Source organism: Streptomyces sp. NPDC013457 (assembly GCF_043089925.1).
In the GTDB taxonomy this organism is placed as follows: domain Bacteria; phylum Actinomycetota; class Actinomycetes; order Streptomycetales; family Streptomycetaceae; genus Streptomyces.
Map to the genome: position 1 here is coordinate 16,638 of NZ_JBICBL010000016.1, position 110,570 is coordinate 127,207.

Sequence of the window (110,570 nt, forward strand, 5' to 3'; positions counted from 1 at the left end):
CCTGCCGTTGCCGGTGGTGTCGGCGAGGAAGCGGGGATGCTTGTCGGCGAGCCACCCGCCCGCCTCCTCCTGGTGGCCGAACGCCTTCAGGGCCGGTTCGCCGGGGAGCGGTGCGAAGGATCCTTCCTCGTCCTGGAGGGAGATCCAGACGCCGTCGTCGTGGCAGCCGACGATGTCGAGCCTGCCGTTGCCGGTGGTGTCGGCGAGGAAGCGGGGATGCTTGTCGGCGAGCCACCCGCCCGCCTCCTCCTGGTGGCCGAACGCCTTCAGGGCCGGCTCGCCGGGGAGCGGTGCGAAGACTCCTTCTTCGTCCTGGAGGGCCACGTGGACGCCGTTGGCGCCGAGTACGACGACGTCGGGCCGGCCGTCGCCCGTGGTGTCCACGAGAGTCCACAGGTCCTTGGGGCTCGGAGAGGGTGCGGGCGGATGCAGGACGCGCTCCTCGTCCTCGAACGTGCCGTCTGTCCTGCTGGACGAGGTCACGACCCCCTTCGCGGGTTTGAGCGCCACGATGTCCGCTCGGCCTGTTCCCGTGGTGTCGGCGAGGAATCGTTCGCCGAGGCCGGCCCACCACACGGGTTGCCCGCTGGGGGAGCGTGCGGCTCCGGCGCTCTTCCACCCTCCGGCTTTCTGGTCGCTGCCGAACTGTTCGAGGACCAGCAGCATGTCGCTGAAGGAGGGCGTGGCACCGGGAGCGGGGCGCAGGGCGGCCGAGTCGGCCAGCCGCCAGGAGCGGCGGCCGTTCCAGTGGTCCAGCGGTGCCCAGCGCAGGACGGGATCGCTGATGCGTTCGGGCTCGGCCGGGACGAACTGCCAGCGCTGGCTCGGCGCGGTGTCGTCGTACTCGCGCAGGACGATGCCGCTCTCGTCCTGGCCGGCGTCGGCGAGGTCGAGGACGGCGCTGTCGGTGGCGCCTTCGATGAAGTAGCAGCCTGCTTCGCCGTCCACGGGGACGATGTGCCACTGCTGGCTCTTCCGGCCGGCGGCGGCCGTTCCCTGGCGGACGCTGCGGTCTGCGGCGGCGGGGTCGTCGAGGACTTTGCCGCCGTTCGCGTTGCGGATCACGTAGGCGTGGTCGTCCTGCGCGGGGAGGAGCTGCCACTGGTGCGGGAGCGGTCCGCCGTCGTGGAAGTCGCGCACGACGAGCGCTCCGTCCGCGTCCCGCGCGGCGGGGGCGCCCAGGGGTTTGCCGGTGGCGGCGTTGACGATGAGCAGCTTCAGTTCTTCCGTGGGCAGGGGCATCGTTGGGCCTCTTCCAGGCGGTTCGGGCGTTGGCTCAGGAGGGATGCGGCGCGGCGGGGGCCGCGGATCACGTGAAGACGTGGTGGTAGGGGACGTTCCACTCGCTGGGCAGCCGTGGGTAGAAGGTGTTGATGACCGTTCCGGTGAAGTCCCCGCCCCAGTTGTAGGTGAGCCGTACCTCGCTGTTGGGTGTCACGGCGTAGTCCTTGAACCCGAGGATGGCTTCGGGGTGGGTGATGGGCACGAAGGTGATCCCGCCCCACGGTGTCACCGTGACGACCCAGAGCTGGGTGTCCTCGGGGGCGCCGTTCTTGCCGCGCCACTTGTCGCCGACCTTGTCGGGCAGGCCTACCTGGACGGTGTCGGCGGTGCTCTTGGGGGCGTCCTGGTGGACGGTGATGCGCCTGCGCTGCGGCTTGGGGGTGCCGTCGTCGCCGCGCCCGGCGTCGGCCGCGCCCGGAAGGGGAGGCTGGGGCGATACCTGGCCCGCGGCGCTCTCGATGAAGTACAGCGGTCGCTGCCCGAAGAAGCCGGCGGGGGTGATGTACCAGAGGTGGCCTCGCGCCTCCTTGGTGTCCGGGTCGAGCGCGGTGGCCAGCTGTACCCCCTTGTCGTGGCTCTCCTCCCTCAGTTCGGCGGGGCGCAGGTAGCCGCCGTTGAAGGCGTGCACGAGCATGACCGGCCGGTTCTCGACGAGAGCGGCCACGATCGCGTTGTCGTAGCTGTTCACCGCTACCGGGCCGCCGACCACCAGATTCGACATCGTCGTGCGTTCTTGGGTGTACATCGCGAAATCCTCACGTGTTCTGAGTTGGGGCAGAAGAATGCCTTTGGGGCTCAATACAGCGCTCTGTCACGCGACATTGCCAGGGTCCCGATCGCTTTCGGCAGGAAGGCGTCCGAAACACAGTGGACGACTGAGGCCAGGGCCTCGTTCATGGCAACATCCGAGGTCACGGTACCTACGGGTGGAAGTATCGGAAAGTCATCGATCGAGTGATGGGGGTGAAGAAAGGTCACACCTTCGGCGTTTCGGAAGTCATCGCCGAAAATCGACCACTCGATGGGGTGTGACGTTTTGATTCCACTTTCCCGGGTCCCGGCGGGGGCGCTACTTTTGGCTGCCGGAACCTGCGCAGATTTCTGTTCACATTTCACCGGGCGCGGTTCGGACGGAATAGTCGAGGACGGGTAGATGCCTTCCAACGCGTACAGCCTGGTACAGGCCAAGCGTCAGCCGCTGACGAAGAAGAACCTGCGGGAACTCAACATCGAGCAGACCTGGCAGTCCATCCTGAACCACCCCAATCTGGTCTACGTCGACGACTACGGTGTCCAGCACAAGCCCGTCGGGTTCTCCGTGAACAAGACGAGGTTCGGGGCCTTCGGCGGGACCGCGTTCGATCTGGGCTGGCTCGCCTACATGAATCTCGGGGAGCCGCTGATCGAGGTGCGGGGCGACATCGGCCAGCCTCCGCCCGACACCTTCTCCTCACGCACCTACGTCAACCGCAGTCAGTCCGAGATGACCTTCACCGACGCGGTCGACTTCACCGTCTCGAACGGGGTGACGTGGTCGCTGCACGGGGATGCCAAACTCACCTTCGGCGGCAGCATCGGCGCGTCCCTCCAGCTGCAGCTGCAGAACCAGCTCCGCCTGGACCTCCAGTCGCAGCTCGCGGCGTCGTGCCAGAACGGGGCAGCGAACAAGAACGCGAACACGGTGACCAACAAGAACAGCAAGGACAGCGTCGGGGTCGACAACGCCAACACCACCGAGACGTCCGCGAGCACCTCCGCGACGAACTCCGCGTCGAACACGATGACCAACTCGGTGGGGTTCACGACGAGCGGCAGCGCCACGGGCAACGCGTCGCTCAACGCACAGCTGGCCCTGGGCATCGCGGCGACCGTCGGGGGCTCTTTGAACACCAGCTGGGCCTCGAAGTCGCAGATCTCCGGCAAGGTCCCGCCGAACTCCCGCGTGCAGACCATGGTCACGCAGCGGCGCAACCGCAAGCAGTATTCCTACGAGATCCCGGTGACCTTCTCCGGGCTGGTCGCGGTGCGGTACGACGTGCCGGTGACGGTGCTGTCTCCCCCGCAACCCGGGGACTATCCCGGCCTGGAGCAGGTGGTCGCCCGCGGCATCGCTGACATCGGCCTGGCACCCGGCGGCTTCCGCATGAAAGGGCTGGCCGAGGTCGTCTCCGCCCTGGAGGTCCACCACACGATGCTCGACGGCGAGGCCCTGGCCGTCAGCGAGCAGACGCTGCACAAGCAGCCCTGACCGCGCGGCGCCGCCGCGACGACGACGACGACCAGAGGTGACGACCATGGTGTTCGACAACATCTTCAACTCCGCCGGCAAGGGCGCGGGGCTCTTCTCCGTGACCACCGACACCGCCAAGCCCCGCCCGGGCGAGGGCGTCGACTTCGAGGACTGCGACGACGACACCTACGACGACACGAGCGCCAGCCTGTTCAACAACGCCATCCACGGCGCCTCCTCCCGCGCGAAGATCGTGCAGGAAACCTGTCCCGAAGCTCGGGCCGTTCTTGGCTTCCTCGGCTCCTTCATCCAGACCACCCAGGCATCCGCCGGCGCACAGGCCCAGTACGCCCAGGATCCCGGCTCGGTGACCCAGGCGGCCTCCGCCGGCATGCAGGAAGGGAGCACCACAGTCACGGAACACGGCGGTCTCCAGAAGGACGAGGACCTGGAGAACAGGCCGAAGAAGAGCGACTACGCCAAGCCGCCCAAGACGCCGGAAGCCCCGAAGCCGCCCGAGGCCCCGAAGGCGCCCAAGGCGACCGCGGAGAAGCCGTCCGCTTCCCAGTAGTTCCAGGTTCGTGAGGGTGCAGGGGCGAAGCCGCCCCTGCACCCTCAGGCTTCACACGGGCAGCAGCTGCCACTGTCGGCTTTGGTGGTCGCCCTCGGCCCCGTCCTGCTTGACCGCCGCACGGGCGTTGGTGTCGACGCGCAGGAGCAGACCGCTGTTGCGGTTCGCGATCTCGTACACCCGCGGCGTGCCGTCCGGTGAGCCCACCGGGATCAGCCGCCACTGCTGATGGTATGCCTCGCTCCCCTCGTAGGCGCGCTGCGCGACCATCGCCCCGGCCGTCTCCTGCGCTCCGAGAGCCTCCAGCACCTTGCCGCTGCGCACGTTCTCGATCCGGTACAGCACATCGCCGTCCTCCTGGCCCGCCACGACCAGCCGCCACCGCTGGTGATCCCGGGCGGCTGCGAGCACCTGGTGGATCTCGGCCCCGTCCTTGAGCGACTCCCGGTGCACTCCCATGCGCAGCCTGCTGCGGACATTGGCCCAGGAGACCACCGAGCCCGACTCGGGCAGCCCGGCCATCCTCGCCGACGCGATCTTCCGAATCCGGTGATTGACGAAGTCGGCGATGTAGAGCGTGTCGACGCAGTCCACAGCGAGCCCAATCGGGTTGTTCAGCAGGGCCGAGGCGGCCAGGCCGCCGTCACCGCCGAAGCCCGCGGTGCCCGTACCGGCGACCGTGCTGATCTGCCCGTCGGCCGCAACCCTACGGACCCGGTGATTGCGGTAGTCGGCGATGTAGAGCGTGCCGGTGCTGTCCACCACCGCCCCCACCGGGCCCGCCACCTTTGCGGAGGCCGCAGGTCCGCCGTCACCGCCGAAGCCCGCGGTGCCCGTACCGGCGACCGTGCTGATCTGCCCGTCGGCCGCGACCCTACGGACCCGGTGATTGCCGAAGTCGACGATGTAGAGGTCGCCCGCACTGTCGACCGCCACTGCGTGCGGGCCGTTCAACTGGGCTGAAGTCGCGGGTCCACCGTCTCCCTTGAATCCCGCGACCCCGTTCCCCGCGATCGTGCTGATCTTCCCGTCAGCTGTGATCCTCCGGACCCGGTTATTGTGATAGTCGGAGAAGTAGAGGGTCCCGGCGCTGTCGACGGCCACCCCGAACGGGCCGTTCAACCGGGCGGCAGCAGCGGGACCACCGTCACCGCTGAAGCCCGCAGTGTTCGTGCCGGCGACTGTGCTGATCCTCCCATCGGTCGTGATCTTCCGGATCCGGTGGTTGCCTGCATCGGCGATGTAGAGAGTGCCGGCGCTGTCGAGCACAACCTCACGCGGCGAACTCAGCTGGGCCGACACGGCAGGACCGTTGTCCCCGCTGAACCCCGCGGCCCCGGTTCCCGCGACCGTGCTGATCTTCCCGTCTGTTGTGATCTTACGGATCCGGTGGCTGCCGAAGTCGGCGAAGTAGAGAGTCCCGTCGCGGTCCACCGCGATCCCGTAGGGGCGGTTCAATTGAGCCGAAACGGCAGGCCCGTTGTCTCCTGCGAATCCGGCGACCCCGGTACCCGCGACCGTGGTGATCGCAGGGGCGGCCCGCTCGCCTTCCGCGGCTTCCATGGGGGCAGTGCTCATCGTCGTTCCTTCACCGTTCACCGACCGCCTGCCACAGACAGTCGTCAGTTGATACCGTCCGGCCGCCGCGGTCACCGCCGCCGCAAGGAGCATCGACGAGACCCTCCGGGGCAGTCGCAGACCTCCTCGTGGAGCGACCGCTTCCCCGGCGACGGGCGCGCAGAACTCGCCCAACCCCCACGGCGGACCCCACCCCGCCAGACCCGTCGGACGCTTCACGCCAGACCCGTCGGACACGTCACGCCGCGCCCTCCCCACGAGCCCCGTTGAGGCCATGAACCACCGCCTGAGTTCTGCCGGCTGCCCTCTGGCAACCGACGACAGCCTGTCCACGTACAGAGGGGTAATTCCGCATTCATACCGGTGAGTGATCAAGTTCTAGCCACGACACCCGCACCCGCCACCCAGGAGGGAACGTTTTCCCCGGACCACTACAACGGCGGACCACCATCTCGATTTCGGCCCGATCACGACCACGGCGCCCACCGCCCGGACACGCTCACGCCGGTGCACGGCCAACCCGCCATCTAGTAAAGATCACTCCGCCGAGCCTCTCGGAGTACCGCCAGAGCCTGTGCAACGGCGCACCCACGGCGCGTACCGCCTCTCGGTCGGACACCCCCGCTGCGAAGGCGCCGCACCCCCAGGCGGCGCCGCGGGCTCGATAGGCCCGGGGGCGATACGGCCGGGCCGGTAGGCCAGGGCCACGGCCAACTGCCGACGTCCAACGGAACATACGCAGGCTGACCTGGTGCTCAGGGTTCGAAGATAGGCCGGGCGTGTATCGAAGAAGAGGTCCGACTCGTTACGCTGCCGTGGCTGTCCTGCTGCGGGGCGGGCCTGGGCGCGGCTCCGACCCACGCCTGGTCAGGTGATCGCTGCCTCACGCGGGGTGCGGTCGCCGCTGCCACGAACATCGGCAGCGCCAGGAAGAGGCGGTCGGCCTCGGCCCGCGAACGCTGCTCGGCGATCCAGTTGTCCGACTGCTCGCGCGTAACGGCACCAAAGGAGCAGGCTGCTTGGGCCAGTCCGGTGAGCAAGAGCAACATCGCCGACCCGGTGAAGACGCCTGTGTGCACCTCGACCGTCACATCGCCGAACCGGCTGTTCAGTAGCAGGTTGCGGTACCGGCGAGCAGCACGCGGGCCGGCGGTCAGGTCGGCGCGGGCGTGCACGATGGTGCGGGTGAGGGCCGGATCGTCGGAGTCGATGACGAAGGTGTCCCAGTCCTGGCCGACCAGCAGGATCCGCCCTCCAGGCACGAGAACCCTGCGGGCCTCCGCCAACGCCCGCTCCGGCTCGTCCAGTTCGTGGAAGACCTTGTCGGCCCGGTAACCGTCCACCGAGGCGTCCGGTAGCGGCAGCCCGTACGCTCCCGCGATCCGGAAGTCCGCCTCGGGCCACCGGCTACGGGCGACGGCGATCATCCGCTCGCTCGGGTCCACACCGACGGCCTTCACGCCCCGTTCGGCCAGTTCCGCCACCGCCCGTCCGGCGCCACAGCCCACGTCCACCACGGACGTTCCGGGATCGGCGCCGAGCAAGTCATAGGAGCGAGCCCTCAGCGACTCGGCGCCCGGCAGCCGGTCCGCTGCGTCGAGCCGTGCTACGAGGTCGGTCGCCGGCTGGGGCGTCTGTTCCGTTTCCCTGGTCATGAGCACCAGACTGGGACTTAATGTCGGCATGAAGTCAAGCGAGCAAAAGGCGCCCGGTGACGGCGAGCGTGACTCGATGGGCATCGGGGCCCTCGCCAAACGCCTCGGTCTGGCCACGCACGTCCTGCGTCACTGGGAGTCGATGGGGCTCCTAGCCCCCGCACGTGACTCCGCCGGTCGCCGCCGCTACCGGATCGCCGACCTCACACGCGTCGCCGTCATCCAGCGCGCCAAGGACGCAGGGCTCTCCCTCGACACCATCCGCTCGCTGACCGCTACCGCCGATGCCGTGAAGCGACGGAACATCCTGCGCGCAGAAGCCAAGGCGCTCCGCTCCCGTATCGCCGCTGCGCAGGCATCCCTCGACCTCATCGAATGCGCCCTCGGCTGTGATCACGAGGACTTCAACCAGTGCGCCCAGTTCCAGCAGGTTGTGACGGATCACATCGGCACGGATATGGCCGCCCACGTCCCCGACTGAGCACGTGCGCAGGCACGTTGAATGTGCCGGCCACAGTCACTCGTTGATGGCCGCGACGAGGACGGTCGCCACGTACCGGACCGCAAGCTTGTCACACCGCGTGGGCACGGCCCGATTCCCCTTGAAGCCGTTGATGCCGCACTCGACCCGTAGCGCTCGCGGTAACCGGCCGGGTCGAACTTCGGCCGCCCGCCACCACTTGAGCCGCGCTTCCTACGGTCAGCACCGGCAGTGACCGCCCACATCGCCGCCGGGTACCCCGCATCACGCGGATTCCCCGGCGGCCTGGCCGTTCACACCACGGGGCGACGGGCGTGGAAGAGGCCCCAGCGCAGCATGCCCCGGCGGCTGATGTCCACCCACAGAGGCAGGTTGTCGAGAAGTTCGTCGAGGTAAGCAGCGCTGATGACCCGGCGCAGTTCGCCCGTGCGGTGGCGTACCTCGTGATCGAGGCGCGCGTAGTGGGTGACCAGGTGCTCGGTGCCGTCCTCGAACTCGGCCTTCAGGCCGAGTCGGGACAGGTGCTCCAGGTAGAACGAGGGCGTGGCAAGGGTTTCCACGGCAAGTCGCGAGAGCGCCGGGCGCAGGGCCTGGGGCGGGGTCGTTTCGGCGGCCATGATGTCGGAGAACACCAGCGCCCCGCCTGGTTTGAGAACCCGCGCCGCCTCACGCAGCGCGTCGGGCCGGTCGGGCACGTGACACAGGACTTCCAGCGACCAGACCGCATCGAAGCGTCCGCTCTCGTAGGGAAGATGGCTCACGGAGCCGGCCTCGACCTCGATCGAACGTTCCAGACCGCACTTGGCGTTGGCGGCGCGATGGCGTCGGTTGTGCTCTTCGCTGAGATCGAGGGCCACCACCCGGCAGCCGAACCGCTCGGCCAGTGCGCGGGACGAGCCGCCATACCCCGAACCGAGGTCGAGCACCGTGGCGTCCGGGCCCAGCAGATCCGCGATTCCATCCGCGGCGTGCTGCACCGTACGGCGAGAGGCGTCCGCGATCGCCTCTTCCGGGTGGGCGTAGACGCCGATGTGGATGTCTTCACCGCCCCACACCGCGTCGTAGAAGGCGTCGACGTCGCCGGTGTCGTAGTAGTGGCGGGTGGACGCCTCATGGTCTGGAGCGGTGGGCGCGTCCGTGGGGTCATCCGTCATAACGGGTGCATTCCCCACATCGGCCCCCGCCGATCCCCGCGAGCCAGCCAACCATCCACCGGGCAACCGGCCGGCCGAAGTCCCGGCCGGCACTGCTACGACGGCCTGCGGTGACCCGGTCCCACGGCGGAAGCCCCCGTGTGGGCGGTCAGCCGTCGGGTCCCGCACTGCACCCACTGTCCGTGGCTGGCTGGACGCACCGTCCCAGCCCCGGACGGGCCCGGGTTGCCTGCTCCGGCGGGCAGGTCAGGGCGGACCAACAGGTGGTATGCCGCCGCGCTCCCCACGGCGCTGCGCCACGCCCCCAGGACGCTCACCGGCTCGGTGCGCGACCAGAGCGCACGTCGGGGAGTCACGTCGCCGTTGTGCAGGGCGACCTCCGCCTCGTAAAGCACGGTCCTGAGCCCGGCCAGAGAGTTTTCATGATCGGACATGCCTTCATCATGTCCCGGTGCCCCGCCTGCGGCCTGCGCTGCGAGCGGGGCGTGGCAGGCTGTGAAGGCTGCCCGGGCGCTCATCGCGGGAGCCGGCCGGTGCACCGGCGACGTGCCGTCGGCGCTTCCACCCTCCTGGGCGTCCGCTGGTGTATCGCGGAGCCACGAAGACGTCTGCCGGCTGCTGCCCGACACACGCAACTCCCGCTGCGTCGGTGAGTGGACCGCCACCAGGCTCTGCCGGTACCTCGCTTCCGTCCTGAAGTCGTACGCCGCGGCCTGCAAGACCACCGTCGTCGACTGAGAAGGCTGCTTCGCCTCACCAGCGGGGCCAGGTGAGGCGAAGCGACATGTCAACGTCAGCAGCGATGACACCGCCGCGATCCACTCACCGCAGACGCATCCGGGCCTGTGGCACCTGCCGACCGACAACTCGACTGAAAGCGAGCGTTGTCCGCGTACGGGTTGTCCGCTCACGTGTCCGCCGACACGGGTGCTATGGCCGGAAGAGGTGCGCGGATCCGGTGATCTCCAGGAGTCGGGTCACGGCAGGGCTGGCGTGCGCGATGGTGAGGTTCTGGCGTTCGTCCAGGGCATGCAGACGGGCGCGCAGGAGCGTGTTGAGGCCCGTGGAGTCGCAGAAGGAGACCTGTGAGAGGTCGAGAGCCACGCCGGTCCCGGGCTCATCGCAGGCGGTCACTACGTGGAGGAGGGCTGTTCTCAGGTCCGTGGCGGTGTCGAGGTCGATTTCTCCGCGGACCGTGACGAGCGCACCGGTCTTGGTCGGGGTCACGGACACGTCCATGCGGCATTCACGGTCCGTGCGGGAGTCCGCCGGGCGTGCGGGGCCGGGGAGCAGGGTCATTTTCAACACCTCCGGGAGCACGAGGGGGCCTGCATCGAGTGTCTTCTCTCCCTTGTCGCACGTCAACAGTTTCATGAAATGCATTTCGCATGTTGAGGGGCCTGGAGCATCATGGAGGCATGGCAGCAGGTGGAGATCACTCGGAATGGACCTTTCTCACCAATCACGCCCGCGTACTGCTGGCGATCTCCCGCGACCCGGGCGTCCGGCTCCGGGACGTCGCCGAGAGCTGTGGCGTGACTGAGCGCACCGTGCAGGCGATCGTCGCCGACCTGGAGGGCGCCGGGTACCTCACGCGGGCCCGCGACGGGCGGCGCAACCGCTACACCCTGGTCCCCGGCGCCGTGTTCCGGCATCCCGCCGAAGCAGGACAGGAGATCGGCGGCCTCCTCGAACTTCTCGCCGATCCCCAGCCCCGCATGGAGATCACACCGTAGCCGCCGAGCCCGAGCCCGGGGGCGGCCGATTTCTGTGCGTGGCACGGTCGCGGCAGGGCCGGGCCGGTCCCGTATCCTGCCGGCGGGCCGTTGCGGTTCTTGCCGAATCGAACATCATCGGGTGGCGGAACCCGATGGAGCTGCCTGATCGCCGCAGCTTGCCGATCCGGTCGGGACCGGAAGCGGCACGGCGCCGACACAGGCATGCGCCGTGCGAGCGGCCGCTGGTGGAGCCCTTGGAGCTCCTAACGAAAGGGCGCAAGCGGCATCCTGACCGGCTGGTGTTCCAGCGCATTCTGTTCGTCCTGCATACCGGGATCGCCTGGGAACACCTGCCTCAGGAACTTGGCTTCGGCTCAGGCATGACCTGCTGGCGCCGCCCGGCCGAGTGGACGGAGGCCGGTGTGTGGCCCAGGCTGCACGAGGCTCTCCTGGCCAAGCTCCGCAGCGCCAACGCCCTGGACTTCTCCTGGGCAGCCGTCGACGGCTCTCACACCTGTGCGTTGAAGGCGGCTCCAAGACCGGACGCAGCCCTGTCGACCGAGGTGGAACGGGCAGCAGGCACCACTTGATCACCGAAGCCACTGGGTGCGGCCGAAATGACGTGACCCAGCTCGTTCCGCTGTTCGAAGCCGTTCCGTCGGTGCGGGGCAAACGCGGCCGGCCCCGGCGCCGCCCGGACGTCGTGCTTGGTGACCGCGGGTACGACCACGTCAAGTACCGCCGTCTCGTGTGGGAGCTTGGGGTGAACCCGACGATCGCCCGCCGCGGGACCGAGCACGGTTCCGGGCTCGGCACCCGCCGCTGGGTCGTGGAGCGCGCATTCGCCCATCTGCACTGATTCCGCCGCCTGCGGATCCGGTGGGAGATCCGCGACGACGTCCATGAAGCCTTCCTCAAGCTTGCCTGCTGCATCATCTGCTGGCGGCGCCTGGCGAAGCTCGTGCCTCAGCCGCCGGTCGAGCCGAAGCCGCGGTCCTGAATCACTGGAAACGCCTTCTCCGCAGCGGCAAGCCACGCATCGATTTCGTCGTGGGAGGACCGGATGGCGCTGATCAGCTCCACAAGGGCGTCCAGCTTCTGCCTGCCGACGTTCAGGCGCAGTTGCTCAAGCGAAACTTCCTGGTACGGCATGCTCAGCTGCCACCAGAAGCGCATCAGGTAGCGACACTCCTGCTGCTCCCGGTCATCAGCGAGACGACTGTGCACGACTGCTTGGACGCACTGCCGCTGTTCATCATCGCGAAAGCCATCCCGCAGGTCAGTCAAAGTCACAGTGGGACGGTACCAACCGCGCCCACCAACAGGCGTCCTGAGGTCATTCCGTGAGGAGTTCTGAGGGGCGAATGACGATCTTTCCCACATGTGCCCCGCGTGCGACTACCTCTTGTGCCTGTGCGGCTTGGTCCAGAGGAAAGGTCGCAGCGACAACCGGCTGGACCGCAGCCCGGCGCGCCAGGTCCGTCAGCAGGGCGAAGTGGGCGGGTGTGTGCAACGAGGAGCCGATCACCTGTGCGTTGTGCAGATAGAGACGGCGGACGTCCAAGGATCACTTCGTAGCCGGCGAGCGCGCCGGCGATGACCCACCGGCCGCCTTCGCGCAAGAGCGGCAGACCTACCGCGAGCAGCTCGCCGACGACCACGTCGAGCGCCACATCAATGTCGTTCGGGGCGACAACGCGGATCTGCTCGGCGACATCTCACCCGCGGTCGGCGGCTTCGTGTGCGCCTGCCTCGGGCACCGGATCGGTCTTGGATCCGCTGCTGAGGGCGATCACCCTCGCACCACGCGCACGGGCGATCTGCACCAGCGCCAGGCCGACACCACCGGACGCCCCCGAGACGAGGGCGGTTTCCCCCTCCCGCAGCCGACCTCGTTCGATCATGCCCAGCGCCGTGCCGTATGCAGTCGGCAACGTCGCGAGTTGGTCATCCGTGAGAGGGGATTCCGTCATGTCGTGCACGCGTTCCACCCTCCCGGTCACGTACTCGGCATACCCGCCGTCGCGTTCGCTCCCCATCAGGCCCATCGGATTGGCGTCCGGCCCCAAGGCGTCGTAGATCGCCGGATCGACGACCACACGGCGCCCGACGAGTTCTGCGTCCACGCCGGCGCCGACCGCCGCAATCCGGCCCGCCGCATCGGCGCCCTGGATCCGCGGAAAGTCGATCGGGCCTCGCCAACCCGACAACGCCTTCGGGTCTCCCGGCAGGCCGTAGGCACCTTCACGGGTCCACAGATCAGTGTTGTTCAGCGCCGCCGCGGTGATCCGGATCAGCACCTCTCCTGCCTGTGGGACAGGGACGGCCACGTCGACGAGCTCAAGAACCTCAGGCCCACCGTGCGCCACGATGCGCACCGCGCGCATCGACTCAGGTACACCCACCGCTCGACCTCCTCACGGGCAGAGTCCCACCGCTCGCCGTCCACCCGCGCCGTAGCGCCGCTTACCGAATGCCGGGCGCAAGCAACTCGAGATGGCCGCCCCCGGGAGCCGTGTTCCAAGACTCCGCCGGGCGCTTCCCGACGGGTTCGGCGAGCGACGCCGGCAGCGTGTGGCAGTCGCAGGGGGACGGGCTGCCGCAGCGTCTGCGTAAGGGCACTGTCCGGCGCGTCTGCCGGTAGCAGCGTGCGGCCCTCGCCCACGCATAGGGGCATGGACCGTAGACGACAGCCGCACGCTCACCAGGCCTCTGCCCACCCCTCCCGCTCACACACCTGAAGCGCTTCCCGCAAGTACCGCGTGTCCTGCCACGCCTGAGGAGAGTTGAGCACCTCATGAAGACCGCTGAGCCTGTCAACGGCGAATACCTCAACACCGACGAACCCCGCCTGCCGCTGCTTACCGCAGCCGAAGTCCGCCAGGCGATCGGCTACCTGAAGCGGCTGGGCACCCTTGACACCACCCATATCGGGTACGCCGCCGATCGGCTCGCCGACGACCTCGCCGGGCGGCTCCCTTCGGACTAGCGGCAGAACAGCCGCCCGGGAGCCGCTCCCGCTGCACGCCGGCCTGCGGGGCTCAGGTCGGCGAGTAGCGCACCGACTCGAAGATGAGGCCGAACACGAAGATCGCAGCCGAGAAGGTGGTGGCCGCCAAGAAGTCGCGGCCAACCACGTGGAAGCCGGATACCGTGCCTGGGCTGATTGAGGTGGTGTCAGGCGGCCGTGATGCCGGTGAGGGTGCTCTGGAGTCGGCGGATCGCGTCTTCGGCTTCCGTGTACTGCTGGGGTTCCGGCGTGACGGCACCGAAGGTGGAGCCGCCTTCGGCAGGTAGGGCGCGCCAGTGCAGGACCGGCGTGAACGTGGTGGCAGCCGCGCCGAGGAACCAGGCCAGGCGTCCGTGGACGTGGGCGAGGGCGATGGCCAGGGCGGCGAGCGCTTCCCTCAGGTGTGCCAGCCGGTCGACCTCGGGCAGCATCTCCTGGGACTGCGCAGTGCCGATGGCGGCTTGCAGTTCGGCGGCCGCCTTCTCGGCGACGGCACGGTCGTCGTGCGTCGGGACCCACACCCGTTCACGGATCAGCCGTTCGGCTTCCTCCGCGAGGTTCTCGATGACTCTCCCCATGTCCACGCACGTCACTCTAGCGGTGGGTGCAGACAGATCTGGCAGGTGATCCCGGGAGAAGCGACTGCCTCTGGCGCGTACTGAGCGGTCCGCTGGGCAGAACACCCGAGGATCCGCCGAGGCACGTCTGGTGGACTTGATGTCTGCGGTGGGAGCGAGCGACCTATGCCCGCCCATAGGGAGGACCGCGGACGCGGCCGCCCGCTCACCAGCGCCTCTGCCCGGCCATACCAGCCGCACACATGCTGAAAGTGAAGGATCGAGACACCGTACAGCCGGAGGCCGTCGACGGTCCGATCGGCGATCTGGACGGTCTCCCGCCTGCGTACCCGCTCCCCCGGTCCCCCGGTCCGACCGGATCGGAGGTCTGCCCGCTGCTCGGTCATGATGTGGAACAGCCCAGGGGAACCGGTGACGCCGAGCCCGCGCCGCACGGGCGGAGTGCGGGCTACGAGACGAGGCTTCTCCGGCCAGCGGGCAGGCCGCCGCCTGGGGGCGGCCTGCCCGGCCGTCACCACTCGGGGTGGACTTCGTGGCTGTCGTAGCGGGAACCTGCGGTGCTGATCCATGGCCTGAATCGACCGGGCCCCGAGTCCTCGTGCGCGTAGGTCACGGGTTCCTCCGTCTCATCGGTGACGATGACGGCTCCCTTCTTCTGAGCGCAGCGCAGCGCATGTGTCCAGTGCCGACCACGATGGCCGGTGCGATAGTCGGGGATCTTGCATTCAGTCATCGGCTCTCACCGCCGCGCCCTGATGTCGCCTGCCCATACGAAAGGGATGGGCGTCCGACTGTGCCGAACATGCGGAAATACCCTATTTGTGTAAGTTTGAACCATAACTCTGAAGCTTCCTGGGCAGCTGCGCCGGCCGGCCCGGCACTGGCCGCCCGGGGCGGCCCGTCCCTGGCACACGGAGAAGAGATGCCATCGAGCGCCACGGCCCTGCTGTACAGCAGCAACGCAGGTACCCGGGCACAGGTCCGCCTGGCGGCCGGGCGCAGGCCCGCATCCGACATTCCGCCCGTGGCGTTCGTCGACTGCGCGACCGTGCCTGCGGTCCTGCAGGCACTGGGCAGTAGCCGGATCGACGTCTGTGTGCTGGACGGCGAGGCGGTCCCCCTCGGGGGTATGGGTGTGTGCAGGCAGATCAAGAGCGAGATCTTCCAGTGCCCGCCGGTCCTGCTCCTGATCGGCCGGCCGCAGGACGCCTGGCTGGCTCGCTGGAGCCTCGCCGACGCCACGGTCACCCTGCCCGTGGAGCCGGTGGAACTCGCCGCGGCCCTCGCCGCGTTGCTACGCGAGCCGCACTAGAACCGCCCGAGAGGCCCACAGCTGCACTGCCTCACCCTGCACGGGTTTCGCGCGCCGGAGCCTCGAGGTGTTCGTGGCGCCGAGCCCATGCGCCCCGTGCCGGCACACCGGCGTGTTCGGAACCCATCACCCGAGGATCGTCAGCCGCACCTGGCGGTCCGGACCCGCGCATCCCGCCTGGACCGCGACTACCCGCCCCTTCCGCCCGCCTGCCACCGCGACCATGATCACGGGGCGCGCACACGTCGGTTCACCGCTGGGTGAGTGAAGTGAGCCAGGCCCATGGTCGCGTCGGGCAGCTGTCGCCGCCGCCAGTTGGAGGATGGCCCCCACCGATCACCCTGCAGCCAGGAGATTCCGTGCTGGAACGCAAGCAGACCAAGGGCCGCACTCACGTCACGTTCGTCCTGCCGGCCGACACGCCTCCCGGCCCGGTCAGCGTGGTGGGTGACTTCAACGACTGGCAGCCCGGCGCCCACACCCTGGCACCGCGCAAGGACGGGACGCGCGCGGTCACCGTGGCCCTGCCTGGCAGCGGCGTGCACTCCTTCCGTTACCTGGCCGCAGGCGACTACTGGTTCGACGAAGAGCAGGCCGACAGCCACGACGGCACCAACAGTCGCCTGTACACCTGACATAAGCGAGTGGCCGGGCACCGCTTGGTGCCCGGCCACTGACGTGCCCGCCCGGGAGCGCGGCGGCCCCCACCGGACCGACTGCTCCCTCCAGATCCGGCACTCTGAAATGGACCAGCCAGCTGCGTCGGAGCCCTGTTTTCGGAGCAGCTCGCTCGGCCTTCTTGGTGCGCAGCAGTTCGACGATGCGCCGTCCCGAGGCATGTCCCACGCTTTCACCACCGTTCTCGCTCTGGCCGATCCGGCTGGGCCGGAGACATGTTCACTCTCTCCGTGGCTCCTCCACGCGACCTTGTCGGCCCTGCTGACGTCCTTGTCCTTCGCCACGCCTCTCTCCTCTGGACGGGTTCACGGCTGGTCGCGTGCCTGCTCGGCTGCCTGGCGCGCGGCGGCCTGCTCCGTGGTGGCGCGGGCGGTGCTGAGCCGGCCGCCGCTGTTCTCCAGGTGAGCGCGCACGAACCACTGGAAGAGCTCGAGCCCACGCAGCTGCTCGATGAGCATGTCCTGGGTGACGGGGTCGGAGGACTCGGTGGCCTGCATGGCAGCCCGGTGGTCCTTGACGATCTCGGTGTAGACGAGGTCCAGTGCGCCCAGGTTCGTAACGGATGATGTCTCGCGGCCACGCAACCATCCCCCTTGTTCGGCCGCCCGTCGGAAGCCTCCGTACAGTCCTGTCGCCATGGACCCCCGGTCGAGTGGTAGGCACGCTCACGACCAGAACGGAAGGTCCTCACCTCTGCCCGGCCCTGTGTCGTGTGCATCGCGCTGTCCCGGCGCTTTTGGAACCCAGCGGATCCGCAGGAACCCGGCAGGTCGCTGCGGGAGCGCGCGAGAGTCGGCAGACCGCCGTGTGCTCCTCGTCTGTGGGCCACCGGAGTGAGTACGCCCCTGGACCGGCCTGTGCCGGGCAGAGATCAACGCATCCGTATGAAGGTCTTCGACAGAAGCACCGACGTGCAGCTAGCCGGGAGTGAGAAGAGGTCAGGCATGCTTGGACTGCCGCCGACATTGGCCGAGACGGCTGAACGCGTTGCCGATACTCCAACCGTGCTCGGCGCTGAGGACGCGGCGGCCACCGTCCTCGACAGAGTCCTGAACGAGCGACTGCACCAGTCCCGCGCGGTCGATCCGGTCTTCGCCCGCGATGTGGCCGACCGTGTGGCAGCTCTGGTGTCCCGCGGTGGAAAGCGGCTGCGCACCGCGTTCGCGTCGTGTGGCTGGCTCGCCGCGGGCGGCTCGGGCGACGACACGGCGGTCCTCCGCGTGGGAGCCGCCCTCGAACTGCTCCAGGCGTGCGCCCTCGTCCATGACGATGTGATGGACGGATCTCTACGCCGCAGGGGTGCCCCCGCGATGCACGTCGAGATGGCCCGCAGGCACTGGGCGGCGGGCATGCACGGCTCCGCCGAGTCCTTCGGGACCTCGGCCGCCGTGCTCGCCGGTGATCTGGCCCTGGTGTGGGCGGATGATCTGCTGGCCGACACGGCGCTCGGTACGCCGCAGGGCGCGCGGCTGGTCGAGGAGTGGCGGGCGGTGCGCACCGAGATGGTGGCCGGTCAGTACCGAGACCTGCACGCTCAGGCGGCCCGTTCGTCCGGAGTCGAGGAGGCGCTTGCCATCGCGACCCTGAAGAGTGCCCTGTACACGGTGGCCCGCCCGCTCGCGCTGGGCGGGACGCTGGCGGGGGCCGACGAGGACGTACTGGACGCCTTGCGGGCGGCCGGTCGGTGCGCCGGGCTGGCGTTCCAGCTCCGTGACGACCTTCTCGGCGCCTTCGGTGACCCCGTTCTGACCGGCAAGCCGACAGGTGACGATCTTCGTTCGCGCAAGCTCACCTACCTCCTGGCGGTCGCGCTCGAACTTGCCGAGGCCGGCGGGGATTCTCGGGCCGCGGCAGCCCTCGCTCCGGGCGCCGAAACGGGGTCGGAGCGGGCCGTGGAGCGTATGCGCACCGCCCTGGAGAGGACGGGGGCCCGGGCGGTGGTGGAGGCGAAGATCGGCGAACTGGCGGGCCTGAGTCTCCTGCACTTCGAGCGCACCGGCGCCCGCCCCAGCGTGCGGGACGAGTTCGCCGCCCTGGTCGCTCGGGCATCGGGCGTGGTGCCGCGGTGCGCGGAGGAGGTCGCGTGAGGACGGTGGCGGGGCCGACGGATCACGTCGTCGTGGTGGGCGCCGGTCTGTCGGGGCTGGCCTGTGCCCTGCACCTGCTGGGTGCCGGCCGCCGGGTCACCGTCGTGGAACGCGAGTCAGGTCCGGGCGGTCGGGCCGGCCGTCTGGACCTGGGCGGATACCAGGTGGACACGGGTCCGACGGTGCTGACGATGCCGCATCTGGCCGACGAGGCGTTCGCGGCAGTCGGTGACAGTCTCTACCGTCACGTCGAACTGGTGGCCCTCCATCCGGCATACAGGGCGTGCTTCGCCGACGGTTCCTCGCTCGACGTGCACACCGACGGAGAAGCGATGGAGGCGGAGGTACGACGGTTCGCCGGACCGGCGGAGGCGGCCGGCTACCGTGACCTGCGGACATGGCTGGAGCGTCTGTACCAGGCGCAGATGCGCCGCTTCATCGACACCAACTTCGACAGTCCCTTCCAGCTGCTCAGCCCGGACCTTGCGCGTCTGGCCGCGCTCGGCGGGTTCGGCCGACTGGACGGCAGGATCGGCCGCTTCCTCTCCGACGACCGCCTGCGCCGGGTCTTCTCCTTCCAGTCGCTGTACGCCGGTGTCGCTCCTGCTCGTGCCCTCGCGGCCTACGCCGTGATCGCCTATATGGACACCGTCGCAGGTGTCTGGTTCCCCAAGGGAGGGATGCACGCGATTCCGCGCGCACTGGCCGATGCTGCCGCGAAGGCCGGCGCCGAGCTGCGCTGGACGTCCGAAGTGGGCTCTCTGGAGCGCTCGGCACACCGTGTGCGGGCCGTTCGCCTGACGACGGGCGAACGGATCCCGTGCGACGCGGTGGTGCTCACGTGTGAACTCCCCTCCGCCTACCGGCTGCTGGGACGTACGCCCTGGCGCCCGTCAAGGACTCGGTACTCACCGTCCGCGGTGGTCCTGCACGCCGGCACGGACCGCACCTGGCCCCACCTCTCCCACCACACCCTCTCTTTCGGTGCCGCGTGGGAGCGCACCTTCGACGAACTGACCCGGTCGGGGCGGTTGATGAGCGATCCGTCCCTGCTGATCACCCGCCCGACCTCGCACGATGCCGCCCTCGCACCCCCCGGCCGCCATCTGCACTACGTCCTGGCCCCGTGCCCGAACACCACGGTCGGCCCGTCGGCTGCCGCCTGGCGGGACCTCGGCCCGCTCTACCGCGACCGCCTGGTCGGCGAACTGGAGCGCCGGGGCCTGGACGGGTTCGCGGACAGCGTCCAGGAGGAGCTGCTGGTGACCCCTTTCGACTGGACGGCGCAGGGGCACGCGGCGGGCAGTCCCTTCTCGGTCTCCCACACCTTCGTCCAGACCGGACCGTTCCGGCCGCGGAACCTCGTGCGCGGCGTGGAGAACGTGGTGCTGGCCGGTTGCGGAACCACTCCGGGCGTCGGCGTCCCCACGGTACTCATCAGCGGCAAGCTCGCCGCCGCGCGCGTGACAGGCGGTGCCGGCCGTCGGTACGTGGCCGTGCGTCCGCCTCCGGCTTCGCCGCCCGTACTCGCCACCCCGACCCAGGCAGGTGCTGATGACCCGTCGTGAACTCGAGGCGGCGGGGATCACCGATCCCGCGCTGCGCGCCGCATACGCCAGGTGCCGGCGGCTCAACGCCCGTCACGGCAGGACCTACTTTCTCGCCACCCGGCTGTTGCCGCTGGAACGCCGCTCGGCTGTTCACGCGCTGTACGGCTTCGCCCGCTGGGCCGACGACATCGTCGACGATCTCGACCGGTTCCAGGCACCCGCCGAGCGCGACCGTCTGCTCAGCCGTCTGGAGCACGACCTGGAGCGGGGGCTGCGGACGGGCGAGGGAGACGAACCCGTGGTGCGGGCCGTTGCCGACACCGCCCACCGGTACGACATCGAGCCTGCGCTCTTCGCCGACTTCCTGTCGTCGATGCGTGCCGACCTGAGTGTCACCGAGTACCCCACCTATGCCGCGCTGCAGGGCTACGTGCATGGTTCGGCCGCGGTGATCGGTCTGCAGATGTTGCCGGTACTCGGCACGGTCGTGCCCCGTGAGGATGCGGCCCCGCATGCGGCGGCTCTGGGTGTGGCGTTCCAGCTCACCAACTTCTTGCGGGACGTGGGTGAGGACCTCGACCGCGGGCGCATCTACCTGCCCGGCGATCTGCTCTCCGCGCATGGTGTGGACAGGTCCCTCCTGGAGTGGAGCCGTCGCACCGGGCGCGGCGATCCGCGGATCCGCAGGGCCCTCGTCGCCGCGGAAGCGATGACGAGGGACGAGTACCGGGCGGCGGAACCGGGCATCGCCATGCTCGACCCGCGGGTACGTCCCTGTATCCGCACGGCGTTCACTCTCTACGGCGGCATTCTCGACGCGATCGCGGCGCAGGACTACACCGTGGTGCATCGTCGTGCGGTGGTGTCCCGTGGGCGTCGTGCGGCCACCGCGGCAACCGGTGCGCTGCACGTGGTACGCGCCCGGTGGCAGGGTCGCTTCGCCGGAGCCCCGCGGGCAGCGGCGGCCCCGGCTGCCGGCGAGCGGAAAGGGGTGGTGCGGTGAGTGAGCGAAGGGGCGGGGCACGTTGGACGCCTCCGTTGCGGCGTCGGCGTGGTGGCCCGGGCTGGGCGACGCAGGAACCGACCTGGCGGCAGGCGCGGCCGGCGCTCATCATGGACGCGCTCAAGCGTGCGTCCGCCCGTCCCTCCGGCAACTGGTTCGTGGTCGGTTCCTCACGGGAGATGGCCGCCGCGGGACGCCCGTACGGCAGGACGGTCGGTGGCGTGGAGGTGGTGCTCTGGCGCTCGGACGCGGGCGTCCTGCACGCGGGGCAAGGCGTGTGTCCGCATCTGGGTGCTCCTCTGCGCGACAGCCGGGTGGTGTGCGGCACGCTGGTCTGTCACTGGCACGGCCTGGCTCTGAACGGTTCGCCGTTCGCGGGCTGGCAGCCGTTCCCCGTCCACGACGACGGAGTCCTTGTGTGGGTACGGATGGACGCGGTGGGGGGCGAGGAGCCCGCTGAGCGCCCGGTCGTTCCGGTGCGGCCCGCGACGGGCCGCGGGGTGGACGCCGTGTTCACCGTGGTCGGGAGGTGCGAGCCGCAGGACGTGGTGGCCAACCGGCTCGACCCGTGGCACGGGTCCTGGTTCCATCCGTACTCGTTCGTGGACCTGGCGGTGGTACGTGAGCCGCAGGACGACGTGGACGACGCGTTCGTCGTCGATGTCTCCTTCCGGGTGGCGGGGCGTCTGGTGGTTCCGGTGCGGGCCGAGTTCACCGCGCCGGAACCGCGCACGGTCGTCATGCGGATCACCGACGGTGAGGGAGCCTCGTCCGTCGTGGAGACGCACGCGACGCCGCTGACCGCTCTGGACGCCGAACGGCCTCGGACCGCCGTCGTCGAGGCGGTCGTCGCGACGTCGGACCGGCAGGGCTTCGCGCTGGCCCGGACCGCCGCCCCGGTGTTGCGCCCGCTCATGCGCCGTGCCGCGGCACGTCTGTGGCGCGACGATCTGGCCTATGCCGAGCGTCGCTGGCTGCTGCGGAGCACGGGGAGGTTCCCCGGTTGACGAAAGGACGCCGGCGGGCTGTCTGCCGCCGGCGGCCTTCGGGCGTCGATGGGCCGTCGCTCAGTCGGTCGGCCGGCGTCCCGCGACCGCCGCGAGTGCTCTGAGCACGGGCGAACGGCCCGTCCGGGGAACCGTCCACAGGGTCTGGCCCTTCACTCCCCAGTCGGCGAGAAGGGCGTTCGCCGCCAGGAAGCCGGTGGTGGCGGCCCGTTCCATGAGGGCGACGGGGAGGTCGCAGCGGATCACGTCCCCGGCCAGCGTCAGCCACGGGTAGGGCGTCCGCACGGTGGGACGCAGTCGGTGTGTGCCGACGAGGAACAGCGGGCAGTCCGAGCGCCATTCGTGCCGGGCGTCGACGACGCGTGCGTCGCGGGTCTCCGGATACACCTGGTGCAGCTGGTCGACGAGCATGCGCTGAGCCTTCTCCGGCTCCGCGGCGTCGTCCGCGGCGTAGGCGTGCAGCTCGACCACCGAGCCCCTGTTCCGCGCGGCCCAGCGGGCGGCCTCGCCCTCGTACCGTTCCAGGATGCTGATGTTGTCCAGTCCCGCGAAGCCGCTGGTCCCGAGGAAGGGCGGCCGGTCCGCGTGTACCGGCCGGTCCAGCCAGAGCCGGGAGACGAGGAACGGGGGCGCCGTGCGCAGTCCGGCGATGCCGTCTCGCCAGGCGGGGGTGCCCAGGCCCGGTGATGCGGAGACGATGTGTCGCAGTCCCTCCGTGTCGAGGGCGAGGACGACGGCGTCGTGGTGGTCCGTTCCCGTGTCGGTGCGCACATCCGCTCCGGCGTCGTCGCGACGCGCGAGGACGTCGTGGACGGGGGCACCGGTCCGGACGCTCACGCCGAGGCGCTGGAGGTAGTCGCCGAGCGGTTCCCAGAGCGCCTGGGGAAAGGGCTCGCTCGGCACGTCGAAGAGCAGGCCCTCCGCGGATCCGAGGAAGTAGATGTGGAACATGAGCAGCAGTTCGGCGGCGGACAGTTCGCGGGGGTCGGCGAAGAAGCTGCGCGTGAACACCTCGAACGCGAGGTGGTTCGCGGCTTCCGGGAAGCGCACGGTCCGCAGGAACTCCGTGGCGGTGATCTCGTCGAAGCGCTCGTACACCTCGGGAACGCGGACGTCGAGGAGCGGCAGCGCCGCCCGGGCGTCCATGGCGGCGAGGTCCCGCCAGCCGAAGGTCGGACTCAGGGCGACGAATCCGAGTGCGCTGAACGGAGGTGTCCTGGGAACGCGCGCGAAACTGTCGGTCAGGCCGCCGCTGTGCCGCAAGGGATAGTCGGACAGCGGGATGAGGCGTGCCAGGGAAGGATCGGTACGGCGCAGCAGGCCTCGCAGGTTGTAGTACTGGCGGAAGAAGGCGTGGAACCCGCGCGTCATCGTCGCCTGGGAGCCGTCCGCCAGTCTCGTGCTGTATCCGGAGAGCCGGCCGCCCAGCGAGCCGTTCTTCTCGTAGAGCGTCACGCGCGCACCGCGTTCGGCGAGCAGCGTCGCCGCGGCAAGGCCGGCGATTCCGCCGCCCACCACGGCGACCGACGGCTCGTCGCCTTCCGGGAACCTCGCTCTGCCGGGTACGGGCACGAGAACGTCGGCCTTGCGGTCACGCCCTCGCCGCGCGGCTCCAGGCACGGCGCCGGTCACAGGTCGCGCTCCTCGGCCGTCGTCGATCCGTTACGGGCGAGGAAGGTGTGCACGATTCCCGTCTGCCATCCGGCGACGGGGGCGACACGCACTCCTGTGAAGCCGGCTCCTGTCAGACGTCCGGCGAATGCGGGGGCGGTGTCGAAGGCGAGGACGCTGCGCCAGAGGTGGTCGTACAGGGCACGGTCGCCGGTGAGCGTGCCCGCCGGGATGACGATCGCCCGGCAGACGGCCGTCCACAGAGCGCGGTGCACCGGCGAGCCGCTGAGGCTGTACTCGTGGACGGCGAGACGTCCCCCGGGACGCAGCAGGGTCCGCACGGTCTTGAGCACCGCGTCCGGGTCGGTGACGTTGCGGAAGAGGTACGCGGCGAACACCGCGTCGAAGGGGCCCTCGGCTTCCGCGACGACGTCCTCGGCGGTCAGGTGGAGGAAGCGCACGCGGGCGGACCAGGGCTTGGCCAGCGCGCGGCGCAGCATGCCCGCCGACGCGTCCACGGCGGTGACCCGGGCCCGGGGCGCCGCGTCGAGGAGGGCCTTGGTGGAGGCACCGGTTCCGCAGCCGAGATCGAGGATGTGCAGCCCCGCTCCTTCTCGGGGCAGGCGGAGCCGTCGCGCCGAGCGCAGCAAGTCGGCCCGGTATCCGGGGTTGAGAGCCGTCAGACGGTCGTACGTACGGGACGCGTGGTCGAAGGCGCGTGAGAGGTCGTCGTCGCGCAGCAGTGTCATCAGGGGGTGTCTCCAGTCCGTGGGACGGTGTGGGCACGGCGGGAAAGGAAGGGCACTTCGACCGCGGTACGGAGCATCGGACCGACCGGTGTGCGCAGTCCGATGCCCCACTCCTCGTGAACCGAGGTCGCGCCGTCCAGGAAACGCAGCAGCCGGGGCGTCTGCGTAAGGCGGAAGAGATCGGTGAAGAAGGCGGGGCCGTCGATCCGTCCTGTGTCCAGCGCCCGCAACAGCACCGCGTCCATGGCGAGCGCTCGTCTCCCGTGCGGCGGGGGCAGCGTGTCGCGGCCGTCGCGCAACGCCGTGGCGATGGCCCGGCTCTGACGCTGCACGGCTGCGAAGGTGTAACCGGTCGACGGGCGGGTCGCACCGCCCGCCGTCCCGATCCGGTACACGGCTCGCCCGATCCGCCCGGGGAAGCGGGCGTCGGTCATGGGGATGACCCCCTGTTCCGCCGTACCGACGGTGAACGCCCGCAGGCCCAGGATCTCGCGGGTGTAGTGGCCGAGTGCGGCCTCGTACGCCGACGTGGTCAACGGCGCGCGGGAGAATTCGGTGTACTCGACGAGTGCCCGATCGGCGGCCAGTGGCAGGACGTAGCCGAAGGCGAGCCCGTGACTCGGCTGCGGCACACGGAAATCCATCAGGGTGGCGACCATGGGGTCGAACTCTTCGGTGGCGGTATGGACGAACCAGCCACGGAAGTGCTGAAGCAACTGCGTCCGGGCAGGGGGCAGGGACGGCAGCGGCCGCGAGTCGAAGACCCGGCGAGCGCGCAGTGTCAGGGGGCGGCCTCCGGGCAGCGTGCACCGGACCTCCGCGCCCCCGGGCACGTCGCGCACCTCGACTGCCGTCGCTCGCAGTACGCGCCCGGCGGGCGAGCGCTCCAGGCAGGAGTGGACCATGCGCTCGAACGGCGTGGAACGCACCATGCGGTAGGTGAACGGGGTCGGGTCGACGGTCACGTCCCGGCCGTCGGGTCCGTGCACGCGCAGCCGTGACCAGGAGGCGCTGACGGCGTCGCCGAGGTCGGTGTCGTCCTGGCCCCAGTAGCACCACGTGCGTTCGGCCGGGCGGAGCGGGCCGTCCGGCTGCTCGACGAGAGTCACGGATCCGGCACCCGTCCGAGCCAGGTGGTACGCCAGACTGAGTCCGGCCGCGCCACCGCCGAGGACGGCCGCCTCGCAGGTGTCGGTGGAGGCAGGTGTCACCGGGCCCGCCGCTCGATGACGGGCATCCCGGCCGGGTCCGTGCGCAGGAGTTCGGCGCCGGCCGCCAGCGCGTCCGCGACGGCGGCGGCCATCTGACGCGGGTCGCCGCCCGGGGGCAGCGGCGGGGCGGTACCGGCCACGGGACGGTCGGAGAAGCCGGTGTGCAGGTGGCCGGGCCGGATCTCGAGCACCCCGACGCCGACCGTCCGCGCTTCGCGGCGCACGGCCTCGAGCCAGGCGCGCAGTGCGGCCTTGGAGGCGCTGTAGTCGGCCATCCCCTTCTGCGGGCGCTCCGCCACCACGCCGGTGACCGCGGCGATCGCCGAACCGGGTTTTAGGACGTCGAGGGCGGCGCGGAAGAACGCGGCGGGGGCGAGGTGGTTGACGGCCATGAGGTGCTCCGCGACCTCGTCGCCGACCTCCCCGGCCGTACCGAACGCCACCGCTCCGAAGGCGACGACCACGGCGTCCAGTCCTCCGAGCGCGGCCGACGCCTGCTCCACCGCCTTGGCGCACGACCCGGGGTCGTAGGCGTCGAACCGGGCAGTCGGGGCGCCTGGGTAGGCGTGTGCGGCGGAGGCCAGCCGAAGCGGATCTCGTCCGGCGAGGGCCGCCCGAGCACCGCGGCCGACGATCTCCGCGGTGATGGCACCGCCCAGGACGCCGGTGGCACCGGCCACCAGGACACGTGCGCCGCTCAGCTCCACACTTGGCTCCAGGGGTACGGGTCGGCAGGTCACGTACAGTCGATGAACTCTTCGGGCGGGAGACCTCCCACGGATGCGGCTGCGCAAAACCGACATACGACCTGAGCTTAAAGCCGACATACGGTCTGAGCTTTGCCCGGCGCCGGCGCACCGTGCACCGATCCGGTCGCCGGTGATCCCCAAGCGCGTATCGGCGTGGACCGAAACGCGTGGTGCGGCTCGAGCGATTGCCGTGTCCGTCGCGACGACGATTGCCGCGCTCTGCTACTGCGCTGCCGCGGCCAGGACCACTCCGTCGTCGGGGTGACCTCGCCGACGGCCTGTCCAGCCCTCGCCGACGGCCTGTCCAGCCGCAACACGCCGTCGGACAGGGCCTCGGCGATCCGGCTGGGGACGCGGCCGCCTGGACACCCCTCGCGCCGGCTCGGATCGATTGCCGCGCTCACCGACGGCGAACTGGCGACGGTCCGGCGTTCAGTGATGTCGTGAGCGGTCCCCGTTTACCCATCGGTGGTGCGACGTCCTCTGATGCAGCTACTCAGTCACCGTGGCCCGGCCCGCCACTCCCGAAGCCGCCACTGGAGATGCCGTGCCACTTACGCCTCTCCTCGCTCGGCGGTTCTGGGTCGGTCTCGCCCCAGCTACTGAGGTTGTACGGCATCAGTCGATGCTCACCGTCGTTCGGCGGAACCTCCGAGGCTTTTCGGTATTCAGTCATCTCGCCGGGAAGGTGATCCGACGCTGGTCGGTGCGGCTGCGATTCAGGGTCCGGCGGCGGGAGCTCCCTGTTCTTGATCCGGATCCCAAGCATGAAGGCACCGATCAGGACCGCAACAACGACCAGCCCACCCAGGACTTGGGCCAGCCCTGACTGCCAGACGCCAGACGCAATGACCTGCTCTCCCAGAAGATGCGCGTGCATGGGAATACCTCACTCGTGTTCGCCGGTTCCCCGGAGGCCGATTCGAGATGCCCGGTGCGTCATCCACTCTTTCCCACGTGGGCCGACGGCGGATGCACCACTCGCGCCGGACGGGAATCCCGGACGGATTCAGCCATTGGGTCAGCACGAGAAAGCCAGCGTGCGCGACTGCGCGACATGTGGGCTCGCCTCTGCCGCAACCGTGACGAGGATCGTACGGATGGGTGCCGAGAGCGCTCTGATGGCCGGCTCCACTGAGCACGGAAGGGAACTGCGCTGGAGGCCCTGAGACCGCGCCACTGCCATGCCACCGGGCAGGCAGTGCCGATCTCACTCTCACCGCAGGGCCTGCCCGCCGACGAGCCGCCTCAAGGCCCACTGCGCCAGACCTGCGTAGGCCGCGAGGGCGAGAACGGGACCTTCGATGCGCAGGAAGGTGGCAGAGCCTGTCGGGAGCGGAGCGACAGTGTGGTGCAGCCGCAGACGTACCGGGCCCATGCGGACTCGCCACACCCACCGCATCCGTGGCTCGTCGACGGATTCCACGACGAAATGCGCGATTGCGCCGAATCTCGCCACGACCTCTCCCTGCATGCCCGGCACGATCCGCTCACCCGCGACTCTTACCGCTCTGATCTGAGGCGACCACGCCACCCAGTGCGCGGGGAGGGAATAGCAGGACCAGACCTCCTCGGCGGAAGCCGGCCCTGCGGCCCGAAGTGTCAGCACCGCCATGGACCCGCAGCCGTCCCAGAGGACCCGGCGGTAGCCGACGGCGACTCAGCACGCGGCGAGGGCCTGGCTTGCCCCAGACGCGGGGGCGCGGCTCGGCCCGGCGACCGGCGGGCGACACGCGCCACGGCTCTGGACTTGCTCACGCGACGTGCCCCTCTCGGCGATCGGCCTGGCGGTGGACCACCGTCCCGCATACACAGTCTCACCAGTGTCACGCATCATCCTGACCGTGCCACTCGGACCTCGCGCGCGACGCACGCGTCGGGCGTCTCTCCGCATGCGCGGTCTGGGCCTGCCAGATGCAGTGGCAACTCGGCCGAAGCACTGTGCGGGTCGGCCGACCCGCCGCGATGCGCGCTGTCATCCTTGATATGCGTCTGACCCTCTGCCAGGTGAATGGGGCCGGACCGGGACGGGAGTGAGGTACCTCTCGCGCACCCGTTCAATGCCAGCCGGTGTACCCGTCCTGGTTCGCAGGCCCGGTGTCCGCGCCCATGAGGCCGATCAGGAAGACAACCACCACGATCAGCGCGAGCACCACCAGCCAGAAACCGTCCTCGAATCCGGAAGGGCCCGGCCTCGGCGGATGATCGTCACCCCTGCCCTCGGCGGCGCCGTCCTCGTCGCTCACCCCGCACCCCCTCCATCCTCATTCATGGCACCGCGCCGCACGGTCGGCGTCAACCCTCCCGGTGCCCGGATTGTTCGAGGAATCGGTGACCAGCGGCGGAGCTTCTCGGTCGGCTGCCGCTGCAAGCGCGCTACGCAGGCTCCGGGCCGCGTCCTTGGGGGCCGAGCGCGACAGCCTGGTCGGTGAGTCGTGGAGGACGCGGTGCGCCATGACCGCGAGCGGCGCGGCCCATCCACTCCTGCGTTCTGTGGGCCGGCGCCACTGGGCCCAGGGGGTGAGTAGTGTTGTCATCTTCGGCTGGCGGAAGCCGCCCGGAGTCCCCGAAGGCGGTGCCGGCACCGATGCCCTCTGATGCCACTCCCACACGACTCCGACTCGACCAGGCGCTGGGCTGCGTGGCCAGTACTTTTCGCGGGATGACAGCTCGCAGCGACGAGGCCCAGTGCGCCTGCCCATTGGGGCAGTGCCGAAGAGCTTGCCCAACTGAAAGTCCCCGACCTGGAGCTCGCCGCCGACCTACTGCATACCCGCGCCTGGAACGCTCCCGACTGGAATGACCACGGAGCCGTACTCCGTCGCATCCTTCCTCAGCTCGCCAGGGAGCTCGTCGACGGGCGCGTCGATCCGACGTTCGCCGACTGGGTCGGGCAATCGTTCGCTCGTGGCCGCTGGCAACAGTGGCCCGCCGATCAGAGCGCGGCGGTCCGGGAGTTCCTGAACGCCTGGTGGGCGCATAGCCTCACCGAACCCGACCCCGCCTTCCCGGCGCACGAGTTCCTCAAGCTGTGTGCCGAGGCATCGGCCATGCTCACGCCGTGGCTGGAGGCCTGGGAGGCGCTGGGCCACCCTGTCGCAGACCAGCACCTTGCTCGGGCGGTTTCTCTCTGGGAGTACGACCTGCTCGTGGACGCACTTCCTTGGGAGCCGTGGTGCCTGGGGAACAACGACCCAGAGGCCTGGCGTGCCGAGCTCGCGGCCTGGCTCGTCCGAGTCGCTCCCGCACGGCTGCCCACGCACGACGGCTCCGAGGAACAACTCCATCGAATTCGCCTGCTAGGACTCACCGGTCCCGCTCGCTGGGATGACCCGCACCGGCCCGAACACCTCTACTGAGCTGTCCCCGCCAGCGGCCAGACTCCCGGCCAGCTCCACCCAGGTCGGGCCCGATCCCACCGCGACCACCACTTATCGGGATCTGCCAGAACCTCCTCGACCGCATGGCCGAGGCTGAGCGAAGGGGGTGGCTCGGCGAATCGACGGCCTTCGCGTCAGCCTCGCTGGCGCCAACGACCGCCTCACCCAACTGGACGACTTCCGTGTGCGCTCTGTCGGCAGTGTCCGGCGGGCCGCGCCGCTGCTGGCCGCGGACCGGCTCGACTGCTGGGTACGGGCCTGCTGCGTGCGTCTTCTCCCACGTCGCCATCGGGCACGCGGCGTGGGCAGTCGGCCGTGGCCGCCGGCGGCGCGGACCCTCCGGGTGCACGCTCCGGTCGGCGGCCTCGGCCACGGTCTCGGCAGCCCGCCTCCCGCGCCCTCACCCGCCTCGCAAGAGGAGACCGGGCGTACCAGGGGCTGGCTCCTTCCCCGCCTCATCGAGGGCGGGGAGAGAAGCCACATCCCCAGACGGCAACCGGGGTCACCACCGTGCTATGGCACCGTGCGCCGCGTTCCGCCGGCTGTCAGGCACGGTCGGCCGTTGTGGTGGCTCTTGTGCTGCGGAGCAGTACCATCGCCGCCAGGGCGATGACAGCCGCAGCCGTCAGGACCGTCAGAGCCTGTGCCCAGATGAGCCGGGAACCGAGGCTGCTGTTCAGCAGGTCCACCGTGCGCGCGCCGGCCAGGGCGTGCAGTGCGATCAGCGCAGCCGCGACCGCCGCCGCAGCGAACCAGGCCCTCGTGCTGTCCCGCACCGCCAGCCATGCGCCGCACAGGAGGCAGCAGGCGGTGATCAGGGCGGAGACCGTCGCGGCGGTGCCGCCGGACAGGCCCGGCACGCCGGTCGGCAGATGGACCAGTCCGCAGGCGAACAGCGCGATCGCCGCAGGCCAGCGCAGCCTTGAGTGCAGCGCGGAGGATGGAACGTGAGCTGCCGGAGTTGCCGTTGCCGGATGGTCCGAGGGCGCTTTCGCCGGCTTCAGGACCCTGCGGATCGTTTCCGATACAGGCTCCGCCGCGGCCGCGGATTGCCGCGACGAGGGTTCGGTGCTCTGCCCCGGCGCGGCCTGGGATGACTCGGCGTCGGTGCCGCCCAGGGTCCGCCAGCTGCTGCTGTCGGTTCCGATGATGTTCACGAGTTCGACGATGTCCTCGATCGGCCGGCCCACGGCCGCGGCGCGCAGTGTGGTCTTGGCCTGGTGCAGGTCGTAGCCCGCCTCGTTGAGCAGGACGACCAGTTGCCGTACCTCATCCAGGGGCCGGGAGACCGCGGCGGCGCGGAGCGCCACGTCGGCGGGACATGACACCGCGGCAGAGTCCTTGAGCCGGGCCACCAGCGCAGCGACCTCGGGCACCGGACGCTCCGTCGCTGCCGTCCACAGCAGCGTGTGCAGTGCCTCCTCACCGTCCGGAGCCTCCATGGCCGCCGCTCCCGGGACAGCCGGCTCTTCAGCGGCCGTCTTCGAGTCAGCAGACTCCGCGACCGCCGCTTCCACGGTTCCGGACGGGCCGACGGCGAACGACGCGGCGGAGGGCGCCGGAGGAGCAGAGCCTCGTTGCGCGCCGGCGATGACCGCAGCCACCGGAGCAGTTCCGCCCGGCGGCACGGCAGCAGCCTCCAATGCCGGCACCGTGGCTTCCGGAACAGCAGGCGACCGCGTGCTGCGAACCGGCCCGCGGTCAGGGAGAGAACTGGACTTGTGCTCTGAGCCGACAGCGCGGCGCTCCGTGTCATCGCTCGCCGGAGTGCTGTCGAAGAAATCGGGGGCCATGCTGAACTCCATTCACAGCCACCCACGGCATCCGCCATGGCTGGCTCATGACGCGCTGAAAGCGCGTACCTCACCACCACTAGTACGCGGAACTTCACGCTGCGCCATCCGAGGCAACACCACACTCGCCCAACCGGGCGAAAAGCCCTCCCGAACCCACGCCGCTACCTCCTGTCCGTGCGGTGCGCGCGCCGTATGGACAGTGAAGACCGAGGTCGTCGGGGGCGGTGGCGCGCGGAGCCGGCCGAGCAACGGCGAAAGCGTCGGCGGGCGCGCCTACCCTGAAGTCATGGCGACGGTACGGGTCAACGGGTTGATGGTCGCTTACGACCGTGTGGGCGAAGGGCCGCCCATCGTGTTCTTGCATGGTGCGGCGGAGGACGCCCGCGTCTGGCGGCCGCAACTCGACGCGCTGGCGGACGCGTTCACGGTCGTGGCGTGGGACGAGCCCGGAGCCGGCCGTTCCTCCGACATCCCCGGGTCTTTCAGCCTCGCTGACTACGCCCATTGTCTGGCCGCCGTCGTGGAGTCGCAGGGGCTCGGTCCGGCTCACATCGCCGGCCTCTCGTGGGGCGGCACTGTCGCCCTGGAGTTCTACCACCACCACGCGGACCTCGTGAAGACACTGATCCTCATCGACACCTATGCCGGCTGGAAGGGCTCGCTGCCCGCGGAGGAGGTGCGTGCCCGGGTCGAGGGCGCGCACCGGATGCTGTCCGCGCCGCACGGGGAGTTCGGTCCGACGCTCCCCGGACTGTTCGCCGGCGAGCCACCTGCCGAGTTCGTACCGCTGCTGGACGCGATGGCCGCCGCCGCGCGCCCCGAGACCATGCGGACGCAGCTGTCTCTCATGGCCCGGACGGACCAGCGGGATCTCCTGCCCACCGTGTCGGTACCCACTCTCCTGCTGTGGGGAGAGCAGGACGTCCGCTCACCACTGGCCGTCGCGCGGCAGCTCCAGCAGGCGATCCCGAATGCCGGTCTGGTCGTGATCCCCGGCGCGGGGCACGTCAGCAATCTGGAACGGCCCGAGGAGTTCAACCGAGCCGTGCGCGACTTCTGCGGCTCCCACTCCTGAACCGGCGCACGATGCCACCCGAGCCCGCAGCTCTGTCGCGCTGCGCCCGCCGGGACCCTGAGTCACAGCCCCGGCGACATCCCTCGTCACGTACATCGCCCGGCTCGTCGAACGCCGGGATCAGGGCATCGACGTCGGCCTGCGGCAGCTCACCGACGCGCTCCTCAAGCTGCTCGGGACGGCGGATCGACGCGGAACAGCCGGTCACCCGTCCCGCCACGCGCCCACGATCCAGAAGACCGCGAACCCCGTCCACAAGATCGCGAATCCCCAGACCAGAAGGGGCCCGCCGAACAGCGCCATGGCGCCGAGCCAGCCGAGCCCCAAGGCCAGGAACGGCCAGCCGAAGTTGGGGAAGGCGATGAGGCCCGAGAGCCGTCCGCTCACCATTCCCCATGCACCCGCCGCCAAGATCAGAGTGCCCAGCGCGAGCCACCACAGGACCCCGGTCTCCGAGGAGGGTGCGTAGGAATGGGTGCGTCCGCCCACCTCGAGCCCCACGACCTCACCACGCCACAACCGGACTTCGGCCCGGTCCCCCGCCTTGACGTCCTCGTACGTCTCCGACCCCACCGCCAACCAGGCGGCGCGGTCGGGCCACTCCACCTCGACGTCGTAGTACGTCGTGCACGTCGTACCGCCTCCGCCACCCCCGGTGGATACCCCACCGGTCACGGCCCCGCCCATGCTGCCGCCGGCGGTGGCCATGCCGCCGCCTCCGCCGATCGTCGTGATGCCGCCGCTCGTGCCGCCGCTCGTGCCGTTGGAGGTGCAGCGCTCGCCCGTCCTACGGTCGAGCACCGTGCCCGCCTCGCGCCGCACGCACGCCTCTCCGTCGCCTCCGCTCCCCTTGGCGTTCCCGACCTCGCAGACCGGCGCATCGCGGTACACCATGGTCTGTCCGTACCCCTCGGCGACCTGCTGCCCGCAGAGAAGGACTCCCCATCCGGCCGCGAGGACGAACAGTATCCGTAACCAGACGGGCATCCGCCCGTAATACCAACCCCGTCCGTACCCCGTTGTTTTCACCCAGCCGTGATGCCCTCAGGACGCGGCCCCCATGCGCCGGCCCGGGGGTGTGGTCTCGGCGGCTCGCCCGGCGAGGGCGACGGGCTGCGGCGCGTCAGACTGTTTGCGGTGTCCAGGTCTTCGGCGACGGGGTGTCGGCCGCCGACTGGGGGACCTTCGCGCAGGAGGTGTAGCCCGACAGGAAGAGGGAGGTGGTCGAGTCGTTCCACGCCAGGTCGAACTGGTCACCGCTCGCCGGGTCCTGGACGCGGAACCCGAACTCGACGAAGTCCTTGCCCCGGCGGTTTCCGTCGTGGGTGAGGGTCCAGCCCGCCGAGGTGAACTTCTGGCGCAGCCGAGCCTCCGCGCCACGGGCGACGTCGGCTGAGATGTCCTCGACCGTCCAGCTGAGGTCGTAGGTGACGACGTCCGGCAGTGTCTTCTCGATGCTGAGTCCGCCCGCGTAGCAGCTGTGGCCGGGTACCACCTGGGCGGGCCTCACCGCCTCGTGGGGTGGCAGGGCCATGCCGTCGTACGCCCACTGCGCGCGGTCCGTCAGGCGCTGGGAGAGCGTTGACGGGTCGGCGGAGGGATACTCCCGCTCCAGCACGGAGCAGCCCGTGGTCGTCAGGGCGGCGAGCAGCAGGACCGGGAGCACGGCAGTCTTCCTCATGGGTTCGACCGTACGGACGAGACGGTGCCGGCCGCATGAGCACGGATACTCAAACCCGCGGGAAGAGATCCGGGGGGAATGGGGACCCGGCGCGCCACCAACACCTCCGCCAGCCCGACCATCGGGCAAGCGGCGGTGGTGGTGCACGGAGCTTCGGTAGCTAAGGTCGTCTCCCCATCACTTTTGACCACAAGGGAGCAGGCTGTGCGCAGCGTCGTCATAACGCCCGAGGGCGATCGCATCCGTTGGGTCGAGCTGCCCGGGCAGGAGCCGCCCCGCGTCTACGTACATGGGTTGGGCGCAACGTCGCCTGCCTACTTCACGGAGGTCGCGGTCCATCCTCTGCTGGCAGGTCGCCGGTCTCTGTTGGTCGACCTGCTGGGGCATGGCATCAGCGACCGGCCGACGGGCTTCGACTACACGCTGGAATCGCATGCCGATGCGCTCGCCACCGTGCTCACCAGCTCGGGCGTAGCCGGTGCCGAGGTGATCGCGCACAGCATGGGCGGCTCGGTAGCCATCGTCCTGGCCGCCCGCCACCCCCACTTGGTCTCTCGGCTGGTCCTGGTCGACGCCAACCTCGACCCGATCCCGCCCGAGCCCGCCGCAGCAGGCAGCAGTGGCATCGCCTCCTACTCCGAGCGGGAGTTTGTCGCAAGAGGATGGGAAGAGGTCCGCGACCGGGTCGGTGCGCACTGGTGGTCCACGATGCGCCTCGCCGGCCGTGCGGCCCTGCATCGCAGCGCGGTCCACCTCACCCGCGGCACCGTCCCCACCATGCGTGAGCTCTTGCTGGAGCTGAAGATCCCCCGCACCTACCTGCTGCCTGCTGCCGACGGCCCGCTCCCGGGCGCTGAAGCCCTTATCGAAGCCGGGGTGTCCGTCGTTGCGATCCCGGACTGCGGACACGTCATCATGCTGGACAACCCGGAAGCCTTCGTGAGTGCCACCGCGGCGGCACTCGCGGACCGAGAGCAGGATGAACACCCCTGAGGGCGGTCGCGGAAGCGAACGGACGACACCACCCCCTGACGCTGGACCGCACCGTCGTCGGTGAAAGCGCGGGTCCCCTCAGTGCACAGTCCAGGTGGTCTTGCCTCCCCCGACCCACCGGACCTCGGCCGGGTCATCGAGATCATGGATGGTGAGCCCCGCCTCCGCAGCGATCACCAGCACGTCCGTCATCGACGTCGCCCTGCCGGCAAGCTCGCCGTCGAGTTCGACCATGCGGAACGGGGGGTTGCCAGGAAGGACGCCCAGCACGGTGATGCGGGCCGGCGATGGGGAGTCTGCGGTCATGGGGAGACCGTTGCACGCCGTCACGACAACGGGCACGGCGACACGACCCGAAAGGGCAACAAGTGGGTCGGCTTCGTGCGGGCGTCGTTGGTTGCCAACCAGGTGACGGTGGCATGGTGCTGAGCTGATGCCCGTGCGCCCCTTCACGGCGTCGGTCGAGAAGGGGCGCTTCTGGCGTTTCTCCCTCCGTTCCGTGGTGTCGTGGCGTCTTCCTGGCAGGCGTCACGACACGACGGGTGCGCTCTTCTGGGCGGGATCCTTGAATTCCGGGTGGTCCGGGCCGTTGTCCGGTGTGGCGGCACGCAGCGCCGCTTCGACCCGGCGGTTGGTGGTCATGGACGCGGTGACGGCCGTCATCGCCAGGAGGAGGGCCCCAGCGGCATAGAGCGGGGTACGGATGTCGTAGCCGGTCGCCAGCCAGCCGCCGAGGAAGGCCCCGAGGGGAGCGGCACACATGGCCAGCATCCGGGAGGTGGAGGCGACCCGGCCCATGAGGTGGGCGGGGACGATCGCCTGCCGGAGTGAGGGTGCGAGCACCATCGTGGCGCCCATGCCGGCCCCACAGACGGCGAGCGCCAGACCGGCCACGAACGGGTTCGGGGCAGCGGCCAGGCCCAGGATGGCGAGTCCTTCGACTGCGGCTGTGCAGGTCAGTGCGGTTCCGGTGCCGAGGCGTCGGCCAAGGTGGGAGGCGATGCCCGCACCGAGCAGACCGCCGGTGGCCTCCGCCGTGAGGAGCAGGCCGAAGCCGTAGGTGTCGATGCCGAGGTGGTCGTGGGCGAAGAGGGCGAGGACGGTCTCGACGGCGAGGAAGGAGATGTTCCCGACCGCCGGGCGGAGCGCGAGCCCGAGCAGGAGACGGTCCCGGAAGACGTACGAGGCACCGGCCCGCGCCTGGTGGAGCAGTGACTCACGGGCTTCACGCACGGGCCGGGGTACGGCGGGAAGCGACCGTACGAGCAGTGCGGACAGCATGAACGACACCGCGTCGGCGAGCAGCGGAACCGCGCGTCCGAGGGCAAGCAGCGCACTGCCCGCGGGCGGACCCGCGAAGCCGGACATGGCGGTCTGGGCGCCGCGAAGGCGGGAGTTGGCGCGCTCCAGGAGCGCGGGGTCGCGGCCGAGCAGGTCGGGAAGGTAGGCCGTGGCGGCCGTGTCGAAGAAGAGTCCGCCGAGGCCGAGCAGGAAGGCGACGACCGCGAGCAGCGGAATGCTCAGCATGTCGACCGCCGCCGCCACCGCGGGTATCACGAGCAGCATCGCACGTGCCGCGTCCACGACCCACATCGTGCGCCGGCGGTCCCAGCGGTCCACCAACGCACCGCCGAGCACCCCGAAGAGCAGCCAGGGCAGCGTCCCGGCGGCCGTGACGACGGCGAGCGCCATCGGATCCCGCGTCAGCGTCAACGCGATCAGCGGCAGCGCGGCGTGCGACACCCCGTCACCGAGCGAGGACACCGTCTGCGCGGTCCACAGCCGTCCGAACCCGGTCGGCAACTTTTGAGCGTCTGCGGTCACTTGGAGTCTCCTTCGGCCTGGCCGCGGGGCGCCGGGTGGAACAGCGCGAAGACGAGTGACGCGTCCGGCAGCGACGGATCGGACAGCTCGCGGTACTCGTCCGCCAGTGCCTGCAGCCGCGCGCCCAGCTCCGCGAACTGCTCCTCGGTGAGCCGCAGGTGCGCCATCCGTACGTGCCGCTCGCCATCCGCCGGCGAGGCCTCCAGGTCCGCCACCGCATGCCGCATCAGCACATCCGGTCCTCCCTCGCCCGGATCAGGCAGCACGATCGACCGCGCGGCCATCGCGTAGTACCGCTCGGTGACACCTCGCACCTTTCGCGTCCGTACCACCTTCACCAGACCGGCCCGCTCCAGCAGCCGCACGTGGTAGCTGGAACTCCCCTTCGCCAGGCCCACTCGTTCGGCGATCTGCGTGATCGTCGCGGGCTCGAAGCGGAGTACGGCCATGATCCGGTGGCGCGTGAGGTTGGAGACGGCGCGCAGCTGCTCGTCCGTGGTGACGTGGAACGTCTCGGGAAGATCATCGGTGGGCATGCGAGTAATGGTCAACGATTCTTGACCATTGAGCAAGGGCATTTCGCGCAGACTTTCGGAGACCGAGGTTCTGCACCATGCTCAGGCCCGGCGACCGGGACCACAGTCCGACAGGCGGCTACCGGAGCAGCGGCTCGACGGCGGACTGCCGCGTGCGTACGGTCATGCCTCCGGGGCGTGAGCGTGTTCGGAGTCGGGAGGTGTTGCGACGACGCGTTCGGCCCAGAGCGTCTTGCCCCGCCCCAAGGGCCTCACGCCCCAGCGCTCGGTGAGCTGGGCGGTGATGAAGAGGCCCCGGCCGTTCTCTTCCGTGTCCAGGGCGCGGCGGAGATGGGGACTGGCGCTGCTGTCGTCGGTGACTTCGCACACGAGGGTGGTGTCGCCGTCGCGGATGAGGCGCAACTGGATCGGACCCTTGGCGTAGCGCACGGAGTTGGTGACCAGTTCACTGACGACGAGCGCCGTGTCGTCGATGACGTCCTGGGCGAGTCCCCATTCCGCGAGTTGCTCGGCGGCTCGTTTGCGGGCCTGACCAGCGCTCTCGGGGGCGTTGACGAAGGTCCAGGCTTTGGTCTGGGAATCGTCCAGTGTCCGTGTGCGGGCCAGCAACAGATAGGCGTCGCGCGGGGGTTGTTGCGGGGCGAGGGCATCGGCGCACGCGTCGCACGCGGCTTGCAGCGAAGGTCGGGGCTCGGCGAACTGCTCGCTCACCAGGCTCAGCGGCGTCGTCCCGGGAGCGGACCCGGCAAGCAGGGCGATGTTGTAGATCAGCAACGTGGTGCCCTCGGGCAGGGCGCGTTCGGTGAGCGCGTACTGCCCACGCCCTTGGCCCAGTGGTGACCCTGCCGCGACATCGAACACTTCGACGTCGCCGCCCGGATGCACCAGAATCGGCGAGGGGTGTCCCGCGCTCGCTGCGGCGCACAGCCGCGTGACCGGGTCGTAGACGACGCAGAGACAGGTGGCGGGCGGGGCTTCGCCGGCATCGGACGCATCCGCGTCCGCCGGAGTGGTGGGGCGGCTGGCGAGGTCGTGCAGGCGTTGAAGGATCTCGTCCGGCGGCAGGTCGAGATCGGCGAGCACCTCGATGGCCGCCCGGACCTCGCTCATCACTCCTGGGCTGGATGTCCCGGAAATGGTGTCCCCGGCAACAAGCGCGACCCTGGACCCGGAGAGGGGGATGGCGTCGTACCAGCCGCCGCCTGTGCCGGCCGGCAGGTGGGTGCGGGCGAGCTCGACGGACGCGTCCACGGAGGCCTTCGTGTGGGCGAACCCACCGGACAGGATGCGGGCGGCCGAGCGCTCGCGGCTGTAGAGCCGGGCGTTGTCCAGGCACTGGCCTGCGTGCGCGGTGAGCTGCTGCGCGAGCCGCAGGTCCCGGTGGTCGAACGGGGTCGGGTTGTGCCACCGGTAGAAGCAGGCAAGACCGAGCACCACGCCCCGTGTCCGGATGGGGACCAGAAGCATCGAGTGCGTTCCCGCGCTCAGGATCCGGGCGTCGCGTCCACGCGCGAGATCGATCCACGGGGCGTTCGGGCGAAGTTCTCGGATCAGCTTGGGGGCCAGGGTGTCCAGGACCGTGCGGTGGGGCGTGCCGAGCGGGTACACGTCGACCTCGCCGACGACGGGGACGCCCTGCTGGTCCGGTCCGGCGACCGAGCGGAAACCGGCGCGTCGGACGGTCTGGTTCCGATCGAGTGCGTCAGCGGTGGGAGCCCGGCCGCGGAGGACCTCGTCGTAGACGTCGACGGTCACGGTGTCGGCCAGCGCAGGGGAGGCGACCTCGCAGAACTCGGCAGCCGTACGGAAGACGTCGAGCGTGGTCCCGATCCGTGCGGCCGCCTCGTTCAGAAGCCGCACCTCCGCTTCCGCCCGCATCCGGGCGGTCACGTCGGTCACCGCGGCTGCCAGCCCCAGCACAGTGCCGTCGGCTCGCTCCAGGCGGAACACGGACACCGAGGCGACGGCCTCGACCGGTGGGCCGGCCCGGTCGCGGGCCCGGATGCTCAGTTCGATCTCAGGAGTGCCTGTTTCCAGTACACGGCGAGCCGCCCGTTCCACGGTTGCCGGATCGGTGACGTCGAGGGTCCGCAGGATCTCGGGAAGCGTACGGCCGAGCAGCCGGTCGACCGGGAACTGCCGCATCAGCCGAGCGGATGGGTTCACCCGTACCAGGCGCAGGCCTCGGTCGTAGACGTGGAGGCCCATGGGTGACTGGGAGAACAGCGCGTCCAGGACGGCGTCCCCCATTCCCTCGGGCACCGACCGGCTGTCCGGATGATCCTCACGAACCACTGCAAACGTCCGTTCGACAAGACGATGGACTGCGTGCCTCTCATGCAACGCCCACCACGCCGAGTCGGCCACCGCAGCGGATGGGGCGGGTGATGCGGGCCGGTCCGATCCGTGACCACGAGGCCGTGGTGGAGCACGGCGCCGCCTCCGCCGTTGCCACGAGGGACGACGGTGGTGGGGACGACGGTGGTCTCGCACGGGTGCCGACGCATGGGCCGGTCGGAGCAGCCGAGATGGCGGGGCCCGCCGTCGCGAGGAACGGTAGCCGCAGCGGCCGAAGCGTTGCCGCGGCTCCGTGCATGCCCGAGGAGGGGCCCATGCCCGCTCGCAACACCGTCCTGAGAAGCCTGCACGACATCGGTCTGGCCGCCTGGTTCGGCGGATCCCTCATGGGCGCGGTCGGCCTCAACGGCGCAGCCAGAGCACAGAGCGGGGGCGACTGGGAACTCGGCGGGCGCATCGCGAGTTCGGGCTGGTCGAAGTGGGCCCCGGTCGGTGCGGCCGCGATCGGGATGCACATGGTCGGCACCGGCGGGCTGCTCGCCGCGAATGCGGCACGGGTCGTCACCCAGCAGGGTGTGGCCGCCTCCACGATCGTCAAGACCGCACTGACCGGCGCCGCGCTCGCAGCGACGGCCTACACGCGCATGCTCGGCAAGAAGATCGAATACGTTTCCTCGGAGAGCACGCCGGACGCCGAGAAGGCCGGGCAGCATCCTGCGGAGACGAAGAAGGCCGAGCACCACCTCGAGGTCATGCAGTGGGTGGTGCCGGCGCTGACAGGCGGCCTGCTCGTCCTCAACGCCGTCCACGGCGAACAGCAACGGCCCACCCAGCAGCTGTACGCCCTGTGGAAGCGCTACCGTCGGATCGCCCCCTACCTGCCCCGTCCTGGCCACTAGGGCGTGCTGCGAAAGTCCCGCCTGCCCCGCGACGCCTGGCACGCACGCTCGCTGCGTTGTCGGGATCGTCCGAGTACGCCCGGTACGAGGACGACCCTCCGCCTTGCGATCGCACGCTCCCCCAAGCTCTCGGCTGCGGGACCCCCATGACGCCGCGGGGCCCGCCCTTCGGGCGGACGGCGCTACTTTCGCAACACGCCCTAAAGGGTGTTGCAGAAGGTCCGGTTTCGGCAGGCCGAAGTGGTGCTTGACCTGCTGTTTCATCGTGTCATGGCGAGGTTGTGCATGGTGGCGACGGCCTGGACCGCGTGGTGAAGGCCGTCTCCTTTCTGGCGGCAGTCGCGGAGGATCTTCCAGTTCTTCATGCGGGCGAAGGTGTGCTCGACCCGAGCGCGAACGCGTCGGTGTTCGGCGTTGTCCTCTTCCTGGCCCCGCAGGAGGGGCCGTCCAGCCCTTCTGCGGTGCGGGACGATCAGGCCGGTGCCCAGGTAGGCGCCGTCGGCAATGACCGTCGTGCCGGCTGCCGCGGCTGGCAGATCGGACTCGCGCCAGACGTGGGCGTCCGCCTTGTTGCCCGGCGCCGGGCGTGCGCTCGCGACGACCAGCCGGCTGTCCGCGTCGATGATGACCTGCACGTTCGCCGAGAACCGGTAGTTCCTCGACGAAGCGCCCACGCTGCGGTCGCGGACGGGGATGAGGGTTCCGTCCACGATCCACAGCCGGTCCACGTCGGCGACCGGCCGTGGGGCCGGCTCCAGTGCCAGCAGTGGCCGCAGGCGCTGGATGACCCGGCAGACGGTGGCCGGGGAGATCCCGAAGAGTGGGGCGAGCTGGCGCATGGTGAGATTCGTGCGGTAGTAGACGGCCACCAGCAGGACCCGGTCGGGCAGTGGCAGGCACCAGGGCCTGCCCCCACCGGGACCGTTTCCACCCCGCTCCCGCACCACCTTCACCAGCTTGGCGAACCGGTCCGTTCGCAAGCCCGTGAACGTCTCCACCCACACCGACTCAGCCCGCAACACCCCACCCATACGGGCAAAATGCCCGGAACTGAGCCTTCTGCAACACCCTTTAGGGCGTGTTTCGAAAGTCCCGCCTGCCCCGCGACGCCTGGCACGCACGCTCGCTGCGTTGTCGGGATCGTCCGAGTACGCCCGGTACGAGGACGACCCTCCGCCTTGCGATCGCACGCTCCCCCAAGCTCTCGGCTGCGCTCGAGCAGGGGGGACCCCCATGACGCCGCGGGGCCCGCCCTTCGGGCGGACGGCGCTACTTTCGCCACACGCCCTAGCCCCTCCCCCGCTGACCTGTCAGCAGGACGGGCACCTCGACCGTCCCTCAGGCCGGGCAGCAGGCCGCTGGCGGCCGCTCGTCCGTCGCGACGACGACCGTGCTCCGCACGGTGGTGCCCTCGCCCAGGACCGCTCCGCCGTCGGTGGCTGCGGCGCTCGTGCCGGACGGTTGGCTTCTTCACCTGGCGCTGTCTACGACGTACTCCAGGATCTGAGGTGATCTGCGATGTCGTAGGAGTCAAGGCGCAGCCGCCGGATCTCGTGGATCAGGTCCCGCCACGGCTCGAAAGAGGTGTCCACCCGGTGGCCGGAGGCCTCCAGGTAGGCGATGGCCAGCCCGTATCCGTACAGCTCGTTACGGGCGGGGAGAGGGCGCAGCAGGACACACTCCTCCAGGAAGACCGCGGCGCGCCAGAAGGGGTCGGGGTCGGCCTGGTCGAGGCGCGGCGTGTTCACACGGTGACGGGTGGCCATGCCGACGAGCACGGAGAGATCGTTGACCGTGAGGTCCTTGCGGAGGATCTCTTCCTGCCGCTCGAGAAGCCAACGGTGATCAATCAGCAGATCCACGGCTTCAGGCCGCCCGCGGAGTCTCGTGCTTGGTCGTGGGCGGAAGGCCGCCGAATTCGGCGTCGAACCGGTCCATGATCCCAGGGGCGCTGATGGCGCGGCGGAAGGCGGCGGTGGCGCTCTCCTGGAGCAACTCCTGCTCCTTCTCCGCGGCGACCTGCGCGAGGTAGTCCTTCATGGACAGACCGGCGCCGTCGGCCAAGGCCTTCAACCGGTCCCGTGTCGTGTCGTCGATCTTGACGGTGGTGTCTGCCATGCCCCAAGTATGCCGCGCGGTATACGCGGGAGGCTACCCAGTCGGGGAGATTCTCCCGCCGCTCCTGCCCGGCGCAATTCTCCGGTGGCTCTGGCGTCTACTCGCCGGCCCGCGCCACAAGAAGCGGTTGGAAGAAGCCTGTCTGCTCGGGCGTCCGCCACTCGACGTGGACGAACCCGGCCTCGGCGACGAGGGTGGACAGCCGGTCCTGGCCAAGTGCCCAGTAGGTGGTTCGTCGTACACGGACGTGCCACTCTCCGCCGGCCGGGAGGAGCTGGAAGTGTTCCAGGTCGTAGTGCTCCCCGTCGTCATGCCAGTGCCAGAGCTGGAAGGTGACGGTCCGGTCTTCGTGGCCGGCCTGGCCTGTGGTCCCGTGGACCTGCGGTGGCGTCGAAGCGGGGCGGTCGCGCAGCAGGTCGTCGTAGGGGCGCGTGCTGATCAGCAGGGTGCCTGCGGGACGCATCACGCGGCGCATCTCGGCAAGGGCGGCGTACACGTCCTGTTCCGTCAGCAGATGGGGCAGTGAGTTGTCGGCGCAGACCACGGTGTCGAATCGAGCATCGGCAAAGGAAAGGCGCCGCATGTCGGCGGCGACCGTGCGAAGGTCCAAGCCTCGCCCGGTGGCTTCTTGGGAAGCCCGGGCGGCAGCGCGGGGGCTGATGTCGCTGCCCGTCACGTGGTGCCCGCGCAGCGCCAGGCCGATGGCCTGTGTGCCGATACCGCAAGAGCAGTCGAGCACCTGCGCCCGATCCGGTCCGATCAGGGCATCCAGGGCTTCCCCCTGGCGTCGGATGCTCGCATCCCAGTCCGCGTAGATCAGGTGGTAGTCGTCGGCCAAACCGTCGTAGAAGCGGGTCACAGAATTTTCCGGCACGGCAGAAGACTAGATTCCATTCGAAGAACGGCCGAGGCCGTTGCCGCAGCCAGCCCCTGCCCGGCGAGAAGGCGTGCCGGCTCCCCCTGCTCGTGCTGCCGGCCACGGACAGTCCCCTGATCCTCATTCACCGAGTGCTGGTCAGGCGTCGTGTCACGGTCGTTCTCTTGTGGAGAGGTGGAAGAGTCGAGCCCGACGTACGGTCGGCCGGCCGATCCGCGCCCGGCGGTGGTCGGTCATCCTCGACGCCACGACCCGAACGGGAGCCCGCCGATGCGCCTCTACGCTCAGACACCAGCACGCCGGACCCGTCAGGTGCTCGCGGACCTGATCGCCGTACTTCTGATCGTCGCTGCGGTGTGGGGCGCCCTGACCGTCCGCGAAACGATCATGCTTCTGGCCGAGCCGGGGCGAAAGGTCGAAAGCTCGGGCGACAGCCTGGCCACGGAGCTCGGCAACGCCGGCGACGCGGCGTCGAACGTGCCGTTCGTCGGTGGCCTTTTGCAGAAGCCGCTGCAGTCCGCGGCCGACGCCAGTACCGGGTTTGCCGAAGCCGGAGAATCGCTCCAGCAAACGGTCAGCCGCGTGGCAACCTTCACCGCAACGGCTCTGATCGTCATTCCCGTGGCCTTCGTACTCCTGGTGTGGCTCCCGCCACGTCTGCTCTGGATCCGGCGCAGCGCGACCATTCGCCGCCTCCTCGATTCCCCTGGAGGCGCTGATCTGCTCGCCCTGCGTGCTCTCACCGGCCCACCGGGCGACCTCGTCGCACTCCCGGCCCCTCAGGGCGGCTTCGCCGACGCCTGGCGTCAGGGGGACCGGGACGTCATCGCCGGTCTCTGCGAGATCACACTCAGGCGGGCCGGCTTGCGGCCCTGACCGGCGGCGGCTTGTCTCTGACCGCCCCATCCAGGCCTCCTGCCATGCGGTCAGAGCCGGGCCGGGGCGATCCACAAGGATCGTGATTCCCGCCGACCTGCGCCCAGCAACCGTCCGAGGAACCGCTGTCCGCGCCGAGTCGTCACCACGCCCGGCCGATCGGGTGGAAGCCCGGCTCCGGCATCAGGTGCGCGATGGAGAAGGGTTCGAACTCCGGGTCCGTCAGGACGCGGTGGACGAACTCGGAGGTGGACATGCTCACCTCGTGCCAGGAGTACGGCTCGCCCTGGGTGACGATCGGCCAGGTCGACGGGTCCTCGTCCGCCGACGCCAGCCAGAAGTAGCTGCAGTCCATCTCCGCGAAGGCCCAAGGAATCAGGCCTCGTCGACCGGGCCGGTACACCTGGTAGGGCTTGAGGACGGGATCGGCCCCTTCCTCGGGACTCGTGTCGAGGTGCGAGTGCCAGATGTGAGTCAGGTCGAACTGGCGCGTGGCGTCGACGCTCAGGACCCTCATGAACTCCGAGAACTCCCCGATGCCGAATGTCTCGGCAAGCTTCTTGTAGTCCGTCGGCAGCGCGGTGCCGAGGTCGTCCTCCACGCTGTTCCAGGGGATTTCCAGCCGAAGCGGCTCCCAGTTCGTGGTCTCGGCGATGCGCTCGACCCACATTCCTTCCACACTCCGATCGAAGAATCTGAAGACACTGGTTCCGGGGGGCGTGCCGGATGGCCGGCACGCCCCCCCGCGTCGCATCGGCACGCACCCGTTCGGCTACCGGTCCCGTCAAGGAGTAGACGACCACGCATGGCAACCACGCGACCGACCGTACCGACAGCCCCGACCAGGTCGGCCCAGAGCGCATCCGAACTGCCCCGGGCCGACGAAGGACAGCCCAGAGCCCCCACCTTCTGCACGTCGGCGGAGGTGGGGGCTCGTGTCATGCGGAGCTGCTCACCGACCGCTCGCACCCCGGTTCAGCAGCGGTAGCGGCCCGACCTGCCCGGGCTCTCGCCGTCGCGGGTGGCCCATCTGATGTGGCGAGAGCTCGCTGAGGTCGCTCGGTTCCGCACTGCCCACGTCCCGCATGGGGACGAACCCGACGGCACACACCTGTGTCAGGAGCGCCTCCATCGTTTGCCGGTACGGGTCGCCGGCGACCGCTGCCAGTCAAGTCGTACGCCGGAAGCCCGGGCGATCGCACTGAGGTGCGCGCCTGTGTTGCCGACGTACCAGATCGACCGGTCTCCTCTCGGCCATGCATAAGCAGGGACGCCGGCGTCCAGGAGGTCCTCCAGGCGTGGCTCCTCGAGCGCGTGCGCCGAGAACTCGTACAGCGCCGGCAGACGTGGCGCAATCAGGCCGTAGTCCAGCATTCGGGCCAGGGCATGCTCGTCGAGGATCGTCTCTTCCGTCGGCAGGGTCAGTGGGTACTCGGACGGAAACGATCTGCCAAGGTCGAGGAAGAGCTTGACCGTCCGATGGCGCGGATCGACCAGCCGTGGCCCCAGCCTGGCCAGGCGCCCAAGAGCCAGTCGCGGCTTCACCAGCATCGCGTGCGTGAAGAGCACACGGAGCAGCGCCACGTTCATCATGAAGCGCTCCACCTGGAGTTCCGCATCAGCCAGGTCTACGTGCCTGAGGTACCCCGAGACGATGCTGGCGTTGTGGGCGCGGTACCAGTGAGCCGGCGACGGTGCCCGGACGAATTCCATCCAGTAATCGACGCTACGAGTGCTTGCGCTGGTGCCACACGTGGTCGACAGAATGCCGGCCTCTACCTTGTCTCTCAGGAGTCCCTCGTTGACGGATCGCCACCACGGGCTGCCTGGGCGGTCTGCGGATTCCGACGCCAGCACACCGCGGGCAGCGGTCCATCGAAGAAAGCTGAGCTCAGCGCGGCCATACCGGCGGACAGACTCGGAGGCGGTCGCATAGAACTCCTGCGCCAATGCGATGCGCCCGGTCGGGTCGTCCCGTACCCGTCCGACCCGTTGGTCTGCACGAGCGGCTGCATCAATCACAGCGGTCCAATCAGATCGAAGTCCGGGAGCCTCTCCGCGCCATGACGCGTCCTACTGCCGGTGAGGCCCGCATGGGTACAGGTGCGACCGTACTTTTAGGGCATCGGAAGGGGACACAGCGCGCGCCGGTGGGCGCGTCCTACCCACGTGGCGTGGCATGTCTTCCGTACCGACGTTCGCGACGGCGAGGACGTCCGGCCACGTATCGGATTGCGGGCTGGAGGCCCTCGGCCCCGGCGGGCGTCGCCGAGCACCGCCGACCTGCGAGGAGGCAATGCCCGAAATGACTTCATTTCTGCGGAGGGGTATGTTCGTGGCGTTCGGCGACGCAGGTCACTTCCCTTCTGTGTGAACCCTGCGAAAGACACCGCATCGCGCAACCGGGCGGAGGATCAGCCGTGGGAACGGTCACCACCAACGACGGCACCGGCATCTTCTTCAAGGACTGGGGCCCCCGGGACGCCCAGCCCATCGTGTTCCACCACGGTTGGCCCCTCAGCGGGGACGACTGGGACAACCAGATGCTGTTCTTTCTCGACCGGGGCTACCGCGTCATCGCTCACGACCGGCGAGGCCACGGGCGCTCTTCGCAGAGCGCGACCGGGCACGAGATGGACACGTACGCGGCCGACGTGGCCGTGCTGACCGACGCACTCAACCTGCGGGACGCCGTTCACATCGGCCACTCGACGGGCGGCGGCGAAGTGGCACGTTACGTCGCCCGCGCCGCTCCGGGGCGCGTCGCCAAGGCGATCCTCGTCGGCGCGGTGCCTCCGATCATGGTGAAGACGCCTTCCAACCCGGGGGGCCTGCCCATCGAGGTCTTCGACGGGTTCCGCGCCTCTCTCGTGGCCAATCGCGCGCAGTTCTACATCGATGTCCCCTCGGGGCCGTTCTTCGGCTTCAACCGGCCCGGCGCGGAGGTCTCGCAGGGGCTGATCGACAACTGGTGGCGGCAGGGCATGCAGGGGGCGGCCAACGCCCACTACCACTGCATCAAGGCGTTCTCCGAGACCGACTTCACCGAGGACCTGAAGCAGATCGACGTACCGGTCCTGGTCGCCCACGGTACCGACGACCAGATCGTGCCGTACGACGACTCGGCTCCCCTGGCGGCCGAGCTGCTGCGGCACGGACAGCTGAAGTCCTATGAAGGACTCCCCCACGGGATGCTGGCCACGCATCCGCACGTCCTCAACCCCGACCTCCTCGCGTTCGTGACGGGGTAGGCCAGGGGCTCCTCCGCCGTGGCCGCGCGCTCCGCCGTGAGAGCACGTCCGCCGCCGGTCGCCCCGCCTCGTCGAAGGCGTACGGCGAGGGGCGACGTCAGCCTTCTATCTCGTAGGTCTGCGGCGCTGCTCCCTGGCCGTGTGAGAACGGTCGGGGGGCCGTCAGGTGCTCGTACGTGCCGGTGATGCGGAGGACGCGTTCCAGCACCGGGCCGGGGTGGTCCAGGTACAGGTCCATGCCTCCCCGCTGCGTCCACCGGTGGATCTGCAGAAGAGCGGCCAGCCCCGTTGAGTCGACCATGTCCAGCCTTCGGCAGTCCAGCCGCAGGGTGCGGACGTCCTCGCGGGCCCACAGTTCCCCGCCCACCAGGGCGAGGACCTCCTCGCTGTTCTCGTAGCCCAGATCTCCGACCAGGGCCAGGCACAGTGTGTGCGGGGCGGTGGCCGGCTGGAGGACGACGGGCTCTGCGTCAGGGAAGGCGGTCAAGGGATTCTTCCTGGCGTGAAGGGGTCAGGATCAGGAACAGGATGCGAGGGCGGTGCGCCCGGCGTCGAGGAGGCGGCGCGACCGGGGGAAGTCCTTCAGGCGTTCCTCCAGCAGGTCCAGGCATGGTGGCAGGGTGTGAGCGGGGACTCCGCGAGCAGTGAGGATCTCCGCGGTCCAGGCCAGGAAGCCGGTGAAGCAGTCGGCGTCGTCCACGTACAGGGCGGCCGCCAGGAAATCGACGATGTGCGCGATGTCCTCGGCGGTGCGCTCGCGCTGGGCGTCGTCGTAGTCGCGCATCGCCGGGAAACGCTGCTGGAGGCCCTCCAGCGTCCCGCTCACCAGGCTCCGGGCGGACTGGGTCACCATGGTGTACTCCTGGTCGCCCAGGTGCGGAAGGTCGTCGATGGCCTGGTGGGGCGGCCGTGGCGGTGGCAGCGGAGCGGAGGCGAGCCGATCGGCGGCGGCGCGCGCCTCGGGCTCCCAGGCGTCCGCGCCCAGCAGGCGGGCGTAGCGCCCGTCGACACCGAACGCGAGGCCTCCGACCATCACGGGTACGCCGGCGGCCTGGCAGGCCGAGATCGCCGCGTGCGCGAGGGGCAGCCGCACGGACAGCGCGGCCGACAGGCACACCGCCGCGGGTCCGGTGCGGTGGACATGACTGATGAGATGCGCGGTAGGGACCTGGGCACCGAGGTAGTCCACCTGCCAGCCGCGTAGCCGCAGCGTCTCGGCGAGGAGGCGGGCCGGCAGGGCGTGCCATTCCTTGTCCACACAGGCGACCGTCAGCCGGCCGCGGGGAGGCCCACTGCCGTGGGTCGTCAGGACGGCGATGACGCGGTCGTTGATGGCGGTCGCGGCGTGCTCCTCGGCCACACTCATACGGTCGGCTGCCCACTCGATGCCGACCTTGTGCTGGACGGCTCCGACGACCTCCAGAAGGACCTTCTCCGGGTCAAGCCCGGCCGCGACCGCGCCGGTGACGACGGCAACGGCCGCGTACTCGTCGGCCGTTCGGACCGCCGACCACAGCTTGTCGGCCCACTGCTCGGACCGCTCGTCGCCGTGCGGAGACGCGAGGCGGGCGCCGATGCGGTGACGGCCGCGCGCGTCGTCGCGGCCCTGCGTGGGAATGATCGTCATGGGGTGAACCTGCCACTGGTCGTCCCGTCCACGGCGCTGAGGTGCGCGCCGCGGGGCGCGGTGATGGACACGACGGCGATGTCGTCGTGGACGCCGTCGCCGATCCACTCGGAGACGAGCATCTGCACGTGCTCGACGACTGCTTCGGCAGGCAGGCCCGCGCACCCGGCCAGGGCGCGCCGGAGCCGTGCCTCGCCGAACTGGGCGTCGCCCAGCGGGCCGCCCTTCGCCTCGGTGACGCCGTCGGTGTACAGCAGGCACGTCTCGCCCGGTGCGAGCCGTACCTCGGCGGTGCGCGAGATGATCTCCGGCAGGACGCCGATCAGGGTGCCACCGGTGTCGGGCACCTGGACGGTTCCGTCCCCCCGTACGACCAGGGGTGGGCAATGTCCGGCGGAGGTCAGCCGGAGCACGACGTCCTGCTGTTCCCGGCGGGCCGAGGCCAGTACCAGCGTCACGAAGCGGGTGTGGTGACTGTTGAGCAGGGCGTTGTTCATCAGCCGCAGCATGCGCGCGTGATCGGCGCCCAGCGGGAGCAGCGCCTGCAGGGTGTTGCGGATCTTTCCGGTGAGCACCGCGGCTTCGAGCCCCTTGCCCGCCACGTCGCCGAGGACGGCGAGGGTCTCGCGGCAGTCCTCGCTGGGAGGGTGCAGGTCGTAGAAGTCGCCGCCGATCCGTTCGCTGTCACCGCTGGCCCGGTACCCTCCGGCGAACTCCACGCCTTCCAACTGGCGCAAGGTGGGCGGGAGGAGTTCGCGCATGAGGGTGTCGGTGATCGTGTTCTGCTCGGCGTACAGCCGGGCCGCCGACATGGCCGCCCCGGCGCGGGCGGCGTAGAGGCCGGCGAGTTCCTCCTCCGACTCGGTGAAGGCGCTCTGCTGCTTCCGGCGCAGCAACACCAGGGCCCCCGCCGGGACTCCATGGCCGGGGAGCGGGGTGATCGCCACTGAGCCGACCTCGCCGAACCCCGGCGGGATCAGCCAGGCGGGTGCCGAGGCGGGGTCGATCCAGCGTGACGGCGCGGGTGGAAAGCCGCGCAACGCCTCCGACAGACCCGGCAGGGCATGCGCGGCGTTGGCGAGGGTCTGGTGGGACACACGCCCCTCGTGGTCGCAGACGACCACCGGCAGCTTCCGGGCCATGCTCGGGGCGATGACGAACGCGGCGTCGGCGAGATGCTCCGCGGCCAGGCGGGCGGTGACCTCCATGCAGCGCTTCAGGTTCAGCGACGCCAGGAGCCTGCTGGAGGCCTCGGTGAGGAAGCGGGTGCGCTCGCGCTCGGCTTCCAACTCCTTGAGGACCGAACGGTAGGCGGTCTGCTCCACCAGCCACCACGCCGTGTCACCGCTGGGCAGGGCGGTGGGGTGGGCCGAGAAGAAGCGGTCTCCGACCGTGCCGCTCACGTCGGTGACGCCGGGAACGCCGTGCGCGGCAGCGAGCCAGCCGGGGGGCGGCACGGAGCGCTTGGCGCGGACCTTCGGGAGGAGGGCGACAGCCGCGTCGTTGAGGTCCACGACGTGCCCGGCCTTGTCGATCACCATGACCGGGTAAGGAGCCTCGAGGCCGCTCACCGCACTGCTGGCGGCGCCCGCTCGGGGACGCTGGGCGAAACTGGTCATGGAACCCTGGGCCTTGCGGACGGGCCCTCACCTGCCTCTCACATCACGTTGTCGTGGAAACTCTTGCTGATCGGCAACCATCCCTCACCTGCCGTCCGAACCGCAACACGGCCTCCGCGGCCGGGCCTCCCGCTCGTACCGCGCCGCTGAGCTGTGAATTCCGCCGGTTTCTGTATCGGACACGTGCCCGGCGCGCGCCGTGAACAGCCTCGAACCTTCACGCCGCGGTCACATCACCTGAACCGCGCGTCCGCACATCGGGAGGAGCGGCGCGGTCGAGCGGGGGGCAGGGCGGGCAGAGCAGGCAGGGCGGGCAGGAGCCCGTCGTTCCCGGGGCGCGTCCCGGGCAGGGCGGGCAGGCGCGAATCATCCCTGGGGCGCGTCTCGGGCAGGCGGTACGGGCGGCGACCAGCGCCGTGTCCGCGTCCCGCGTTCCCGTGGAGACCCACAGGGTGTACGCGACTTCCTCCATGCGCCGCCGTACCTCGTGAATCCCGTCCTCGGTGTGCCGCACATCACGCTTCTCGGCCACGGAGTCTGCCCGCCGCACGGCGCGGGCGTACGGGATGCGACGCACCTGGCCCCGCGGCCAGCCCAAGCCCGTCCCACGGCGGTCGTGGGCCCCGCGTGTCCTCGGACTCGTGCAACCAGGCGGATCCCGCACCCGCTGCCCGAGGCCGCCGGCCGACGGGGGCTGCTCCGAGTGGCCCCCCGCGGGTCGCCGTCGCGGCGCCGGTGGTCTGGGATGAGTCAGCGAAGAATCTGTCAGCGTCACGACGGAGCGCTTCGAGCCACAGGAATCCCAGCCTCAAGGACGGTTCTTTGTGTACGAGAACGGCGACGGGCCCGACCGCGACCATCAGCGCCCCGACGGTGTCACCGACGCCACGGTGGAGGCGCTCGGATCCCTGTCGAAGGCCCTGGAGACGACCGAGCGAGCCCGCGGCCACCTCTACGCCTTCCACCAACTGACCGGACGCTCCGACCTGGAGCTGGACCGGGCGGTGACGCTGCTGCGCGAGTCGGGCCACGGCCGGTGGGCCGACCGCGTGGAGCGGGAGATCCTGGGCCGGAACGTCATCCCCGGACACTGGACCTTTCAGATCGTCGAGGAGTACAACCGCACCTACTACGAGCCGTTCAGAGAGGTGGAGCGTCAGGCGCTCGCCGACCTGGTCGACGGCAGGGACCATCTGTACGAGGCGGAGATGAAGGAGGCTCGCCGCACCGCCGGACACCCGGACCACACGGCGCGCGGCGACAGCCCCGGCCCAGAAGAGTGACGAGTGCGAACGCGTGACCCGGACCAGCCGGAGCTGCCCCGGCAGCCACGCGAACGACCGCCGCCCGAGACGCCGAGGTGAGACTCCCGGACCGGCCTGCTCCTCGCGAAGGCCGCCCACGTTGAGGGGGCACCGGCCGACGGCCCCGGCATGTCGCGGCACGATGCGGGTCCGGCTCGCGGGCTCTCCCAGGTACTCACGGATCGCCCGCGCGGCTCGCGCGGCCAGGAGGGCGTCCGGCCTGGAGCATCAGGCCGGGCGCCCTTTCCTCCAGGCGTTCGCTTCAGGACGTGGAGGTGCCGCTCGCAGCGGGTGTACCGGCCAGGATCGTCTCCTCCACCGCTTCGTACCGCATGCGCTGGTCCGCCGGGTCGCGTTCGAAGAGCACCGTGCCGAGCCAGCCCGCGAGGAAGCCGAGCGGGGCCGAGAGGATGCCCGAGGTGGTGAACGGGAACCAGTTGAAGTCCTCATCCGGGAAGATCGCCTGGGGCGATCCGGACACCAGGTTGCTGCCGGTCATGAGGATGAACGCGGAGGCGCTGCCCACGATGAGGGTGCAGAGCAGACCCGTACGGGAGTAGCGGCGCCAGAAGAGGCTGTAGATGAGGGCCGGTGCGACCGCGGACGCGCCGATGCAGAACGACAGGGTGAGCAGTGCCTGAAGGTTCAGATGCCGTGCACCGGCGGCGATCGCGATCGCCACGAGCCCGACGCCCGCCGCGGCGGTCCGGGCCATGGCCATCTCTGCGGAGGGCCTCAGTCGCGCCTTGCGGCGCAGCCCGTGCGTGATGAGGTCGTGGGCCAGGGTGTTGGCGCAGGCGAGGGTGATCCCGGCGACCGAGGCCAGCAGGGTGAGGAAGATGGCTGTCGCGACGGCCGTGAACAGCAGCGTCTCGACGGTCGTCTGGTCCGTGCCCATGACGGCCTGGCTGACCATGAGGAACGCCGTCTTGCCCTGCGGGTCGCCGGCGACGATCCCCTGGTGGCCGACGATCGCCGCCGCGCCGAAGCCGATGACGGCGATCAGCAGACAGGTCACGACGACGGTCGACACGGCCCAGGACATCGAGCGCCGCACAGCCGCCGCGCTGCGCGCGGTGAACATGCGCATGGTGATCTGCGGCAGCACCGCGGCGCCGAGCACGACCGTCAACTGAGTGCTGATCATGTCGAGTTCGTTGCCGCCGAACTGCAGACCGGAGGCGAGATAGGCGTCTCCCGCCCCGCTGCCGAGCTTGGCGGCGTCCAGCAGGGAGGACAGGCTGAAGTCGTAGCGGTTGAGGATGAGCGCGGCGATCGCGAGGGACGCGCCGAGCAGGACGACGGTCTTGACGATCTGGATGAAGGCGGTGCCCTTCATCCCGCCGATCGCCGCGTACGCGATCATCAGCAGGCCCAGGAACACGATCGCCCCGGTCTTGAAGCCGTCGGAGTCGAAGCCGAGGACGACGGAGAGGAGATCGCCGGCGCCCGCGAGCTGGAAGACCACCAGCGGCAGTAGTGCGGTCAGGGTGACCGCGGCCGTGGTGATCCGCACGGCGGGGCCGGGGAGACGCCGGGTGAGGACGTCGCCGATCGTGAACCGCCCGGCGTTACGCAGCGGTTCGGCGAGCAGGAACATCATCAGGACCAGCGAGAGCACGGTGCTCAGGGCGAGCGTGACGCCGTCGTAGCCGACGAGGGCGATGATGCCGATGGTGCCGAGAACGGTGCCGGCGGAGATGTAGTCCCCGGCGATCGCGAGGCCGCTCTGGACGGGAGACAGCGAGCGGTAGCCGGTGTAGAACTCGCCGAGGTCGTCACGATCGGGTCCGGTCATCACGCACAGCAGCAGCGTGACGGTGATGACCGCGATGAACGCCATCAGCGACATGGTCTGGGCCTCGGAGCTGAAGCTGGTCATGCGCGCGCACCTCCGGTGTGCCGCTGCCACTCGGGACGTCCGGGGCGGCTCTGGCGTTCCGGTCGGGGCTCGGCTGCCGCGGCCGCCTGCTCGGCGCGTTCGCGGATCGCCGCGGCGAGCGGGTCGACGCGCCTGCGCGCGATCCGCTCGTACAGCGCGATCGCGGCCAGCGCCACGGGCAGCTGGAGGAGCCCCAGGACCAGACCGGTGGTGAGACCACCGGTGATGGTGCCGGTCATCATCGAGGGGGCGTAGCCGGACAGGAAAAGGAAGATGACGAAGTAGCCGAGCGCGGTGAAGGTGGCGACGCGGCGGAGCCTGCGGTAAGCCGATCCGAGCCGGCGCACATCAGCGCGATCGTCGGTGGCGACGGGCGGTTGCGGCTGCGGGGACGCGTCCCAGGGCTGCTGGCTGGAGTCCCGGCCCTGCGGCGAGGAGTCCCACGCTCGCGGGGACGAGTCCCAGGCCGCCTGTGGATCGGTGTCCCAGGACGACGATCCACCCTCCCAGGACTGCGAAGCCGCCTCTTGGCGGTGCCGCCCGGCATTCCGGTGCTGCGGTGGGGGCGGTGGGCCGGGGAAGGACTGGTGGTACGACATCGATCTTGCTCCTTGCCGCCCCGGGGGACGGGCGGGTGGCGCCGGTGGTCCGCGTACGTTACTCATGGGTATAGCCCTTGCGTAAGAGGTTTCCGACCGCTCGGTATGTCGGTTCGGTGACGATCCTGTGTGTGCGGCGAAGGAACCCGCGGTAACCCCGTCGTGGATCTTCCCGCAGGTCACGGGTGGGTCTCGGGCCACCCCCGGGGGCCGGGCAGTCCGCTCTGCACGACTCTGCACGACCGGTCCGGCGAATGCGCGTGGCGGGCCGGCGATGTGGTCGGGTCGAAGCCCTCGGCCGCCCCCGGCCCCGATCGGCCTGGCCAGGTGGTGCTTGGAGCCGGGGCGGGCGCGGTCGACAGGCGGGAGGCCGGCATGATCCCCACCGGCGGGACCGCACTGCCCTGAGAGCCGAAGGCGCCGTCAGAACGTGTCCGTGGACCAGCTCAGGTGAGTGAACGACGCCCAGTCCAGGGCCTCGGCGAAGCCATGCTGCCAAGCACGCCGCGCAACGTCCTCAGGCACATGCTCGAGGGCGGCGCGAACCTCGGACGGCAGCCACTCTCCTCCCCAGTCCGAGATCGAGGCATGGGCAGCCCAGTCAGCGGAAGGATCCGGGGTCAGGGGTATGTCATAGCCCTGACCCCGGAGCGCCGCCAGAGCACTCTGCCGCTGGCGTTTCATCAGGTGCGCGGCCGAGTAGATCCCCCACGGGTCACGGTAGCCGCCCGTCCCGTCGAGGTACGTGTCCCACGCCTCCTCGGCTGCGGCCTGATCGCGCCAGTCGACAATCGCCATACCCACCGTGAAGCCCCCTCTGTACAACGTGGTCCCACCAGCTCCATGACCGTACCTCTGACCTCGCCGAGTTCATCCAGGGTCGCCACCGGCGTAGCCACATCGCGCTGCTCCGGGCCCGTCTCAGCCGGCCATGCGGTCACGGAAGGAAGCGTTGCGTCCCCGGTGCGTCGGATCAGTCATGATCGGCTCCGAGCCCAGCCATCTCCACACCTTCGTGACGGCCGGGTCGTGAGGCGCCTGTACGCGGCTGGCAGGAGGAGGCGGGGTGGCCATCGGCGTCCTGCGTGTGCCACGCTGCCAGGACACCAGCCTGGTCTGGTAGGAGACCCCGATCGCTCCTGAACGCCCTCACGCGGGCGCAGAGGCGGTTCGGGTTTGTCTTGCTTGGCTGTGCGTGACCCCACGTCACGCTCCTGGCACCCCATACCGGGGTGCGTTGGGCTCGACCCCTGGAAGTGAGGGGCGACCAATGAACGAACTCACCGTGACCACCCGGCAGAACACCGACGCCACGGTCATCACCGTTTCGGGTGAGATAGACCTCGCGTCCTGCCCCGCCCTTGAGCGTGTCATTCACCTCACCCCGGCCGACGGGGCACCGCTGCGACTGGACATGTCCGAGGTGACCTTCATGGACTCCTCCGGCCTGAATCTGCTGCTCCGTCTTCACCGGCGCCTGCAGGGCGAGGGGAGCCCGCTCGTTCTGACCGGCCTGCAGGACCGGGTCCTGCGGGTCCTGGAACTGACCGGCGCCAATGCTGTGCTCCTCCCCGACGAGCCCGAAGCTCCTCTGCCTCGTCCGCGTTCCGCGCCACCAGCCTGATACGGCGCAGAGCGTGGGCGTGCCTGGAGGCACGCCCACGCCGTGCGGCGGCTCCCCCGCCTGGCGACAGTCGGCCGGGGGCCAGGCGATCTGGCTCGTGTCCACGCTCGTGTTCAAGAGGAAGCGGCGTTTCGTCGGTGCGGCGGGCCGTTGCGTTGAAGGCGGGCGGTTCGGCCGGCGCTCCTGAGCGGCGACAGGGCAGGCCGCCGCGCCCTGTTCGTTCAGACAGTCGGGCGGGTGGTGCCGGGCAGACAGCTGACGGCCGGGTTGAAGGTGGCGAACTGCCCGCGGGGGTTCTTCTTCCACAGCCACAGATGCAGGGCGTAGTGCGCGGGCTGACCGGGAAAGTTGCCGCGCTTGGGCCCCTTGAAGGGCATGCCGAACATGCTCGGCCGGTCGTCGTCCGTGGCCAGGTCCTGGTCCCTGTCGAAGACGAGCCACTCGACACCGACGAGACGCTTGCCCCCCTTGCCGTCATCCTCGTAGAAGAGCGCGGTGGGCTTCGCCGGGTCGGTCGAATTGTCGTAGGCATGGTTGAAGTGCGGGTAACCCAGCGCTCCCGAACCACCCGCCGAGTCGGAGACGCAGTACCGGTCGGGTCTGTACCCGGCCCGCACGCCCTCGTCATGCTGCAGGAAGGGAGCCGTGGCGCGGTACGTCGCGGCCTTGTCGGCTACCGCCGCCCCCGCCTCCGGCTCGGCGACAGCCGGGGTGGACGTCACGGCAAGCGCGACACCGGTGGTCAGTGCGGCCAGGGCGGACAGACGGACCATGTGAGGACTCCTCAGGTGCGACGAACACGGACGCGACAGAACCCTCCCCCGGACCTGAAGAGCCGTCACACACGAGACTCCGAACGGACGACCACCGTTCAGCCCACACTGCCACCCGCCAGGCACGGTTCGCGCTCGTCCTCTCGGCGACCGCCGGCAGGGCCGGACGTCACCGGCTTCCGGCGCCGAACGGCGTCCTGCGCCAGCGCGCCGACGGGTGCGGCGGCAACCAGCTTGCCGGTCCAGAACCATGGCGCAGAAGCAGCCGCAGACACGTTCGGCACCTTCGCCGACACGCCAGGACCGACAGCGAAGCCAGTCACACGTCGCCCAGGAACCCGGGATCGGACGGCCCCATCTGACGGGCGAAGTCCGCTGCGACTCCCAGCACCTCGCGCATCGGCACAGGCCGCCGGCTCGTGGCCGCGAGATCGGCGTGAGCCTCCTCGGACCACAGGAAGGGGTAGACGGAAAGGCCATGCCCCAAGGCCAGGGCCTCGGCCTCCTCACGCCACCCGGGCCAGCGCATTCCGTCGTAGAACGTCTCCAGCCTGCCCGAGAGCAGCCAGGAGACCCACCCCGAGTGACCCATCTCCATCGCCTCCCACGCCAGGGTGTCGGGAGCGAAGTACGTCATCTGGCCAGGTGCCCCGGGGCGGCCCGCAGCCGCGGGATCGCCACCGTTCAACGCGAACACCCCTCCGACAACGTCCTGGCCGACGACAAGACCAGTCGCGGGAAGCCACCCAGGATCGAAGACCGTGGGGAAACGGTTGACCTGCGCCAGACTCGGGAGTCGCCCTTCCGCCGTCGTACCCCCGCCGAACACGCGCACCCACCCGTTGTCCACGAGCAATCCGCCCGTGTTCAACGCCAGTGCACCCAGTACCGATCCCGCGCTGACCTGCATCTGCAGAAGGCACCGGCGGCCCTCTTCGATGTCTCCGGACAGCACTCGAACCGGCACGGAGCTCGACTTCAGAATTCCCTGAAGTTCCCGCCACACCGGGGCGTCCACATTGACCAGCTGTTCGATCCCTCGCATCCGAGGATGGTCGCACCTTTCGGGATCGCCTCATCGTGTGGGCTCGACCGCCCTCACGCGCAGGCGCGTCTGCGCGGCGTGCTCGCCGACGGCGTCCCCGGTGGCGGCCCCGAGGCGCATGTCCAGGTTTCCTGCATCCGTGCTGTGTGCCGCCGGGGAAGAGCTGGAGAAGAGGGTGATGGCACATGGACCAGGTCCAGCGACGGCTCAGACCGGCCGAATCGGTCTGGGAGTACCCCAGACCGCCCCGTGCGGTTCCTGACGCACGTCGGATCGTCGTTCGCCACGGCGGAGTCGTCCTTGCCGACTCGCGCCGGTGCGTACGCGTCCTCGAGACGAGTCACCCGCCGGTCTTCTACGTACCGCGGCAGCACGTTCGCATGGACCTGCTGGCGCCATCGGCCAGGGTCACGCACTGCGAGTGGAAGGGCCTGGCCTCCTACTGGACCTGGACGGCTCCCGGGGCGACCGTCGCGGACGTGGCCTGGAGCTACGAGGCGCCCGACCCCGCATATGCCGTGCTCGCCGGTCACGTGGCCTTCTATCCCGGTCGCGTCGACAACTGCACTGTCGACGGGGAGCAGGTGCTGCCACAGCCCGGTGACTTCTACGGAGGGTGGATCACCGCGGAGATAACCGGCCCCTTCAAAGGCCCCCCTGGCAGCGACGGCTGGTGACCCTGCGCCGAGAGCTCTCAGCGCCCCGAAACCGTACGGGGTAGTTACGAGGAACAAGATCCGGAACTCGGGAGAACACCATGTCGACACCCAACATCCGCCCCGGCGAGACGCCGCCCGCAGAAGGCTCCACGGCGGAAGCGCACCAGGAACGCCCCGACGGCGGCCTGTGGGAACACCCCAGAGTCCTGCTCGCCGTCATCGTGCTGGGCGCCCTGATCGTGGCGGCCTTCTTCATCGCCAGGATCGCCGGCTGGTGAGCCGCATCCGTCGAGACGGATCACGAAGACACGAGCAAACGACGGCACCGAACCCCGGCGATCGGCCCTCGACGTCGGTCGCGGGGCATCGGCGAACACGAGAAGCCATGCGGACCGGGCGGGCTCGGTCCTGGTGCCCGCAGAAGGCTGGCAAGTCGCTCCCGACGCCGGACGGACGCACCCGCCGCCGTGCCGGCACCTCGATGACGAGACTCCACCCCCGGTACGGCTCCCCGTCACCGGCTGCGCCGAATGCCTGGCGGCGGACCGTGACGACTGGGTCCACCTCCGCGTCTGCCTGCGGTGCGGACAAATGGCTGCTGCGACAGCTCCCCCGGCGCCCACGCTTATCAGCACGCCTCTCACACCGGGGACCCCATCGCGGCCGCGGCCGAAGGGGTCTGGGCGTGGTGCTACGCCGACGAGGTCTATCTGACACCCGCCTCCCCCACAGCCGCTGCGCAGCACGGAGGCCACGGCAACTGAGGCACGGCCCTGGCCGATACACGGCAGGAGCAGCTGGGACCCCGGGACGGCCGGCCCCTAGGGGGTCGACGACTTCGCGCACAGGTACGGGCGGGCCAGGAGCAGGCCCGTGGCGGTCAGGATGACGCCGATGTACACCGGCGCGAGGTGGAGGAAGTCCGTGTAGTGGATCGCGCCGTGGACGAGGACGGCGGGCAGGAAGCCGAAGGCCGCCGCCGTGGCCAGGGACCAGAACACCCAGGCCTCGCCCCGCCCCCAGCCCCACGCGCTGAGCAGCGTGATGGCCGCGGCCGCGGCCATCAGCGCACCGCCGAAGCCCGCCCGGTCGTGTGCGACGAACGGGACGAGCCGGGGGTTCACGGCTTCCAGAGCCTGCGTGTCGGCGCCCAGGAAGACCAGGTCGCTCGGCACGAAGACGCCGGTCAGGCCGACCAGCGAGATGACCGTGCCGCCGACGAACAGGCCCGCCCCCGTGACGATGAGCAGGAGTTGACCCACCAGGGCCCGCCGCCGCTCTCGCTCCGGGCCTTCGGGCATCCGGCGCCAGCGCGGGGTGCGCGGCGCCCGGCGGACCGCGGCCACGAACAGCGGGAAGAGCACGAGCGTGGTGGCCGTGTGGAGCGGCTCCACGAAGCCGGTCGCGAGGAAGTAGAAGAGAGTGGGGAAGCCGATGGCACCGGAGAGCAGGTACGCCTCACGGGCCCATGCCCTGCCGCGTCTGATCCCGCCGACGGCGAGGCCGGTGTAGAGGGCGCCGATCGACACCATCGTGCCGGCCATGGTGATCCGGTCGTGCTGGAGGAAGTGCACGAGGTGGTGGTTGGCGGCGTGCAGCTCGTCCAGTGTCATGCCGAGGTAGTCGCGGTCGTACCAGAGCAGTACGGGCCCGAGCGTGATCGCCGCCGCGCCGAGTCCGGCGCCCGTCATGCCGAGCCCGACGAGCAGGCCCCACACCCAGGCGGGCCACCGGCGGGGATCGAGGCCGACGTCGCGTAGCCCGGCGGCGGGCGCGGTGGGGGTGGCGGCCTCGGTGACCCGGGCGAACCAGCCGGGTCCGGCCTCCACGAGCACACCCGGCCGGGCGAGAACGACCGTGTCCGGGTCGTCGAGCGCGGCGGCCGCGGCGCCGACCGACGGGTCTGACACCCGCACGGCCCGGGGCTCGTTGTCGCGCGTGAAGCCGTCGACGTGGGCGGCGAGGGCGGCTTCGGTCTCCGGGTCCGTGGTTCGGACGACGACCGGTATCGAGCGGCCGGCGGCGGCCGCGCGAACGGTCTCGACGTCCTCCGCCGCGACCGGCGCCACCTCGACGACACCCGCCCCGAGCGGGGCCATGGCCCGGACGGTCTCGTGGGCGAGCGCGGGCGGGACGGATATGCCCAGGCGCACGGCCACGGGAACGCCGGCCAGCTCGCCGGCGAGCCGCTCCGGGGGGTGCCGGTGTCCGAAGCCTCGGGCGATCAGCCGCGCCCCGGCGGGCCGGGAGCCGATCGCGGCGAGCAGCCTCAGCGCGGTGCGCTGCGAACGGCGCGTGCCGACGGCACGGGCGGCGGCGCTGCGCAGGGGGTGATAGGTCCAGTCCGGCATCAGGCGGTCTCGTCATCCGTCGCGGTCGGGGTCGCGGGGGCTCCGGGCGGGGTCCAGCCCAGCACCGGTGTCATGGAACGCAGGGTCGCCCGCTCCGGCGTGAGTCGGGCGGCGACGTCGCGCAGGAACGCGGCCGGCGGCCACGCCAGCTGCCCGAGCGCGCCGAGCCGTGCGGAGCGGCGCGCGACCGCCTGGGTACGGGGGCGGCGCAGCCGGTCGTACGAGCGGAGTGCGGCGGTCACGTCCGCGGTGGTGTCGAGGCAGGCGGCGAGCGTGACCGCGTCCTCCAGGGCCTGGCAGGCGCCTTGGCCGAGGTTGGGGGTCATGGCGTGGGCGGCGTCGCCGAGAAGGGCGACCCGGCCGCGTACGAAGGTGGGCATCGGCGGGAGTTCGTACAGGTCGTGGCGGAGCACGGCGTCGGCGGGGACGGCGGACAGGAGGGCGGGGATCGGTTCCGGCCAGGATCCGAACCGGCGCAGCAGCTCGGCGTGCTCGGTGGTGCCGAAGGTGGTTCCGGGCGGGAGGGACGCGGTCGCGAAGCAGTACATCCGGCCGCCGGGCAGCGAGGTGTAGCCGAACCGTTCGCCGCGTCCCCAGGTCGCGGCTCCCTCGGAAGGTGGCTGGGCGAGAGGCTCGGTGACCATGCGCCAGGCGGTGTAGCCGACGTACCGGGGGCCGCGCGCGTCGGGCCACAGAGCCTGGCGGACCGCGCTGCGCAGCCCGTCGGCGCCGACGACGAGGTCGGCCCGACACGCTCCCCCACTGTGCTCGACGACGAGGCCGTGGCCGTCGTCGCGGACGCCGGTCACGTCGGTGCCGGGCCGCAGGCACTCCGGCGGCAGGGCCTCGGTGAGCGCCCGCAGCAGCTCAGCACGGTGCAGGACCACGAGGGGATGTCCGAAGCGGCGCACCAGTTCGGCGGTCTCGGTGCGCGAGAGCGGGCGTCCCCTGCGGTCGCGGACGCCGCCCGCGGTCTCGACGGCGCCGAGGGTGCGCACGGTGCCGGCCAGGTCGAGCGTGTCGAGCGCGCGTAGCGCGTTGGGCCACAGGGAGATCCCGGCGCCGATCTCGGTGAACCGCGGAGCGCGTTCGAGGACTTGGACGCGCCACCCGCGCCGGTGCAGAGCGATCGCGGCCGCGAGGCCCCCGATCCCGCCGCCGACGACGGTCGCGGCGCGCTGCGGCATGGTTCCTCGCTCGGGTTCTGGGGCTCCGCCGCGAGGGCGCGTGCGGTGGGTGGGGTGGGGACGGGACGCGGCGCAGGTGGGAGGGCTGAGCGGCGACCCATAGCAACATGTCACCCCACGCCTGTCAACGTCGGGAGGCTCTCGGGCCGAGGCCGTCGCCCGGGACGCGGCGGGGGGGGTGGGGAGGGCGTACGCCCTCCGTGTGGCCGGTCGATCGCCGCTGACCTGTGGCTGTGATCCAGAACGCGAGGGAGGGCGGCTACCTGTGAGTGCTACAGCCTTGCCTGCTGCTTGGCCTTGCTCCGGGCGCGTTCGCCATGGGACCTGATCGCGCTGGCGGCGAGGGCGATGGCGGCGAGGTTGAGGGGGAAGGCGACCAGCCCGGCCGGTTCGGGGACGCCGACGCCGCGGAGGAGGCTGGTTGCGGTCGCCGTCAGTAGGAGGGCGATGGGGAGGTAGCGGCGCCAGGCGGGGGAGGGTGCGGATCCGGGCGGCTTTGAGGGTGAAGGTCAGGGCGCAGGCGAAGAGGACCACGTACAGGGCGAGGGCGAGTTGCACGGACACACGGTTCCTTTGCGGCGGGGCGGGGCGGCGGTCGGGGTTCGATGAGACCGACGCGGATCGCGTAGCGGGTCGGTTCGAGGCGGTCGCGGATGCCGAGTCTCTGGAGCAGGTTGGCGCGGTGGCGCTCCACGGTCTTGGGGCTGATGACGAGGAGGTCGCCGATCTCCTTGGAGCGGTGGCCCTCGGCGACGAGTTTCAGGATCCCACTTCGCGTTCGGTGATGGGCCGTTCCGGCAGGGCGTTGCCCGAGCGGGGCGCGCTCGAAGGTAGGTGCGGATGAGGTCGGCCGCGCGTGAGTGAGGAGAGAGGAGATGTGGGCGGCGGTCACCAGCTTGAGGCGCCGTGCTGCTGCTCTCAACCCAGCCCAGAGCACTTCGGCCACCCGCCACACCTCATCCGGCTTCGCCGAGCCCGGTGAGCGCCGGCTGCCGCAGGCGGAACGGCCGAAGAGGACGAATCGGAGCCTGATGGCGTGATCGTCGGCCCGGACAGGCTTGGCGGGCTCTGGCCGACAACATTGAGACCTCACCCCCGGCACCGCGCTCCGCCCGGTCAGTGCGGGCTGGTGGACTTCGCTGCTCGGGCCGCGGACCATACTGGTCGTCGAGCCCCGATCACCCACTGGACGGTTCCATGGCCAAGAGCACCTCCTCATCGACCACTGCCCCCGATACCGCATGGCTCGGGCGGGGGCGTCACGTCGGGCCCGAAGCCGAGCGTGACGTCCGACGTAACCTGCTCGCTCTCAAGGCGGCCAGAGTGATCGACGACTTCGTCGACCTCGACCCCGTCGAGGCCGCCCGCTCGACCGATCTGTTCCCCCGGGACGAGGCCGCCGACCCCGGCCCCTCGGCCCGCCGCGTGTTCGAAGCACGTTGGCGCGTGGCAGGCGACGTCACGGTGCGTGCTCAACTGACCACCTACGAGCCGGAGTCCCGCCGTACGGGGAACGAGAGCGAGGTCGCCTGGGTGCTGGCCGCCGAGGCGGAGACGGCGTGGCAAGCGAGCTGGCCCTCTCCCGCCACCGTGTTCTGGCCCGACAGCGACCAGGTCGCCTGGGATCACGACAGAGTGCCGGGCGGGCGTCTGCGGACGGTCAACCACCTGCCCAAGGACGACGGCGAGCTGCGGCGGCTGCTGCGGGACTGCAGCCGACAGAGCTGGTTCATCCATGTCGTGGTGCACGAGGCGATGACGCCGGACGCGCTGGGTCGGCGGCCGGTCACGGCATTCCTGCCGCCGAGCATCAAGCACCGGGTCATCGAGCACCGGGCCACGCCGGAGCAGGCACTGATCGCCGACTTCGCGATGAAGCGCGAGCTGGGTGTGGGGCTTCCGCGCGGAGGAGCTGTCGTCCTGCCCTCCACACCGCAGACCCCGGGCTACGACGCCGAACGCTTCACCGTGGGCGACGTCTTCCTCGACGGCACCGAGCCGACCGAACTCCTCCGAAAGATCACGGAGTTCGCCTCACTGCCACGGCCGCTGCCGGACGGCGCGGAGCAAGCCCTCACGCGTCTGCGCCAAGGCTGGCATCTGCTCACTCCTGATGAGGAACTCGTCCACGCACGGGCCATGGTCACGCGGTACGCCGAGGCGCTCAAGGCCATGACGGCGTCCTGCGACCTGTACCGCGAGGCTGCCGAGTCGGCCCACGCCGCGCTCGCCGAAGCCACCAGCGGCAGCAACGCACCCAGGACACTCGCACCGCCTGCCGCCGAGCAGGACACCTCACCGCTGAAATCCCTCACGAAGAGCCTCGGCATCTTCCGCAGAACCGACCGTTGACAGCACCAGGGGGATCCGGCGTGGACTTACGGCTGGAGCGTGGTCCGCGGTACGCAGCCCACTTCTGGCGGCGTACCGGGGACGACGACAACCCCCTCCGTCCCTCCCTGGCCGAGTCCGGCCGTCGAGCGGTTCAGTTGTCCGGGGTCAGCTTCCGATTGGTTCCTGATCGGCTGATGTCCAGCTCGAGGAGTGCGGTCAGAGCCGTGCCGCTGTTCCAGAAGCCGAGAAGGTCGACGTCGACGAGAACCAGGTCGTGGCGGGCGGCGAAGGCCCTGGCCTGCTTGGTGAACTTGCACGAGGCGACGAAGAGCGGGATGTCCGCCTGGTGTTCGCTGCGCGCGGTTCCGTTGAACCTCTGCAGGTCCGGGCTGCCGACGGTGCGGTGTTTCGCGTAGCGCTTGCACTGCACCACGATCTTCCGGCCGTCCGGCAGCCGGCCCGTCACGTCGGCACCCATGTCGTTCGCGCCGCCCACCCGGCGGACCTCGGTGCAGCCGTCCCGGCGGCACAGGTCCGCCACGTACTCCTCGAACTCGCGGTCATCCATGCCCCAGACCGATTCCATCGACCGCACGGCCTGGACCCGCGCCTGCTCGGCCAGGCGGACCTTCTCGGCCTCTGCCTCACGCCTCCCGGCACGCACCAGAACCGCGACCAGGCATCCCGCCCCCAGGACGGCTGACGCCACCAGCACCATCGCGCCCGTTCCCATGCTCTGCCCCTCCCCGACGTCACTGTCAGCCAGCTGGCTCCCCACCCGGGCCGCGCTCTATCCCGACGTGGAGGAATCTGGCGCGGATGCGCAGAGGGGATCGCCTTCTCAGCTCGGGCAGAAGGTGGCGAACAAGTGCGGCAGGAGGGCGCGGGCGTCCGGGTTCCTGCTGCGGCCTGGCAGGTCGACGTTTCCCTACGCGGCCGCCCGCCGGGCTGTGACCAGCAGGTACTCCCAGTCCATGGCGCCGTCGACGAAGTGCTGCGAGGCCAGTTCGACGAGGGCGTCGTCGAGAGCGGCCACTCGCTCGGGGTCATCGGAGATGAAGCGGTACGTGGCGATGGTCGGTCCGTAGCAGGCCTTGAAGAAGTCCCGGAACTCCTCCGGTCGCGCGAACCGGTCGACTCGCAGCGCCTGCCGGCGAGCCTCCACGTCCGTCACACCATCCCCGAGCAGGGAGCTCACGTGGTCCGGGTTGCCCCAGAGCGGCGGCGGCTGGGCTCCGGGCGGGGGTGGTGGCGCGTACGGGCGCATCGTGGCGAACATCTGCCCGATGAACCCCTCCGGGGTCCAGTTGATCAGGCCGATGGTGCCGCCCGGGCGGCAGACCCGGACCAGTTCGTCTGCCGCCTCCTGGTGGTGCGGGGCGAACATCACGCCGACGCAGGACATGACCGTGTCGAACTCGCCGTCCGCGAAGGGCAGTGCCTCGGCGTCGGCCTCGCGCCAGTCCAGCCGCGCATCGCGCTCCGCCGCGAGATCGCGCCCGATGTCCAGGAGCTCCGGGGTGAGGTCCGAGGCGATGACGTCGGCGCCCAGAAGGGCGGCGGGGATGGCCGCGTTCCCGGAGCCGGCCGCCACGTCGAGGACACGGTCGCCCTGCCGGATGCCGCATTCCCGGACCAGCACGTCCCCGAGCTCGGAGATGACCTGCGTCGCCACGGCGGGATAGTCGCCCAGGGCCCACATCGCCCGGTGCTTCGCCTTCAGGGACTGGGGGGCGGCATGCTCGTTGCTCATGTCCGTCATCTCTACCCTGCCGCGGCCCGAGGGGGCGGGGCCAAGCGGGTGACGCGCAGAGGCGTTCACTGCCGTACGGGCGCTGTGGCGGCCGTCGGAGTACGTTCTCCGACGGCTTCGTCCCAGCTGAGCCTCAGGACCGTCGGGCGGCGGTGAGGGATCTCCCTCCGTACGAGCGTGGCGTCAGTGCCGCAGCAGGGCGCAGACGAAGTCCTCCTGGACGGCGCGGACCTTGGCCAGCAGTTCCGGCTTCAGGCTCTTGCTGGTCTGGGTGTTGATCGAGAACGTGAGGGAGCGCCGGCCGTCCGCGGTGGCGGCCGCGAACTGGGTGTAGCCGGGGAAGTTGCCGGTGTGGCCGTACACCGTGCCGCAGCGCGTCGTGTAGCGGAAGATGGCCAGTCCGCCGGCGTTGACGCCGGGGCCGGCGGGCTCCGAGGCCGCACCCGGGATGAAGGTCCGCTGCTCGTGCCTGGTCTCCTTCGAGAGGAAACCGTGTCCGCCGGCCCAGGCGCGGATGAAGGCGTTCAGGTCCTTCGGCGTCGAGACGATCCCGCCGGACGCCCAGACACCCGACGCGCTGAGGACCTCGCTGATGTCCTCCGGCGGGGCGGGCGGTGTCACGTCGTAGCCGTGCAGATACGGCTCGGGCAGCCGGTAGCCCTGGGGCAGGCTGGTCTGCCACAGGCCGAGGGGCCGGTACACGAGCCGTTCGAGCAGCCGCTCGTACCGCTGCCCCGTGACCGCCTCGGCCATCAACGCCACGGCGATGTTGTCGGAGTTCGAGTACTCGTACCGCGATCCCGGCTCGAACCGCAGGTCCTCGCCGGCGACGAATTCGAGCAGGCGACGGGGGTCGAAGTGGTGCCGCGGGTCTTCCTGCAGGATCTCGAGGAACGCCGGCGCCGTCGTGTAGTCGGGCAGCCCGCTGGTGTGGTTGAGCAACTGGCGAAGTGTCACCTGATGCCATGCGGTGGGCAGTGACGGCAAGCGCTGGCCGATCGTGTCGTCGAGGCTCAGCCTGTCCCTGTCCACCAGGCGCAGGGCTACCGCTCCGCTGAAGGCCTTGGCCACGCTCGCGATCCGCATGTGGTCGGTGATACGGGGCGGGCGGCCCGTCGTCGTGTCGGCGACGCCCGCACGGTAGACCGCTGTCCGGTCGCCCTGCCGCATCAGCGCGATCGCTCCGGGCGGCCCTCCGGCCGTACGGACGAGGTCGTTCAGCTGCTGCTGCAGCGCCCTGTCCGGGGACGGCGGCGTGGCCGTGGCCTGTGCGGGCTGGACCAGGGCGGCGAGCACCGCGGACGCGGCCAGGCCGGCGGCGGACAGGCGCAGGGATACGCGCGAACGGGAACGGACTTCAGAGCGTGCCGACACGGGGGCTCCTTCGCGGGGACACCGGGCGGGGGCCACCCGGTTGAGAGGGTCCGCCCCAGCATCGGACGCGCGGTCGGGATGTGCCTGCCCCGTGCTCCATGCGGCCTAGCCGCCGCGTCAGCCGGTGCCCTCCAGGGCCCTCGCAGCCGGCGACCTCGTCGAGCGCGCTCGCGCACCGTACGCGGAAACGGGGCAGCCGATGCCGCCCCGCTGGGCTGCGTGGGAGCGCCCGTCGACGTACGCCGGTACTGCAGGTCCGCCCACCGGCATCGCATCCGCACGCCATCGCGGTGACCTGCCCACCGACTCGCGCGCCGAGCCTGCCCCGCTCGGCTAGGACCTGTCCGGGTGATCACGTTCGGAGCCAGATGACGAGAGCTGCGGCGGTGACCGTTCCAAGGAAGACGTATCCACGCTTGTCGTAGCGGGTTGCTACTGCTCGGGCGTGCTTGAGCTTGTTGATGGCTCGTTCGACGGTGCTGCGCTGCTTGTAGCGGTCCTCGTCGAAGCCTGGTGGCCGTCCGCCTTGCGAGCCTTTGCGTAGGCGGGCGGCCTGGCTGTCGGCTTTCTCCGGGATGGTGGTCGGATGCCGCGGCGTCGCAGGTAGTCGCGGCAGGGCCCGATGCTGTAGGCCTTGTCCGCGGCGAGACTGTCCGGCTTCTTGCGGGGCCTGCCCGTCCCGAGCCGGGGAACGCGGATCTTCTCCAGGACCGGTTTGAACTGGGTGCAGTCCGCTCGCTGCCCTGGCGTGACGACCGGGGACAGCGGACGGCAGCGGCCGTCCGCGCTCAGGTGAGTCTGGGTGGTGAATCCGCCGCGCGAACGGCCCAGGCCCTCCCTTCCAGCACCACCTCCACCAGGCGGGCGACGAGGCTCTGCCATGGCGTCTCGCCCTGGTGTTCTGCTGGCAGGTCCCCCTTCGAGGGGGGGAGCCGGCGATGGGTGTGTCCGAGTCGATCTCACCCACCGTCCGGGCCCGGGGAAGAATCCCGTTGACCACCTGCCGATGGTCCCGCCACCGGCCGCAACGCCTGTTGCTGACCGGCAGGAACGCCTGTTGCTGACCGGCAGGAACGGCTGTAGCCGTACCCACTCTGCGTCACTCAGTTCACCCCGCCCCATGTCCACCTGAAACAACGTGTGGCCGGAGCAGTCACGTGATCGACCCTGACTGGCTGGAACCGATCAGGGGATCACCGATGACGGACTGTCCGATCTGCTCTGCCAGCCAGGAGGCGTGCCGTTCCTCGGACCCGTCGCGATTCCTGCGGCGCACGTGGACGAGGACAGTGTGGTCACCGGAGCGCTGGTCGAGGTCTTGGGGTCGGCAGTTGAACAGCAAAGAGACCCGGGCGTTGTTGGCTTCGCCGTGGATGTCACGGTCCGGTACATCAGGCCAGATCAAGCCGGACCACCAGATCTCGCCGAAGTTCGGGCCTACCAAGGCAGCGAACTCCTCCTCGACGCTGCCCACGGGCAGGTATTCCATCGACGCCCAGAGCGGCAGGTGCGAGGAGAGGAAGTCCGGATCGTTGGAAAGCTCGGGCGCGTGGACTCCGCCGTGCAAACCCGTCGGGTCGGAAGGATCCCGCGCCCAGTCCTCGACATCTTCTTTCCGGAACCAGGCATCCGGCAGCGCCTCGCGTATCCGCAACACTTCCGGGACAGTGCACAGCTCGACGTCCACTGACACCTCCGCGTACTGCCGGTCGCCCACTGCCACGAGTTGACGCGCCACGCGCAGAGCGAGTACCGGGTCGGTGGTGCGGAAGATCGGGTACGCGATGGGGTTGGACATGCGAGCACCTTGCCACAGCCGACATCGGACGAAGATCCATTTCCCGTAGAGGCCCAATCCGGATCGCTCTCACCGAACTGACACGTGATCGCCCGGCACAGGTCCTAGTACACCCCGCCCGGCCGGACCCACCAGCACTCGAACGACTCCGCCCCCGGGGCCGCGATGAACACCTTCATGTCGCAGAAGGCCAACGCGGCCATCCGGCTCAGCGTCGGGACGTCGTCGACGATGATCGGTATCGCCTCCGCCCATGCCCCGAGGCGAGCCGGCAGTGCCACCGCGACGACGCGAAGCTCTGCGTCCTTCTTCGCGTACAGCGGCCTGCCGTCTCCATAGGCGGCAGACGGCGCGCCGAAGAACATGTCGTCACCGAGGGCGCCTCGCACGATCGTCTCGAACGTCTGCCACCACTCCGATCCGATCCCCGTCCGGGCCCAGAACTGCTTGTACGCCACCGCCCGCGCCTTCCGGGCGGATTGCTTCCGCTCCCATCGGGCCTCACGCGCCTGCTGTTCCGCGTGCCGGCGCGCTGCCTCCTCCTCAGCCGCGGCCGCGTAGCGCGGCGCCGTCCAGAACCGGCCCCGGTAGTCGTCGCCGCCAGGAGCGGCGGCCCCCCGGACGTACCGTTCCTCGTGCGGGGCGACGCGCCCTTCGAGGATCCACCCCACCGCGGCTCCCAGGGATACGTCCGCGACCGCGCTCCAGCCGTCCTCGGCCGCGTACCGGGCGATCACCCCACGCACCGACCGGCGTCCCTCAGCCGCCCTGGTCACGTGGAGCGCCGGAACGGCGCTCATCCACGGCCGAGGGCGCTCCCGTTCGTCGAACCAGCAGACCCCCACCTTGTCCGCGGCGTATCGCTCCGTACGCTTCAGGACGTCGTCCTGGGTGATCGGGGACAGCTGGGCCTCCAGCGCGAACCGGCGTCCGTCCGGGGAGACGGCCAGCACGTCCGCCCGCCAGGCGCCGTGAGGCGCGGCGGCCTCGAGGACGGCGTCCCAGCCGGCCGCACGGGCCGCGGTGGCAAGGTCGGACTTCAGCAGCAGGTGTTCTGCGCTCTCCCCCGCGAGCGGGCAGTCCGGCGTACGCCGGCGGTGGGCGAAGTGCGGCAGGCCCAGCACGGAACGCCGGGCGACCATCCGCCCGCCGCATGCCGGGCAGTGCAACGGAGCCCTGGCCCGATGGATCGCCTCCCAGCTCACTCCGCAGCCAAGATCGGGCTGGGTGGCGTCCAGCCGGCCGTGCTCGGCGTGCTGGGCGGTGAACGGCATTGCCGGAGCCTTTCCCGGCGCAGTCGGCTCCACGCCGTCTGGCGGCACCGAAATCGGGTGGCATGCGACACAGCCGCGATGCCAAGCTCTCCTCGACGAAGGGGCGTAGCTCAGCCAGGCCAGAGCAGCGGACTCCAAACCCGCGCGCCGCAGGTTCGAATCCTGTCGCCCCTGCCACTGCACGTCGACCAAGGCGATCCCGTCGGCTCGTGGGTGCGCGGCGGACTGATCACGCTTGGGCGGACGTTGTTCGCGTGGTCAGCGCTGCGGCGAGGAGAGGGAGTCCGCAGGCGGCCACGAGCAGCCATCCGGTGCGGGAGGCTTCGGCCAGTACCGTCGGGGCGGCCCCCGCGACCAGGCCACCTGCGAGCGCGATGCCGACCGCAGAGCCGACCTGGCGCGCGGTGGACGTGATCGCCCCGGCCACGCCGGCCTGGGAGCGCGGTAGGCCGCTCACGGCGGTGTTGGTCAGGGGCGCGTTGGCGAAGCCGAAACCGACGCCGATGAGGAGATAGGACGTCAGGAGAAGCCCCAGGTGCGTCTCCTGGTCCAGGTTCACCAGACACAGACCGCCGGCCACGGTGAAGCCGCCTGCGACGAGCAGCGGGATCCGGGGCCCGTGCCGCGCCACCAGAATGCCGGACCAGGGGGCGCACAGAGTGGCGCCGAGCGCCATGGGCAGGGTCGCGAGGCCCGACGCGAGCGCCGTCCAGCCTCGGGCCTGCTGGAGGTAGAGCGTCGTGAGGAGGAGACTGATGCTCAGCGCGACGAACACGGACACGGCGCCCAGGACGGCGGCGGTGAAGGCCGGCCGCCGGAAGAGCCCGAGATCCATCAGCGGTTCGGGCATGCGGTGTTCGACTCTGACGAAGGCCGCTGCGGCGAGGACGATCAGGACGTAGCCCGTCAGGGCGGCGGGCGATGCCCAGCCGATGCGTGGGCCTTCGATGAGCAGGCCGACGCCGAGGAACAGCGCGGCGGTCAGCAGGAGCTGGCCGGGCAGGTCGAACCGCCTGGCACACTCCCCGCGGGACTCCGGCACGAAAACCGCGACGAGGACGAGGGCTGCGACGACCACCGGGACGTTGATCCAGAACACCGACCGCCAGCCGGATGACACGATGAGCGCCCCGCCGGTGACAGGTCCCGCCGCCATGCTGAGCCCGAAGACCGCTGCCCATACCCCGATCGCCCGCGCGCGCTCGCGGGCGTCCGGCATCGCGTTCACGACGATCGCCAGCGCCACGGGGCTCAGCATCGAGGCGCCGATTCCCTGGACGGCACGGGCTGCGACGAGCACCCCGAGCGACGGTGCGAAGGCACACGCGAGGGAGGCCAGCCCGAAGACGACCAGGCCGAAGCGGAAGACCCGGCGTCGGCCGAAGCGGTCGGCCAGCGCGCCGGACACCATGAGGAGGCTGGCGAGGACGAGCGTGTAGGCGTCCACGACCCACTGCAAACCATGGGTCCCGACGCCCAGGCCGCGTCCGATGTCCGGCAGCCCGACATTGACGATCGTCGTGTCGACCCCGACGAGGAACATGCTCAGGGCGCACACGGCGAGCACGGTCCAACGTCTCCGTGCGCTCATTGCGTGCGGTGTGGTGGCCAGGGATGTCGTCGCGGTCATGGGTACCCCCTCCTGCTCCGGTCCGCCTGCCAGCCGAAGTCGTCTGCCGCCCATGCTCGGCTCGACGGGCGTCAATCGGCGAAAGAATTTGCGGATATCGCAAACTCGGGTTCGACAAGGGCGTACAAGCTCTGGCCGCCAAGGACATGGACCGGTTCTGGAGTCGGTCCTGCTCGTCGGTCCTGCTGCTCGGTCCTGGAGCTCCGCTGTGAGTGACCCGGCCGGCGAGCAGCTGGGCCTCCACCTTCCACACCGGCCAGGTCCTCGACATCGAAGAGATCACCGAAGACGCCGAGCTCGCCTTCGGAGATACGCACTCGCTGACGGCCACACTCGTCGCCGCCAACGGGTGGACCGTATCGGCCTGAGCCGACGGCGACCGTCAGGTCCGGAGCAGCGAGCGGGCATCTGACAGGATCAGCATGTGGTACGGAATTCGGTGACTTTGAGCAGGATCGAGCTCGCGGACTGGCGAGCTGTCCATTCCTGGGCTTCCCTCACCCAGACATCCCGCTTCCAGACCTGGGGACCGAACACGGAGGAGCAGACACGTGCGTTCGTGACGAGTGCGGTCGAGGCGTGGGCGCACTCACCTCAGCAGCGGTTCGCCTATGCAGCACGTGTGGGGGACGACGTCGTCGGCATGGGAGAACTTCACATCCGGAGCCGCGGACATGGTCAGGGAGAGATCACCTACGCCGTGCACCCTCGGGTCTGGGGACAGGGCGTCGGAACGGCGATCGGGCAGGAACTACTCGCCCGAGGGTTCCGGAGTCTCGAGCTCCACCGCATCTACGCCACGTGTGACCCACGGAACCTCGGATCGGCGCGGGTGCTCGGGAAGCTCGGCATGACATGGGAAGGCCGTCATCGTCACACCGCGCTGATCCGGGACGGTTGGCGGGATTCTGAAATGTTCAGCATCCTCGAGGACGAGTGGCGTGGGAGCAACGGCACGGTTTGCCCTTGAGCGGCCGTGCGGCCACGTCCGTACGTGGCAGGGCGACCAAGGCACACGTACAGCCGCCGTACAAGAAGCCACCGTTGCCGAATGTACGTACGGCTCACCGCAGCCCCTGCCGGGCAGGCGGCCCGGCTGAAGAAAATCCATTCCTGCTCCGGCACTCGCGGACCTAGCCTCGCGGTGTGCTCCAATTCGTCCTGGCAGTATCTGTGTTCACCGTCGCCACCGCCGTGTACGGGGCCATCGGGCTGCAGTGGCGGCGTCGGTCCCGGATCCGGCGCGAGATCCTCTCGACGGTCGCCGCCCTTAAGCTCGAGCCGTACCACGCCGCCGCGATGGCGTCCCGGGCAACCGAGGCGGCGGCAGCCGAGCTGCTGCTCGGCGGGTATGTCGACATCGACGGAGAAGGCGCGGCTCGCCTGACCGAGGCAGGGCGCGACCCCGGTCGGGCACCCGCCCACAGGCTGCCCGCCGCCCTGCTCGAGGCCGTACGTCGGCACGATCCCGAGCCGGTGTCCATCGGATGGATCGACTGGTGCGACGAGGAGTACCCGTCGCGGCGCATCGCGTACCAGAACGAGCAGGACGCCCTTCTGCCCCGCATCCCCCGTATGCCGGACGGCGAGGGGCGGCCGGTGCTGGACTGTTGTGCCTGCACGGGTGTGGTTGCGCTGGTCAGCTTCTGGTGCGTGGCGGGCGTGTTGCTGGTGATGGAGTTCCCGCACGGAGTCCTGGAATGGGCCGCCGCGGCGGTCGCCGCCGCGGGCCTCGCGGCGCTCTGGTTCGCCGACGACGCCCACAAGGCCGTCCACGCCCGCACGGCGTTGCACGACCCTCTGGGCGACCGGGCCCGTGGCGCGTCGCATCCGGCCCTCGCGGCGCTGGACGAGCAGCAGCGGTCGCACGTCCTGCGGAGCATCGGCGACCACAGCAGGCGGCGGGGCGCCGATCGAGAGCTCCAGGAGGAGAGCGGTGAAGACGACGACTGGACGGACGACGACTGGTGGATGGACGCGTACCACTACCGGGCTTCCGACGACGAGGACGAGGACGATGTTGATGGCGCGACAGCCAGGCCCGAAGGCGAAATCAGCGACGAGACTCGTTCACGAGGGAAGCCGTGGATCCTTTGAGGACGCGAATCGTCCGCTCTCTACAGCTCGAATTCGAGGTGCTGGACGTCGAGCATGCGGACCTCTTCCAGGGATCCGGCGCGGCGGCCGCCGTCCTGGAAGTAGACCTCCTTGAGGGCGTCCGCCGCGATCTCCCGGAGCTGGTCCTCGGTGGCGCCCTGCTCCTGGGCGTCGAAGAGGCGAGCGGCGTGGTGGGGCGGAAGTGCGACGGTCAGGTGGCGGATCCGGTCCTGGTCCGTAGAGCCGATCGGCGCGGTGTAGCCGAGGCGGGCGCGCGTGTCGATGACGATGCCGTCGGTCGTCGCCGCCCTCTTCCGTGCCTTGGCGCGGATCTGCGGCTGCCACCGCTTCTTCACCTCGCTGTCCATCGTGGCGGCGAGATGCGGGCGCGGTCTCTTGATCTGGTCCTTCACGTAGCGCTCGACCGTGCGCTGAGTGATTCCGAGCAGCTCGGAGACGGCCTTCGTGCTGCCTTTGTGCTGCCTCACCAAGTACCGCATCTGCGCGCCGGCGCTCTTGGGCGCCGGGCGGGTGAACGTCTTCCGCACCGCGGCGTCCAGGCCGTCTCCGAACAGACTCATCGCCCTCTCCTACTCTCCGCTGTCGACGTCGGTGACGGAGCCGTCCTTGATGTAACGGGCGAGGTTGAGTTCCGGGGCGTCGAACCGCTCGCGGACCTCCTCGCCCCACAGGACGTCCTGGGTTCCCTCGTGCTTGACCAGACCGGGGTTGATGCCGAGCTTGAAGCCGCCCGGCAGCGCCTTGCCCTCCCGATACGGAAGGAAGTCCAGCGGCGAGGGCCCGTCGGCCGCGTAGACGACGCAGTCGGAGAGGACTGCGACCGGGTACTGCCCGGTGAACGACGCGTGCTTCACGATCTTCCGGTGCAGGTTGATCCGGGTGCGGGAGATGACCGCCGCGCGGATGTCCGGCCGCCAGGTGGGGCGGGAGAGGGCGCGCCACGGCTCGCCCGGCCGCCAGCCCTCCCCGCGCGGGCGTTCCCGCAGCTTCCCCAGGCCGCCCTTCACCGTGGCCTTGATCGCCGATACGACGACGGCCAGCTCGGGGTCGCGGCTCCTGTACTCGTCCATCGCCGTGAGGAAGTCCTGCGGCGACAGATCGGCGTCGACGCCGAGGTCGGCCATGGTGGCGAGGTAGGCGTCGCGCAGGCGGTTGTACCAGCGGTCCAGATAGCGGCCGTTGTCGTACCGGACCCAGGCTTCCAGTGGACGCGCCTCGTAGCCGAGTTCCACCGCGTACGCGACGGTCGGCGTGGCGTACCAGGCCGGACCTTCGGGGCGCTCGCCCTTCGGTGTGAAGGGACTGGGCAGCAGGCTGCCGTCCAGGTCGACCCAGTCCTTGCCCGCCTTCACCCGGGACAGGTCGACGTGCGACAGGTCCACGAGCCAGCTCCCCGGGAGCTTCGGGTCGAACTGCGGGGCCTTGACGTGCGTCGGCGCTCCGAGGCCGACGTTCAGTCCGTTGGCGCCCGCGGCGAAGGCCATGTTCACGTCGACGCCGACCAGGTGGCGGCGCAGGCATTCGGCGTCGGTGAGAGGGCGGGCCCAGTCGTACGCCTCCTCGAACAGCTTCTCCGCCGGGCCGCGGACGTGGAATCGCGGCAGGTCCTTGAGCAGCGGGTGGCCGTCCGGGGCCTCGCACGGCGCGCAGTCCACCGGGTCTTTCCCCAGCGATCCGGGGTTGTGCTCGGAGTGCCGCTTGCCGTCGGCGTCCTGTTCGGAGGCGCGCGTCGGCGGGTGCAGTGCGGTCATCAGCTCCAGGCCGGTCACGGCGGTGGAACCGCGGGGCGTCATCACCCTGGCCGCGTACACGCCCAGGAGCCGGGCGAGTTCCGCGGGGGGCAGCTGGCCGGCCTCGCCCCAGTGCCGGGCATCCAGCGCGTTCCACGACGGGATGCACAACTGGACGCAGGCACGCTCCGAGCCGACGGCCGGGCGGTAGATCCGCGCCCACGGCCCGAACCCACGCTTGGTCAGCTTCCACTCCGAACGGACCAGCTGCTTGATGACCTTGTGGTCTTCCGGCAGACGTCCGGCATGCCGCTCCTCGTCGGTGAGGGCGGCCGGCAGGCCGTAACGCTCGAGCGCGGACTCGGTGAGCACGAGCAGCGGATCGGCCGGCTTGCCAGGGCCGGAGAGCTTCGGCTGCCCGAGTCTGGCCTCGGCGAGGGTCCAGTCCAGCAGAGAGGAGAGACTCTTCGCGGGCACGTCCAGGACCAGGCCGCCGGGGCAGTACGCCAGCACCTGCCCGGACTCGTCGGTGTCGACCACCGCGAGCGGGCCGTTGGCGAACCGCGGGTCGGCGCCGGGCTCCGGAGTGGCTGCCTCCGCTGCCTTACGAACGCCGGGACGGCGGGCGGTCGACGTGCTCCTGGCGGTCCGTGCCGGACGCGGCACGGTCTGCTCGGCCACGGCGGCCGGAGCGGTCGGGGCGGCCGGAGCGGTCGGGGCGACTGGAGCGGTCGGGGCGGCCGGGGTGGTGGGAGTGGTCGGGGTGGTCGGAGTCTGGCCTGCGGACTCGGTCGCTCGCTGCGCCGAGCCCGCCCGACCGGTGAAGGCCGCTACTGACTCCGCGCCTCCTTGCTCCGCACTTTCCGCCTCCGCCGCGTCGGCCTCGGGCGGCATGAGGTGGGAGTCGAGGGGAAACTGGGCTGACCAGCCGTCAAGGAGTCGTTGATAGGCCTGGCGGCGCGGGGGGCGCGGTTCGGCGCGGCCGGCCTCCCAGTTCTTCACGGTCTGCGCCGTGGTCTGCAGCACCTGTGCGAGCCGGGCCTGGGTGATCCCGGCGGCTTCGCGCAGTCGAGCGCGTTCGGCCGGCCCGGGCATCTCGGGCTCTCCGGCGAGCAGCGCGTCCACGGCTGCGAACAGCTCATCCTCTGTCGGCATCCTTCACCTCCAGTGCGAACGTTAGCGCAGCTGCCTCGCAGATTTGTACCCTAGTTATTCTTCGGATTTATCCTCGGATTATCAGCATGGGCCGGGGGTCGGTGAGGGAGCCGGTTCGAGCATGCTCTGCCGAGGGCGGGCTCGTCAGTGCGACGCGCGTTACGAACCAGGGGGGAGCAGCTCACGGGTGAGGGTGAAGGCCGCCGTGGCGCTGGACAGGAGAGCGTTGATCCGTCCAAGGATGCGGGCCGTCCTGTCGGTGTCCTGGACCTCCAGGGCCGACGACAGGTCTTCGGCGTACTCCCGCGCCCGCACCGCCTCATCGGTCGTCGCGTCGCCCGCGTCCGTACGCAGAGCATCGATCAGCTGCTGGTGCGGCACGTCGGGCGCCTGTACGCGGTTGCCGTAGCCGCCATGGGCCGTGGCGTGGGCGCTGTTGACGTTCGCGACGACGAACCCGCCCGACGTAGCGGAGATGTGCATTCCTTCGCCTCCTGACCAGATGAACTTGCTCTCGTACTCGGCCCAGCCCTTGCGCGTCACGCTGTACCCGCCGAACCGCCAACCCTTCACCTTGATCAGTTTGTGCTTGAGTGGCTCGGCCAGGATCCGCAGGACGTCCGCCCGGTTCCATCCACGCTCGGCGAAGTAGTCCGTCATCACCACACGCGGACCCGGATTCGTGGCCCGCCGGCAGATCTCGCGGAACGCCTGCCCCTGACACATCTCCAGCTGCCCCCGCGCTATCGACGGCTCCGGCAGGCCCCTCCGATGCACGGCTTCACGCACCCATACGAACAAGGCATAGAGCGACCAGTAGAACAGTGCGATCAGCACAACGATCCCGACCGACGGATCCATGCGCACCACTCCCCCTCGCATCCGTCAACTCGACGCATTGTAAACCGAGTTGGCACTCAGTGACATCGCTTCGATCACCATCGGCAAGTCTGGCGCTACGGGGCCAGGCCGGCGGACGGCCCATCCGTCGCCGGTGCCTCCGCATCCATGACTGAGGGCGCGCCACTCACCCCCGTCGCACACCATTCCGTCAGGTGGTGAACTGACCCGCGCGGCGTTACACGCCGTAACCAGCCTCTCGACATTGGGACGCTCGGGCATGAGGGCGAGGGCAGCCGGTCGCCTGGGGTCCGCTCCGGCGGCGCTAGCGCGCGGATTCGCGTTCGACGAGTCCAGCTCCGCGGACGGTGGAGTCGTCGAGGAAGAAGCCCCGCACGTCCGCGGCGAGCAGCTCGGGTACCTCCATCGCGGCGAAGTGGCCGCCTCTGTCGAACTCCGACCAGTGGCGGATGTCGTACAGCCGTTCGGCGAGCGGTCGCACCGACTGCGTGATGTCGTGCGCGAACACCGCTACGCCCACCGGCACCGGGCACCGCTCGATCCGACGGGCGGCCTCGTAGGTGAGCCGCGCCGAGGAAGCCGCGGTGGCAGTCAGCCAGTACAGCGATATGTCGGTGAGCATCCGCTCGTCGCTGATCGGCGTGCGCGGGTCGGTCCACTGGGCGAAGCGCTCGGCGATCCAGACCAGCTGCCCCACTGGCGAGTCGGTCAGTGCGTAGCCGATGGTCTGGGGTGTCAGGGCTTGCAGCGCCTGGTACGGCGGACGGTTGGCCATCAGCTGCTTGACCTTGGCCAGTCGGACTTCGTCCGATCCGGACAGCTCTAGGCCGGCATCGGGATCCGGCCGGGTCGGCAGGTAGTTGACGTGCACCCCGACGACTCGCTCGGGAGCCACCGCGCCGAGCGCCAAGGAGATGCCGGCGCCGAAGTCACCGCCCTGCGCGCCGTACCGCTCGTAGCCGAGGCGGTGCATCAACTCGGCCCAGGCCCGCGCGACACGGACGATGTCCCAGCCTCGCTCGTGGGTCGGCCCGGAGAAACCGAAGCCAGGGATCGACGGAATCACCAGGTGGAAGTCGCGAGACAGCGGCTCGATCACATCGAGGAACTCCAGGAACGAACCGGGCCAGCCGTGGGTGAGGACCAGTGCGAGTGCGTCCGGGTTCGAGGAGCGGACGTGGACGAAGTGGATGTTCTGGCCGTCGATCTCGGTGGTGAAGTGCGGAAGCCGATTGAGCTCGGCTTCATGGGCACGCCAGTCGTAGCCGGAGCGCCAGTGTTCGGCCAGCTCCCTGAGTCGCGCCAGCGGGAAGCCGTAGTCCCACCCGGCGTCGGCGACCTCGTCGGGCCATCGGGTGCGAGCGAGGCGGTCGTTGAGGTCGTCGAGGTCGGCCTGGGGGATGTCGATGCGGAACGGCTTGATCACGGTCTTCCCTCCTGAATTCATTCGAACGACGAACGTTCGTGACACCAACAAAGCTAGACCGTTAGTGCCACTAACGCAAGAGGGTCAGGGGAGGGAGCCCGGGCGGATCCGTTCCGGGCCATGGAAAACGTGAGCGTGCGCAACGGAGTTGGAGTGGCTCCGGGTCGTCCCGGTGAGGGACCGTCGCCGCTGCCGCCCTCAACAGGGCTGTTGCGTATCCGTTTTGAGGCAGCGGGGCGGAGGGCATCGGTCGGGATCGAGGCCTCCATCGGCTCTCGCCGACCTGTTTCGAGGTCGGTCACGCATACGTTCGGACGCGCCGGGCACGCGAACGTCAGCCATCGACAGCTGCTGGAGCACCGCTCCAGGGCGGTCATCCAGGCCTCACAGGCGGGAACATGAGCGCGACTGACGACGAGAAGAAGAAGACGTCCGGAAAGCTCGACATCGCCACGGCCATGCGCCGTGCATCCGCGCAGCTTTCGGAGCTGCTGCAGTGCGAACCCGGATCCGTCTCCGCGGTCAAAGCCACGGAAGACGGATGGGCGGCCGAGGTGGAGGTCGTCGAGCTGGAGAAGGTGCCGGACACGATGAGCGTCATGGCCTCGTACCGCGTGGCCCTCGACACGGAGGGACAGCTCGTCGCGTACGAGCGCACACGGCGCTACGCCCGGGGCCAGATCGACCGTCGCTGACGGCGGTGGCGCGCCGGCCGTGCCGGGGCGCCACCGTTCGCCGGCGTCGACAGGCACAGAAGCCGACAGGCGCAGAAGCCGACTGCACAGAAGCCACAGGCACAGCAGAAGCCACAGGCACAGCAGTCGACAGGCGCTGAACCGGAAGGAGTTCACTGTGACACTCGTCCAACAGAGCAATGCCACGAGCGGCGGAAGCGGCTCGGGAAATCTCTACGATGTGCTGGAGCTCATCCTCGACCGAGGGCTCGTGATCGACGCGTTCGTCCGCGTCTCCCTGGTCGGGATCGAGATCCTCAAGATCGATGTCCGCGTGGTCGTGGCCAGCGTGGACACGTACCTCCGCTTCGCCGAGGCGTGCAACCGGCTCGACCTCGAGTCCGGGCGGAAGGCGCCCACGCAGCTCACCGACATCGTCGGCGACATGACCGAGAGCGGCGCCAAGGGCAAGTCGAAAGGGGCGCTGACCGGCGCCGTGGAGGCGTTCACCGATTCCCTCCAGGGCAAGCGCGAGGAGTCCGAGGAAGAGCCCCGCAAGCGGCCGGCACGCAAGTCCGCCTCCAGCCGCACGTCCGCCGCCCGACGGGAGGAGTAGCAAGTGCCGACCTACATCTACGCCATCACCGGCGCCGATCACCCACTGCGCCTGGACGGGCTCCAGGGGGTGGGCGACCCACCGACTCCGCTGCGGACGGTCGCCGCGGGCGACGTCGCCGCGGTCGTCAGCGACGCACCCGAGGGACTGCGGGCCAAGCGCCGCGACGTGCTGGCGCACGAGGCGGTCCTGGAGACCCTGATGACGGACGGAGCAACGCTGCCGATGCGCTTCGGCCTGCTCGGCCCGGACGACGACCAGGTCGGCGCCGCGCTGAAGCGTGACAGCGACGCCTACATCGCCAGGCTTGCCGAACTCGCAGGCCACGTCGAGTTCAACCTCAAGGCGGCCCGCGACGAGCAGGACCTACTGCTGGAGATCGTGGCGGAGTCCGATCAGATCAGGGAGCTCAACGAACGTACGCGGTCGGGCTCCGCGGGGCAGGACGACCGAATCGCCCTCGGGGAACTCGTAGCCGCCCAGGTCGCCGAACGCAACAACACGCAGGCGGAGAAGACGCTGGAGCGGCTGCTGCCCTGTGCGGCCCGCGCCTCGCGCGCCGAGCCCGGTGCCAGCCTCTTCCTCAACGTCTCGTTCCTTGTTCCGGCCACCGCCACGGACGCGTTCGTCCGCACCGTCCAGGAAGAGGCCGACCGGCAGGGCGAGGCCTGCACCTTCACGCTGACCGGGCCGCTGCCGCCGTACAGCTTCGTATGACGCGGGTCCGACACCGCCCGGCAGCAGCAGGTTCGAGCGACGCGGGGAAGGAGGCGGAGCCATGGGACTGCTCACCGGACTTCTGACCCTGCCGCTCGCACCGGTGCGCGGCACCGCGTGGGTGATCGACCAGGTGCTGCTGGCCGCGGAACGGGAGTACTACGACCCTGAGCCCGTACGAGCAGCGCTGGCGGCACTCGTGGACGACCTGGCGAGCGGGCGGGTGGACGCCGAGGAGTTCGACCGGCGCGAAGACGCGCTTCTGGACCGGCTCGACGAGATCGAGGCGTACCGAATGCGGACGGAGAACGGTTCATGACCGAGCACAGTGACATTGCGAGGCAGAACGAGGTGTACCGGTGATACCGAAGAATGCCACGACGACAGCCGCGCTGGTCGGCGGCTATCTCCTGGGGCGGACGAGGAAGGCCAAGATGGCCATCGGGGTGGGGATGTTCCTCGCCGGACGCAGACTGGACCTCGACCCCCGACGGATCGGGAAGCTGCTGGCAGCCTCGCCTGTGGCGGGGGCTCTGAGCGAGCAGGTTCGCAGAGAGCTGTTCGAGGCCACGAAGTCGGCAGCGACGCAGGCCCTCACCAAGCGCGCCTCGGGCCTCGCCGACTCCTTGCAGGAGCGCACGCGGGCGCTCGGCCGTGACGACACCGACGACGGTCTCGACGACCGCGAGGACCTCGACGACCGCGAGACCGGGGACGGCGTCGATGACGCAGACGTCGGCGATGGCCATGGCGACGGCGACGGCGACGGCGACGGCGATCAGGAGTCCGCGCGGCCGGCGGCCTCTGCCAAGAGCACCACGAAGAGCACCGCGAAGAGCACAGCCAAGAGCACAGCGAAGAGCGCCGCGAAGAAGAGCCCCAGCCGATCGGCCTCCCGAAGCAGCTCCTCCGGCGGCAGCCCTCGCAAGGCGACAACCGCCCGCAAGCGTGCGAGTTCCCCCAGGAAGGCGACGGCGTCCCGCACGCGGAAGAGCAGGAGTGACAGCGATGAGTGACTCGGCGCTCGGCAGGATCAAGAACGACCTGGCGGAGAACCCTGCCACCGACAGACTGAAGGAAGAGCTGCGGCTCTATCTGACGGCACGCGCCGAGGACGCGGTCACCCGGCTCGGTCAGCGCCTCGGCGACAGCGTGGCCCGGCTGGCCGAGCCCGGAGCCGCGAAGAGCAGCCTCGGCAAGAGTCTCGCCAAGGGAGGGAAGGCTCTCGGCGAGGGCAAGTCCCCCGCGCGGGCCGTGCTCGCCGCCGGAGCCTCCGCGTTCAAGGAGACCGTGAAGGACAAGACCCAGAGTCTCTTCGGCAGTGGCCGGAAGTCAGGCGGAGGCGCGCCGAAGAGCGTGACCATCGTCGAGGACATCGATGTCGGCGTCCCCGTACGTGAGGCGTACGACCAGTGGACGCAGTTCCAGGAGTTCAGCACCTTCGCCAAGGGTGTCGTCAGCGTCGAGACGGCGGACGACACGACCACCAACTGGAAGGTGAAGGTCGCGAAGTCGACCCGCAGTTGGCAGGCGAACGTCACCGAGCAGATCCCCGACAAGCGGATCACCTGGACCACGGAGGGCGCGAAGGGGACGGTCCGGGGAGTGGTGACCTTCCACCCCATCACCGACGACCTCACCCGCGTCCTGCTCGTACTGGAGTACTTCCCCAAGGGGCTCTTCGAGAAGACGGGGAACATCTGGCGTGCTCAGGGCAGGCGCGCCCGGCTGGATCTGAAGCTCTACCGCAAGTTCCTGATGCTGCGCGGAGAGGCCACCGACGGCTGGCGGGGCGAGGTCCGCGACGGCGAGGTCGTGGTCGGCCATGAGGAAGCGGTCGAGGAGGAGAACCGAGCCGACGGTGAGGCGGAGGACTTCGCCGACGCGGAAGCGCAGGACTTCGCGGACGAGGAGTCGGAGGAAGACCTCGGCCCCGAGGAGTACGACGAGCCTCTCGACGAGGAGGAACTCGACGAAGACGACGAGGACGGCGCGGACGGCGCAGAGGTCGAGGACGAAGCTGGGGCTGACCCGGACGACGAGGCCGACGGATACGGCGAGGACGAACCAGCCGGAGAGGCCGACATGGCCGACCGGGACTCCGAGTTCGACGACGACGCCGAGGACGAACCGGCCGAAGAGGCCGAGGCCGACCGGCCGCGCAGGTCGGGGCGCCGCACCCGCCGTCGTGCCTCCGTCGGCAGCTGACGAGAGCAGAGCACACCCAGAGAACAGAGGTCTCCAACGTGTCCGAATCATTCGCGGGACGCCTACCGGCATCACCGCATGCCGCGTCGCCGAGCAGCCGCCAGGGCTCGTCCGCGAACCTCGCGGACATCCTGGAACGCGTGCTCGACAAGGGCATCGTGATCGCCGGCGACATCCAGATCAACCTCCTCGACATCGAGCTGCTGACCATCAAGCTCCGGTTGTTGGTCGCGTCGGTCGACAAGGCGAAGGAGATGGGCATCGACTGGTGGGAGCACGATCCCTCCCTCTCCTCACGGGCACGCCCGCCCCGCCAGATCGACGGCGGTGGCCGGGCCGGTGGGATCGACAGCGGCAGCCGGGAAGAACTCCTGGCCGACGAGAACGAGCGCCTGCGCGCCGAACTCGTGCGGCTGCGCGCCGAGGCCCTGCCGGACGGACACGAACGGGAACCGGCGGCGGATGCCCGCCAGGGGTCTGAGGAGGCACGGTGAGCGAACGTGACCTGAACCGCGACGTGGTCCCCTCCCCCGCCCCGGGGGCGCAAGGCCTGCCCCGGTCGGAGGGAATGTCCGCCTCTCCCCCGATGGCGTATGTGTACGGCGTCGGCCGGGACGACGGCAGCCTCTCCGCCCTCGTCCCTACGGTGACTGGAGTCGACGGCCATCGCGTGGGGCTCGTCCCGGCGGAAGGCCTGGTCGCCCTGGTGTCCTCCGTACCGGCCGACGTCTTCGACGACGCGGCGCTACGGCAGCAGCTGGAGGATCTCGGGCGGCTGGAGGAGATCGCCCGAGCCCACCACGACGTGGTCGACGCCGCGTTCACACGGGCGGCGGTCCTTCCGTTCAGGCTCGCCACGGTCTGTCCCGACGAGGACCGGGTGACCGGCATGCTGGTCGATCACCGTGACCGGTTCGCCGAGATGCTGACGTGTTTCGACGGTCACGTCGAGCTGGGCGTGAAGGTCCACGCCGACCCGAAGGCGGTTGCGTCACCCCCGCAGACTGCTTCTCAGGAGTCGGTCGGGGCTCGTACGACGAGTCCGGGCCGGGCGTATCTGCAACAGCGACGGCAGCGACGGCGCAACACCGAGGACCTGTTCCATGCTGCCGGCGCCGTCGTGGACGACGTCACGCGTGTGGCCCAGCAGGTCGCGAGGGCCACGGTGATGCACCGTCCCCAGGAGGGCGGACTGTCGGGACGGCACGGGGTCAACATCGCCAACCACGCCTACTTGGTGCCTGCCGGCGCCGAGACCCGCTTCCGCGACGAGGTCCAGGCGGCGGCGCGACCGGTCCCGGGCGTGCGGGTGGAGGTGACCGGTCCGTGGGCCCCGTACTCGTTCTCGGCACCCGCTACCGTCGCCACGGACGTGGACGGCGACGGAGACAGGGCCGGAGTCGGGGACAAGGACGGACACGGAGGCAGGGAGGGAGACGGGGTGGCCAGGCGATGAGTACGCCCTTCTTCGTGGACGACGGCTCGCACGAGCCGGTCGAGCGCCTCTCCGGTCCTCCGGTCGCGCTCATCGACCTGTTGGACCGCCTGTTGACCGGGGGTGCTGTCCTGACGGGAGACCTCGTGCTCTCCATCGCCGATGTGGACCTCGTCCACATCAACCTGCGCGCGGTCATCAGGTCGATCACGGGCGACGAGCCGGCTCCGTGGACGCGAGGAACGTCCGGTGCCGATGCCCTTCGCGGGGACCACGCCATCGAGTCGAAGAGGTGACCGCCATGGAGAGTACGACGGGGGCCGCGCGGGACAGCGCAGTGGCACAACGCCTGTCCGTCGACCCCGACACCGTGGAACGCGACCTCATCAAACTCGTCCTGACCATCGTCGAGTTGTTGCGTCAGCTGATGGAACGCACCGCCGTCCACCGCGTCGATCAGGGCGACCTCGGCGCGGACGAGGAGGAACGCATCGGCATGACGCTGATGATCCTGCACGAGCGTATGGAAGAACTGTGCGAGCGCTACGGACTGTCCATGGACGATCTGAACCTGGACCTGGGCCCGTTGGGTTCGCTCCTCCCTCGCGACTCCCTCGGCCGATGAACCGGTCTCGCACAGCGCTCCGGTGAGGCGATCCCCGTTTCACCGTCGAAAGTCAGGCAAGGAGGAATGCCATGAGTACATCGAACGGAAGTGCCAAGGGAACCGGTAATACGACGGCGCGCAAGTCGCCCGCCAAGCGGGCCACCTCGACCGCCAAGAGCGCCCAGTCGAAGGCCACCGCCGCGGCGAGCGAAGCGGAGACGGCGGCCCGCGACGCGGAGGAGTCCGCGTCGACAGCCGTCCGCTCCGCGGGCGAAGCGACGAAGACCGCCGGCCGTGCGGTCGCGAGCGGCCTGCAGATGGGCCAGCAGGCGGTGACGGCGAATGCCGCGAAGGCGGCGACCGCGGCCACCGCGGCCTGGGCCGTCGTGAAGAACAGGAAGGTGATAGCCGCGGGTGCGGCGGCGGGCATCGTCGGCGTCGCCGGCGCCGCGTTCGCGGTCGGCCGTTCCACGGCCAAGCCGGCCGTCGGCCCGCTCACCCGGCTCGCAGGCGGACGGATCTGAGCGCACCTGCATCTGCATCTGCGTTGCGGCTGCTGCGTACGCCGAACGCCTTCCGGTCCGCTCCGTCTTCTCGGAGCGGACCGGCGTCGTTCCCAGCGTGCCCCGCCCCTCCCACTAGCGTGTCCCGCCCCTCCCACTTGGGGCGGCGTGCTCCCGCTTGGGCAGCAGGCGATCAGCCCGCCCGGCACCGTACGTGTCAGGGAGAGTCGGCGCCGCCATCGCACGGGTCGGCCAAGCGGTAGTACGCCACGACGTCCTCTCGGTACTGCCGGTCGGCGAGGTGCTGGTCGGCAAGGAACTGCGGGGCGTCACTGACCTGGTCCTTGGTGAGGGACAGGTGCAGGGTGCCGGACGCCGGGTCGACCGCGACGACCGCACCGGCGGGGATGAGCAGCTTGCCGAAGATCCACGTACCGGCGTCCACGACCAGGTAGGCGTCACCGGCCTCGTCGGAATGCTTGTCCACCGAACCGATGGGACCGTCGGTCGCTTCGACGCTCCAACCGGTCAGGTCGGTCCCCGGCAGATGGCCACATGCCGTGCTGTAGGTCCACGGGTTTTCTGTCATGGTGGCGTCCTCCTCCGTTTCTCGGTGGCGCCTTCCCCTGTTGTCGGAGCCCACACAGCGGCCGCGGTGTCGACGTCCGTCGGGCGGGGCGGTACACGCGTTACGCACGGCTGTGCAGGCATGGGCTGCGGCGGAGCGGTAACGCGACGGTCATGAAGGGCACTGAGAGTTCCGAGCGCGTTGACAGGCGCCTCGCTTCCGGGGGCCGCGGCCCGGCCGACGTGAGTCCAGCCGACGTGAGTCCGGCCGACGTGAGTCCGGCCGACGTGGGTCCTGACGAGCAGGTGGGCCCTGGCAGCGTGGGCCGAGACAAGCCGGTGGGCCCTGACGAGGGTGTCGAAGAGCGTGCTCCCGACAGCCCCTCCGACCTGCCTCGGCGGTCCTGGACGGCCGTGCTGCGCGGCACGCTGAAGGAGTTCAGGAACGACGAACTGCTCGATCGAGCCGCGAGTCTCACGTACTACGGAATTCTGTCCCTGTTCCCGGCTCTCCTGGTGCTGGTGTCCTTCCTCGGTATCGCGGGCGAGTCGGCCATCCGTCATGTGCTGGACACCGTGGACAAGCTGGCCCCGGGTGCCGCACACGACGTACTCGGCGAAGCCGTGGGGCAGCTCCGGGGCAACGGCGGGACAGGTTCTCTCCTCGCCGTCGTGGGTCTGATCCTCGCGCTATGGTCCGCTTCCGGATACGTCGGCGCGTTCATACGTGTCGCGAACGCCGTCTACGACGTCCCGGAGGGGCGCCCGCTGTGGAAGATCCTCCCGCTGCGTTTGGCTCTGACGGTCTCGCTCATGGTCCTGGCCGGCGTGAGCGCGCTGATCGTGGTGGTCACCGGCGAGCTGGCCCGGCATGCGGGCGCCGCTCTCGGCATCGGCGACACGGTCATGACGGTGTGGTCGGTCGTGAAGTGGCCGGTCCTGGTCTTCCTCGTCGCGGTCATGATGGCGCTGCTGTACTGGGCGGCCCCGAACGCCAAGGGCCGCGGATTCAGGTGGGTGAGCCTGGGCAGTTTCCTCGCGCTGGCACTCTGGATGCTCGCGTCGGGCGGATTCGCCTTCTACGCCGCGCACTTCGGCTCCTTCAACAGGGTCTACGGCACCCTGGCGGGCGTCATCGTCTTCCTGATGTGGCTCTGGATCACCAACCTCGCACTCCTGCTCGGCCTGGAGTTCGACGCCGAGGTTGCACGTCAGCGGGCCATCGCGGGTGGACATCCTGAGGACGAGGAGCTGTACATCGAGCCTAGGGACACCCAGAAGTGGTCGGATGCGGAACGTCGCCGCTTGGAGTGATGAGTACGTCGCTGTCACAAGCCTGGCGGTCCAGGAAATCGATCAGAACGCATGGCCCGCAGTTTCACAGTCGGGGACCGGGTGACCACACAGGACCTGGGGCAGACCGCAGGCTCGACGCCGGGCCACCTCGCCGACCTGCCTGTCGGCTGCATCACCGCGCTGTCCGCCGACACCGCCACCGTCGACAGGTACGACGGCGAGAAGGTCGGCGCGACCACAGACGTACCCGTCTCCCAGCTATGCCTCGTCACGGAACAGAGGCTCAGGCGGACGCCGGGCGCGTGGATCGGCGGCGTCGGGAAGGGCATGGGCACGGCGAGCGATTCGAACGGCCTACGGATGGAGTGGGTGCCGTAGCGCCGGGTGCAGCGCATGCCGTGTCAGCCAGGCACTGAGCAGGCGTGCCGTAGCGCCAGGTGCGGGCCTGCCGCATACCGCGGCCGGGCCTGGGCAGCCGCAGGGCGATCGAGGTGAACGCCGTGAGAACCACGTACGGGAAACATACGGACCGCCACAGCGAAGCACTTTCGCAAGCCCACGTCGTGCACGTGACAGGTGACCTGGACATGCATCACGCGGACGAGGTACGAATCACGCTGTTCACGGGGATCGCCCAGGCACCATCCCGGGCCGAGGTTGTCCTCGATCTCAGGCATTCGTCGTTCTGCGACTCCTCGGGCCTCAACGTGCTCCTGGACGCCCGCCGCCATGCCATGGAACTCGGTCACAGCCTCCGGCTCGGGGCACCCTGCCATCAGCTGTTGCGCCTGCTGGAAACGACCGACACGGCGGGGATGTTCGCGGTGGGACCCATCGCGTAGGACTGGCGCACCGGCGGTAGGCGGGCGTGAGGGCTCGCAGCGCGCTCAAAGCACGTTGGCCGGTCTGCCCATGAACTGCAACGATGCCCTCCGAATCGCTATCGGAGGGCATTTGTTCGTTTTCGTGTGTACGGGATGCGGCGCCGAGCTGACCACCCCGTTGTCCCGGGTCGCCCTGCCGGCGCACGCTCATCAGAGGTACGGGAACGGGCTTCAGCTCCCGGTCCTCATGAAGCCGGGCACGTTCGCCGAGGATCCTGAGCCCTGGGGACCGCCGTGGCGGCGGTGGGAGGATATCCCTCCGGGCGAGGCGGTGGCCCGCGGCATCTACGCACCGGTCCACGCGCTCTCCGACAGTGCCCCCGGTTCGATCGTCATCGCACCCGGCGACGCCCGTGGCACCGTGTTGATTCCGGAGAGGGCCGGCGGCAACTGCTGCGGGCTCGACGGCACAGACGGCCCCAACATGGCCTGCGAGGCGTGTGGCATGCCTGTGGCGAGCCGGATCGACGACTGCTCACTCTGGCAGGCGGTATGGCTCGCGCCCCATGCCGTGCGCCGCCTTCCGGTCGACGGCGCGGACTCCGTGCCCCTCAGCTGGGCAGAGCTGTTGAAGGAAGAGAAGCCCACGCCGCCGTTCGAGCCGATCGCCACCTGGGGGCCGCAGTCCGGGACGGACCACTTCTGGTCGTGGAGCCCGCAGTGGGAGGCCGCGGTCGGCCGGGCACTTGCTCACCTGTTGGCAGCCTCGGAGGGGCAGCAGGTGACCGTCTCCGACGGTCTGAGCAAGGAAGTGTTCCAACGCACCCTCGATGCCCTGCTGCCCTCGGGCCCGCAGACACGGCGCGCCGTTCTGGCCGGACCAGGACTGCCTGCCCCCGACGCGGACGCTGACATCGCCCTCGTACCGACCCATCCGCAGACCGGACAGACGTGGACCCCGGGCGCCCCGGCGGCTTCGGCATACCCCGTGCCTCTGCCGTTCGGGGTGTGGCTGTCGCTGGCTTTCCCGAAGCCTCACCTTCCGCTTCCTGCGTCGGGCGGCATGCCCGCCGGCGTCCTGCGCGACGACCCGCCCGCCCCGCGCCCCCGGTACTTGTTCCGGCCCGATCCGAGCGTCCTCCGCCACACCCTGGTTCGACTCCCGGCCGTCCGCAGTCCGCGGTTGCGAGAGATCCTCGAAAGCCTCTCCGGGCACGCGCGCGCCGGCCTCTTCTAGGACGGCCCGGACAACGGAGCCTCCTGCCTGTTCAGGAGCCATCTGAACGTCTACCAGGCCGAATTGGGGCTGCCGTCCGGCATCGGCCCCATGCAGGCGGACGAGTGCGTGCACGCGGTCTGGCGCTTCGAACGGGGGGCATGGTGGACGGTCCCCCGCGTACGAAGCGGGCTTCTTCGAGTACGCAGGCGTGGACGCCACGACGTGGGAGGTCTTCACGCGAATGGTCCGTCCCGCCTCGGGTACGGCGGTCGTGTACGGCGAGCAGAGCTCCTCGCATGGCGATGCGCTGCTCGTTTCGACGCGCTGGCGCTACAGCTTCCGCGAATCCGGCCGGACTGACGGAGTGTCGCTTCCGGCTCGGCAAGGCGTCGACTGGCCGCAGGGCTGGGCTGGCTGGAGACCGACCATCGCGGGCAGCGACAGCCTCAGCCGCTCGGTTTCGCGCGACTTCCCGTACCGACCCGACGGCCTCGGTCATCACTCAGCGTGCCGACAACACATAGCCTCGATCACGACCGACCGGTCGCCATTCTCGAGCTGCGAGGACAAGTCCGCTGATGCGCATCGATCTGACGGGACGTACCGCGCTGGTCACCGGATCCACTCAGGGGATCGGTGCCGCCATCGCCACTGGGCTGGCCCGCGCCGGGGCGCGCGTGGGGGTGAACGGGCGGACGCGGGAGCGGGTGGAGCGGGCCGTTGCCGACATGAGGCGCGAGGCCACGGGCGCGGCGCCGGTGGCGGTCGTCGCCGATGTCACGACCGAGGAGGGCGCCCGCCTTGTCGGCGACGTGCTGCCCGAGGTGGACATCCTGGTGAACAGTCTCGGCATCTTCGGACCGGCCGACCCCTTGGAGATCAGTGACGAGGAGTGGCGCCGGTACTTCGAGGTGAACGTACTGACGGCGGTACGGCTGATCCGCCAGTACCTGCCCGGTATGAGCGAGCGCGGGTGGGGCCGGATCCAGAACATCGCCAGTGACTCGGCGGTCGTCGTTCCCGCCGAGATGATCCATTACGGCATGTCCAAGACCGCGCTGCTGTCCGTCACGCGCGGCTTCGCCAAGCAGGCGGCCGGGACAGGTGTCACCGTCAACTCGGTGATCGCCGGGCCCACCCACACGGGCGGTGTGGAGGACTTCGTGTACGAGCTCGTCGACCGCGACCTGCCGTGGGACGAAGCTCAGCGGGTGTTCATGCGGGAGCACAGGCCGCAGTCGTTGGTGCAGAGGCTCATCGAACCCGAGGAGATCGCCCACATGGTCGTCTACCTCGCTTCCGACCAGGCTTCGGCCACGACCGGCGGCGCACTGCGCGTGGACGGCGGATATGTGGACTCGATTCTGCCGTAGCCGTGCCCGTTCGACCTGGGGCCGGGGCCCTGGGCGACTCGCCGGATACCGGTCGCACGACTTCAACCGGTAGCGTGACCCCTCCCTTGCCCGGGGCGCGTTGACCGAAAGGCAGTACCTGATCGTGACGGACCGGCTTGACCAGGAGACTCTCCAGCAGATCTACGCACGCGGAGGCTCCGACGCCGTGAAGCGTGCGCTGGAGGAATACGCCGCCGTCGCAGGCGACGAGGAGCTGGACGCCGCCGTCGAGCTGGCGTGTGAGGTGATCGCCGCGGAGACGGCGCGCATCACGGCGGTGGCCGATCAGCGTGAGGCCCGGATCGCGGAGCTCGAAGCGCAGGCTCGGGCGCTCCAGGTGGAGATCGATGCCTCCTCCCGGTCGGAGCCGGCCTGACCGTCCTCTGAGCGTGGCGCGGCGCGCCCCTCCGTGCCGGGGTGAGACCCGTACTGCCGTGGGCGGGCTGTGGCCGTGGAAAGCGCGCACTCGTCTCGGCCGTCGTCCACGAGCGGGAGCATGGCAGCTCGTGGGCTCGGGCCTCGTCGTGGAGGAGCCGCGTACCTGGCGCATGCGCGTCTCGCCCCCGCCGATCCCCGCCGCGTCCACCGAGCCCCGCCGAGCCCCAGGTCCGGGCGGGTGTACGCGTCTCCGGGCGGGGCATACGACGTACCCGCCGCCGTTCCCGGCTGCCGGTTCTTCGCCGGACCGGCAGAGTGGACCTGACTCGGGCGTCACCCGGACGGGTCCGTCGGTGCGTTGGCGGGGCGCCGGTCCGGGAAGGCTGGCGTGATGACGGTACGGAGGCCTGGCGGCCAGTGAGGTGGGGACGATGGCAGTGGGGGCGAGTGGTGCCGGCGCCTCGGAGCGTGCGGCCCCGTGGTGGGCCCGAGGGGCTGTGGTGGCCGTCGTGGCGGCGGTCGTCGTGCTGCTCCTGGGGCTCGACGGCGGGGGGCTCCTGATCGTCGTGAGCGGTCTGGCCGCGCTGGTCGTGTCGGCCGCGGGCATCTGGTGGGCGCTGGCCCACCGCGGACCGCGCCGGTGGCTCGGTGTCGTGCTCATGGTCGGCGCGCCCGTGGGTCTGGTCGTGCTGTACGTGCGGGGCGGGCTGTGGGTGACCGCGCTCATCGCGGTCGGGCTCTGGAGCGTGGCGGCGGCCTGTGCGCGGACGGCTCTGCGGCGGCCGCACGCTCGTCATGTCATGCGGGCGGAGCCCCGGCGGCCTCCGCGGAAGCCCGTGATCCTGATGAACCCCGACTCGGGTGGCGGCAAGGTCGAGCGGTTCGAGCTCGTCGAGAAGGCCGAACGGCTCGGCGCCCGAGTGGTGCTGCTGGAGCCGTCCGGACGCTTCGACGTCACGGCGCTGGCCCGCGAGGCCGTGGCCGAGGGGGCGGATCTGCTCGGAGTCGCGGGCGGCGACGGTACGCAGGCCCAGGTCGCCGCGGTCGCCGCCGAGCACGACGTGGCGTTCCTGGTGATCCCCGCGGGCACGCGCAACCATTTCGCCATGGACCTCGGTCTCGACCGCAACGATCCGTCGCTCACGCTGGAGGCCCTGACGGACGGCGAGGAGCTCCGCGTCGATCTCGGCAGCGTGGACGGTCGGCCGTTCGTGAACACCGTGTCGTTCGGGGTGTACGCGGGGGTCGTGGAGCGCCCCGAGTACCGCGACGCCAAGGCGGAGACAGCTCTGGACGTCATGCCCGACCTGCTGCACGAGACCGGCCCGCGGCTGGATGCCACCGCCGACAAGGAGCGGCTGACCTCGCAGCAGGCCATTCTGGTCAGCAACAACGCGTACGCCCGGCCGGATCCCCTGGCGGGCGGTCGCCGGCCCCGCCTGGACCACGGAACGCTGGGAGTCATCGGGCTCCGCGTGGAGAGCGCGGCGCAGGCGGCGGACGTCGCGCTGCGGGGCTCGCAGTCCGACAGTCTGAACGTCCTGACCGCCCACCGCGTCGAGGTCACCTGTGACGCCGAGACCACCATTCCCGTCGCCGTCGACGGCGAAGCGATCACGCTGCCCGTGCCGGTGACGTGCACCGTCCGCCGCCGGGCACTCCGGGTACGTGTGCCGCGCGGCCGCCCCGGCGCGCCCGCGGTCTCGCCTCCCGTCGACTGGCGCCGCGTCCTCTCGCTGGCCTTCCAGGGAAGAGAGAGACGCGACTGAGCGGGAACGGGAACGGAGGGGGCGAGCCATCGACGAGAGCAGAGGGTGATGAGGGAAGCACACGAGCAGGAAGTGGCACGAGCAGAGAAGGCGCGCCGCGCGGGGCGTCGGTTCACGGCGGGTGTCACCGCCGTCCTCGCCGATCTCCGGGCCATCGACGGCGCCGTCTACGCCGCCGTCGCCGCGACGCCCACGCCGACCCTGGACCCGCGCCTGCGGCGGCTGTCGGCCGCGGCCGACCATTCCAAGATCTCTTTCGGTATCGCCGCCGCGCTCGCCCTGGTCCCCGGCCGGCCGCGGCGCGCCGCCGTCCTCGGTGTCGGAGCGGTGGCCGTGGCCTCCGCCACGGCGAATCTGCTCGGCAAGCGGCTCGTACGCCGGTCCCGCCCCGACCGCGAGGCGGCCAGGGTCGTCATCGACCGGCACGTCCCCATGCCGACCTCGGCCTCCTTCCCGTCCGGGCACACGGCCTCCGCAGTGGCCTTCGCGGCAGCCGTCGGCTACGTCCTGCCCCCCGCGGCCCTGCCCCTCACGGCCCTCGCCTGCGCCGTCGGCTACTCCCGCGTCCACACGGGTGTCCACTATCCGGGCGACGTCCTGGCGGGCGGCGTGCTCGGCGCCACGACGGCCACGACCGTCCTGACCCTGGCCCTCTCCCGGCGCGACACTCTCAGGTTTCGGAGGTGACTTTGCATGATCATGCGAGATTATGCATACTCTTCCTATGTCTAAGGTCCTCACCTCCCTTCCTTCCGGCGAGCGCGTCGGAATCGCCTTCTCGGGCGGGCTCGACACGTCGGTCGCCGTCGCGTGGATGCGTGACAAGGGCGCCGTCCCGTGCACGTACACCGCCGACATCGGGCAGTACGACGAGCCCGACATCGCCTCCGTGCCCGGCCGCGCCAAGACCTACGGCGCCGAGATCGCCCGGCTGGTCGACTGCCGTGCGGCGCTGGTCGAGGAGGGTCTGGCCGCGCTCACCTGCGGGGCGTTCCACATCCGCTCCGGTGGTCGGGCCTACTTCAACACCACGCCGCTCGGCCGCGCCGTCACAGGCACCCTCCTCGTGCGGGCGATGCTCGAGGACGACGTGCAGATCTGGGGCGACGGCTCGACCTTCAAGGGCAACGACATCGAGCGGTTCTACCGGTACGGGCTGCTCGCCAATCCGCACCTGCGGATCTACAAGCCGTGGCTCGACGCGGACTTCGTGACCGAGCTCGGCGGCCGTACGGAGATGTCCGAGTGGCTGCTCGCCCACGGCCTGCCCTACCGGGACAGCACCGAGAAGGCGTACTCGACGGACGCCAACATCTGGGGTGCCACCCACGAGGCGAAGATCCTGGAGCACCTGGACACCGGTGTGGAGACCGTGGAGCCCATCATGGGCGTCCGGTTCTGGGACCCGTCGGTGGAGATCGCCGCCGAGGACGTGACGATCGGGTTCGACCAGGGCCGGCCGGTGTCGATCAACGGCAAGGAGTTCTCCTCCCCCGTCAGCCTGGTCATGGAGGCCAACGCCATCGGCGGCCGCCACGGCATGGGCATGTCCGACCAGATCGAGAACCGGATCATCGAGGCCAAGAGCCGCGGCATCTACGAAGCGCCCGGCATGGCCCTGCTGCACGCGGCGTACGAGCGCCTCGTCAACGCCATCCACAACGAGGACACCCTCGCGCAGTACCACAACGAGGGCAGGCGGCTCGGCCGGTTGATGTACGAGGGCCGCTGGCTCGACCCGCAGGCGCTGATGATCCGCGAGTCGCTGCAGCGGTGGGTCGGCGCGGCCGTCACCGGTGAGGTCACCCTGCGGCTGCGGCGCGGCGAGGACTACTCGATCCTCGACACCACGGGCCCTGCCTTCAGCTACCACCCGGACAAGCTGTCCATGGAGCGCACCGAGGACTCCGCGTTCGGTCCGGTGGACCGGATCGGCCAGCTCACCATGCGCAACCTCGACATCGCCGACTCGCGCGCCAAGCTGGAGCAGTACGCCGGGCTCGGCCTGATCGGCACCGCCAACCCGGCCATCGGCGCGGCCCAGGCGGCCGCGACCGGTCTGATCGGCACGATGCCGCAGGGCGGCGCCGAGGCCATCGCCTCGCGCGGCGAGGTGTCCGGCATCGAGGAGCTGCTGGACCGGGCCGCGATGGAGTCCGGCACCGACTGACCGGTCCGGTCCGTCCTCTCCCCCGGAGCCGGCGGCTCCGTACGAGGCCGTCCCGGCGCCCATCGGCGCCGGGACGGCCTCGCCGCGTCTACGCCTCCTTGCGGCGACGGGTGAGGAGCAGGCGCAGACGGCGGCGCGGGGGCTGGTCGGGGAGCCAGCCGAAGGCGAGCGAGCTGCCGACGAGGCCGAGGAGCAGCCCGATGAAGAACCCGCCGAGATTGGAGGTGACCCAGGTCGCGAGCGAGGCCAGGACGGCGACGACCGAGTAGAAGAGGCGCTGGCGTGGGTTGAGCACGATCAGCGCCCCGCACACGATCATGATGACCGGCAGGACGTAGCCGACGAGACTGTCCGCCCCCGCCGCGAGGATCACGGAGATGCTCGCCTGCTGGGTGAGGAGGATCTCGCCACCACCGAGCATGATCATGACCCCGGGCCCGAAGGGCCGGCGGTGGCGCCATCGGCCGAAGGCGCGCCAGGGGTGTCGGCCGGCGCCGTCCGAGGTGCCTGCGGCCGCCGGGGCCGCGGAGGCGGGTGCCGCCGGGTCCGACGACGCCGGGGGCGGCGATGACGCGTTCGACGACGCCGGGTTCGAGGACGCCGCCGGGCCGGCCGATGACGCCGGTGCCATCGTCAGCAGCCCTCGGACGCGAAGCTCATGTGCAGGTCGGGCAGGGTGAAGCGGGTGGCGGTGGTGGCGTAGTTGGTCTGGTGCACGTCGGTGATGGTGACGGTGTCGGCCTGCTGGCCGAAGACGCCGAGCGGCCCCTTGACGGGCGGCTTGTCGAAGGTGCTGGCGTCGCCGCCGATCTCGATGTTGTCGAAGGCGGCGAGCTTGCCGGAGATCTCGGTGGAGTCCGTGGTCAGACCGGTCGCCTTGACCGGCGTGCCCCTGTTGCCCGCCGTGATGCGCAGATGGGTGCCGCCGAGTTCCACGCTCTGGCAGAGATCGGTGAGTTCGGCCTGGCGGATGGCGGTGACGATGACCAGCACCTGGCCGCCGGTGTCACCGGCGTTCGGGCTGCCTTCGGGCATGGTGTCCAGGGCCCCGAACTGGCCGAAGCCGGTGCCCTTGAGGGTGTCGGCCTTCACCGTGAACGGCATGCCGGAGATGGCGAACTGGGCGGCGAGGGCCCCCTGGGCCGTCAGTACGACGAGGGTCGCGGCGATCGCGCAGGCGGGGGCCGCCATGAGGGCGGAGCGCCGGAAACGGACGCGGCCGCGTCGCCGCACCTCCTCGGCCGGGGATGAGGAGGGTGCAGGGGTGGGCTCTTCGGGCAGGGCGGGGCCTTCGGACATGGCCATGAGGTGCTCCTGACAATGACGAGGAAACAGACCTGGTGGCGGTGGTGTCCTGGCGCGGACGGTCCCCCGACCCGCCCGGGTCTTCCTCACGTCTCGTGCACGGAGGCGGCCGCGTGGCAGGGAACCGCCTGGACCGTAAGCCCGTCGTTACCGCCCAGTCAACTACCGTGCAGTAGAAAGGTGTCGATGGTGCGTGCGGTGCGGGACGTCACGCACAGGAGCCCACGTCAGCACCACTGGACGCACCGGACGCACCGGTGCCGTCGTTCCCCGTGAACGGTGCGACCACGACGTGCACCAGCGTGTCCAGCAGACGCGGCAGCTCCCCTGTGCGGTCCTGGTCGACCGCGCGGTGCACCGCCGCGTGGACGGCTCCGACGACCGTGTCCACCAGCTCCGCCCGCTCCACCCCCGGCGGCGCGGGCGGCGCGTCGACGAAGAACCGGCGGAAACTGGCCAGAAGTTCGGCCCGCGCACGGCGCCCGGCGGGCCCCGCCGACTCGATCTCGACGACCATCCGCGCGAAGGCCGGGGTCTGCGACAGCAGCGCCAGCATCGTACGGAGTCCTGCCCGCACCGCCGCCGGCCAGGAGGCCGCGCCGCCCGCCTCCTCGTACGGCCTCTGCATGGCCCGTACGACCATCTGCGTACCACTCCGGTACGCGGCGAGTACCGCGTCCTCCTTGCCCGTGAACAGGGCGTAGAACACGGGCCGGGTCACTCCGGCGGCCCGGCAGATGTCGCTGATCCGGGCACCGGCGTACCCGTGCGCCGCCACCATCCGGGCCACCCCGTCGAGCAGCCTCTCGCGCTGCCTCGACGCCACCTGTTCCGGCGTCAGACGCCGGGGGCCCGGGCGCAGGGAGCGTTCCGGGTCGCGGCCCGTACGCGCGCCGGGCAGGGCCTGCCACTCCTCGGTCGGACGAGCACCCTTCACCGGCCACATCCCCCCAGGGCTGTTGACGTCACATACTCGACAGGTTTACAACCCTGATGGGTTTTCCTCTCGTTGTGCGGTCGGCGGCCCGGTCCCCCGGGGACGCGGACCCGCCCGGCACCGCACACCGGACAGCACCGCACACAGCACCGTGTATCACGCTCTCGTCGCGTCCCGCGACATCGTCGGGCCGATCCGTGGCGCCGGATCGGCCCGACAAGAGATGCCCCTCGCTCTGCCTGTCCCCTTCGAGCCGCATCCTTCCCCTGCCACCGGCCGCCGCCGGCCACTCACGCGTGCCCGTACCGGGCGATGTCCCCGCGCCCCTGGGCAGAGCCGGGTTCCACCACTGCCATCCCCTCGCCATCCTGGTACGAAAGGACCCCCACCATGAACAAGCGTGCCTTCTTAGCCTCCGCCGGAGCGGCCCTCGCCGCGGTGCTGGCCGTCACCCAACCGGCCGGTGCGGCCGGCGCGGTGCTGACGACCGGCAGTGCGAGCGGTCCGTCGGTCGCGGTCGGCGACGTCCTCGCCGCCTCGCTCGTCTCCGGCACCACCGCCAAGATCGCCACCACGTCGGGCGGCAGCACCGGCATCACCTGCAACGCCTCCGCCTTCAGTGCCACCGTCACCAGCAACCCCGCCGCGCCCGGGACCGCGACCGAGACGCTGACGTCCCACACACTGAGCACCTGTACGACCAATATCTTCGGGGCGACCGGTGTGCAGAGCATCACGGTCAACAACCTGCCCTACACCACGGCCGTCACGTCCGGCGGGTCGCTCACCGTGACCGCGGGCAGCACCGGTCCCATCCAGACCACGCTGAAGATCAACACGATCCTGGGTCTGACGACCTGCGTGTACCGGGCGACGAGTCTGACGGCGGCCCCGTCGAACGCCGACAACTCGCTCGCCTTCTCCAACCAGCACTTCACGAAGGCCACCGGGCCCGGCACCTGCCCGGCGAACGGCTACTTCACGGCCACGTACGGACCGGTCCAGGACAGCACCCAGGCCGGCGCCCCCGTCTTCGTCAACTGACTCCGGCGCCACTCGCCCCAGGTCCGTCCGGGAGCGCACGCGACGCGTTCCCGGACGGAAGCCGGGCGACGGTCCACTTGGCCTGCGTGGAGAGGGCGCTGAGCGCCTTCACCGACCGCTCGGCGATGGTGGCGAGCAGACGCCTGGCGTGTCCCATCGTCGTCCGGGCGAGTTCTGTGTGACCCGCCTCCGCGGCGGCGAGGGTCAGTTCGAGGTGCTGCTCCGTGACCAGACGGCCGAGCCCGAGGCGACGGCCCTCGGGGAATTCGTCCAGCGCCGTCCGCGCCTTCTCCAGGGCGCGGGCGGCGGCCGGAAGGTCGCCCTTGTGGCGTTCGAGGCGGGCGAGGACGGAGGCCTCGGAGGCCCGGTCCCGCGGTGAGTCCTGGAGGGAGAGGAGGTTGACCTGACCACGTGCCGCCTGGGCATGGTCGCCGAGGCGCTCCAGTGCGCGGCTCAGCCGGCGGAGCCGGTCCGCGTCCGGGCCGGTGTCGTCCAGCATGCGGATCAGGGCGACCCGTGCGTTCTCGATCCGTCCCTGCCGGTGGGCGAGGTCGACCCAGGTGAAGTCGTCCTCAGGACGTCGGCCCTCCTCGGCACGCGCCCACTCGACGGCCTCCGTGAGGTCGGTGATCTGGCCGGCCGTCGCCGCGCGCAGCACTCCGGCGCGCAGAACCGGATCCGCGGCCACCTCCTCCCGTACGGTGAGGTCACCGGAGCGCATCCGCTCCAGCGCCGCCCGCCCCGGGGCGAGGACGATGTCCCGCAGCGGCTGCCGGTAGCGCTCCTCCAGCTGGTACGCGCACAGCTCGTCGGAGTTGAGCAGCAGGTGGTCGGGCTCGGTTCGCCTCGTGGCCGCCTCGGACAGGGCGTGGAGTTCGGTGAGCGGCCGGTCGGGAAGTCCCAGCCCGGCGATCAACGCCCTCCTCTGCGCGTCGATTTCGGGGGCGGACTCCTCATAGGTGTCGATGTCCCCCTCCCGTACGGCGGCCAGCAGACCTTCCTCGTCCAGGTCGGCGGAGACGTCCTCGCACCACCAGGGCAGCCGGACAAGGATCTCGAGCGCCACGCTCACGGAGTCGGCGAGCAGCGAGGCGTACCCGTCGGAGGAGGCGTGGAGGACGGCCGTGCCGCCGCAGAGGAAGTACGTGCCGCCGGTGTCGTCTCCCGCGATCGGCTCCAGCGAGGCGCCGGACGCCAGATGGACGTCTTCCACGTGGTACGCCCGCTCGATGTCGAAGTTGAAGGGGTAGGCCGCCAGTTCGGCCAGGTCGGGGCGGGTACGCAGCAGTTCCAGTACGCGGTCGGTCATGGGCGTTCACCCTAGAGGGCCCCGGGGCGACAGCCCGCAGGGCCCCGGGACCCGGACCGGACGCGTACGTCGCTAGGTCAGGCGCCACTTCTGGTTGTCCGCTCCCGTGCAGGCCCAGATCTGGGCTCGCGTGCCGTTCGCCGAGGAGTGGTCCGAGGCGTCCAGGCATTTGCCGGAGGCCACGTTCACGAGGTCCGAGGAGGCGGCTTGGTGGCGCCAGTTCTGGGCGCCCGTGCCGTTGCAGGTGTACAGCTGGACCTTGGCCCCGTCCGACGTCGCACCCGCGGTCACGTCCAGGCACTTGCCCAGCGCCCGTACCGTGCCGTCGGGGTGGACGGTCCAGTGCTGGGCCGCCGTGCCGTTGCAGTCCCAGAGCTGGACGGGCGTACCGTCCGCGTCGGCACCGCCCGCGACGTCGAGGCACTTGCCTCCGAGGCCGACGAGACCCTGGGTCGCGCTCTGCGTGCCCGCCCAGGTGAAGGTGGCGGACGTCTTGCCCGGGAGCGTGTACGTGTAGTGCTGCGCGCCCCAGTTGACGGTGACGGGCCGCGCCGCGGTGGAGTCGTTGTAGGCGATGAGGGCCTTCGAGCCGTCGGTGTTGCGCCAGGCGACGTTGGGGACGGTCGAGCTGGTGGTGGAGGCGATGCGCTGCGCTCCGGGCCGTACGAACTTCGTGAGGTGGCCCATCGTGTAGTACTCGATCGTGTAGTCGACCTGGCCGTGCCGGGCGTCGCCGTTGTGGACGGTGACCAGGCCGTCGCAGGTGCCGCAGCCGCCGTTGTGCGGGCCGCGGTTCTGGTCGACCGCGAGGGACCACTTGGTCACCGACTTCGCCCAGTTGCGGGTGTAGTCGATGATGTTCGTCATGTCCTCGCGCTGCTGGTTCGCGATCCAGGTGCCGCCCGAGTGCTCGGTCTGGAAGGCGTCCAGCTGCGGGTAGCGGTCGTGGATCTCGGTCTGCTTGGCGACGTTCCCGCCGTAGCCGTGCCAGGCGACACCGCCGAAGTTCGGGTGGCTGCGCACGGCGGGGTCGTCGACGGTCTGGGCGGCGTACGCGTCGTAGGTGTCCCAGTTCCAGTCGTGGGCGAGGACCTTGGTGGGCAGGCCCGCGTTCCGGAGCTCGGGCAGCAGCTCGCTCTTGGTGAAGTACGCGAGACCGGAGGCGTTCCAGCTCATCGACGGATAGCCGGAGCAGCAGGTCGGTTCGTTCTGGGCGGTGACGTAGTCGACCGGGACGCCCTGGTCGCGCCAGCCCTGGAGGTACTTCACGAAGTAGTCGGCGTACGTTCCGTAGTTCTCGGCCTTGAGCCAACCGCCGTTCAGCTGACCGCTGTCCTTCATCCAGGCGGGGGCGGTCCAGGGCGAGGCGACGACGGAGAGCGCCGGATTGAGCTGCTTGGCCTGCTTGGTGAGCGGCAGGACGTCCTGGAGGTCGTGGGCGAGGGAGAAGCGCGCGAGGGTGGGGTCGGTCTGACCGGCCGGCAGGTCGTCGTACGTGTAGCCGAAGCGGGCCAGGTCGGAGCCGCCCATCGGATTGCGTACGAAGGAGAGGCCGATGCCGTCGGTCGGCGAGAAGAGCTTCCTCATCGTCGCGTCCCGGGTGGCCTGGGACAGTGCGCCGGAACCCTTCATCAGCCAGGCGGCGGTGTCCGTGAAGGAGGCGCCGCCCCCGGAGAACGTCTGGTAGCGGGTGCTCTCGTCGACGGTGAGCGTGGTGCCGCCCCCGCCGTTTCCGGCCTGGAAGGTGATCGGGGTCTGCTGCTGCAGTCCGCGGGTGACATGGCGGCCGCCGGCGTCGTCGGTGGTGGTCAGCCAGACATTCACCTGCTCGGCGGCAGCCTGCGCGGGGGCGGCGGAGAGGCCGCCGAGGGCGGTGAGTCCGGAGGCGGCGAGTGCGCCGGCGAGGAGGGTTCTCATCAAGCGGCGGGGGGCCTGTGGCCCGTGGTTCGGACGGAGCATGTCGGTGCCCTTCTCGGCAGAGTGTGGGGGAGGTCCGAGAATCCGGTCGCGGGTCGAGCCGGTGCGCGCCGGGTCCGCGTCGACTCCGCTGCGGCGTCAGGTCGCGTCCGAGTCGAGTCGAGAGTGAACTGGGCGTCGGGGCGATCGTCAAGGTGTCACGCATTCAAATCCTGAACACACGACTGGAGTTGCGGGGGCCACAGAGGAGTTTGAGGCGTTCAGGGTATGAACTCTTGACGACAGGATCAGCGGGCGGTTGACTCGCCGCACCGCGCCGGAACCGGTTCCGGAAGCGGTTCCGACACCGATGTCAGTCGCTCTACGCGGAGGCTCCCGATGCGTGTCACGATCGCCGATGTCGCACGTCGGGCGGGTGTCAGCAAGACGACGGTCTCCCGGGTCCTGAACACCAAGGCCGAGGTCGACTCCGCCACGGCCGCCCGTGTTCGTGAAGTGATCGACGTCCTGGGGTATGTCCCCAGCTCGGGGGCCGTGGGCCTGGCACGCGGCAACAGCCGCACGGTCGGCATGCTGACGCCCTCGCTCACCTGGCCGTGGATGGGCGAGGTGCTCCAGGGCGTCGTCGACACCGTCGAGGCCGCCGGATACGGCCTGTTGCTCTTCACCTGCAACCGGGGCGCCGAGTCCGTCAGCCACTTCGCCGGCCAGGTCTCGGCGAGGGCGTTCGACGGGCTTCTCGTCGTCGAGCCGGATGGCACCCTCGACACGATCACGGCGATGCACCGGCGGGGACTGCCCGTCGTGCTCATCGACGACCGCGGCCACCACCCCGCGTTCCCCTCGGTCGCCACCACGAACCGGGCCGGAGGCGCGACTGCGGCGCACCATCTCCGCGCCTCGGGCCGTACCCGCCCGCTCGTCGTCACCGGCCGTCGCGACTTCGGATGCGTACGCGACCGGCTGGACGGGTTCCGAGACGTCCTGCCCGCCGAACTGGTCGTCGAGGGCGAGTTCACCGAGGACACGGGCCTCCACGCGGTCCGGCGGGCGCTGGCCGAGGGCTGGGACTTCGACTGCGTCTTCGCGCACAACGACCTCATCGCGGCGGGCGTCCTGGGGGCTCTGCGGGAGGCCGGGCGGAGCGTCCCCGACGACGTCGCCGTCGTCGGCTTCGACGACATCCCCATGGCCCGGCACACCGAACCGGCGCTGACCACGATCCGCCAGCCCATGCGCCGCATGGGCGAGACGGCCGCCGCGATGCTTCTCGCCGGCCTCGGGGGCGAACCGATGCCCCGCGAGCCGGTCGTCCTGCCCACCGAACTCGTGATCCGGCGCTCCGCGCCCACGCCCAGGTCCGCGCCCACGCCGACGCACACGCACACGCCCGGATGAGCCGGGGCGCAGGCCCCCGCGTCCAGCCGGGCCGCGGCCGGACCGGCTCCGGCCGTCGCCGTAGGTCCGACGCATGGGTCCCTGCCTGCGCCCGTACGCCCTCGAGCGCCCCCGATCCGGTACGTCCCGGTCCCGGCGTCCCGGCCTGCCCCTGTCCCTGTACGTCCCAGCCCCCGTACGTCCCAGTCCCGTACAAGGAGCCGCAATGCCACGATCCACGGCGGTGATCGCCGTCACCGCTCTGCTCGGCACTCTGCTCACCGGAGCCCTGCCGAGCGCCGCCGCCGACGAGCCGCCGCCCCCGCCGGTGGCCGTCGACCGGTTCGAAGGGGAGATCCCCTTCGCCGACCCGCCCGCGGAGGGCCTCTTCACCTGGGGCAGTGACGCCGACGACCCGCCGAAGCTGCGGATCGCCGAGCGGGCGGACGCCCCGGAGGGCGCCAAGGTTCTCGAAGGCGACTACGACATCAGCGGCTGGGGCGGGTTCACCCACGACTTCGCCTTCGACAGGCCCGCGCACGACTGGACCGCCTCCAAGGGCATCCGCTTCTGGTGGTACGGCCAGAACACCGCTCCCCTGCCGCCCGGATCGGGCAAGCGCATCCACTTCGAGCTCAAGGACGGCGGGGCGAACGGCGAGGCGTCCGAGCTGTGGACCACCTCGTTCACGGACGACTGGGAGGGCTGGCACCTCGTCGAGATCCCGTTCTCCGACTTCCAGTACCGCGCCGACTACCAGCCGGTGGGCGGAATCGACCAGGTCCTCGGGCTCGACAGGATGTGGGGGTACGCCCTCACCCTGCCGCCCGGTTCCCCCGGCACGTTCGCCCTGGACGGCGTGGAGCTCTACGGCAAGGCCGAACCGGCCCTGAACACCAAGGTCGTCACCGAGGCCGTCGTCCACCCGGTGGGCGAGGGCGGTACCGCCCAGGTGAAGGTCTCCGTCGCCACGACGGGCTCCACCCCGCTCGCCGAGCCGGTCACCGTCACGTACGCGACCGAAGGTGGCAGCGCACGGCCCGGCGCCGACTACACGCCGGTCACCGGCACCCTCACCTTCCCGGCCGGCACGGCCTCCGGCGCTTCCCGCTCGATCGCCGTGCTCACGAAGAAGGACCGGTCCGCGGAGTCGGCCGAGACGATCCCGCTCACGCTGAGCGTGACGGGCGCCAAGGCCCCCTCGGAGAACCCGCTCGTCGTCGTGGACGCCCATGGTCTGCCGTACCTGGACCCGAAGCTTCCGGTGAAGAAGCGGGTCGCCGATCTGCTGGGGCGGATGTCGCTCGCGGAGAAGGCCGGTCAGATGACACAGGCCGAGCGGAACGCGCTGCGGTCGCCGGGCGACATCGCCTCCTACGACCTCGGCTCGCTGCTCTCGGGCGGCGGGTCGGTGCCCTCGCCCAACACGCCCGCAGCATGGGCGAAGATGATCGACTCGTACCAGCTGCGCGCGCGGGCGACCCGCTTCCAGATCCCGCTGATCTACGGCGTGGACGCGGTGCACGGGCACAACAACGTCGTCGGTTCGACGATCATGCCGCACAACATCGGCATCGGCGCGTCGCGCGACCCGAAGATCGCCGAGCGGACGGGTGCCGTGACGGCGAAGGAGGTCCGGGCCACGGGCATCCCGTGGGACTTCGCGCCCTGCCTGTGTGTCACGCGCGACGAGCGCTGGGGCCGGTCCTACGAGGCGTTCGGCGAGGACCCCGCCCTGGTGACCGCCATGGAGACCGTGATCAACGGGATGCAGGGCGCGCCTGACGGCCGGGACCTGGACCGGAACGACAAGGTGCTGACCAGCGCGAAGCACTTCGTGGGCGACGGCGGAACCGAGTTCGGGTCCTCGGCCACCGGCTCGTACACGATCGACCAGGGCGTCACGAAGGTCACCCGGGAGGAGCTGGAGGCGGTGCATCTCGCGCCGTTCGCCGAGGCGGTGAAGCGCGGGGCGGGCACGGTCATGCCCTCGTACTCCTCGCTCGACGTCCTGGGCGACGACCGGGGGCCGGTGAAGATGCACGCCAACGCGGAGATGATCAACGGTGTCCTGAAGGAGCGCATGGGCTTCGAGGGGTTCGTGATCAGCGACTGGCAGGCCATTGACCAGATCCCGGGCGACTACCCGAGCGACGTACGGACGTCGGTCAACGCCGGGCTGGACATGATCATGGTGCCGACGAACTACCAGGACTTCACCCGGACCCTCAAGGACGAGGTGGCGGCCGGTCGCGTCGGACAGGCGCGGATCGACGACGCGGTGGCGCGGATCCTGACGCAGAAGTTCAGGCTGGGCCTTTTCGAGCAGCCCTACGCCGACACCTCCCACCTCGGGGAGATCGGTTCCGCCGGGCACCGTGCGGTGGCGCGGGAGGCCGTCGCCAAGTCCCAGGTGCTGCTGAAGAACGCGGGCGGGGTGCTGCCGCTCGAGAAGTCGCAGAAGGTGTACGTCGCCGGCTCCAACGCCGACGACATCGGCAACCAGGCGGGCGGCTGGACGATCAGCTGGCAGGGTTCGCCGGGGCGGACGACTCCCGGTACGACGATCCTCGAAGGGATGCGGAAGGCGGCGCCCGACGCGGAGATCGCGTACTCCAAGGACGCCTCGGCCACCACGGACGGCTATGACGTCGGCGTGGTCGTCGTCGGCGAGACACCGTACGCGGAGGGGTTCGGTGACGTGGGCAACGGTCACGACCTCGAACTGACCGCCGCCGACAAGGCGGCCGTCGACAAGGTCTGCGCCGCGATGGCGTGCGCCGTCCTGGTGGTCTCCGGCCGCCCCCAGCTCATCGGTGACCGGCTCGGCGCGATCGACGCCCTGGTCGCCTCGTGGCTGCCGGGCACGGAGGGCGACGGCGTCGCGGACGTCCTCTACGGTGTGCGTCCGTTCACCGGGCAGCTCCCGGTCACCTGGCCGAAGTCCGAGGCGCAGCTGCCGGTCAACGTCGGCGACACTGCGTACGATCCCCAGTTCCCGTACGGCTGGGGGCTGACCACGCTCACGGCGGCTCCGGTCGGTGGGGACTCGGCTCTCCGGGCGATCGGCGTGGCCGCCAAGGTGCTCCAGGTGACGGGCCACGGGACCTCGGCAGAAGGCAGGGTTCTGCTCGGCAAGGCCCGGTCGATCGTCCAGCGGAAGATCGGGGAGAACGTCACGGAGGCGACGGCGAAGCCGTTCGCCGAGGCGGACCACCTGCTCCTGACGGGTGATCTGACGGGTGCGGTGGCGAAGCTGAGGGCGGCGTACAAGGCAGCCGGCTGAGTCGTCGGCGGAAGGGGGGTGGGCGCAGTCGTTGCGGGCTGAACCCACCCCCTTCTCGTTGTTCGGCGGGCTCGGTCACACGGGGACGGACGACGCGTCGCCGACCGGCCACGGTGCGACGGAGAGGCCGTCGGCTTCACGCCGGACCTCCACGATGCCGGTGCCGTTGAAGTGGGCGGGGACGACCAGTTCCCTTTCGGCGGCGGCCCGTTCGAGGACGCGCCGGCGGCTCTTGACGGCTTCGTCCGGGTCCAGGCAGAAGCAGCTGTTGCAGGACGGCCTGAGGATCTGTACCGGACTGTGCAGGAGGTCGCCGACGAAGACCGCGCGGTCGCCGCCGGAGTCGAGCCGCAGCACGGCGGAGCCGGGAGTGTGGCCGGGTGCGGATTCCAGGGTCAGGTGCTCGTCGATGCGGTGGGTGCCCTCCCACAGCACCGCCTGGCCGCTGCGGTGCACGGGCGCGATGCTGTCGTCGTACACAAGCCGGTCGTCGGGGTGCCGACCGGCTCCCCCCATGTTGTCCGGGCCGAAGTGGACGTCGTCGGCAGCCGGGACGAGGTAGCGCGCGCGGGGGAACGTCGGGACCCACTCCCCCGCGGCGTCGGTGGTGTTCCAGCCGACGTGGTCGGCGTGGATGTGGGTGTTGACGACGATGTCGACGTCCTCGGGCCGGATGCCGGCGCGTGCCAGGCCGCCGAGGAAGTCGCCCTGCCAGTGGTGGAACTGGGGCGAGCCGGGCCGCTCGCGTCCGTTGCCGACTCCGGTGTCGATCAGGACGGTCCGCCCGGCGCTGCGGAGGACCCAGGTCTGCAGCGCCATCACGGCGTTGTCGCGCTCCGGTTCCCAGTGGTCCGGGGCGAGCCACTCCGCGTTGTCGCGCCACACCTCGGCGCCTGAATCGGGGACCAGGCCTCGGGCCGGGGCGAACGCGCCTCGCCATTCGACGACCCGGATGACCTCGACGTCTCCCAGCATCATGCGTTGCGGGCTCTGCGTGGTGTTCATGTCCCCGACCCTAAGGACACCTCACTGAGGCTCTCAATGCGCGCACTGCTCCCGTGCATACGTGTGCGTCTCACAGGTGATGCCAGGGATAGTGGCCGTCATGGATGTGGTGAGCGACGCGATCGCGGCGGTACGCACGGGGCAGGCGGCGTCCGAGCGGGTTCGGGTGGGCGGGAGTTGGTGCGCGCGGTTGGCTCCGTACGACGGCGCGGGCTTCCATGTGGTGCTGGAGGGCGGCTGCTGGCTGCTGCCCGACGGTGGCCCACCGGTCTCCCTCGGCGTGGGCGACGCGGTCCTGCTGCCCCACGGTACGGGGCATGTGATCGCCGACTCCCCCGCCGACGCGGCGACCGTCGCACGGGCCATGCCGTTCGAGCACTGGACGGGTGGCCCGCCGGGGCCGCGCCGGCTGGCCCGGCCGGTGCCAGGAGGAGTGGAGCTGCTGTGCGGCAAGTACCGCCTCGACCACAGCCGGGTCCACCCGCTCCTGGCGGAACTGCCCACCGTGGTACATCTGCCGAACCGGGTGGGGGACCATCCCGAACTGAGGTCCGCCATCGGCCTGCTGGGCGGCGAGCTGACCGCGGGGCGCCCCGGATCGGGTGTCGCCGTCCCGAGCCTCGTCGACCTCCTGCTCGTCTACATGATCCGGGCGTGGGTGGACCGGGGCGACGGCGGCGCGTGGTCGGCGGCCCTGGGAGACCCCGTGACCGCCGCCGCGCTCCGTGCGCTGCATGCCGACCCGGCCGCCGCGTGGACCAACGAGCGGCTGGCCGCGGAGGCGGGGGTCTCGCGCCCCACGCTGGCGCGGCGCTTCGCCTCCCTGGTGGGCAGGCCGCCGATGGCGTACCTCACCTGGTGGCGGCTGACCCTGGCGGCCGCCGCGTTGCGCGACACCGGGGACTCCCTGGCCGCGATCGCCCGCCGGGTCGGCTACGGAACCCCGTACGCGCTCTCGCACGCCTTCAGCCGCGAGTTCGGAACGACGCCGGGGCGGTACCGGGCACGGGCGGTCAGCGGCGACCGCGACGGGCCGGGGAACGCGGAGGCGGGCGGCGAGGATGCGGAAGGTGCAGGAACCGTGCGCGGGGCGGGAGTTGTGCGTTAACCGCGTGTGAACGAGGAATTTCCTACCGGCCGGTAGACATGGCGTCGCGCAAGCGTGAATCTAGTCGCGAACATGCCAAACCGTCGTGTTCGCCCAGGCGCGTCCCACCGGACGTGCCTTCGTCCACAGGAGATCCCCCACATGCATCGCCACACCCTCCGCGCCAGAACGGCCCTGTCCGCCGCCGCGGCCGTCGGCATCCTGGTCGCGTCCCCGGCCACCGCCATGGCCACGCCCGCGGCGTCCGCGCCCGCGGCGGCTCCCGCCGCCGTGACCGCAGCGTCCACGGGCGGGGTCGCCGACCTCGCCGGTGTCGACTACGGCACCTGGCGGCGCGACGTCAGGGCGGTCGTCGACCAGGCCCGGCCGTACATCAAGCAGCGCAGCTCGAACGCCGGCGGTGAGAAGCAGGCGATCGTCCTCGACATCGACAACACGTCGCTGGAGACGGACTTCCACTTCTTCCTGCACCTGCCGACGCCGGCCGTGCAGGACGTCCGCGACCTCGCGCAGTACGCGCACTCCCGCGGCGTGGCCGTCTTCTTCGTCACCGCGCGCCCCGGCATCATCCACGCGCTGACCCAGTACAACCTGAAGGCCGTGGGCTACCCCGTGGCCGGGCTCTACGTGCGCAGCCTGCCCGACCTCTTCGACGAGGTCAGCACCTACAAGACGGCCAAGCGCGCCGAGATCGAGGCGCGGGGCTACACGATCATCGCGAACATCGGCAACCGGCCCACCGACTTCGTCGGCGGTCACGCCGAGCGGACGTTCAAGCTCCCGGACTACGACGGCAAGCTCTCCTGACGCCCCCGCGCCCCCGGACCGGCCGTGTCACACGGGCCGGTCCGGGGGCGTACCCCTGCCCGGCGTCAGAGCATCCGGCCGAACAGCCGATCCCAGCCTTCGTCAGCAGGTCGCGCGGACGTAGCCGTCCGCGCCCGCGGGGCGGACGTCGGTGT

The 110,570-nt window shown here is 70.3% G+C and carries 106 protein-coding genes, 1 tRNA gene and 9 pseudogenes (1 of these 116 only partly in view); 53 read left to right on the top strand and 63 right to left on the bottom strand.

Annotated features, from left to right (window positions below; genetic code table 11):
- The 3 genes from ACF1G2_RS32720 to ACF1G2_RS32730 form a co-directional block, all read right to left on the bottom strand.
- Positions 1 to 1,242 (bottom strand): RICIN domain-containing protein (locus ACF1G2_RS32720; RefSeq protein ID WP_391801785.1); only part of this gene is annotated, 1,242 nt, incomplete at its 3' end.
- A gap of 67 nt (positions 1,243 to 1,309) precedes the next feature.
- Complete coding sequence (locus ACF1G2_RS32725; RefSeq protein WP_391801786.1) at positions 1,310 to 2,029, bottom strand: hypothetical protein; 720 nt, start codon at positions 2,027 to 2,029, stop codon at positions 1,310 to 1,312.
- Positions 2,030 to 2,079: 50 nt separating this feature from the next.
- A complete protein-coding gene (locus ACF1G2_RS32730) occupies positions 2,080 to 2,448 on the bottom strand; it encodes a hypothetical protein (protein ID WP_391801787.1) in 369 nt (122 codons plus the stop codon).
- Here ACF1G2_RS32730 and ACF1G2_RS32735 point away from each other — a divergent pair.
- Together ACF1G2_RS32735 and ACF1G2_RS32740 are read left to right on the top strand one after the other, a co-directional pair.
- Positions 2,438 to 3,532 (top strand): hypothetical protein, encoded by a 1,095-nt coding sequence (locus tag ACF1G2_RS32735; protein ID WP_391801788.1) that lies wholly within the window; start codon positions 2,438 to 2,440, stop codon positions 3,530 to 3,532. The genes ACF1G2_RS32730 and ACF1G2_RS32735 overlap by 11 nt on opposite strands.
- 46 nt (positions 3,533 to 3,578) lie before the next feature.
- Positions 3,579 to 4,085 (top strand): hypothetical protein, encoded by a 507-nt coding sequence (locus ACF1G2_RS32740; protein WP_391801789.1) that lies wholly within the window; start codon positions 3,579 to 3,581, stop codon positions 4,083 to 4,085.
- A gap of 51 nt (positions 4,086 to 4,136) precedes the next feature.
- Here the strand turns inward: ACF1G2_RS32740 and ACF1G2_RS32745 are convergent, their stop codons facing one another.
- Both ACF1G2_RS32745 and ACF1G2_RS32750 read right to left on the bottom strand, forming a co-directional pair.
- Positions 4,137 to 5,663: an RICIN domain-containing protein gene (locus ACF1G2_RS32745; protein WP_391801950.1), complete on the bottom strand. Its 1,527-nt coding sequence runs from the start codon at positions 5,661 to 5,663 to the stop codon at positions 4,137 to 4,139.
- An 890-nt stretch (positions 5,664 to 6,553) separates the two neighbouring features.
- A pseudogene (locus ACF1G2_RS32750) lies at positions 6,554 to 7,318 on the bottom strand (methyltransferase domain-containing protein); the annotation flags it as partial.
- 28 nt (positions 7,319 to 7,346) lie between these two features.
- Here ACF1G2_RS32750 and ACF1G2_RS32755 point away from each other — a divergent pair.
- A complete protein-coding gene (locus ACF1G2_RS32755; RefSeq protein WP_391801790.1) occupies positions 7,347 to 7,799 on the top strand; it encodes a MerR family transcriptional regulator in 453 nt (150 codons plus the stop codon).
- 293 nt (positions 7,800 to 8,092) lie between these two features.
- On the opposite strand, the gene ACF1G2_RS32760 is transcribed toward ACF1G2_RS32755, so the two are convergent.
- Both ACF1G2_RS32760 and ACF1G2_RS32765 read right to left on the bottom strand, forming a co-directional pair.
- Positions 8,093 to 8,953: an SAM-dependent methyltransferase gene (locus ACF1G2_RS32760; protein ID WP_391801791.1), complete on the bottom strand. Its 861-nt coding sequence runs from the start codon at positions 8,951 to 8,953 to the stop codon at positions 8,093 to 8,095.
- 930 nt (positions 8,954 to 9,883) lie between these two features.
- Positions 9,884 to 10,252: an STAS domain-containing protein gene (locus ACF1G2_RS32765; RefSeq protein ID WP_391801792.1), complete on the bottom strand. Its 369-nt coding sequence runs from the start codon at positions 10,250 to 10,252 to the stop codon at positions 9,884 to 9,886.
- Positions 10,253 to 10,371: 119 nt separating this feature from the next.
- Here ACF1G2_RS32765 and ACF1G2_RS32770 point away from each other — a divergent pair, with 119 nt between their 5' ends.
- On the top strand, positions 10,372 to 10,689 hold the full coding sequence (locus tag ACF1G2_RS32770) for a helix-turn-helix transcriptional regulator (protein WP_391801793.1): 318 nt from the start codon (positions 10,372 to 10,374) through the stop codon (positions 10,687 to 10,689).
- A gap of 224 nt (positions 10,690 to 10,913) precedes the next feature.
- A pseudogene (locus tag ACF1G2_RS32775) lies at positions 10,914 to 11,671 on the top strand (IS5 family transposase).
- Here the strand turns inward: ACF1G2_RS32775 and ACF1G2_RS32780 are convergent.
- Together ACF1G2_RS32780 and ACF1G2_RS32785 are read right to left on the bottom strand one after the other, a co-directional pair.
- Positions 11,638 to 11,964, bottom strand: a complete 327-nt coding sequence (locus tag ACF1G2_RS32780; RefSeq protein ID WP_391801794.1) for a hypothetical protein — start codon at positions 11,962 to 11,964, stop codon at positions 11,638 to 11,640. The pseudogene ACF1G2_RS32775 and the gene ACF1G2_RS32780 sit on opposite strands and share 34 nt — an antisense overlap.
- A gap of 43 nt (positions 11,965 to 12,007) precedes the next feature.
- Positions 12,008 to 13,076: pseudogene (locus ACF1G2_RS32785) on the bottom strand (zinc-binding dehydrogenase).
- Positions 13,077 to 13,468: 392 nt separating this feature from the next.
- Between ACF1G2_RS32785 and ACF1G2_RS32790 the strand changes: the two are divergent.
- Positions 13,469 to 13,660 carry a hypothetical protein gene (locus ACF1G2_RS32790; RefSeq protein ID WP_391801795.1) on the top strand — a complete coding sequence of 64 codons (192 nt, stop codon included), beginning with the start codon at positions 13,469 to 13,471 and terminating at the stop codon, positions 13,658 to 13,660.
- Between the two features lie 188 nt (positions 13,661 to 13,848).
- On the opposite strand, the gene ACF1G2_RS32795 is transcribed toward ACF1G2_RS32790, so the two are convergent.
- Complete coding sequence (locus tag ACF1G2_RS32795) at positions 13,849 to 14,259, bottom strand: hypothetical protein (RefSeq protein WP_391801951.1); 411 nt, start codon at positions 14,257 to 14,259, stop codon at positions 13,849 to 13,851.
- 922 nt (positions 14,260 to 15,181) lie between these two features.
- On the opposite strand from ACF1G2_RS32795, the gene ACF1G2_RS32800 reads away from it, so the two are divergent.
- Positions 15,182 to 15,571 (top strand): hypothetical protein, encoded by a 390-nt coding sequence (locus tag ACF1G2_RS32800; RefSeq protein ID WP_391801796.1) that lies wholly within the window; start codon positions 15,182 to 15,184, stop codon positions 15,569 to 15,571.
- Between the two features lie 359 nt (positions 15,572 to 15,930).
- Positions 15,931 to 16,206 (top strand): isoamylase early set domain-containing protein, encoded by a 276-nt coding sequence (locus tag ACF1G2_RS32805; protein WP_391801797.1) that lies wholly within the window; start codon positions 15,931 to 15,933, stop codon positions 16,204 to 16,206.
- A 154-nt stretch (positions 16,207 to 16,360) separates the two neighbouring features.
- Here the strand turns inward: ACF1G2_RS32805 and ACF1G2_RS32810 are convergent.
- A pseudogene (locus ACF1G2_RS32810) lies at positions 16,361 to 16,444 on the bottom strand (DUF3140 domain-containing protein); the annotation flags it as partial.
- Between the two features lie 110 nt (positions 16,445 to 16,554).
- Positions 16,555 to 16,803, bottom strand: a pseudogene (locus ACF1G2_RS32815) (DNA starvation/stationary phase protection protein); the annotation flags it as partial.
- Positions 16,804 to 17,193: 390 nt separating this feature from the next.
- Here ACF1G2_RS32815 and ACF1G2_RS32820 point away from each other — a divergent pair.
- Genes ACF1G2_RS32820 through ACF1G2_RS32835 form a run of 4 tightly spaced genes read left to right on the top strand, consistent with a single transcriptional unit; the run spans position 17,194 to position 21,896 of the window.
- Positions 17,194 to 18,336: a polyprenyl synthetase family protein gene (locus tag ACF1G2_RS32820; protein WP_391801798.1), complete on the top strand. Its 1,143-nt coding sequence runs from the start codon at positions 17,194 to 17,196 to the stop codon at positions 18,334 to 18,336.
- Positions 18,333 to 19,904, top strand: a complete 1,572-nt coding sequence (gene crtI, locus ACF1G2_RS32825; RefSeq protein ID WP_391801799.1) for a phytoene desaturase family protein — start codon at positions 18,333 to 18,335, stop codon at positions 19,902 to 19,904. Before ACF1G2_RS32820 ends, crtI begins: the two co-directional genes overlap by 4 nt.
- Positions 19,891 to 20,889 (top strand): phytoene/squalene synthase family protein, encoded by a 999-nt coding sequence (locus tag ACF1G2_RS32830; RefSeq protein WP_391801800.1) that lies wholly within the window; start codon positions 19,891 to 19,893, stop codon positions 20,887 to 20,889. Before crtI ends, ACF1G2_RS32830 begins: the two co-directional genes overlap by 14 nt.
- Complete coding sequence (locus ACF1G2_RS32835) at positions 20,886 to 21,896, top strand: DUF5914 domain-containing protein (protein ID WP_391801801.1); 1,011 nt, start codon at positions 20,886 to 20,888, stop codon at positions 21,894 to 21,896. The genes ACF1G2_RS32830 and ACF1G2_RS32835 overlap by 4 nt, the downstream gene beginning before the upstream one ends.
- Before the next feature lie 60 nt (positions 21,897 to 21,956).
- Here ACF1G2_RS32835 and ACF1G2_RS32840 read toward each other — a convergent pair whose 3' ends face one another.
- The 8 genes from ACF1G2_RS32840 to ACF1G2_RS32875 all read right to left on the bottom strand — a co-directional run bounded on the left by ACF1G2_RS32840 (position 21,957) and on the right by ACF1G2_RS32875 (position 31,401).
- A complete protein-coding gene (locus ACF1G2_RS32840) occupies positions 21,957 to 23,528 on the bottom strand; it encodes an FAD-dependent oxidoreductase (RefSeq protein WP_391801802.1) in 1,572 nt (523 codons plus the stop codon).
- Positions 23,525 to 24,256: a class I SAM-dependent methyltransferase gene (locus tag ACF1G2_RS32845; RefSeq protein WP_391801803.1), complete on the bottom strand. Its 732-nt coding sequence runs from the start codon at positions 24,254 to 24,256 to the stop codon at positions 23,525 to 23,527. The genes ACF1G2_RS32840 and ACF1G2_RS32845 overlap by 4 nt, the downstream gene beginning before the upstream one ends.
- Entirely contained in the window at positions 24,256 to 25,467 is a 1,212-nt protein-coding gene (locus tag ACF1G2_RS32850) for a lycopene cyclase family protein (RefSeq protein WP_391801804.1), read from the bottom strand. The genes ACF1G2_RS32845 and ACF1G2_RS32850 overlap by 1 nt, the downstream gene beginning before the upstream one ends.
- Positions 25,464 to 26,174, bottom strand: coding sequence for an SDR family NAD(P)-dependent oxidoreductase (locus ACF1G2_RS32855; RefSeq protein ID WP_391801805.1), 711 nt, complete (start codon positions 26,172 to 26,174; stop codon positions 25,464 to 25,466). Before ACF1G2_RS32855 ends, ACF1G2_RS32850 begins: the two co-directional genes overlap by 4 nt.
- A 538-nt stretch (positions 26,175 to 26,712) precedes the next feature.
- Complete coding sequence (locus tag ACF1G2_RS32860) at positions 26,713 to 27,096, bottom strand: DUF6479 family protein (RefSeq protein WP_391801806.1); 384 nt, start codon at positions 27,094 to 27,096, stop codon at positions 26,713 to 26,715.
- A 336-nt stretch (positions 27,097 to 27,432) separates the two neighbouring features.
- Positions 27,433 to 27,831, bottom strand: coding sequence for an SRPBCC family protein (locus tag ACF1G2_RS32865; RefSeq protein WP_391801807.1), 399 nt, complete (start codon positions 27,829 to 27,831; stop codon positions 27,433 to 27,435).
- Between the two features lie 442 nt (positions 27,832 to 28,273).
- Complete coding sequence (locus ACF1G2_RS32870; protein ID WP_391801808.1) at positions 28,274 to 28,462, bottom strand: hypothetical protein; 189 nt, start codon at positions 28,460 to 28,462, stop codon at positions 28,274 to 28,276.
- A 1,679-nt stretch (positions 28,463 to 30,141) separates the two neighbouring features.
- The gene (locus tag ACF1G2_RS32875; RefSeq protein WP_391801809.1) at positions 30,142 to 31,401 is read right to left on the bottom strand and encodes a hypothetical protein; all 1,260 of its coding nucleotides are present in this window, start codon (positions 31,399 to 31,401) and stop codon (positions 30,142 to 30,144) included.
- Positions 31,402 to 31,678: 277 nt separating this feature from the next.
- Between ACF1G2_RS32875 and ACF1G2_RS32880 the strand changes: the two genes are divergently transcribed.
- Positions 31,679 to 32,467: an alpha/beta fold hydrolase gene (locus tag ACF1G2_RS32880; protein WP_391801810.1), complete on the top strand. Its 789-nt coding sequence runs from the start codon at positions 31,679 to 31,681 to the stop codon at positions 32,465 to 32,467.
- Positions 32,468 to 32,671: 204 nt separating this feature from the next.
- Here ACF1G2_RS32880 and ACF1G2_RS32885 read toward each other — a convergent pair whose 3' ends face one another.
- A complete protein-coding gene (locus ACF1G2_RS32885) occupies positions 32,672 to 33,454 on the bottom strand; it encodes a hypothetical protein (protein WP_391801811.1) in 783 nt (260 codons plus the stop codon).
- A 136-nt stretch (positions 33,455 to 33,590) separates the two neighbouring features.
- Entirely contained in the window at positions 33,591 to 34,148 is a 558-nt protein-coding gene (locus ACF1G2_RS32890) for a hypothetical protein (protein ID WP_391801812.1), read from the bottom strand.
- Between the two features lie 204 nt (positions 34,149 to 34,352).
- On the opposite strand from ACF1G2_RS32890, the gene ACF1G2_RS32895 reads away from it, so the two are divergent.
- Positions 34,353 to 35,141: an alpha/beta fold hydrolase gene (locus ACF1G2_RS32895; RefSeq protein ID WP_391801813.1), complete on the top strand. Its 789-nt coding sequence runs from the start codon at positions 34,353 to 34,355 to the stop codon at positions 35,139 to 35,141.
- 78 nt (positions 35,142 to 35,219) lie between these two features.
- Here the strand turns inward: ACF1G2_RS32895 and ACF1G2_RS32900 are convergent, their stop codons facing one another.
- From ACF1G2_RS32900 to ACF1G2_RS32915, 4 genes are all read right to left on the bottom strand, one after another.
- Positions 35,220 to 35,447 (bottom strand): hypothetical protein, encoded by a 228-nt coding sequence (locus tag ACF1G2_RS32900; RefSeq protein WP_391801814.1) that lies wholly within the window; start codon positions 35,445 to 35,447, stop codon positions 35,220 to 35,222.
- 222 nt (positions 35,448 to 35,669) lie between these two features.
- Positions 35,670 to 36,944 carry an MFS transporter gene (locus tag ACF1G2_RS32905; protein WP_391801815.1) on the bottom strand — a complete coding sequence of 425 codons (1,275 nt, stop codon included), beginning with the start codon at positions 36,942 to 36,944 and terminating at the stop codon, positions 35,670 to 35,672.
- 17 nt (positions 36,945 to 36,961) lie between these two features.
- Positions 36,962 to 37,501 (bottom strand): ArsR/SmtB family transcription factor, encoded by a 540-nt coding sequence (locus ACF1G2_RS32910; protein WP_391801816.1) that lies wholly within the window; start codon positions 37,499 to 37,501, stop codon positions 36,962 to 36,964.
- Between the two features lie 162 nt (positions 37,502 to 37,663).
- Positions 37,664 to 39,763, bottom strand: coding sequence for a SpoIIE family protein phosphatase (locus tag ACF1G2_RS32915; RefSeq protein WP_391801817.1), 2,100 nt, complete (start codon positions 39,761 to 39,763; stop codon positions 37,664 to 37,666).
- Between the two features lie 350 nt (positions 39,764 to 40,113).
- Here ACF1G2_RS32915 and ACF1G2_RS32920 point away from each other — a divergent pair, with 350 nt between their 5' ends.
- Entirely contained in the window at positions 40,114 to 40,698 is a 585-nt protein-coding gene (locus tag ACF1G2_RS32920) for a hypothetical protein (protein ID WP_391801818.1), read from the top strand.
- Positions 40,699 to 40,958: 260 nt separating this feature from the next.
- Here ACF1G2_RS32920 and ACF1G2_RS32925 read toward each other — a convergent pair whose 3' ends face one another.
- The 4 genes from ACF1G2_RS32925 to ACF1G2_RS32940 all read right to left on the bottom strand — a co-directional run bounded on the left by ACF1G2_RS32925 (position 40,959) and on the right by ACF1G2_RS32940 (position 43,690).
- Entirely contained in the window at positions 40,959 to 41,729 is a 771-nt protein-coding gene (locus ACF1G2_RS32925) for a transposase (protein WP_391801819.1), read from the bottom strand.
- Between the two features lie 453 nt (positions 41,730 to 42,182).
- The gene (locus tag ACF1G2_RS32930; RefSeq protein WP_391801820.1) at positions 42,183 to 42,560 is read right to left on the bottom strand and encodes a toxin Doc; all 378 of its coding nucleotides are present in this window, start codon (positions 42,558 to 42,560) and stop codon (positions 42,183 to 42,185) included.
- 4 nt (positions 42,561 to 42,564) lie between these two features.
- Entirely contained in the window at positions 42,565 to 42,816 is a 252-nt protein-coding gene (locus tag ACF1G2_RS32935; protein ID WP_391801821.1) for an antitoxin MazE7, read from the bottom strand.
- Positions 42,817 to 42,913: 97 nt separating this feature from the next.
- On the bottom strand, positions 42,914 to 43,690 hold the full coding sequence (locus ACF1G2_RS32940; protein WP_391801822.1) for a class I SAM-dependent methyltransferase: 777 nt from the start codon (positions 43,688 to 43,690) through the stop codon (positions 42,914 to 42,916).
- A gap of 273 nt (positions 43,691 to 43,963) precedes the next feature.
- Between ACF1G2_RS32940 and ACF1G2_RS32945 the strand changes: the two genes are divergently transcribed.
- Positions 43,964 to 44,569: a hypothetical protein gene (locus ACF1G2_RS32945; protein WP_391801823.1), complete on the top strand. Its 606-nt coding sequence runs from the start codon at positions 43,964 to 43,966 to the stop codon at positions 44,567 to 44,569.
- A 142-nt stretch (positions 44,570 to 44,711) separates the two neighbouring features.
- Here the strand turns inward: ACF1G2_RS32945 and ACF1G2_RS32950 are convergent, their stop codons facing one another.
- Both ACF1G2_RS32950 and ACF1G2_RS32955 read right to left on the bottom strand, forming a co-directional pair.
- On the bottom strand, positions 44,712 to 45,248 hold the full coding sequence (locus tag ACF1G2_RS32950) for a hypothetical protein (RefSeq protein ID WP_391801824.1): 537 nt from the start codon (positions 45,246 to 45,248) through the stop codon (positions 44,712 to 44,714).
- Between the two features lie 437 nt (positions 45,249 to 45,685).
- Positions 45,686 to 46,282 (bottom strand): hypothetical protein, encoded by a 597-nt coding sequence (locus tag ACF1G2_RS32955; protein WP_391801825.1) that lies wholly within the window; start codon positions 46,280 to 46,282, stop codon positions 45,686 to 45,688.
- Positions 46,283 to 46,989: 707 nt separating this feature from the next.
- On the opposite strand from ACF1G2_RS32955, the gene ACF1G2_RS32960 reads away from it, so the two are divergent.
- On the top strand, positions 46,990 to 47,820 hold the full coding sequence (locus tag ACF1G2_RS32960; RefSeq protein WP_391801826.1) for an alpha/beta fold hydrolase: 831 nt from the start codon (positions 46,990 to 46,992) through the stop codon (positions 47,818 to 47,820).
- Between the two features lie 97 nt (positions 47,821 to 47,917).
- Here ACF1G2_RS32960 and ACF1G2_RS32965 read toward each other — a convergent pair whose 3' ends face one another.
- The 4 genes and pseudogenes from ACF1G2_RS32965 to ACF1G2_RS32980 form a co-directional block, all read right to left on the bottom strand.
- Positions 47,918 to 48,307 (bottom strand): STAS domain-containing protein, encoded by a 390-nt coding sequence (locus tag ACF1G2_RS32965; RefSeq protein ID WP_391801827.1) that lies wholly within the window; start codon positions 48,305 to 48,307, stop codon positions 47,918 to 47,920.
- A gap of 30 nt (positions 48,308 to 48,337) precedes the next feature.
- Positions 48,338 to 49,447 (bottom strand): B12-binding domain-containing protein, encoded by a 1,110-nt coding sequence (locus tag ACF1G2_RS32970; RefSeq protein ID WP_391801828.1) that lies wholly within the window; start codon positions 49,445 to 49,447, stop codon positions 48,338 to 48,340.
- Complete coding sequence (locus ACF1G2_RS32975; RefSeq protein ID WP_391801829.1) at positions 49,444 to 51,066, bottom strand: PP2C family protein-serine/threonine phosphatase; 1,623 nt, start codon at positions 51,064 to 51,066, stop codon at positions 49,444 to 49,446. The genes ACF1G2_RS32970 and ACF1G2_RS32975 overlap by 4 nt, the downstream gene beginning before the upstream one ends.
- Before the next feature lie 350 nt (positions 51,067 to 51,416).
- Positions 51,417 to 51,616, bottom strand: a pseudogene (locus ACF1G2_RS32980) (DUF5133 domain-containing protein); the annotation flags it as partial.
- Positions 51,617 to 51,890: 274 nt separating this feature from the next.
- Here ACF1G2_RS32980 and ACF1G2_RS32985 point away from each other — a divergent pair.
- The gene (locus ACF1G2_RS32985) at positions 51,891 to 52,349 is read left to right on the top strand and encodes a hypothetical protein (RefSeq protein ID WP_391801830.1); all 459 of its coding nucleotides are present in this window, start codon (positions 51,891 to 51,893) and stop codon (positions 52,347 to 52,349) included.
- Positions 52,350 to 52,632: 283 nt separating this feature from the next.
- Here the strand turns inward: ACF1G2_RS32985 and ACF1G2_RS32990 are convergent, their stop codons facing one another.
- From ACF1G2_RS32990 to ACF1G2_RS33000, 3 genes are all read right to left on the bottom strand, one after another.
- Entirely contained in the window at positions 52,633 to 54,252 is a 1,620-nt protein-coding gene (locus ACF1G2_RS32990) for a cation acetate symporter (RefSeq protein WP_391801831.1), read from the bottom strand.
- A complete protein-coding gene (locus ACF1G2_RS32995) occupies positions 54,249 to 54,851 on the bottom strand; it encodes a DUF485 domain-containing protein (protein WP_391801832.1) in 603 nt (200 codons plus the stop codon). Before ACF1G2_RS32995 ends, ACF1G2_RS32990 begins: the two co-directional genes overlap by 4 nt.
- A 423-nt stretch (positions 54,852 to 55,274) precedes the next feature.
- A complete protein-coding gene (locus ACF1G2_RS33000; protein ID WP_391801833.1) occupies positions 55,275 to 55,649 on the bottom strand; it encodes a hypothetical protein in 375 nt (124 codons plus the stop codon).
- A 472-nt stretch (positions 55,650 to 56,121) separates the two neighbouring features.
- Between ACF1G2_RS33000 and ACF1G2_RS33005 the strand changes: the two genes are divergently transcribed.
- Positions 56,122 to 56,475: an STAS domain-containing protein gene (locus ACF1G2_RS33005; RefSeq protein WP_391801834.1), complete on the top strand. Its 354-nt coding sequence runs from the start codon at positions 56,122 to 56,124 to the stop codon at positions 56,473 to 56,475.
- Between the two features lie 221 nt (positions 56,476 to 56,696).
- Here ACF1G2_RS33005 and ACF1G2_RS33010 read toward each other — a convergent pair whose 3' ends face one another.
- Positions 56,697 to 57,248, bottom strand: a complete 552-nt coding sequence (locus ACF1G2_RS33010) for a hypothetical protein (protein ID WP_391801835.1) — start codon at positions 57,246 to 57,248, stop codon at positions 56,697 to 56,699.
- A 319-nt stretch (positions 57,249 to 57,567) separates the two neighbouring features.
- The gene (locus tag ACF1G2_RS33015; RefSeq protein ID WP_391801836.1) at positions 57,568 to 58,293 is read right to left on the bottom strand and encodes a DUF2625 family protein; all 726 of its coding nucleotides are present in this window, start codon (positions 58,291 to 58,293) and stop codon (positions 57,568 to 57,570) included.
- A 185-nt stretch (positions 58,294 to 58,478) separates the two neighbouring features.
- On the opposite strand from ACF1G2_RS33015, the gene ACF1G2_RS33020 reads away from it, so the two are divergent.
- From ACF1G2_RS33020 to ACF1G2_RS33030, 3 genes are all read left to right on the top strand, one after another.
- Entirely contained in the window at positions 58,479 to 58,970 is a 492-nt protein-coding gene (locus ACF1G2_RS33020; protein ID WP_391801837.1) for a DUF427 domain-containing protein, read from the top strand.
- A gap of 80 nt (positions 58,971 to 59,050) precedes the next feature.
- Positions 59,051 to 59,230 (top strand): DUF6480 family protein, encoded by a 180-nt coding sequence (locus tag ACF1G2_RS33025; protein ID WP_391801838.1) that lies wholly within the window; start codon positions 59,051 to 59,053, stop codon positions 59,228 to 59,230.
- 303 nt (positions 59,231 to 59,533) lie between these two features.
- Positions 59,534 to 59,716 (top strand): UBP-type zinc finger domain-containing protein, encoded by a 183-nt coding sequence (locus tag ACF1G2_RS33030; protein ID WP_391801839.1) that lies wholly within the window; start codon positions 59,534 to 59,536, stop codon positions 59,714 to 59,716.
- Positions 59,717 to 59,773: 57 nt separating this feature from the next.
- Here ACF1G2_RS33030 and ACF1G2_RS33035 read toward each other — a convergent pair whose 3' ends face one another.
- The 3 genes and pseudogenes from ACF1G2_RS33035 to ACF1G2_RS33045 all read right to left on the bottom strand — a co-directional run.
- Positions 59,774 to 61,303, bottom strand: a complete 1,530-nt coding sequence (locus tag ACF1G2_RS33035) for a hypothetical protein (protein WP_391801840.1) — start codon at positions 61,301 to 61,303, stop codon at positions 59,774 to 59,776.
- A complete protein-coding gene (locus ACF1G2_RS33040; protein WP_391801841.1) occupies positions 61,303 to 62,490 on the bottom strand; it encodes an FAD-dependent monooxygenase in 1,188 nt (395 codons plus the stop codon). The genes ACF1G2_RS33035 and ACF1G2_RS33040 overlap by 1 nt, the downstream gene beginning before the upstream one ends.
- A gap of 598 nt (positions 62,491 to 63,088) precedes the next feature.
- Positions 63,089 to 63,306: pseudogene (locus ACF1G2_RS33045) on the bottom strand (response regulator transcription factor); the annotation flags it as partial.
- A 507-nt stretch (positions 63,307 to 63,813) separates the two neighbouring features.
- On the opposite strand from ACF1G2_RS33045, the gene ACF1G2_RS33050 reads away from it, so the two are divergent.
- A complete protein-coding gene (locus ACF1G2_RS33050) occupies positions 63,814 to 64,842 on the top strand; it encodes a hypothetical protein (protein WP_391801842.1) in 1,029 nt (342 codons plus the stop codon).
- Positions 64,843 to 64,975: 133 nt separating this feature from the next.
- Here ACF1G2_RS33050 and ACF1G2_RS33055 read toward each other — a convergent pair whose 3' ends face one another.
- From ACF1G2_RS33055 to ACF1G2_RS33080, 6 genes and pseudogenes are all read right to left on the bottom strand, one after another.
- Positions 64,976 to 65,557, bottom strand: a complete 582-nt coding sequence (locus ACF1G2_RS33055) for a restriction endonuclease (RefSeq protein WP_391801843.1) — start codon at positions 65,555 to 65,557, stop codon at positions 64,976 to 64,978.
- Between the two features lie 195 nt (positions 65,558 to 65,752).
- Positions 65,753 to 66,577, bottom strand: a complete 825-nt coding sequence (locus ACF1G2_RS33060; RefSeq protein WP_391801844.1) for a class I SAM-dependent methyltransferase — start codon at positions 66,575 to 66,577, stop codon at positions 65,753 to 65,755.
- Between the two features lie 183 nt (positions 66,578 to 66,760).
- Positions 66,761 to 67,951, bottom strand: a complete 1,191-nt coding sequence (locus tag ACF1G2_RS33065; protein ID WP_391801845.1) for a serine hydrolase domain-containing protein — start codon at positions 67,949 to 67,951, stop codon at positions 66,761 to 66,763.
- Between the two features lie 352 nt (positions 67,952 to 68,303).
- Positions 68,304 to 69,073, bottom strand: a pseudogene (locus ACF1G2_RS33070) (IS5 family transposase).
- A gap of 31 nt (positions 69,074 to 69,104) precedes the next feature.
- Entirely contained in the window at positions 69,105 to 69,749 is a 645-nt protein-coding gene (locus tag ACF1G2_RS33075; RefSeq protein ID WP_391801846.1) for a hypothetical protein, read from the bottom strand.
- Between the two features lie 104 nt (positions 69,750 to 69,853).
- Positions 69,854 to 71,023 carry a competence protein CoiA gene (locus tag ACF1G2_RS33080; RefSeq protein ID WP_391801847.1) on the bottom strand — a complete coding sequence of 390 codons (1,170 nt, stop codon included), beginning with the start codon at positions 71,021 to 71,023 and terminating at the stop codon, positions 69,854 to 69,856.
- A gap of 99 nt (positions 71,024 to 71,122) precedes the next feature.
- On the opposite strand from ACF1G2_RS33080, the gene ACF1G2_RS33085 reads away from it, so the two are divergent.
- Positions 71,123 to 71,200, top strand: a tRNA-Trp gene (locus ACF1G2_RS33085).
- Between the two features lie 52 nt (positions 71,201 to 71,252).
- Here the strand turns inward: ACF1G2_RS33085 and ACF1G2_RS33090 are convergent.
- Positions 71,253 to 72,653 carry an MFS transporter gene (locus ACF1G2_RS33090; protein ID WP_391801848.1) on the bottom strand — a complete coding sequence of 467 codons (1,401 nt, stop codon included), beginning with the start codon at positions 72,651 to 72,653 and terminating at the stop codon, positions 71,253 to 71,255.
- 212 nt (positions 72,654 to 72,865) lie between these two features.
- Here ACF1G2_RS33090 and ACF1G2_RS33095 point away from each other — a divergent pair, with 212 nt between their 5' ends.
- The 3 genes from ACF1G2_RS33095 to ACF1G2_RS33105 all read left to right on the top strand — a co-directional run bounded on the left by ACF1G2_RS33095 (position 72,866) and on the right by ACF1G2_RS33105 (position 74,750).
- Positions 72,866 to 73,021 carry a hypothetical protein gene (locus tag ACF1G2_RS33095; RefSeq protein WP_391801849.1) on the top strand — a complete coding sequence of 52 codons (156 nt, stop codon included), beginning with the start codon at positions 72,866 to 72,868 and terminating at the stop codon, positions 73,019 to 73,021.
- A 71-nt stretch (positions 73,022 to 73,092) separates the two neighbouring features.
- Complete coding sequence (locus tag ACF1G2_RS33100; RefSeq protein WP_391801850.1) at positions 73,093 to 73,623, top strand: GNAT family N-acetyltransferase; 531 nt, start codon at positions 73,093 to 73,095, stop codon at positions 73,621 to 73,623.
- Positions 73,624 to 73,799: 176 nt separating this feature from the next.
- A complete protein-coding gene (locus ACF1G2_RS33105) occupies positions 73,800 to 74,750 on the top strand; it encodes a hypothetical protein (RefSeq protein ID WP_391801851.1) in 951 nt (316 codons plus the stop codon).
- 20 nt (positions 74,751 to 74,770) lie between these two features.
- Here the strand turns inward: ACF1G2_RS33105 and tpg are convergent, their stop codons facing one another.
- The 4 genes from tpg to ACF1G2_RS33125 form a co-directional block, all read right to left on the bottom strand.
- A complete protein-coding gene (tpg, locus tag ACF1G2_RS33110) occupies positions 74,771 to 75,331 on the bottom strand; it encodes a telomere-protecting terminal protein Tpg (protein WP_391801852.1) in 561 nt (186 codons plus the stop codon).
- A gap of 9 nt (positions 75,332 to 75,340) precedes the next feature.
- Positions 75,341 to 77,656 carry a telomere-associated protein Tap gene (gene tap, locus ACF1G2_RS33115; RefSeq protein ID WP_391801853.1) on the bottom strand — a complete coding sequence of 772 codons (2,316 nt, stop codon included), beginning with the start codon at positions 77,654 to 77,656 and terminating at the stop codon, positions 75,341 to 75,343.
- A 159-nt stretch (positions 77,657 to 77,815) separates the two neighbouring features.
- Positions 77,816 to 78,517 carry a hypothetical protein gene (locus tag ACF1G2_RS33120; protein WP_391801854.1) on the bottom strand — a complete coding sequence of 234 codons (702 nt, stop codon included), beginning with the start codon at positions 78,515 to 78,517 and terminating at the stop codon, positions 77,816 to 77,818.
- Between the two features lie 304 nt (positions 78,518 to 78,821).
- On the bottom strand, positions 78,822 to 79,964 hold the full coding sequence (locus ACF1G2_RS33125; RefSeq protein WP_391801855.1) for an epoxide hydrolase family protein: 1,143 nt from the start codon (positions 79,962 to 79,964) through the stop codon (positions 78,822 to 78,824).
- 377 nt (positions 79,965 to 80,341) lie between these two features.
- On the opposite strand from ACF1G2_RS33125, the gene ACF1G2_RS33130 reads away from it, so the two are divergent.
- The 11 genes from ACF1G2_RS33130 to ACF1G2_RS33180 all read left to right on the top strand — a co-directional run bounded on the left by ACF1G2_RS33130 (position 80,342) and on the right by ACF1G2_RS33180 (position 86,724).
- The gene (locus ACF1G2_RS33130; protein WP_391801856.1) at positions 80,342 to 80,638 is read left to right on the top strand and encodes a gas vesicle protein; all 297 of its coding nucleotides are present in this window, start codon (positions 80,342 to 80,344) and stop codon (positions 80,636 to 80,638) included.
- A gap of 157 nt (positions 80,639 to 80,795) precedes the next feature.
- A complete protein-coding gene (locus ACF1G2_RS33135; RefSeq protein ID WP_383224504.1) occupies positions 80,796 to 81,233 on the top strand; it encodes a gas vesicle structural protein GvpA in 438 nt (145 codons plus the stop codon).
- A 3-nt stretch (positions 81,234 to 81,236) separates the two neighbouring features.
- Positions 81,237 to 81,950, top strand: coding sequence for a GvpL/GvpF family gas vesicle protein (locus ACF1G2_RS33140; protein WP_391801857.1), 714 nt, complete (start codon positions 81,237 to 81,239; stop codon positions 81,948 to 81,950).
- Positions 81,951 to 82,011: 61 nt separating this feature from the next.
- Positions 82,012 to 82,269 (top strand): gas vesicle protein GvpG, encoded by a 258-nt coding sequence (locus ACF1G2_RS33145; protein WP_391801858.1) that lies wholly within the window; start codon positions 82,012 to 82,014, stop codon positions 82,267 to 82,269.
- 40 nt (positions 82,270 to 82,309) lie between these two features.
- Positions 82,310 to 82,966, top strand: a complete 657-nt coding sequence (locus ACF1G2_RS33150) for a hypothetical protein (protein ID WP_391801859.1) — start codon at positions 82,310 to 82,312, stop codon at positions 82,964 to 82,966.
- Positions 82,959 to 84,158 carry an SRPBCC family protein gene (locus tag ACF1G2_RS33155; protein WP_391801860.1) on the top strand — a complete coding sequence of 400 codons (1,200 nt, stop codon included), beginning with the start codon at positions 82,959 to 82,961 and terminating at the stop codon, positions 84,156 to 84,158. Before ACF1G2_RS33150 ends, ACF1G2_RS33155 begins: the two co-directional genes overlap by 8 nt.
- 38 nt (positions 84,159 to 84,196) lie before the next feature.
- Complete coding sequence (locus ACF1G2_RS33160; protein WP_391801861.1) at positions 84,197 to 84,652, top strand: gas vesicle protein; 456 nt, start codon at positions 84,197 to 84,199, stop codon at positions 84,650 to 84,652.
- Positions 84,649 to 85,614, top strand: coding sequence for a GvpL/GvpF family gas vesicle protein (locus ACF1G2_RS33165; RefSeq protein WP_391801862.1), 966 nt, complete (start codon positions 84,649 to 84,651; stop codon positions 85,612 to 85,614). Before ACF1G2_RS33160 ends, ACF1G2_RS33165 begins: the two co-directional genes overlap by 4 nt.
- On the top strand, positions 85,611 to 85,889 hold the full coding sequence (locus ACF1G2_RS33170) for a gas vesicle protein (protein WP_391801863.1): 279 nt from the start codon (positions 85,611 to 85,613) through the stop codon (positions 85,887 to 85,889). Before ACF1G2_RS33165 ends, ACF1G2_RS33170 begins: the two co-directional genes overlap by 4 nt.
- A gap of 5 nt (positions 85,890 to 85,894) precedes the next feature.
- Positions 85,895 to 86,218, top strand: coding sequence for a gas vesicle protein K (locus ACF1G2_RS33175; protein WP_391801864.1), 324 nt, complete (start codon positions 85,895 to 85,897; stop codon positions 86,216 to 86,218).
- Positions 86,219 to 86,289: 71 nt separating this feature from the next.
- Positions 86,290 to 86,724 carry a hypothetical protein gene (locus ACF1G2_RS33180; RefSeq protein ID WP_391801865.1) on the top strand — a complete coding sequence of 145 codons (435 nt, stop codon included), beginning with the start codon at positions 86,290 to 86,292 and terminating at the stop codon, positions 86,722 to 86,724.
- A gap of 196 nt (positions 86,725 to 86,920) precedes the next feature.
- On the opposite strand, the gene ACF1G2_RS33185 is transcribed toward ACF1G2_RS33180, so the two are convergent.
- Positions 86,921 to 87,292: a PRC-barrel domain containing protein gene (locus tag ACF1G2_RS33185; protein ID WP_391801866.1), complete on the bottom strand. Its 372-nt coding sequence runs from the start codon at positions 87,290 to 87,292 to the stop codon at positions 86,921 to 86,923.
- Positions 87,293 to 87,444: 152 nt separating this feature from the next.
- Here ACF1G2_RS33185 and ACF1G2_RS33190 point away from each other — a divergent pair, with 152 nt between their 5' ends.
- The 10 genes and pseudogenes from ACF1G2_RS33190 (at position 87,445) to argG (ending at position 96,320) form a co-directional block, all read left to right on the top strand.
- Positions 87,445 to 88,584, top strand: a complete 1,140-nt coding sequence (locus ACF1G2_RS33190) for a YihY/virulence factor BrkB family protein (protein WP_391801867.1) — start codon at positions 87,445 to 87,447, stop codon at positions 88,582 to 88,584.
- Between the two features lie 81 nt (positions 88,585 to 88,665).
- Positions 88,666 to 88,944 carry a hypothetical protein gene (locus ACF1G2_RS33195; RefSeq protein WP_391801868.1) on the top strand — a complete coding sequence of 93 codons (279 nt, stop codon included), beginning with the start codon at positions 88,666 to 88,668 and terminating at the stop codon, positions 88,942 to 88,944.
- A gap of 122 nt (positions 88,945 to 89,066) precedes the next feature.
- Positions 89,067 to 89,408, top strand: coding sequence for an STAS domain-containing protein (locus tag ACF1G2_RS33200; RefSeq protein ID WP_391801869.1), 342 nt, complete (start codon positions 89,067 to 89,069; stop codon positions 89,406 to 89,408).
- A 112-nt stretch (positions 89,409 to 89,520) separates the two neighbouring features.
- Positions 89,521 to 90,627, top strand: a complete 1,107-nt coding sequence (locus ACF1G2_RS33205; protein ID WP_391801870.1) for a hypothetical protein — start codon at positions 89,521 to 89,523, stop codon at positions 90,625 to 90,627.
- 18 nt (positions 90,628 to 90,645) lie between these two features.
- Positions 90,646 to 90,969 (top strand): annotated as a pseudogene (locus ACF1G2_RS33210) (hypothetical protein); the annotation flags it as partial.
- 218 nt (positions 90,970 to 91,187) lie between these two features.
- A complete protein-coding gene (locus ACF1G2_RS33215; protein ID WP_391801871.1) occupies positions 91,188 to 91,982 on the top strand; it encodes an SDR family NAD(P)-dependent oxidoreductase in 795 nt (264 codons plus the stop codon).
- Between the two features lie 124 nt (positions 91,983 to 92,106).
- On the top strand, positions 92,107 to 92,379 hold the full coding sequence (locus tag ACF1G2_RS33220; protein WP_391801872.1) for a hypothetical protein: 273 nt from the start codon (positions 92,107 to 92,109) through the stop codon (positions 92,377 to 92,379).
- Between the two features lie 433 nt (positions 92,380 to 92,812).
- Positions 92,813 to 94,150: a diacylglycerol/lipid kinase family protein gene (locus tag ACF1G2_RS33225; RefSeq protein ID WP_391801873.1), complete on the top strand. Its 1,338-nt coding sequence runs from the start codon at positions 92,813 to 92,815 to the stop codon at positions 94,148 to 94,150.
- A gap of 48 nt (positions 94,151 to 94,198) precedes the next feature.
- Entirely contained in the window at positions 94,199 to 94,837 is a 639-nt protein-coding gene (locus tag ACF1G2_RS33230; RefSeq protein ID WP_391801874.1) for a phosphatase PAP2 family protein, read from the top strand.
- Positions 94,838 to 94,874: 37 nt separating this feature from the next.
- The gene (gene argG / locus ACF1G2_RS33235; protein WP_391801875.1) at positions 94,875 to 96,320 is read left to right on the top strand and encodes an argininosuccinate synthase; all 1,446 of its coding nucleotides are present in this window, start codon (positions 94,875 to 94,877) and stop codon (positions 96,318 to 96,320) included.
- A gap of 88 nt (positions 96,321 to 96,408) precedes the next feature.
- On the opposite strand, the gene ACF1G2_RS33240 is transcribed toward argG, so the two are convergent.
- The 3 genes from ACF1G2_RS33240 to ACF1G2_RS33250 all read right to left on the bottom strand — a co-directional run bounded on the left by ACF1G2_RS33240 (position 96,409) and on the right by ACF1G2_RS33250 (position 98,562).
- Positions 96,409 to 96,747: a DUF6114 domain-containing protein gene (locus tag ACF1G2_RS33240; RefSeq protein WP_391801876.1), complete on the bottom strand. Its 339-nt coding sequence runs from the start codon at positions 96,745 to 96,747 to the stop codon at positions 96,409 to 96,411.
- Between the two features lie 206 nt (positions 96,748 to 96,953).
- Positions 96,954 to 97,625 (bottom strand): DUF6230 family protein, encoded by a 672-nt coding sequence (locus ACF1G2_RS33245; protein WP_391801877.1) that lies wholly within the window; start codon positions 97,623 to 97,625, stop codon positions 96,954 to 96,956.
- 208 nt (positions 97,626 to 97,833) lie between these two features.
- Positions 97,834 to 98,562 carry a TetR/AcrR family transcriptional regulator gene (locus tag ACF1G2_RS33250; RefSeq protein WP_391801878.1) on the bottom strand — a complete coding sequence of 243 codons (729 nt, stop codon included), beginning with the start codon at positions 98,560 to 98,562 and terminating at the stop codon, positions 97,834 to 97,836.
- Between the two features lie 390 nt (positions 98,563 to 98,952).
- Here ACF1G2_RS33250 and ACF1G2_RS33255 point away from each other — a divergent pair, with 390 nt between their 5' ends.
- Positions 98,953 to 99,606, top strand: coding sequence for a Tat pathway signal sequence domain protein (locus tag ACF1G2_RS33255; RefSeq protein WP_391801879.1), 654 nt, complete (start codon positions 98,953 to 98,955; stop codon positions 99,604 to 99,606).
- On the opposite strand, the gene ACF1G2_RS33260 is transcribed toward ACF1G2_RS33255, so the two are convergent.
- Both ACF1G2_RS33260 and ACF1G2_RS33265 read right to left on the bottom strand, forming a co-directional pair.
- On the bottom strand, positions 99,599 to 100,915 hold the full coding sequence (locus tag ACF1G2_RS33260) for a hypothetical protein (protein ID WP_391801880.1): 1,317 nt from the start codon (positions 100,913 to 100,915) through the stop codon (positions 99,599 to 99,601). The two genes, ACF1G2_RS33255 and ACF1G2_RS33260, sit on opposite strands and share 8 nt — an antisense overlap.
- Before the next feature lie 72 nt (positions 100,916 to 100,987).
- Entirely contained in the window at positions 100,988 to 102,832 is a 1,845-nt protein-coding gene (locus ACF1G2_RS33265) for a ricin-type beta-trefoil lectin domain protein (protein WP_391801881.1), read from the bottom strand.
- 378 nt (positions 102,833 to 103,210) lie between these two features.
- Here ACF1G2_RS33265 and ACF1G2_RS33270 point away from each other — a divergent pair, with 378 nt between their 5' ends.
- Together ACF1G2_RS33270 and ACF1G2_RS33275 are read left to right on the top strand one after the other, a co-directional pair.
- Positions 103,211 to 104,230, top strand: coding sequence for a LacI family DNA-binding transcriptional regulator (locus ACF1G2_RS33270; protein WP_391801882.1), 1,020 nt, complete (start codon positions 103,211 to 103,213; stop codon positions 104,228 to 104,230).
- 205 nt (positions 104,231 to 104,435) lie between these two features.
- Positions 104,436 to 107,495 carry a glycoside hydrolase family 3 N-terminal domain-containing protein gene (locus ACF1G2_RS33275; protein ID WP_391801883.1) on the top strand — a complete coding sequence of 1,020 codons (3,060 nt, stop codon included), beginning with the start codon at positions 104,436 to 104,438 and terminating at the stop codon, positions 107,493 to 107,495.
- Between the two features lie 75 nt (positions 107,496 to 107,570).
- On the opposite strand, the gene ACF1G2_RS33280 is transcribed toward ACF1G2_RS33275, so the two are convergent.
- On the bottom strand, positions 107,571 to 108,500 hold the full coding sequence (locus tag ACF1G2_RS33280; RefSeq protein ID WP_391801884.1) for an MBL fold metallo-hydrolase: 930 nt from the start codon (positions 108,498 to 108,500) through the stop codon (positions 107,571 to 107,573).
- Positions 108,501 to 108,600: 100 nt separating this feature from the next.
- On the opposite strand from ACF1G2_RS33280, the gene ACF1G2_RS33285 reads away from it, so the two are divergent.
- Together ACF1G2_RS33285 and ACF1G2_RS33290 are read left to right on the top strand one after the other, a co-directional pair.
- Positions 108,601 to 109,608 carry an AraC family transcriptional regulator gene (locus ACF1G2_RS33285; RefSeq protein ID WP_391801885.1) on the top strand — a complete coding sequence of 336 codons (1,008 nt, stop codon included), beginning with the start codon at positions 108,601 to 108,603 and terminating at the stop codon, positions 109,606 to 109,608.
- Between the two features lie 141 nt (positions 109,609 to 109,749).
- On the top strand, positions 109,750 to 110,415 hold the full coding sequence (locus ACF1G2_RS33290) for an HAD family acid phosphatase (RefSeq protein WP_391801886.1): 666 nt from the start codon (positions 109,750 to 109,752) through the stop codon (positions 110,413 to 110,415).
- Between the two features lie 102 nt (positions 110,416 to 110,517).
- Here ACF1G2_RS33290 and ACF1G2_RS33295 read toward each other — a convergent pair whose 3' ends face one another.
- On the bottom strand, positions 110,518 to 110,570 hold the 3' portion of the coding sequence (locus ACF1G2_RS33295) for an endo alpha-1,4 polygalactosaminidase (protein WP_391801887.1). 820 nt of this gene lie beyond the right edge of the window; the window shows 53 of its 873 coding nt (coding positions 821-873); its start codon lies off the right edge, out of view; the stop codon is at positions 110,518 to 110,520.

What these genes read in the sequence shown, in the direction of transcription:
- ACF1G2_RS33280 (WP_391801884.1), bottom strand. Translation starts at nt 108,500, where the DNA reads ATGAACACCACGCAGAGCCCGCAACGCATGATGCTGGGAGACGTCGAG.
- ACF1G2_RS33285 (WP_391801885.1), top strand. Translation starts at nt 108,601, where the DNA reads ATGGATGTGGTGAGCGACGCGATCGCGGCGGTACGCACGGGGCAGGCG.
- ACF1G2_RS32755 (WP_391801790.1), top strand. Translation starts at nt 7,347, where the DNA reads ATGAAGTCAAGCGAGCAAAAGGCGCCCGGTGACGGCGAGCGTGACTCG.
- ACF1G2_RS32790 (WP_391801795.1), top strand. Translation starts at nt 13,469, where the DNA reads ATGAAGACCGCTGAGCCTGTCAACGGCGAATACCTCAACACCGACGAA.
- ACF1G2_RS32830 (WP_391801800.1), top strand. Translation starts at nt 19,891, where the DNA reads ATGACCCGTCGTGAACTCGAGGCGGCGGGGATCACCGATCCCGCGCTG.
- ACF1G2_RS32800 (WP_391801796.1), top strand. Translation starts at nt 15,182, where the DNA reads ATGCCATCGAGCGCCACGGCCCTGCTGTACAGCAGCAACGCAGGTACC.
- argG (WP_391801875.1), top strand. Translation starts at nt 94,875, where the DNA reads ATGTCTAAGGTCCTCACCTCCCTTCCTTCCGGCGAGCGCGTCGGAATC.
- ACF1G2_RS33185 (WP_391801866.1), bottom strand. Translation starts at nt 87,292, where the DNA reads ATGACAGAAAACCCGTGGACCTACAGCACGGCATGTGGCCATCTGCCG.
- ACF1G2_RS33055 (WP_391801843.1), bottom strand. Translation starts at nt 65,557, where the DNA reads ATGGGAACGGGCGCGATGGTGCTGGTGGCGTCAGCCGTCCTGGGGGCG.
- ACF1G2_RS32745 (WP_391801950.1), bottom strand. Translation starts at nt 5,663, where the DNA reads ATGAGCACTGCCCCCATGGAAGCCGCGGAAGGCGAGCGGGCCGCCCCT.
- ACF1G2_RS33155 (WP_391801860.1), top strand. Translation starts at nt 82,959, where the DNA reads ATGAGTGACTCGGCGCTCGGCAGGATCAAGAACGACCTGGCGGAGAAC.
- ACF1G2_RS32990 (WP_391801831.1), bottom strand. Translation starts at nt 54,252, where the DNA reads ATGACCAGCTTCAGCTCCGAGGCCCAGACCATGTCGCTGATGGCGTTC.
- ACF1G2_RS33020 (WP_391801837.1), top strand. Translation starts at nt 58,479, where the DNA reads ATGGACCAGGTCCAGCGACGGCTCAGACCGGCCGAATCGGTCTGGGAG.
- ACF1G2_RS33130 (WP_391801856.1), top strand. Translation starts at nt 80,342, where the DNA reads ATGAGCGCGACTGACGACGAGAAGAAGAAGACGTCCGGAAAGCTCGAC.
- ACF1G2_RS32920 (WP_391801818.1), top strand. Translation starts at nt 40,114, where the DNA reads ATGCCCGCTCGCAACACCGTCCTGAGAAGCCTGCACGACATCGGTCTG.
- ACF1G2_RS33230 (WP_391801874.1), top strand. Translation starts at nt 94,199, where the DNA reads ATGAGGGAAGCACACGAGCAGGAAGTGGCACGAGCAGAGAAGGCGCGC.
- ACF1G2_RS32845 (WP_391801803.1), bottom strand. Translation starts at nt 24,256, where the DNA reads ATGACACTGCTGCGCGACGACGACCTCTCACGCGCCTTCGACCACGCG.
- ACF1G2_RS33125 (WP_391801855.1), bottom strand. Translation starts at nt 79,964, where the DNA reads ATGAATTCAGGAGGGAAGACCGTGATCAAGCCGTTCCGCATCGACATC.
- ACF1G2_RS33180 (WP_391801865.1), top strand. Translation starts at nt 86,290, where the DNA reads ATGAGTACATCGAACGGAAGTGCCAAGGGAACCGGTAATACGACGGCG.
- ACF1G2_RS33145 (WP_391801858.1), top strand. Translation starts at nt 82,012, where the DNA reads ATGGGACTGCTCACCGGACTTCTGACCCTGCCGCTCGCACCGGTGCGC.
- ACF1G2_RS33015 (WP_391801836.1), bottom strand. Translation starts at nt 58,293, where the DNA reads ATGCGAGGGATCGAACAGCTGGTCAATGTGGACGCCCCGGTGTGGCGG.
- ACF1G2_RS32865 (WP_391801807.1), bottom strand. Translation starts at nt 27,831, where the DNA reads ATGGCGGTGCTGACACTTCGGGCCGCAGGGCCGGCTTCCGCCGAGGAG.
- ACF1G2_RS32955 (WP_391801825.1), bottom strand. Translation starts at nt 46,282, where the DNA reads ATGGAATTCGTCCGGGCACCGTCGCCGGCTCACTGGTACCGCGCCCAC.
- ACF1G2_RS33025 (WP_391801838.1), top strand. Translation starts at nt 59,051, where the DNA reads ATGTCGACACCCAACATCCGCCCCGGCGAGACGCCGCCCGCAGAAGGC.
- ACF1G2_RS32740 (WP_391801789.1), top strand. Translation starts at nt 3,579, where the DNA reads ATGGTGTTCGACAACATCTTCAACTCCGCCGGCAAGGGCGCGGGGCTC.
- tpg (WP_391801852.1), bottom strand. Translation starts at nt 75,331, where the DNA reads ATGAGTCTGTTCGGAGACGGCCTGGACGCCGCGGTGCGGAAGACGTTC.
- ACF1G2_RS32795 (WP_391801951.1), bottom strand. Translation starts at nt 14,259, where the DNA reads ATGGGGAGAGTCATCGAGAACCTCGCGGAGGAAGCCGAACGGCTGATC.
- ACF1G2_RS32975 (WP_391801829.1), bottom strand. Translation starts at nt 51,066, where the DNA reads ATGACCAGTTTCGCCCAGCGTCCCCGAGCGGGCGCCGCCAGCAGTGCG.
- ACF1G2_RS32995 (WP_391801832.1), bottom strand. Translation starts at nt 54,851, where the DNA reads ATGTCGTACCACCAGTCCTTCCCCGGCCCACCGCCCCCACCGCAGCAC.
- ACF1G2_RS33060 (WP_391801844.1), bottom strand. Translation starts at nt 66,577, where the DNA reads ATGAGCAACGAGCATGCCGCCCCCCAGTCCCTGAAGGCGAAGCACCGG.
- ACF1G2_RS33170 (WP_391801863.1), top strand. Translation starts at nt 85,611, where the DNA reads ATGAGTACGCCCTTCTTCGTGGACGACGGCTCGCACGAGCCGGTCGAG.
- ACF1G2_RS33005 (WP_391801834.1), top strand. Translation starts at nt 56,122, where the DNA reads ATGAACGAACTCACCGTGACCACCCGGCAGAACACCGACGCCACGGTC.
- ACF1G2_RS33190 (WP_391801867.1), top strand. Translation starts at nt 87,445, where the DNA reads ATGAAGGGCACTGAGAGTTCCGAGCGCGTTGACAGGCGCCTCGCTTCC.
- ACF1G2_RS33215 (WP_391801871.1), top strand. Translation starts at nt 91,188, where the DNA reads ATGCGCATCGATCTGACGGGACGTACCGCGCTGGTCACCGGATCCACT.
- ACF1G2_RS32890 (WP_391801812.1), bottom strand. Translation starts at nt 34,148, where the DNA reads ATGAGGAAGACTGCCGTGCTCCCGGTCCTGCTGCTCGCCGCCCTGACG.
- ACF1G2_RS32860 (WP_391801806.1), bottom strand. Translation starts at nt 27,096, where the DNA reads ATGCACGCGCATCTTCTGGGAGAGCAGGTCATTGCGTCTGGCGTCTGG.
- ACF1G2_RS32765 (WP_391801792.1), bottom strand. Translation starts at nt 10,252, where the DNA reads ATGACCCTGCTCCCCGGCCCCGCACGCCCGGCGGACTCCCGCACGGAC.
- ACF1G2_RS33270 (WP_391801882.1), top strand. Translation starts at nt 103,211, where the DNA reads ATGCGTGTCACGATCGCCGATGTCGCACGTCGGGCGGGTGTCAGCAAG.
- ACF1G2_RS33290 (WP_391801886.1), top strand. Translation starts at nt 109,750, where the DNA reads ATGCATCGCCACACCCTCCGCGCCAGAACGGCCCTGTCCGCCGCCGCG.
- ACF1G2_RS33120 (WP_391801854.1), bottom strand. Translation starts at nt 78,517, where the DNA reads ATGGATCCGTCGGTCGGGATCGTTGTGCTGATCGCACTGTTCTACTGG.
- ACF1G2_RS32875 (WP_391801809.1), bottom strand. Translation starts at nt 31,401, where the DNA reads ATGGAGTTCAGCATGGCCCCCGATTTCTTCGACAGCACTCCGGCGAGC.
- ACF1G2_RS33225 (WP_391801873.1), top strand. Translation starts at nt 92,813, where the DNA reads ATGGCAGTGGGGGCGAGTGGTGCCGGCGCCTCGGAGCGTGCGGCCCCG.
- ACF1G2_RS33000 (WP_391801833.1), bottom strand. Translation starts at nt 55,649, where the DNA reads ATGGCGATTGTCGACTGGCGCGATCAGGCCGCAGCCGAGGAGGCGTGG.
- ACF1G2_RS33010 (WP_391801835.1), bottom strand. Translation starts at nt 57,248, where the DNA reads ATGGTCCGTCTGTCCGCCCTGGCCGCACTGACCACCGGTGTCGCGCTT.
- ACF1G2_RS33075 (WP_391801846.1), bottom strand. Translation starts at nt 69,749, where the DNA reads ATGTCCAACCCCATCGCGTACCCGATCTTCCGCACCACCGACCCGGTA.
- ACF1G2_RS32725 (WP_391801786.1), bottom strand. Translation starts at nt 2,029, where the DNA reads ATGTACACCCAAGAACGCACGACGATGTCGAATCTGGTGGTCGGCGGC.
- ACF1G2_RS33040 (WP_391801841.1), bottom strand. Translation starts at nt 62,490, where the DNA reads ATGCCGCAGCGCGCCGCGACCGTCGTCGGCGGCGGGATCGGGGGCCTC.
- ACF1G2_RS33260 (WP_391801880.1), bottom strand. Translation starts at nt 100,915, where the DNA reads ATGACCGACCGCGTACTGGAACTGCTGCGTACCCGCCCCGACCTGGCC.
- ACF1G2_RS33245 (WP_391801877.1), bottom strand. Translation starts at nt 97,625, where the DNA reads ATGGCCATGTCCGAAGGCCCCGCCCTGCCCGAAGAGCCCACCCCTGCA.
- ACF1G2_RS33175 (WP_391801864.1), top strand. Translation starts at nt 85,895, where the DNA reads ATGGAGAGTACGACGGGGGCCGCGCGGGACAGCGCAGTGGCACAACGC.
- ACF1G2_RS33255 (WP_391801879.1), top strand. Translation starts at nt 98,953, where the DNA reads ATGAACAAGCGTGCCTTCTTAGCCTCCGCCGGAGCGGCCCTCGCCGCG.
- ACF1G2_RS33265 (WP_391801881.1), bottom strand. Translation starts at nt 102,832, where the DNA reads ATGAGAACCCTCCTCGCCGGCGCACTCGCCGCCTCCGGACTCACCGCC.
- ACF1G2_RS33240 (WP_391801876.1), bottom strand. Translation starts at nt 96,747, where the DNA reads ATGATCATGCTCGGTGGTGGCGAGATCCTCCTCACCCAGCAGGCGAGC.
- tap (WP_391801853.1), bottom strand. Translation starts at nt 77,656, where the DNA reads ATGCCGACAGAGGATGAGCTGTTCGCAGCCGTGGACGCGCTGCTCGCC.
- ACF1G2_RS32760 (WP_391801791.1), bottom strand. Translation starts at nt 8,953, where the DNA reads ATGACGGATGACCCCACGGACGCGCCCACCGCTCCAGACCATGAGGCG.
- ACF1G2_RS33080 (WP_391801847.1), bottom strand. Translation starts at nt 71,023, where the DNA reads ATGCCGTTCACCGCCCAGCACGCCGAGCACGGCCGGCTGGACGCCACC.
- ACF1G2_RS32935 (WP_391801821.1), bottom strand. Translation starts at nt 42,816, where the DNA reads ATGGCAGACACCACCGTCAAGATCGACGACACGACACGGGACCGGTTG.
- ACF1G2_RS32880 (WP_391801810.1), top strand. Translation starts at nt 31,679, where the DNA reads ATGGCGACGGTACGGGTCAACGGGTTGATGGTCGCTTACGACCGTGTG.
- ACF1G2_RS32770 (WP_391801793.1), top strand. Translation starts at nt 10,372, where the DNA reads ATGGCAGCAGGTGGAGATCACTCGGAATGGACCTTTCTCACCAATCAC.
- ACF1G2_RS32820 (WP_391801798.1), top strand. Translation starts at nt 17,194, where the DNA reads ATGCTTGGACTGCCGCCGACATTGGCCGAGACGGCTGAACGCGTTGCC.
- ACF1G2_RS32945 (WP_391801823.1), top strand. Translation starts at nt 43,964, where the DNA reads ATGCGCCTCTACGCTCAGACACCAGCACGCCGGACCCGTCAGGTGCTC.
- ACF1G2_RS32885 (WP_391801811.1), bottom strand. Translation starts at nt 33,454, where the DNA reads ATGCCCGTCTGGTTACGGATACTGTTCGTCCTCGCGGCCGGATGGGGA.
- ACF1G2_RS32900 (WP_391801814.1), bottom strand. Translation starts at nt 35,447, where the DNA reads ATGACCGCAGACTCCCCATCGCCGGCCCGCATCACCGTGCTGGGCGTC.
- ACF1G2_RS33090 (WP_391801848.1), bottom strand. Translation starts at nt 72,653, where the DNA reads ATGACCGCGACGACATCCCTGGCCACCACACCGCACGCAATGAGCGCA.
- ACF1G2_RS32970 (WP_391801828.1), bottom strand. Translation starts at nt 49,447, where the DNA reads ATGACGATCATTCCCACGCAGGGCCGCGACGACGCGCGCGGCCGTCAC.
- ACF1G2_RS32925 (WP_391801819.1), bottom strand. Translation starts at nt 41,729, where the DNA reads ATGGGTGGGGTGTTGCGGGCTGAGTCGGTGTGGGTGGAGACGTTCACG.
- ACF1G2_RS32910 (WP_391801816.1), bottom strand. Translation starts at nt 37,501, where the DNA reads ATGCCCACCGATGATCTTCCCGAGACGTTCCACGTCACCACGGACGAG.
- ACF1G2_RS33035 (WP_391801840.1), bottom strand. Translation starts at nt 61,303, where the DNA reads ATGCCGGACTGGACCTATCACCCCCTGCGCAGCGCCGCCGCCCGTGCC.
- ACF1G2_RS33275 (WP_391801883.1), top strand. Translation starts at nt 104,436, where the DNA reads ATGCCACGATCCACGGCGGTGATCGCCGTCACCGCTCTGCTCGGCACT.
- ACF1G2_RS32735 (WP_391801788.1), top strand. Translation starts at nt 2,438, where the DNA reads ATGCCTTCCAACGCGTACAGCCTGGTACAGGCCAAGCGTCAGCCGCTG.